General features: G+C 62.6%; 86 protein-coding genes and 1 tRNA gene. 23 read left to right on the forward strand and 64 right to left on the reverse strand.

The window, feature by feature from the left end; all coding sequences use genetic code 11:
* The first annotated feature begins 47 nt into the window (after nt 1-47).
* The 8 genes from VLA65_RS06120 to VLA65_RS06155 all read left to right on the forward strand — a co-directional run bounded on the left by VLA65_RS06120 (nt 48) and on the right by VLA65_RS06155 (nt 6952).
* On the forward strand, nt 48-443 hold the full coding sequence (locus VLA65_RS06120; protein ID WP_332602032.1) for a TadE/TadG family type IV pilus assembly protein: 396 nt from the start codon (nt 48-50) through the stop codon (nt 441-443).
* A complete protein-coding gene (locus VLA65_RS06125) occupies nt 431-1405 on the forward strand; it encodes a TadE/TadG family type IV pilus assembly protein (RefSeq protein WP_332602033.1) in 975 nt (324 codons plus the stop codon). Before VLA65_RS06120 ends, VLA65_RS06125 begins: the two co-directional genes overlap by 13 nt.
* Nucleotides 1406-1444: 39 nt before the next feature.
* Nucleotides 1445-2212, forward strand: coding sequence for a Flp pilus assembly protein CpaB (gene cpaB, locus VLA65_RS06130; RefSeq protein WP_332602034.1), 768 nt, complete (start codon nt 1445-1447; stop codon nt 2210-2212).
* A complete protein-coding gene (locus tag VLA65_RS06135; RefSeq protein ID WP_332602035.1) occupies nt 2209-3414 on the forward strand; it encodes an AAA family ATPase in 1206 nt (401 codons plus the stop codon). Before cpaB ends, VLA65_RS06135 begins: the two co-directional genes overlap by 4 nt.
* Before the next feature lie 149 nt (nt 3415-3563).
* Nucleotides 3564-4892: a CpaF family protein gene (locus tag VLA65_RS06140; RefSeq protein WP_332602066.1), complete on the forward strand. Its 1329-nt coding sequence runs from the start codon at nt 3564-3566 to the stop codon at nt 4890-4892.
* Nucleotides 4889-5842: a type II secretion system F family protein gene (locus VLA65_RS06145; protein ID WP_332602036.1), complete on the forward strand. Its 954-nt coding sequence runs from the start codon at nt 4889-4891 to the stop codon at nt 5840-5842. Before VLA65_RS06140 ends, VLA65_RS06145 begins: the two co-directional genes overlap by 4 nt.
* Nucleotides 5843-5854: 12 nt before the next feature.
* Nucleotides 5855-6730 (forward strand): type II secretion system F family protein, encoded by an 876-nt coding sequence (locus VLA65_RS06150; protein WP_332602037.1) that lies wholly within the window; start codon nt 5855-5857, stop codon nt 6728-6730.
* A 30-nt stretch (nt 6731-6760) separates the two neighbouring features.
* Entirely contained in the window at nt 6761-6952 is a 192-nt protein-coding gene (locus tag VLA65_RS06155; RefSeq protein ID WP_307052504.1) for a Flp family type IVb pilin, read from the forward strand.
* Between the two features lie 171 nt (nt 6953-7123).
* On the opposite strand, the gene VLA65_RS06160 is transcribed toward VLA65_RS06155, so the two are convergent.
* The 15 genes from VLA65_RS06160 to VLA65_RS06230 all read right to left on the reverse strand — a co-directional run bounded on the left by VLA65_RS06160 (nt 7124) and on the right by VLA65_RS06230 (nt 20226).
* Entirely contained in the window at nt 7124-8014 is an 891-nt protein-coding gene (locus VLA65_RS06160; protein ID WP_332602038.1) for a tRNA pseudouridine synthase A, read from the reverse strand.
* Between the two features lie 32 nt (nt 8015-8046).
* Nucleotides 8047-8607 carry a 50S ribosomal protein L17 gene (rplQ, locus tag VLA65_RS06165; protein ID WP_284991839.1) on the reverse strand — a complete coding sequence of 187 codons (561 nt, stop codon included), beginning with the start codon at nt 8605-8607 and terminating at the stop codon, nt 8047-8049.
* Nucleotides 8608-8673: 66 nt separating this feature from the next.
* Nucleotides 8674-9684 carry a DNA-directed RNA polymerase subunit alpha gene (locus tag VLA65_RS06170; protein WP_011692778.1) on the reverse strand — a complete coding sequence of 337 codons (1011 nt, stop codon included), beginning with the start codon at nt 9682-9684 and terminating at the stop codon, nt 8674-8676.
* Between the two features lie 142 nt (nt 9685-9826).
* Nucleotides 9827-10228: a 30S ribosomal protein S11 gene (rpsK, locus tag VLA65_RS06175; RefSeq protein ID WP_028265083.1), complete on the reverse strand. Its 402-nt coding sequence runs from the start codon at nt 10226-10228 to the stop codon at nt 9827-9829.
* A 44-nt stretch (nt 10229-10272) separates the two neighbouring features.
* Complete coding sequence (gene rpsM, locus VLA65_RS06180; protein WP_011775569.1) at nt 10273-10650, reverse strand: 30S ribosomal protein S13; 378 nt, start codon at nt 10648-10650, stop codon at nt 10273-10275.
* Nucleotides 10651-10842: 192 nt separating this feature from the next.
* Nucleotides 10843-10956 carry a 50S ribosomal protein L36 gene (gene rpmJ / locus VLA65_RS06185; RefSeq protein ID WP_011775570.1) on the reverse strand — a complete coding sequence of 38 codons (114 nt, stop codon included), beginning with the start codon at nt 10954-10956 and terminating at the stop codon, nt 10843-10845.
* Nucleotides 10957-11031: 75 nt separating this feature from the next.
* Nucleotides 11032-11253, reverse strand: coding sequence for a translation initiation factor IF-1 (gene infA / locus VLA65_RS06190; RefSeq protein WP_009358723.1), 222 nt, complete (start codon nt 11251-11253; stop codon nt 11032-11034).
* Nucleotides 11254-11510: 257 nt separating this feature from the next.
* Nucleotides 11511-12458 (reverse strand): P1 family peptidase, encoded by a 948-nt coding sequence (locus VLA65_RS06195; RefSeq protein ID WP_332602039.1) that lies wholly within the window; start codon nt 12456-12458, stop codon nt 11511-11513.
* 105 nt (nt 12459-12563) lie between these two features.
* Entirely contained in the window at nt 12564-13604 is a 1041-nt protein-coding gene (locus tag VLA65_RS06200; protein ID WP_332602040.1) for a sugar phosphate isomerase/epimerase family protein, read from the reverse strand.
* A gap of 83 nt (nt 13605-13687) precedes the next feature.
* Nucleotides 13688-15307 (reverse strand): ABC transporter substrate-binding protein, encoded by a 1620-nt coding sequence (locus VLA65_RS06205; protein WP_332602041.1) that lies wholly within the window; start codon nt 15305-15307, stop codon nt 13688-13690.
* A gap of 1 nt (nt 15308) precedes the next feature.
* Nucleotides 15309-16154, reverse strand: a complete 846-nt coding sequence (locus VLA65_RS06210; protein WP_332602042.1) for an ATP-binding cassette domain-containing protein — start codon at nt 16152-16154, stop codon at nt 15309-15311.
* Nucleotides 16151-17206, reverse strand: a complete 1056-nt coding sequence (locus VLA65_RS06215) for an ABC transporter ATP-binding protein (protein WP_332602043.1) — start codon at nt 17204-17206, stop codon at nt 16151-16153. Before VLA65_RS06215 ends, VLA65_RS06210 begins: the two co-directional genes overlap by 4 nt.
* Nucleotides 17206-18222, reverse strand: coding sequence for an ABC transporter permease (locus VLA65_RS06220; protein ID WP_307052499.1), 1017 nt, complete (start codon nt 18220-18222; stop codon nt 17206-17208). Before VLA65_RS06220 ends, VLA65_RS06215 begins: the two co-directional genes overlap by 1 nt.
* 10 nt (nt 18223-18232) lie before the next feature.
* Entirely contained in the window at nt 18233-19120 is an 888-nt protein-coding gene (locus tag VLA65_RS06225) for an ABC transporter permease (protein ID WP_084784298.1), read from the reverse strand.
* Nucleotides 19117-20226 (reverse strand): sugar phosphate isomerase/epimerase family protein, encoded by a 1110-nt coding sequence (locus VLA65_RS06230; protein ID WP_332602044.1) that lies wholly within the window; start codon nt 20224-20226, stop codon nt 19117-19119. Before VLA65_RS06230 ends, VLA65_RS06225 begins: the two co-directional genes overlap by 4 nt.
* Before the next feature lie 114 nt (nt 20227-20340).
* Here VLA65_RS06230 and VLA65_RS06235 point away from each other — a divergent pair, with 114 nt between their 5' ends.
* The 5 genes from VLA65_RS06235 (at nt 20341) to VLA65_RS06255 (ending at nt 26077) form a co-directional block, all read left to right on the forward strand.
* Nucleotides 20341-21039, forward strand: a complete 699-nt coding sequence (locus VLA65_RS06235) for a FadR/GntR family transcriptional regulator (RefSeq protein WP_332602045.1) — start codon at nt 20341-20343, stop codon at nt 21037-21039.
* A 36-nt stretch (nt 21040-21075) separates the two neighbouring features.
* Nucleotides 21076-22536, forward strand: coding sequence for a chlorohydrolase family protein (locus VLA65_RS06240; RefSeq protein WP_332602046.1), 1461 nt, complete (start codon nt 21076-21078; stop codon nt 22534-22536).
* A gap of 250 nt (nt 22537-22786) precedes the next feature.
* Nucleotides 22787-23737 carry a carbohydrate ABC transporter permease gene (locus VLA65_RS06245; RefSeq protein WP_306958971.1) on the forward strand — a complete coding sequence of 317 codons (951 nt, stop codon included), beginning with the start codon at nt 22787-22789 and terminating at the stop codon, nt 23735-23737.
* Complete coding sequence (locus VLA65_RS06250; RefSeq protein ID WP_284991836.1) at nt 23734-24672, forward strand: carbohydrate ABC transporter permease; 939 nt, start codon at nt 23734-23736, stop codon at nt 24670-24672. The genes VLA65_RS06245 and VLA65_RS06250 overlap by 4 nt, the downstream gene beginning before the upstream one ends.
* Nucleotides 24673-24730: 58 nt before the next feature.
* Entirely contained in the window at nt 24731-26077 is a 1347-nt protein-coding gene (locus tag VLA65_RS06255) for an ABC transporter substrate-binding protein (protein WP_059387375.1), read from the forward strand.
* A 114-nt stretch (nt 26078-26191) separates the two neighbouring features.
* On the opposite strand, the gene map is transcribed toward VLA65_RS06255, so the two are convergent.
* The 23 genes from map to rpsJ form a co-directional block, all read right to left on the reverse strand.
* Complete coding sequence (gene map / locus VLA65_RS06260) at nt 26192-27019, reverse strand: type I methionyl aminopeptidase (RefSeq protein ID WP_307052493.1); 828 nt, start codon at nt 27017-27019, stop codon at nt 26192-26194.
* A gap of 223 nt (nt 27020-27242) precedes the next feature.
* Nucleotides 27243-27812, reverse strand: a complete 570-nt coding sequence (locus VLA65_RS06265) for an adenylate kinase (protein ID WP_284991857.1) — start codon at nt 27810-27812, stop codon at nt 27243-27245.
* A gap of 5 nt (nt 27813-27817) precedes the next feature.
* Entirely contained in the window at nt 27818-29128 is a 1311-nt protein-coding gene (secY, locus tag VLA65_RS06270; RefSeq protein WP_059387373.1) for a preprotein translocase subunit SecY, read from the reverse strand.
* A gap of 187 nt (nt 29129-29315) precedes the next feature.
* A complete protein-coding gene (rplO, locus tag VLA65_RS06275; RefSeq protein WP_284991834.1) occupies nt 29316-29810 on the reverse strand; it encodes a 50S ribosomal protein L15 in 495 nt (164 codons plus the stop codon).
* Complete coding sequence (gene rpmD, locus VLA65_RS06280) at nt 29810-30016, reverse strand: 50S ribosomal protein L30 (protein ID WP_059387371.1); 207 nt, start codon at nt 30014-30016, stop codon at nt 29810-29812. The genes rplO and rpmD overlap by 1 nt, the downstream gene beginning before the upstream one ends.
* Nucleotides 30017-30018: 2 nt before the next feature.
* A complete protein-coding gene (rpsE, locus tag VLA65_RS06285; protein ID WP_171983517.1) occupies nt 30019-30690 on the reverse strand; it encodes a 30S ribosomal protein S5 in 672 nt (223 codons plus the stop codon).
* A 29-nt stretch (nt 30691-30719) separates the two neighbouring features.
* Nucleotides 30720-31103, reverse strand: a complete 384-nt coding sequence (rplR, locus tag VLA65_RS06290) for a 50S ribosomal protein L18 (RefSeq protein ID WP_059387369.1) — start codon at nt 31101-31103, stop codon at nt 30720-30722.
* Nucleotides 31104-31106: 3 nt separating this feature from the next.
* On the reverse strand, nt 31107-31643 hold the full coding sequence (gene rplF / locus VLA65_RS06295) for a 50S ribosomal protein L6 (protein ID WP_059387368.1): 537 nt from the start codon (nt 31641-31643) through the stop codon (nt 31107-31109).
* A gap of 18 nt (nt 31644-31661) precedes the next feature.
* On the reverse strand, nt 31662-32060 hold the full coding sequence (gene rpsH / locus VLA65_RS06300) for a 30S ribosomal protein S8 (protein ID WP_028265096.1): 399 nt from the start codon (nt 32058-32060) through the stop codon (nt 31662-31664).
* 77 nt (nt 32061-32137) lie between these two features.
* Nucleotides 32138-32716, reverse strand: coding sequence for a 50S ribosomal protein L5 (gene rplE / locus VLA65_RS06305; RefSeq protein ID WP_059387367.1), 579 nt, complete (start codon nt 32714-32716; stop codon nt 32138-32140).
* A complete protein-coding gene (rplX, locus tag VLA65_RS06310; protein ID WP_059387366.1) occupies nt 32716-33078 on the reverse strand; it encodes a 50S ribosomal protein L24 in 363 nt (120 codons plus the stop codon). Before rplX ends, rplE begins: the two co-directional genes overlap by 1 nt.
* Before the next feature lie 3 nt (nt 33079-33081).
* Nucleotides 33082-33450, reverse strand: a complete 369-nt coding sequence (gene rplN, locus VLA65_RS06315) for a 50S ribosomal protein L14 (RefSeq protein WP_003803789.1) — start codon at nt 33448-33450, stop codon at nt 33082-33084.
* 347 nt (nt 33451-33797) lie between these two features.
* Nucleotides 33798-34097: a 30S ribosomal protein S17 gene (rpsQ, locus tag VLA65_RS06320; RefSeq protein ID WP_059387365.1), complete on the reverse strand. Its 300-nt coding sequence runs from the start codon at nt 34095-34097 to the stop codon at nt 33798-33800.
* Nucleotides 34094-34417 carry a 50S ribosomal protein L29 gene (rpmC, locus tag VLA65_RS06325; protein ID WP_059387364.1) on the reverse strand — a complete coding sequence of 108 codons (324 nt, stop codon included), beginning with the start codon at nt 34415-34417 and terminating at the stop codon, nt 34094-34096. Before rpmC ends, rpsQ begins: the two co-directional genes overlap by 4 nt.
* Before the next feature lie 2 nt (nt 34418-34419).
* Complete coding sequence (gene rplP / locus VLA65_RS06330) at nt 34420-34836, reverse strand: 50S ribosomal protein L16 (protein ID WP_028265101.1); 417 nt, start codon at nt 34834-34836, stop codon at nt 34420-34422.
* Nucleotides 34837-35673 (reverse strand): 30S ribosomal protein S3, encoded by an 837-nt coding sequence (gene rpsC, locus VLA65_RS06335; protein WP_028265102.1) that lies wholly within the window; start codon nt 35671-35673, stop codon nt 34837-34839.
* Nucleotides 35674-36039 (reverse strand): 50S ribosomal protein L22, encoded by a 366-nt coding sequence (gene rplV, locus VLA65_RS06340; RefSeq protein WP_028265103.1) that lies wholly within the window; start codon nt 36037-36039, stop codon nt 35674-35676. It lies immediately after the preceding gene.
* Between the two features lie 38 nt (nt 36040-36077).
* Nucleotides 36078-36359, reverse strand: a complete 282-nt coding sequence (gene rpsS, locus VLA65_RS06345) for a 30S ribosomal protein S19 (RefSeq protein WP_018773666.1) — start codon at nt 36357-36359, stop codon at nt 36078-36080.
* Nucleotides 36360-36371: 12 nt separating this feature from the next.
* On the reverse strand, nt 36372-37211 hold the full coding sequence (rplB, locus tag VLA65_RS06350) for a 50S ribosomal protein L2 (RefSeq protein ID WP_028265104.1): 840 nt from the start codon (nt 37209-37211) through the stop codon (nt 36372-36374).
* 29 nt (nt 37212-37240) lie between these two features.
* On the reverse strand, nt 37241-37546 hold the full coding sequence (gene rplW / locus VLA65_RS06355; RefSeq protein WP_059387362.1) for a 50S ribosomal protein L23: 306 nt from the start codon (nt 37544-37546) through the stop codon (nt 37241-37243).
* Nucleotides 37543-38160 (reverse strand): 50S ribosomal protein L4, encoded by a 618-nt coding sequence (gene rplD, locus VLA65_RS06360; protein ID WP_059387361.1) that lies wholly within the window; start codon nt 38158-38160, stop codon nt 37543-37545. The genes rplW and rplD overlap by 4 nt, the downstream gene beginning before the upstream one ends.
* A 4-nt stretch (nt 38161-38164) precedes the next feature.
* Complete coding sequence (rplC, locus tag VLA65_RS06365; protein WP_059387360.1) at nt 38165-38815, reverse strand: 50S ribosomal protein L3; 651 nt, start codon at nt 38813-38815, stop codon at nt 38165-38167.
* Between the two features lie 18 nt (nt 38816-38833).
* Nucleotides 38834-39142 carry a 30S ribosomal protein S10 gene (rpsJ, locus tag VLA65_RS06370; RefSeq protein ID WP_003803825.1) on the reverse strand — a complete coding sequence of 103 codons (309 nt, stop codon included), beginning with the start codon at nt 39140-39142 and terminating at the stop codon, nt 38834-38836.
* Nucleotides 39143-39530: 388 nt separating this feature from the next.
* Between rpsJ and VLA65_RS06375 the strand changes: the two genes are divergently transcribed.
* On the forward strand, nt 39531-40958 hold the full coding sequence (locus tag VLA65_RS06375) for a GH1 family beta-glucosidase (RefSeq protein ID WP_306958976.1): 1428 nt from the start codon (nt 39531-39533) through the stop codon (nt 40956-40958).
* Between the two features lie 33 nt (nt 40959-40991).
* On the opposite strand, the gene VLA65_RS06380 is transcribed toward VLA65_RS06375, so the two are convergent.
* From VLA65_RS06380 to rpoB, 8 genes are all read right to left on the reverse strand, one after another.
* Entirely contained in the window at nt 40992-41117 is a 126-nt protein-coding gene (locus VLA65_RS06380; RefSeq protein ID WP_284991831.1) for a hypothetical protein, read from the reverse strand.
* 28 nt (nt 41118-41145) lie between these two features.
* Nucleotides 41146-45291 (reverse strand): hypothetical protein, encoded by a 4146-nt coding sequence (locus tag VLA65_RS06385; protein WP_332602047.1) that lies wholly within the window; start codon nt 45289-45291, stop codon nt 41146-41148.
* A gap of 196 nt (nt 45292-45487) precedes the next feature.
* On the reverse strand, nt 45488-46678 hold the full coding sequence (gene tuf / locus VLA65_RS06390) for an elongation factor Tu (RefSeq protein ID WP_059387357.1): 1191 nt from the start codon (nt 46676-46678) through the stop codon (nt 45488-45490).
* Between the two features lie 235 nt (nt 46679-46913).
* Nucleotides 46914-49028 (reverse strand): elongation factor G, encoded by a 2115-nt coding sequence (fusA, locus tag VLA65_RS06395; RefSeq protein WP_059387356.1) that lies wholly within the window; start codon nt 49026-49028, stop codon nt 46914-46916.
* A 68-nt stretch (nt 49029-49096) separates the two neighbouring features.
* A complete protein-coding gene (rpsG, locus tag VLA65_RS06400; RefSeq protein ID WP_059387355.1) occupies nt 49097-49567 on the reverse strand; it encodes a 30S ribosomal protein S7 in 471 nt (156 codons plus the stop codon).
* A gap of 1 nt (nt 49568) precedes the next feature.
* Nucleotides 49569-49943: a 30S ribosomal protein S12 gene (gene rpsL, locus VLA65_RS06405; protein WP_009358312.1), complete on the reverse strand. Its 375-nt coding sequence runs from the start codon at nt 49941-49943 to the stop codon at nt 49569-49571.
* A 379-nt stretch (nt 49944-50322) separates the two neighbouring features.
* Nucleotides 50323-54222 (reverse strand): DNA-directed RNA polymerase subunit beta', encoded by a 3900-nt coding sequence (locus tag VLA65_RS06410; protein ID WP_284755100.1) that lies wholly within the window; start codon nt 54220-54222, stop codon nt 50323-50325.
* Nucleotides 54223-54325: 103 nt separating this feature from the next.
* The gene (gene rpoB, locus VLA65_RS06415) at nt 54326-57832 is read right to left on the reverse strand and encodes a DNA-directed RNA polymerase subunit beta (RefSeq protein ID WP_059387358.1); all 3507 of its coding nucleotides are present in this window, start codon (nt 57830-57832) and stop codon (nt 54326-54328) included.
* A 410-nt stretch (nt 57833-58242) separates the two neighbouring features.
* On the opposite strand from rpoB, the gene VLA65_RS06420 reads away from it, so the two are divergent.
* Entirely contained in the window at nt 58243-59454 is a 1212-nt protein-coding gene (locus VLA65_RS06420; RefSeq protein WP_306958978.1) for an acetyl-CoA C-acetyltransferase, read from the forward strand.
* Nucleotides 59455-59505: 51 nt separating this feature from the next.
* Complete coding sequence (locus tag VLA65_RS06425) at nt 59506-59973, forward strand: aminoacyl-tRNA deacylase (RefSeq protein WP_284991827.1); 468 nt, start codon at nt 59506-59508, stop codon at nt 59971-59973.
* 131 nt (nt 59974-60104) lie between these two features.
* Here VLA65_RS06425 and rplL read toward each other — a convergent pair whose 3' ends face one another.
* From rplL to VLA65_RS06470, 9 genes are all read right to left on the reverse strand, one after another.
* The gene (gene rplL, locus VLA65_RS06430; protein WP_059387353.1) at nt 60105-60482 is read right to left on the reverse strand and encodes a 50S ribosomal protein L7/L12; all 378 of its coding nucleotides are present in this window, start codon (nt 60480-60482) and stop codon (nt 60105-60107) included.
* A 75-nt stretch (nt 60483-60557) separates the two neighbouring features.
* Nucleotides 60558-61163, reverse strand: a complete 606-nt coding sequence (gene rplJ, locus VLA65_RS06435; protein WP_059387352.1) for a 50S ribosomal protein L10 — start codon at nt 61161-61163, stop codon at nt 60558-60560.
* Between the two features lie 301 nt (nt 61164-61464).
* Nucleotides 61465-62616: a GNAT family N-acetyltransferase gene (locus VLA65_RS06440; RefSeq protein WP_370872614.1), complete on the reverse strand. Its 1152-nt coding sequence runs from the start codon at nt 62614-62616 to the stop codon at nt 61465-61467.
* Entirely contained in the window at nt 62595-63671 is a 1077-nt protein-coding gene (locus VLA65_RS06445) for a GNAT family N-acetyltransferase (RefSeq protein WP_332602048.1), read from the reverse strand. Before VLA65_RS06445 ends, VLA65_RS06440 begins: the two co-directional genes overlap by 22 nt.
* A 112-nt stretch (nt 63672-63783) precedes the next feature.
* Nucleotides 63784-64491, reverse strand: coding sequence for a 50S ribosomal protein L1 (rplA, locus tag VLA65_RS06450; protein WP_028265118.1), 708 nt, complete (start codon nt 64489-64491; stop codon nt 63784-63786).
* A 173-nt stretch (nt 64492-64664) separates the two neighbouring features.
* Nucleotides 64665-65096 (reverse strand): 50S ribosomal protein L11, encoded by a 432-nt coding sequence (rplK, locus tag VLA65_RS06455; RefSeq protein ID WP_018773647.1) that lies wholly within the window; start codon nt 65094-65096, stop codon nt 64665-64667.
* 129 nt (nt 65097-65225) lie between these two features.
* The gene (gene nusG / locus VLA65_RS06460; RefSeq protein WP_332602049.1) at nt 65226-66065 is read right to left on the reverse strand and encodes a transcription termination/antitermination protein NusG; all 840 of its coding nucleotides are present in this window, start codon (nt 66063-66065) and stop codon (nt 65226-65228) included.
* A 114-nt stretch (nt 66066-66179) separates the two neighbouring features.
* The gene (gene secE / locus VLA65_RS06465; RefSeq protein ID WP_059387348.1) at nt 66180-66461 is read right to left on the reverse strand and encodes a preprotein translocase subunit SecE; all 282 of its coding nucleotides are present in this window, start codon (nt 66459-66461) and stop codon (nt 66180-66182) included.
* A gap of 81 nt (nt 66462-66542) precedes the next feature.
* Nucleotides 66543-66615, reverse strand: a tRNA-Trp gene (locus VLA65_RS06470).
* Nucleotides 66616-66951: 336 nt separating this feature from the next.
* Between VLA65_RS06470 and VLA65_RS06475 the strand changes: the two genes are divergently transcribed.
* A complete protein-coding gene (locus VLA65_RS06475) occupies nt 66952-68181 on the forward strand; it encodes a pyridoxal phosphate-dependent aminotransferase (protein WP_307052486.1) in 1230 nt (409 codons plus the stop codon).
* 179 nt (nt 68182-68360) lie between these two features.
* Here the strand turns inward: VLA65_RS06475 and VLA65_RS06480 are convergent, their stop codons facing one another.
* Together VLA65_RS06480 and VLA65_RS06485 are read right to left on the reverse strand one after the other, a co-directional pair.
* On the reverse strand, nt 68361-69032 hold the full coding sequence (locus VLA65_RS06480) for a LuxR C-terminal-related transcriptional regulator (RefSeq protein ID WP_059387347.1): 672 nt from the start codon (nt 69030-69032) through the stop codon (nt 68361-68363).
* Nucleotides 69029-70384 carry an ATP-binding protein gene (locus tag VLA65_RS06485; RefSeq protein WP_306958984.1) on the reverse strand — a complete coding sequence of 452 codons (1356 nt, stop codon included), beginning with the start codon at nt 70382-70384 and terminating at the stop codon, nt 69029-69031. Before VLA65_RS06485 ends, VLA65_RS06480 begins: the two co-directional genes overlap by 4 nt.
* A gap of 124 nt (nt 70385-70508) precedes the next feature.
* Between VLA65_RS06485 and VLA65_RS06490 the strand changes: the two genes are divergently transcribed.
* The 5 genes from VLA65_RS06490 (at nt 70509) to VLA65_RS06510 (ending at nt 74598) form a co-directional block, all read left to right on the forward strand.
* Nucleotides 70509-71990, forward strand: a complete 1482-nt coding sequence (locus tag VLA65_RS06490) for a PspC domain-containing protein (protein ID WP_332602050.1) — start codon at nt 70509-70511, stop codon at nt 71988-71990.
* A gap of 1 nt (nt 71991) precedes the next feature.
* On the forward strand, nt 71992-72282 hold the full coding sequence (locus VLA65_RS06495) for a hypothetical protein (RefSeq protein ID WP_059387345.1): 291 nt from the start codon (nt 71992-71994) through the stop codon (nt 72280-72282).
* A gap of 45 nt (nt 72283-72327) precedes the next feature.
* The gene (locus VLA65_RS06500) at nt 72328-72585 is read left to right on the forward strand and encodes a PspC domain-containing protein (protein WP_059387344.1); all 258 of its coding nucleotides are present in this window, start codon (nt 72328-72330) and stop codon (nt 72583-72585) included.
* Between the two features lie 156 nt (nt 72586-72741).
* Nucleotides 72742-73767 (forward strand): ATP-dependent 6-phosphofructokinase, encoded by a 1026-nt coding sequence (locus VLA65_RS06505; RefSeq protein WP_078108065.1) that lies wholly within the window; start codon nt 72742-72744, stop codon nt 73765-73767.
* Between the two features lie 99 nt (nt 73768-73866).
* Nucleotides 73867-74598 carry a GNAT family N-acetyltransferase gene (locus tag VLA65_RS06510; RefSeq protein ID WP_332602051.1) on the forward strand — a complete coding sequence of 244 codons (732 nt, stop codon included), beginning with the start codon at nt 73867-73869 and terminating at the stop codon, nt 74596-74598.
* A gap of 207 nt (nt 74599-74805) precedes the next feature.
* Here VLA65_RS06510 and VLA65_RS06515 read toward each other — a convergent pair whose 3' ends face one another.
* From VLA65_RS06515 to VLA65_RS06545, 7 genes are all read right to left on the reverse strand, one after another.
* Nucleotides 74806-76302 carry a DHA2 family efflux MFS transporter permease subunit gene (locus tag VLA65_RS06515; protein WP_332602052.1) on the reverse strand — a complete coding sequence of 499 codons (1497 nt, stop codon included), beginning with the start codon at nt 76300-76302 and terminating at the stop codon, nt 74806-74808.
* 54 nt (nt 76303-76356) lie between these two features.
* Nucleotides 76357-76917 (reverse strand): PadR family transcriptional regulator, encoded by a 561-nt coding sequence (locus tag VLA65_RS06520; protein ID WP_332602053.1) that lies wholly within the window; start codon nt 76915-76917, stop codon nt 76357-76359.
* A 119-nt stretch (nt 76918-77036) separates the two neighbouring features.
* The gene (locus VLA65_RS06525; RefSeq protein WP_332602054.1) at nt 77037-77450 is read right to left on the reverse strand and encodes an ankyrin repeat domain-containing protein; all 414 of its coding nucleotides are present in this window, start codon (nt 77448-77450) and stop codon (nt 77037-77039) included.
* Nucleotides 77447-78532: a CAF17-like 4Fe-4S cluster assembly/insertion protein YgfZ gene (gene ygfZ / locus VLA65_RS06530; RefSeq protein ID WP_332602055.1), complete on the reverse strand. Its 1086-nt coding sequence runs from the start codon at nt 78530-78532 to the stop codon at nt 77447-77449. The genes VLA65_RS06525 and ygfZ overlap by 4 nt, the downstream gene beginning before the upstream one ends.
* A 22-nt stretch (nt 78533-78554) precedes the next feature.
* Nucleotides 78555-79277 (reverse strand): flavodoxin family protein, encoded by a 723-nt coding sequence (locus tag VLA65_RS06535; protein WP_059387341.1) that lies wholly within the window; start codon nt 79275-79277, stop codon nt 78555-78557.
* A gap of 86 nt (nt 79278-79363) precedes the next feature.
* The gene (locus tag VLA65_RS06540; RefSeq protein WP_059387340.1) at nt 79364-79963 is read right to left on the reverse strand and encodes an FABP family protein; all 600 of its coding nucleotides are present in this window, start codon (nt 79961-79963) and stop codon (nt 79364-79366) included.
* 184 nt (nt 79964-80147) lie between these two features.
* Complete coding sequence (locus tag VLA65_RS06545) at nt 80148-80882, reverse strand: hypothetical protein (protein ID WP_059387342.1); 735 nt, start codon at nt 80880-80882, stop codon at nt 80148-80150.
* 311 nt (nt 80883-81193) lie between these two features.
* On the opposite strand from VLA65_RS06545, the gene VLA65_RS06550 reads away from it, so the two are divergent.
* Nucleotides 81194-81892 carry a winged helix-turn-helix transcriptional regulator gene (locus tag VLA65_RS06550; protein ID WP_059387339.1) on the forward strand — a complete coding sequence of 233 codons (699 nt, stop codon included), beginning with the start codon at nt 81194-81196 and terminating at the stop codon, nt 81890-81892.
* Nucleotides 81893-82021 lie beyond the last annotated feature (129 nt).

Genomic DNA, 82021 nt, shown 5'->3' on the forward strand with positions numbered 1-82021 from the left:
TCCATTTCTGCCGCTGTCATCAAACAGCGTCTACCCAGGGGGATCCTTTGAAACGCAGGATCAAGTCTTCCAGGAACAGTGAACGCGGCGCGGTCGCCGTAGAATTCGCGCTCGTCGCGCCAATCCTAGTGTCCCTGATCATCGCCGTTGTCGAGTTTTCGAACGCCTACAACATCCAGGTTTCCGTCACTCAGGCATCCCGTGAAGCCGCGCGGACCATGGCAATCACCAACGACACAAGCAAGGCCACAGCGGCCGGCAAGGCCGGAGCACCATCGCTCGACACCTCCAAGCTGAGTTTCAGCTACTCGGGGGCCTGCGCAGCAGGCAGTCCTCCGCCCACCGTCACCGTGACCACTACGTACAGTGGCCAATCTCTCACCGGATTCTTCGGCTCCAGTCTCACCGTCACAGGCAAGGGAGCAATGCAATGCAACGGCTGACCCGATGTCAGGATCCGAAGGACAGAGAACGCGGAGCTGCGGGCGTCATGGTCGCTCTCATGATGCTCACGCTCATCGGGGTGGGCGCTGTCGCGGTCGATGTAGGTCAGATATACGCGGAACGGGCCCAGCTACAGAACGGGGCGGACTCCGGAGCCCTCGCCGTCGCGAACAGTTGCGCCAAGGGATCATGCGATACGTCATTGGCCGCCCCCCTCGCAAACTCCAATGCCAACGACGGCGCCAGCACCGTGAAGTCAGTGGATCTGAGCGTGCCAGGCAAGGTAACTGTCACAACATCCACCAAAGACGGCACCACCGGAGCCGGCTACCTAAGCAAAATGTTCGCCAGCGCCCTCAACACCGGCCCAGTGACGGTCGGTGCCCAAGCCACTGCGACGTGGGGCGGCCCTGGATCCGGCCCCGCCATCCTGCCTCTTGCCTTCGCTCCGTGCCAATTCGACATCAATGGCGCCACGCAGACGATTCTCACCCACGGATCAACCACCTGCGTAAGTGACAGCCCGTCCGGCCAGGTCATCCCTGGCGGATTCGAATGGCTAACGCCCGTGCCCGGCCAGTGCGCCGCGCAGGTTTATCCAGATGATCCGTCAACAAGCGGAGTAGTGGATCCCTACGCGCAGAGCAAGACGGGGTTGAGCATGCCAAAAGAGTGCAAGCCCCTCATCAGCAGTTATCTGAACACCGTGGTTGCCTTCCCCGTTTTCACAGAAGCTTCGGCGGGCGGCGCTGGAGGTAAGTACTACATCAAGGGATATGCCGCTTTCTATCTGACCGGGTACAACTTCCCCGGTATGACCGGCGGCGATCAAACAGGCCTCGGGGGAAGCAATAACGGTGTCCGCGGGTACTTTGTCAGCTGGATTGCCGATCCCTCTGTGTACCAGGGAGGGGGATACACCCAAGGCGGGGCCAATCTTCCGCCGCAACTCATCCAATAAACCGCGCTCTTGGACGAGCGCATCTGGGAAGGAAGAACAGTGAAAACACGCCTACTGGGAGGCATCGCTGCGCTTGTCGTAGCCATCATTGGAACAGTGATGCTCGTGTTATACGTCCAAGGCGCCGACAAGCGCGCTCTGGCAAATACGGAGACCGAAGACGTCTACGTCATTCAGAAAGAAATTCCCGCCGGAACCCCTACCGCCAAATTCGGGGATTCTGTCATCAAGAAGTCCGTGCCCAAGGCGGCAATTGCAGCGGACAGCGTCAACAACCTGGGAGATCTGGGTTCCAAGGTGTCGGCGATTGACTTCATGCCTGGCGAGCAATTGCTTGCAACCCGGATGGTCAACCCAAATAGCTTGGCAGGTCCAGGCCGGGTTGAGGTTCCTGCCGGACTTCAGGAGGTCACCATCAAGCTGCCAATCGAACGCGCTGTCGGTGGGACAGTGAAGGCCGGTGACACAGTCGGCGTAATGCTGTCTTTCAAGGCCGATGACAAATCCAGCTCCCCGGACCAGACAAACTTTACATTCCACAAAGTCCTGGTCACCGCAGTGCAGGACTCCAATGGAACGATTGCAGACAACTCAACTTCCACCTCCCAGACAAGCAGCGGTTCCTTGAACGCCAACAAGACCGCAGGCTCAGGGAGTGGCTACCTCGTCACGGTGGCACGCTCGGCCGTCGATGTGCAAAAGATCGTGTACGCCGTTGAGTTCGGCACGATCTACCTGAGCAAAGAGCCGTCGGATGCAGCTGCCGGTGCAACAGTAGTCATCGATCGGGGAAGTGTATTCAAATGAGCCGCTTCGTTCTCATCACTCCGGATCTTGATTTCGAACGCCGAGTCCGCTCGGCAACCGCCGGAATGAGCGGAAGCCTCCAATGGTTCCAGGCCGACTACTTGCCGGCAGGTCCACGCGAGATCCTGGACCAGCTCCTCGGCGAACCGCCTGAGGTGCTGATCTTGGGCCCGGGGCTGGAAATCAATGACTCTCTCAAACACGCTTCCTTGCTGGATCTCCAGTTTCCAGAGATCAGTGTGGTGCTGGCCGCAGAACAGAGCGAGTCATTAGTCCTGGCCGCGATGCGCTCCGGGGTGCGAGACCTGCTCTCCCCCGCAGCGGACTCGGACACCATCCGCGTGATGGTGGAGCGGGCAAGCCTTGCTGCCGCAGGTCGGCGAAGAGGTCTTGCCCCCAACGCCATAGAGACTCCCTCCCAGGTTTCGGGTGGGCGAATCGTCGCCGTCATGTCACCGAAGGGCGGGGTGGGCAAGACAACAGTTGCCACGAACCTGGCCGTCGGGCTTGGAGCCTTGGCGCCCATGGGTGTGGTGATCGTAGATTTGGACCTCCAGTTCGGCGATGTGGCGAGTGGATTGCTGTTGAACCCCGAGCACACCATCACGGACGCCGTACTAGGTCCAGCCAGCCAGGATTCCATGGTGCTCAAGACCTACTTGAGCGTCCATCCGGCCAGCATTTATGCTCTGTGCGCGCCGCGCAATCCTGTGGAAATGGATCGCATCACGGCCCAGCACGTCTCCAGGTTGTTGGAACAGTTGCGGCACGAATTCCAATATGTCGTCATCGACACCGCTCCTGGGCTCGGCGAGCATGTTCTCGCCGCTTTGGAGAGCGCCACTGATGCAGTATGGGTGTGCGGTATGGATATTCCGAGCATTCGCGGATTGCGGACGGGACTCAGTATTCTCGACGAACTGCAGTTACTCCCCCAGCACCGTCACGTCGTCCTGAACATGGCCGACCCTAAGAGTGGGCTAGTCCTCAAGGACGTCGAAGCGACCATTGGGGTTCCTGTGGATGTCGCCATTCCTCGATCACGGACCCTTCCTTTCTCCACGAACAAAGGCGTCCCGCTGCTGCAGGACGGAGCACGAGATGCCGCCACCAAGGGCCTACGCCTGTTGGTGAATCGGTTTAAGCCCAATTGGGACGAGCGAGAACACAAGCAGATGCACAGAAGGGCGGTTGTCCGGTGAACCTCTCACGCAGACTCGAAAGTCGTCGGTACGACGCCGGTTCCGGCGCAGCACAAGACGCTGCGACCGTTCCCCCGGAAATGGCTGCGCCAATAGCTGCGACCCTCGGCCGTATCCAAGAAGCAAAAGCCGCTGAGTCCTCGAACACCATGGCTCACGCCGATGAAAACACGACGTCGACGATCCTGGCCAGTGAAGCACTCGGTGACCTCAAAGAACGGGCAAGCAAGGCCCTGTTTGAACGCCTCGGCTCCAGGCTCTCCGATTCCTCCCTTGACGAGGCGGAACTGCATCAATATGTGCGGGACGAGCTGAAGGTTGTTGTCGACGAAGAACAGGTGCCCCTGACGTCAGCAGAACGGCAGCGCCTCACTGCGGAGATCATCGATGACGTCCTCGGTCATGGCGCCATCCAGCGCTTCCTGGACGATCCGGAAATTACGGAGGTCATGGTGAACCGATACGACAGCATTTACGTCGAGCGGTATGGCCGGCTGTACAAGACCGAGGCCAAATTCTCCTCTGACGAGGCCCTGCGGCGAATCATTGAGCGCATTGTGTCCAGGGTTGGGCGGCGAATTGATGAGTCGTCTCCACTCGTCGACGCACGGCTACCCGACGGCTCCCGCGTGAATGCCATCATCCCGCCGCTCGCCGTCAATGGGCCTTCGCTGACCATACGAAAGTTTGGCCGCGAAGCACTCACGGTGAACAAACTCATCGAATTTGGCAGTCTGTCGCCGGAAATGGCGGAACTGCTGAGAGCCTGTGTCCTGGCTCGGATGAATATCATCGTGTCCGGTGGTACGGGCACTGGGAAGACGACCCTGTTAAACGTCCTCTCGTCGTTCATTCCGGTTGAGGACCGGATCGTCACCATTGAGGACGCGGTCGAATTACAACTTCAACAAGAGCATGTGGTGCGCCTCGAGAGCAGGCCTGCCAACATAGAGGGACGAGGTGAGGTCACCATCCGAGATCTCGTGCGCAACTCCCTCCGTATGCGTCCTGACCGTATCGTTGTGGGCGAAGTTCGTGGAGGAGAGTCGCTTGACATGCTTCAAGCCATGAACACAGGCCACGACGGCTCCATCTCGACTGTTCACGCAAACTCCCCCCGGGACGCCGTCGCACGCCTCGAGACTCTAGTGCTTATGGCCGGAATGGACCTTCCGCTCAGGGCCATCCGCGAACAAGTGGCTTCCGCCGTGAACTTGATCGTGCACATTAGCCGCCTGCGCGATGGAACACGTCGAGTCACCCACATCACCGAGGTCCAGGGCATGGAAGGCGACATCGTGACTCTCCAAGACGCCTTCGTGTTCGACTACTCTGCAGGCGTCGATGCCAACGGCCGGTTCCTCGGCAAGCCGATTCCTACGGGAGTCCGTCCCCGCTTCACAGACCGCTTCGTAGAACTGGGGATTCCTATCTCCCCAGCTGTGTTCGGAGCGCCGATGGTTGGAGGCTTGCGATGAGTGACTCGGGAAGCCAACCCATTATGCTGGCGGCCGGGTTGGGCTTGGTGTACGTTGCTTTGCTTCTGCTCGTGCTGGTGGTGCTCAAGTCAAAGAGAACCCTCGATGCCGAAAGGCGCCGCCCCGATTCACCGATCCGCACTTCTGCACTGACCCTGATCACGGACGGCGCCAGAAATGCTATCCAAACACGCATTCACACGCAATCTGGCGGGTATCTTTCGCGAGAGAGGCTGGATGCTGCGGGTTTGAAGAAGCAACCAGCAGACTACATCTTGATTGCTGGAATCGTAGTGGTTTTTGCCGGCTCAATCGGTTTCCTGCTCGGCGGCCTGGTCTTCACAGTACTGATGTGCCTTCTCACTGTGGTTTCCCTGGTGGCGTTCCTGAGCGTCCTTACTGCCCGGCGCACAGCGAGATTTGATGAACAAGTACCGGATGCCATCCAAATGTTGAGCGGAGGGATGCGCGCAGGGCACAGTCTCTTGAGGGCAGTGGACGCTCTCGCCCAAGAGAGCGAAGCACCAATGGCCGAGGAGATGAGCAGGATCGTCAACGAAACCCGGATCGGCCGGGATCTGGGAGCTTCCCTGACCGACGTCGCAATGAGGACAAGGAGCGAGGACTTCGATTGGTTAGCACAAGCGATCGAGATCCACCGTGAAGTTGGCGGAGACTTGGCGGAAGTATTGGATCACGTTGGCGAAACCATTCGCGACCGCAACCAAATCCACCGCCAGGTCAGGGCCCTCAGTGCCGAAGGGCGGATGTCCGCGCTCGTGCTTCTGGCCCTCCCCGTGGTTATGTTCATCGCACTCCTATTCATTAACCCGAGCTATGCCCATACCTTCACGTCCACCGTGCCTGGATACCTCATGCTTGCTGCCGCAGCGGTCATGCTCAGCGTTGGCGCATGGTGGTTGAGCCGGCTCATCAAACCGAAGTACTAGGAGGGATCCACCATGCAATTCTTCGCTTATGCAGCAATGTTGGCCATCGTGGCCCCGGTGTCTTGGATGGTCTGGCTCGCTTTCACTGGCGACAGGGTAGGAATACGCAACATTCGGACGAATCTCGGTGGCCGCTCGGCTGCTGCACCACAAGCCAGCAACCTTGGCGATCGTTTGACGAACATTTCACGCCAGCTTGCGCCTGTGGGGTACGTCGCTTGGCTCGACAAGCAACTGGCAGGAGCTGGTCGTCCCAAGGACTGGCCATTAGGCCGGATCCTCATGGTTAAGCCATTACTCGCACTCGGTGGCGGCGTCTTGGGGGTGCTGTTGTTTCTGGGCGATCCATCGGCTGGAAGGCTTCTTCTCGGCATCGCAGTGATGGCAGTCGCGTATTTTGTTCCAGACATTCTCATTCGTTCCAACGCTCAGAAGCGCCGAGAGGCAATTCGCTTAGAACTGCCAAATTCGCTCGACCAAATGCTGATTTCCGTCCAAGCGGGGCTGGGTTTTGAAGCCGCCATGGCCCGTACTGCGGAGAACGGCAAGGGACCGCTGGCGGACGAGTTCATCAGGACCCTTCAGGACATTCAGGTGGGGCGCAGCCGTAAAGACGCCTATCTCGATATGTCCCAGCGCGTAGATGTTCCCGACGTTCGCAGTTTCATTAGGGCGGTTGTCCAGGCGGACGCCTACGGTATTGCCATTGCCAAAGTCCTCAAGGCACAGGCACAGGAAATGCGGACCAAGCGCCGTCAGCGGGCCGAAGAATATGCCATGAAGATTCCGGTGAAGATTCTCTTTCCTCTGATCTTCTGCATTTTTCCTACGCTCTTCATCATCCTGCTGGGTCCAGCCGTCATGAACATCATCGCTGCGTTCTCCTAGCGTCGCACTAACGAACAGACGGTGATCGATATGAAAAGACGGTTCAAGCAGCTAGTCAGCATCTTGGTTGGCGAGCAGGGTGCAACGGCCACAGAATACTCAATTCTGGTGGGCTTCATCGCCATGGTCATCATCGCCGGAGTAGGACTGTTCGGAACGGCCCTGAACGCCTACTTCAGCACACTGGCCACGGGAGTGAAGACCGCTCTGGGCCTGCCCTAAGAACGGCTCCCATGACCAGCGCATCTGGGGCGCTATTGACCGACCACCCGCGAACCCAGAACCGTGGGCGGTCATCGCAGGCCCCCTCCACGGTACCCAGAACCGGGAGGGGGCCGTCCAACGTCCAAGCCCCGGTCAACGGCCGGCCGTCCGGGGTGGACGCCCCCCAAGCTACTCCCGCCGTGCCCGCGTCAGCTCGGCCCGTGCAAACAGTTCGTCGTCAGAGGGATAGGCCACTTCCTCAAGCACCAAGGGGTGCGGCGCGGCAAGCACGGACTTGGCGTCCCTGACCCCCGCAAGCAAACGCTCGTGCAGCCACTCCGGACTTTCCAGGCCCTCCCCCACACGCAATGCGGATCCCACCAGCGCACGCACCATGTTGTGGCAAAACGCGTCGGCCTGGACATTGGCGAGCAGTACGCCGTCGTTGCCGCGGACGAACTCTAGCCGCTGCAGTTCGCGGATAGTGGTGGCTCCCTCACGGGGCTTGCAGTAGGCGCGGAAATCCTGGAGCCCGAGCAGCGTCGCGGCCCCCGCGTTCATCGCGGCCTCGTCCAACTCCGCCTTGTGCCAGAGGGTGAGCCTGCGCAAGACAGGATCCCAGCGTTCCGGCCCATCGGCGATCCGGTAGCTGTAGCGACGCCACAACGCTGAGAAGCGGGCGTCAAAACCGTCCGGCGCCAATCCGACGTCGTGCACTTCAATGGCGCCGGTTTCATCCTGAAGGACCCGGCTCAAGGCGCCGCGAAGCCTCCGCAACAACGCGGCAGCGGGGTCGATCTCGTGTCCCCTCGGCAGCCCGTCCCACTCGGCCTCGGACAGGTCAATGTGCGCCACTTGTCCCCGGGCGTGGACACCGGCGTCGGTCCGCCCCGCCACGGTGACCCGCACAGGGCGCCGCACGATCAGCGCCAACCCCTCCTCCAGCGATCCCTGCACGGTCCGGAGACCGGGCTGGAGCGCCCACCCGTTGAAAGGGCCGCCGTCGTACGAAAGATCCATCCGGACACGCAAAAACCCGCCGCCCCCCAAAACGGGGGCAGCGGGTTTTCGTTCGTTCATAGACTTAAGTCTACTGTGAAGAATTCAGTGAATTACTTCTTTTCCTCAGCGGCCGGAGCCTCTTCGGTTTCAGCAGCTTCAGCTTCAGGAGCCTCGGCTTCGGTCTCTGCGGCTTCGGTCTCAACGACCTCTTCCTCAGCAACCGGAGCGGTCTCTTCGGCGGCCGGAGCAGCCTTCTCAGCGTCCTTCTTGGCAGCGGCAGTTGCCTCGGCAACTACAGCCTGCTTCGGGGAAACCGGCTCAAGAACCAGCTCGATGACAGCCATGGGAGCGTTGTCGCCCTTGCGGTTGCCGATCTTGGTGATACGGGTGTAGCCACCATCGCGGTTGGCAACGGCGCCGGCGATGTCGGTGAACAGCTCGTGGACGATGCCCTTGTCGCTGATCAGGCCGAGTACGCGACGGCGGGAGGACAGGTCGCCGCGCTTGGCGAAGGTCACGAGGCGCTCTGCGTACGGCTTCAGGCGCTTGGCCTTGGTGACCGTAGTGGTGATGCGCTTGTGCTCGAACAGCGATGCTGCCAGGTTCGCGAGCATCAGGCGCTCGTGAGCCGGACCGCCTCCGAGGCGCGGACCCTTAGTGGGGGTAGGCATAGTAATTTCTCCTGTAATGAAGGCCGTCCGGGTCCGAACGTGGACTCGGTGGCCAAGATCTGCTTGTTAGAGCTCGTCGTCGCTGAAAGCGGCGTCGTCCTCTTCGATGGCTGCGGCGCGGGCTGCAAGATCGAAACCGGGAGGGGAATCCTTGAGGGACAGACCCAGTTCAACCAGCTTTGCCTTGACCTCATCGATGGACTTCGCACCGAAGTTACGAATGTCCATCAGGTCAGCCTCGGAGCGGGCAACGAGTTCACCCACGGTGTGGATGCCCTCACGCTTGAGGCAGTTGTAGGAACGGACGGTGAGGTCCAGATCCTCGATCGGCAGTGCCATGTCGGCTGCCAGGGCAGCGTCCGTCGGCGACGGGCCAATCTCGATACCTTCAGCTGCGGTGTTCAGCTCACGTGCAAGACCGAACAGTTCCACCAGGGTGGTGCCTGCCGAAGCAACGGCGTCGCGCGGGGCGATAGCCTGCTTGGTCTCGACGTCGACAATCAGCTTGTCGAAGTCAGTGCGCTGCTCAACACGGGTAGCTTCCACGCGGAAGGTAACCTTCAAGACCGGCGAGTAGATCGAGTCGACCGGAATACGGCCGATCTCGGAGTCGCCGGACTTGTTCTGAGCTGCCGAAACGTAGCCGCGGCCGCGTTCGATGGTCAGTTCGAGTTCGAACTTGCCCTTCGAGTTCAGCGTGGCAATGTGCAGATCCGGGTTGTGGAATTCGACGCCGGCCGGCGGAGCGATGTCCGCGGCCGTGACGACTCCGGGGCCCTGCTTGCGCAGGTATGCAACAACCGGCTCATCGTGCTCGGAGGACACGGAGAGGTTCTTGATGTTCAGGATGATCTCAGTGACATCTTCCTTGACACCCGGAACCGTGGTGAACTCGTGCAGCACGCCATCGATCCGGATGCTGGTTACAGCAGCACCGGGGATGGAGGAGAGCAGGGTACGGCGGAGGGAGTTTCCGAGGGTGTAACCGAAGCCCGGTTCCAGCGGTTCAATGATGAAACGCGAGCGGTTCTCGGAGACTACTTCTTCAGACAGAGTGGGGCGCTGTGCAATAAGCACTTAGGTTTCCTTTCGGCGAGCATCCGCTATATGACGCAACACAGGTGGTGGAAATCGGCTTGGTTCCGGCTTTGCCGGCCGGGCGCCACGGAACAGTCAGGCTGTTCCGTGGCGGACCCGGCCGGCAAGGCCAAGAATCCAATTAGACGCGGCGGCGCTTCGGCGGGCGGCAACCGTTGTGGGCGCTGGGGGTGACGTCCTGGATGGAGCCAACCTCGAGGCCAGCGGCCTGCAGCGAACGGATTGCGGTCTCGCGTCCGGATCCCGGTCCCTTGACGAACACGTCAACCTTGCGCAGACCGTGCTCCTGGGCGCGCTTTGCAGCAGCCTCGGCAGCCATCTGGGCGGCGAACGGGGTGGACTTGCGGGAGCCCTTGAATCCAACCTCACCGGCGGAAGCCCAGGAGATTACAGCACCGTTCGGGTCCGTGATGGACACGATGGTGTTGTTAAAGGTGCTCTTGATGTGCGCCTGGCCAAGCGCGATATTCTTCTTGTCCTTCTTACGCGGCTTGCGAACCGCGCCACGAGTCTTCGGGGGCATTATTTCTCCTACAGAAAGTTATCGGGGGAAAGTCGGCGCTATTTCTAGCGGCCGGCTTTCTTCTTGCCGGCGACGGTGCGCTTCGGGCCCTTGCGGGTACGAGCGTTGGTCTTCGTACGCTGACCGCGTACGGGCAGGCCCTTGCGGTGACGCAGGCCTTCGTAGCTGCCGATTTCAACCTTGCGGCGGATATCTGCTGCTACTTCGCGGCGAAGGTCACCCTCAACCTTGTAGTTGCCTTCAATGTAGTCACGCAGCTGAACCAGTTCGGCGTCAGTCAGGTCCTTGACGCGAACGTCAGCGCTGATGCCGGTGGCAGCCAGGGTTTCGTGTGCACGGGTCTTGCCCACGCCGTAGATGTAAGTAAGCGCAATTTCCAACCGCTTTTCGCGGGGAATGTCTACGCCAGCGAGACGAGCCATAGTGGCAGTACTCCTTGAATAAACCGGAGGTCGTAGGCAGTACACCCGCACTTTCAGTGCGGCCCCAGCCTCCGACCGGGGGTTAGCTGTCCGGGCTCCATACGTCCCAATTCAGCTTGTGCTGCCTTTATTTACTTGCGTGGGTTAGCAACCCAGGTTTGCCCTCGCGGGCGCTAGTTCCCTTGCGGGGAATTAGCCCTGGCGCTGCTTGTGGCGCGGGTTCTCGCAGATCACCATGACCCGGCCATTACGGCGGATCACTTTGCACTTGTCGCAGATCTGCTTAACGCTCGGCTTGACCTTCATGGCGTTCCTTTGCGTGTTGCAGTTGGTCGGCTGGAGCGGCAACTACCCGGGTTTCCCAAGGCTGCCGCCCAGCAATTACTTGTAGCGGTAGACGATGCGACCACGTGTGAGGTCGTAAGGGCTTAGCTCCACCACTACGCGGTCCTCAGGGAGAATCCTGATGTAGTGCTGTCGCATCTTCCCCGAGATATGTGCAAGAACGATGTGCTTGTTGGTGAGCTCAACGCGAAACATCGCATTGGGCAGCGCCTCAGTCACAACGCCCTCGATCTCAATGACCCCGTCCTTCTTGGCCATATCCTCCGCTAACTGTTGTTTGCCGCAGCCCTCCGGTTAGGCACCGGAAAATCTGCGGACGTTTTTTGTTTGTTTGACCGTCCGGCCCCTGCCACTCCACGAAGCAGGACTCGCGACCTGTTAAATGGGCGTGGCTGTGCAGACAACCAACAGACAACTCTACGCCAAGACGGCGCGAAAGTTAAATCCGCCCATGCTAGCGCAGACACCGGCACGGTGTCACGCTTCCCCTGGCCGCGGAACCCCCTTGGATCCCGCTAAACCGCGCCGTAGGCAGGGTAGGTGCCTGCCGCCGTCGTGATGGATTCCGCAGCCGCGACACCGTTGAGGACAGCCAGGCGGACGGCGTCGGCCGCCGCGCTTTGCAGGGTGATGAGCGAGACTTGCCGCGCTTGTTCCGAACTGCGGTCAAGCACGACGGCGCCGGTCGCCAGCGCGAACACGGTGTCGCCGTCGGCGAGGGTATGGGAAGGACTCAACGCCCGGGCGAGGCCGGCGTGTGCGGCACTTGCGGTGCGCTTGCATTCTGCCGGGTCGAGGACGGCGTTGGTGGCGACGACGACGAGCGTGGTGTTCAGTGCCGGGGGCCCCGGTTCGGAGGTGCCGGCTTCCGCCTGCGGGGACGATATGCCGAAAGGCAGCCCGAGCGCGTTGACCACTGCGAGCGCACCCACCACCACGCCGCTGTCCAGGGTGATGGACGAGGTGCCCACTCCCCCCTTGAACGCGCCGCGGCCGATCACGGCACCGGTGCCGGCACCGACGTTTCCGCGCCCGACGTCGGCGTGCTCGCTTGAAGCCGCAGCCGCGCCTGCCGCTTCGTATCCCATGGCTTCGTCGGGGCGGGCGGCGAAGTCACCGCCGCGACCCAGGTCGAAGATCGCGGCGGCCGGAACGATCGGTACCACTCCCCCCGGCACTGCGAAACCGCGTCTTTGTTCTTCGCACCATCGCTGGGCGCCGTGCGCCGTGACCAAACCGAAGGCGCTACCGCCGGTGAGCACGACCGCGTCGACCGTGGGCACCAGGGTGGTGGGATCGAGGGCGTCCGTCTCGTGCGTGCCCGGCCCGCCGCCGCGCACATCCACGGAACCCACAGTCCCGGGCGGAGGAAGGACAACGGTCACCCCGCTGAGCCAGCCGTCGCCGATCCGCTGGACATGTCCCACCCGGATTCCCGGCACATCAGTGATCTTGGAAGTCATGGGCCTATTCTGCTCCTCCCCGCCCAACTGACTGGCAGTTAATGTCATTCTGAAGCGTCTAAACGACAACAACTGCGAGCTACTTGGGGGACAGCGCAGTCGTGCCTACACCGCGGCTCCGATCCGGGACAGTGCGTCCCTCAGGGATTTCGCCGAGACGTCGATGAAGTGCGCACCGTCGTAAGTTGCCGCGCGCAAGTCGCTGATCCGCGGCGCCTCGCCCCTTTCCGTCCGTTCCGCGTACTCGGCAGCCATGCCCCGGATGCTGGCCACCTCGTCCTGATCAAGGTCAGGGTGCATGGCAATCCATTCAGGATCGTCGAGGCCGATCGGCAAATGCAGGGTGGGACCTGCGTTCTCGATCGAGAGCGGCAGGTCCGGGTTCTCGGCGTGCAGGATGCCGAGCACCGCGTCCCAATCGATCGAGCCCTGGCCGATCGGCGCGAAGACCCTGCCAAAGACGCCGTCCTGTTCACCGAGGACAAAATCCCGCAAGTGCGTGGCCCGGGTGTACGGTGCAACGCGACGCGCAGCAGCCACAGGGTCTTCCCCTCGCACCACCACGTTGGCGGTGTCGAAGGTGACCCCGAGGACGTCCGGCCCCACGGCTTCCACCAGGCGGACGATTTCATAGCTCGTGATCTCTTCGTGTGTCTCGATGTTCATGTGCACGCCGTGGTCCCGGGCCACCGGGGCAAGGAGCCGCAGGAACTTCTCGATCGCCACGAGCTGGTCGGCCCACGGCGCGTCGGTCCGGAAGCGGTCGAAAACGTAGTAGCCCGGCATGCCGCGCTGGTAGTTGGCACACGCCACCCACAAGTCCGTCACGCCGGCGGCTTCATGCGCGGCCTCGATCATCTTGATCATGCCGCGCGTGTAGTCGCCATCGCCGAGCCTGCGGACGTTCGGAGCTTCAGCCGTCGCGTACGGGTTGACCTTCGCGAGGCCCATTTGGAGGTAGAGGTTGAGTGAATCCGCGCAGTCCCGGACCTCTGCCAGCAAGCCGCGGTCCAGGGTTGGGGAGACGTCCATGACGCTGCGGAAATACACCCCTTCCATCCCCATGCCGTGCGCCCGCTCGAGAATACGGATCGCCGAGTCGTCCGCTTCGTGGGGGATTTTGCTTCCATCGACACCAATTCGCATTTCGCGTCCTTAGCTAGTTCTTCGTGTTGTCTTGTCCGCCGCGGTGCTCTCCGGAGCCCCGGCGGTATCCAGGGAGGTCGCCCCTACCGTCCCCAGTTGTAGAAAGTGGTTGACGAGGCGTAGTCGAAGGCCTTCACCGAGTGGGCCAGCACCGCCGTGAATTGCGCACGGTAGAGGATGATGGTGGGCGAACTGGCCCGCCACGCGTCCACCAGCGCGTTGATGTACGGCTGCTGCAACTGCAGATCCGGGGCGTTGTCCAGCTTCTTCATGAGGTCCGGCGTCCCTGGGATGCAGATGTGCTGGTTGTTGAAGCTGCTGCCACAGGTCATCTTCTTGCGGAGTTCGTAGGCAGCCACCGCGCCGGCGCTCTCGAACAGCAGCGCAGACTGGTATTTCCCCGTGTTGAACTTCGTGGCGAAGGCCGTGGGCGTCTGCGAATCGATGTTGACCGTGACGCCTATGTCCTCCCACGATGCTTTCAGGATCGTCGCAAGCGTGGAGACCCCAGGCGATGTCGGGTTGATCATGAGGTCGATCTGGGGGTTCACCAGCCCGGACTCCTTGACCAAGGCCCGTGCCCTGTCCTTGTCGAGGGGGCGGGCGGCCGAGCGTTGCGGGTCGAATCCTGGTGTTCCTGGAACGAAGGGGCCATAGTAGCTGTCCGCGTAGCCGTAAGCCACGCTGGCCTTGATCTGCTCATAGGGCACCGCGTACGTCAGCGCTTCGCGCAATTTCGGATTCGAGGTCACGCCGGATGAGTTGTCGAAGGACACCGTGACGGGGGCAAAAGCGGGGGCGGCGGTGACCGTGCAGCAGTCGTTCTGGCTTAGTTCGTGAACCACGTATGGCGGCAGCCCCAGGGTCACATCCGCCTCGCCCCGGCGTGCCTGCAGCATCAACGTGGGGATCGAGGTGATGAAGTTGACGCGGACCACCGGTTCCTTGGCGGCTTGGCCGTAATAGTTGGGATTGCGCTTGAGCACCGCGTAGTTGTTGGCCACGTACTCGTCCAGGACATAGGGCCCGCTGCTGCTCGCGGTGTGCGCGGCCAACCATTGATTGGGCACTCCCTTCTTGTCCTCGCCGTGGTCCTTGATGACTTTCGGGTCATAGATCGATCCGCGGCTCTGCGCCAACGTCACCAGGATTGCGGGGTAGGCACGTGAAAGTTCGAGCCGGACAGTCTGGGCGTCCACTACGACGACGCGGCTGATCAGGGGCGGGTCCGTCAGGCCGATTTGCAGGCCGAGGGATCCGCAGCCACCGATGGTGAGGTTCCGCATGATCGAGTACCGGACGGCCTCGGCATCCAAAGGGTTGCCGTTGGCGAACTTGGCTCCCGATTGCAAGGAGAAGGTGTAAGCCTTCCCGTCGGGGGAAACCGTCCAGGACGTGGCCAAGTCCCCTTTGACGCGGGCAGGGTCCGTGTTGGCCACGAGCGTTCCGTCGGGCTGTTGATCCTCGTCGAGCTTGACGAGCCGGGCGTAAAAGTTGCTGGCGAAGCTGTTCTCATTGCCGGCGCACACGAATGCAGGATCAATGTTGGTCAGCGTCGTGGCCCAGTTCACGGTGAAGGGCCGGCTGCTCGGGGCGGACGAAGCGGCCGGACTGGCACAGCCCGCCAGGGCGAGCAGGCCCGCGGCGGCGAGGAACGCCGTCGTCCTCTTCGTCAGGGTACGCAGGGAGGGCAAGGTCCTCATTTCACTTTCCTTCCACGGCTACGGCCGTACCGGCCGCCGCAAGGGCCTTGGCCCGACGGCGAGCGCCCGGGACCGCGTCCAGCAGCGCACGGGTATAGGGGTGGGTGGTGTTGTCGAAAACGTCCTCTGAGGTTCCGGCTTCCACGATCTGTCCCGAGTTCATGACGGCGATGTGATGGCTCATGAGCCGCGCCACCGCCAAGTCATGGACGATGAACAAGTAGGTCAACCCCAGCTCGTCCTGGAGATCGCTCAGGAGGTTGAGGACCTGGGCCTGGATCGAGACGTCCAGCGCGCTCACCGGTTCGTCGAGGACTACGAGGTCCGGATTGAGGACCAGCGCCCGGGCAATCGCAATCCGCTGGCGTTGACCGCCGGAAAACGCGAACGGATAGCGCTGTGCCTGCTTGAGGGTGATCCCGACGCGGTCAAGCACTTCCTCGACCCGGCGCGAGCGTTCCGACGGGTCCGAGACCCCGTGGATGACCAGCGGCTCTGCCACGAGGTCGGCAACCGTGAAGCGCGGGTCGAGTGATCCGTTGGGATCCTGGAACACCATCTGGATGCGTTTGCGCATCCGCCGCATCTCCGGCTTCGACAAGGAGGTGAGGTCCACGCCGTCGAACTCGATGAGTCCGCTATCCACCGCGGTCAGGCCCATGACGCACGCAGCCGTGGTGGACTTGCCGCTGCCCGATTCCCCCACGAGCCCCAGTGTTTCTCCGCGTCGTAGTTCGAAGGAGACATCCCGCAGGATCTGGGTCCTGTTCCTGGAACCGACACCCCTGCCGTAGGACTTGTTGAGGTTCGCCACCCGCAAGAGCGGGGCTGTGGCTGCGTTGCTCATGCTGCATCTCCTGGGGTATCGCTCGCGAAGTGGCAGCGGACGACGGCGCCGCCCGCCAAGGTGCGCGACTCGGGTCGTTCCGTTGCGCACCGTAGTTCGTCCCGGCCGATCGGGCATCGGGACACAAACGGGCATCCGGGCTCATCGACCGAAAGGTCCGGGGGCGAGCCGGGGATGGCCGGCAACGCGCCGCGCTTGGCCGTAGCGGGGTCGATGACGCAGTCCAGCAACGCTTTCGAGTACGGGTGGGCCGGCGTGCCGAAAAGTGACCGGGTGCTGCTGGATTCGACGAACCGTCCCGCGTACATGACGTTGACGCTGTCGCAGAGTTCTTCCACGATCCCCAGGTTGTGGGTGATCATCACCAGCGCGTTGCCGCGTTCGTCGCAGATTTTGGCCAGGAGGTCGAGGACTTGCGCCTGCGTGGTGACGTCCAAGGCCGTCGTCGGTTCGTCGGCGATGACCACGGCGGGATCGTTGGCGATGGCCATGGCGATGAGCACGCGCTGCCTCATCCCCCCGGAGTACTGGTGGGGGTAGTCTGCGATCCTCCGTTCCGGATCGTTGACGCCCACCTCGGCAAGGAGTTCGCAGGCCATCCGCCGGGCCACCTTGACTGACACGTCCTGGTGCACCCGGATGGTCTCCACGAACTGGGTTCCAATGGTCTTGAGGGGATCCAGGGCAGCCATCGGGTCCTGGAATACCAGGCCGATGTCCCGCCCCCGGATCTTGGAGATCCCGGCGTCGTCAAGGCCCACGAGCTCTGTCCCGTGGAGCTTGACGCTGCCGCCCACAATGCGGCCCGGTGGCGGAACGAGCCCCACGAGGGACATGGCGAGGGCGGATTTCCCGGAACCCGATTCGCCGACGATCGCCAATCGCTGCCGTTTGTAGAGGTCGAAGGACACGTCCCGCACCGCGTGGACGGTTCCCGAGGAAGTGTCGAAATTGGTTGTTAGTCCTTTGACGCTCAGGACGGGCGCCTGGCCCGGGATCCCGTCGCTGGCAATGCTTCGGGAAGGAAAGGGAAGTGCGTTGGTGTGCGACATTAGCGGGCTCCTACTCGGGTGCGGGGATCTGCCGCGGTCATGACGAGGTCCGAGACGAGGCTGACTACCACGTAGAGGATGGCGGCCAAAAGGAGTACCGCCTGGACCACGGCAAAGTCCTTCTGGATGATGGCGTCGGCGGTCATGGAACCTATGCCCGGCCATCCGAAAACTTTCTCGACCAGCAGGCTTCCAGCCAGGAGATCGGCGAACAACAGCGAAGCAGCCGGTAACAGTGCCAACAGCCCGTGCGGGGCCACGTGGCGCGAGTAGACCGGGAACCTGCGGAGGCCATGGCTCTGGGCGACTGTGACGAAGGTTTCCCGCAGCGTGCCGCGAAGCTGGTTCCGGTACAGCCGGCTGAGGAAGGCGAACGGACCCAAGGCGATAATCGTTGCGGGCAGGATCAGGTGCCAGCTCGCATTGGCGAAAGTCCCCCACTGTCCCGCAAGCAGGGCGTCCACCGTAAACATGCCGGTGACGTTCGGCGGACGGAGCATCCCGGGTGACAGCCGGCCTTCAGGACCCGGGAATATCCCGAGCTGGATCGAGAGAACCAGCAAGGCAAGGAGGGCGATCCAGAAGGGTGGCGATCCCATGGCCAGGGAGGATGCGATGCGAAGAAACCGGTCCGGCCAGCGGCGTCGTGAGTAGACTGCGATGCTCGCGGCGAGGACCGCCGCCACAATGGCAATGACTACTGACAGCAGCCCCAGTTCGATCGTCGCCGGCAGCCGTTGGGCAAGGAGGCTACCGACGCTGTTGCCGGTGCTGTAAGAGAAGCCGAAGTCACCGCGGAGGAGCGAGCCCATGTAGTTCCCGTACTGGACGAAGAGGTTGTCATCGAGTCCCATGGACTTCCGCAGCGCCGCGATGGCGTCGTCGGTGGCCGCATCGCCGGCAATGGCCCGGGCCGGGTCACCGGGAACCTTGCGGAGGAGGATGAAGGCGAAGATCGAAGCCCCGAAGACCGTGGCCAGTGCTATGCCGAGCCGTTTGAAAATGGTGCTAATCATCGAAAAAGCCTCATTTCGCCTGGATGAATTCGCCGCGTGGATCCAGGACTTCCCGGGCCCTGTCCGCGATCATGGTGGTCAGGCTGACGGCAAGGAGCAGGCCCAGGCCGGGGAAGCCCGCGATCCACCATTGACCGGTCAGGAAGAATTGCTGGCCATCGGTGATCATTTCTCCCCATTCGGCCGTCGGAGGTTGAGCGCCGAGGCCAAGGTAACCGAGGGCTGCCAGGGAGAGCACCGACGCACCGAAGACGGCGGCCATCTGCAGAATCATGATCGGGACCAGGTGCGGGAAAACGTGGCGGAACAGCACGCGGGCGGGGTGTGCTCCGAGCGCGACGGTGGAGCGAACGAAGTCCTGGCCGTACAAGCGCATCACCTCCCCGCGAAGCGTCCGCATGTACCAGGGGAACGAGTGCAGCGAAAGCCCGATGACCACCGCCGTGACTCCCGGCTGCAGTGCCATCGCGATCGCCATCGCCAGAAGGATGGCAGGGAAGCAGAGGATGGAGTTGGTCAGCCAGGTAAAGAGCGTGTCTACCCAGCCGCGCATCGATCCCGCCAAAAGGGCAGCGATACACCCGGCGACCGCGCCGATCAGTGCAATGGTCAGACCGGCCAGGATCGACGTCCGCCCACCCGCCAGGACCCGGGCCAACACGTCCCGCCCGGTGTCGTCCGTGCCCATAGGGTGTCCCAGGCTTGGAGACTGCAGGACGGCGCCGAGGTTGATGGCATCGGGTTGCACGCGCCAGACCAAGGGGCCAATCAAGGTGGCCACAATGAGGGCGGCCAGGAACGACAAGGTCATGGTCAATGCCCTGTCCCGACGAAGGAAGCTCCTGAAGGGTCTCCTTCTGACCGGGACAACGATCTGTGGGGCGGCAATGGCTGTCATGAGAGTCCTTCCTCTCCGGAAAGGATCGTGGCCGGCTTCTTCACGCCGGCACCCATTGATGTGAGGATCGTCCGCACAGTGGCGGCACTGTGGAGCAGTTGACGACGGCGCTCGGCGGGGGCGGGCTCGTCGTCCCAGTCGGCGAGCGCCGGGATACGCCCGCGCGCCACGCCGTCGTGCGTTGCAACACCGAGCCGGGCCAACTGGCCCAGCCCCGCAGCGTCGAGATGGGGTTCGTGGGTGAACCACGAGCGGTCGAAAACCGGAGCGTCGAACTTTCCCCGGTGCTGTTCCAGGGTGAAGTCGCGCACCCCGGCACGGAGAAGGTGGCCGAGTATCGCTTCCCAGTCGAAAACTCCTTCGCCCACCGCCCGCAGGCGACGTCGGTAGCCGTGCGGCAGCGGGAACAGGACCGCGTCCTCCAAATGCGTCATCCGGACCTGGGGCCCGAGCGCCCGGGCCGCATCGACAGGATCCTCTCCACGAACCACCAGGTTGGCCACATCGAATCCGATTCCGAAGACTGCGGGGTCCAAGGACTGGACCAATGCGTGCACTTCAGGTGAAGCCAGGTCTTCATGGGTCTTGACGTTGATGTGGACCCTGGCGTCACGTGCTGTGGACGCAAGCGTCTCGAGGTTCGCCCTGATGAGCCGGAGCTGGGCAGGGTGGTCGAGGAACCTGCCTTGTTCCGAGGCCCCTTCGCGAATTGACCGTGTGTAAACAAAGAACTCAGTGACGCCTAGTTCCAGGCCGCGAACCAGGGTCCTGTTCAGTCCGGCCCGAACCATGGCGGGATCATCGAACGGCCCTGCGCAGCCCAAGCCCAGCTGGAGTTCGACGCCGGCATGCCGGGCTTCCTCTGCAACCTCGTGCAGTTCTCCGGCCTTGTTCGGTTGGCCGGGCGCTTCGCTCGAAAGTTCCGCAGAGATGCTGTTGAGCACCACCAGGGTGAAGCCGTCGTCCAAGGCGGCCCGAAGCGATTCCACCAGTGGCCGGTCTTCGTGGCCAGGGTAGCGGGTGAACTGGACTCCCAGCCGCGTCTCCGGCAGCTCGCCGGCGCCGAGGGCCCGTGAATCAGGTAGCACGTGTGTGATCTGGGTCATGTTTGCCAAGATACACTCGTAAGACGTCTTACGAAAGGGTGGATTTTTCGAGCCCCATATGAGACGCTTCGTTGACGGAAGTGGATCGGCGAATTGCCTAGCAAGGAGGGCACCATGACGGTGAATGGCCGGCGCAGCGTCGTCGACGATGCGATCGATGACATCCGCCTGCGGATCCGGGAGGGCGAATGGGGCCTCGGAGACCGTATTCCGCCAGAGCCGGAGCTCGGAAAGGCCTTGGGCCTCAGCCGGGCACCCCTCCGGGAAGCCCTCCGCGCGTTGGTACACGCGGGACTCCTCGTGACACGGCAAGGTGACGGAACCTTTGTCGCCGCCGTAGACGAGCAAGAAGTCGCCCTCCGCAAAGGCCTCCAGGGAGCGGACCGGCTCGAAGCCATCGAAGTCCGCCGCAGCCTTGACATTCCTGCCGCCGCCCTCGCCGCACAGCGTCGTGACCAAGAGGACTTGGACAAGCTCCAGGACGCGCTCGATCGACGCCGCGCCGCCGCGGAAGCCCACGACGAGGGCGGATTCCGGCTGGCAGACATCGACTTCCACCGGGCCGTGGTGGGCGCCGCGCACAACCAGCTCCTGGCTGGCATCTATGGTTCCCTCGCGGAGAGCATCGACGGTTCGTGGACATCGCCCGAGGGCCTGAACCGTGCTGCCCACGCCGAGCACGATAGCCATGACGAGCTTTTTGACGCCATCCGCGACCGCTCCACACAGGACGCCATGCTGGTGGCCGGAGCGATCCTGGACAACCAGGCTTCGGATTTGGAAGGCAAGCCCGTCGGCTCCACCGGGTCCTAGGATCTCCGAACCTCGACAACACCATCAAGGAGAGCCGTGATCACGCGCATCAAGGCCGCCTTCATCATTGGCTATGCCGACGGCGACCACTGCATCCTGCCCGACGCGGAGCTGGTCCACGAGGACGGAACCATTGTTTTCGTGGGCCGGGACTACCCCGGGAAAGTGGACATTGACATCGACGCCGGGGAGGCGATCGTGTCCCCCGGATTCATTGACTTGAACGCCCTCGCAGATATCGACCACGCCCTTTTCGATTCCTGGCCGGATCCCGGCCGGCGGCTCGGCCTCGTCTGGTCCGAGTCCTACCTGGGGGACCACGGAGCCGTGTTCACCCGCGAGCAGGCACGGTTCCGACGCGAGTTCGCCCTGTCCCAATTGGTCCGCAACGGCATCACCACGCTCATGCCCATTGCGTCCGAGAGCTACCACGAATGGTGCGAGGACTATGAGGACCTTGCCGACACGGCCGCCGCTGTGGAAGACCTCGGCGTCCGGGCCTACCTGGGGCCGAGCTACCGTACGGCAGTCCCCTATACGGACGGCAAGCGGGTGATGCTCCATGAGGACGAACGGCGCGGCCTCGACGGCCTCGACCAAGCCGTTCGCTTCGCCCAGGACTACGAAGGGCGGGCCCATGGTTTGATCCGGGCGGCATTGCTACCGGCCCGGATCGAAACGCAGACCGAACAGACCCTCCGCCTCACCCGGCAAGCCGCCGATGAGCTCAAGGTCCCCGTGCGCCTGCACGCCGCCCAGGGGCTCTTCGAGGTCGAGACGATGATCGCCCGCACGGGACGGCGTCCACTCCCTTACCTGGCCGATCTCGGTTTCCTCGCGGAACGCACCTACATCCCCCACGCCTGGGCCATCCCCGGGCACCCGCACATGCCTGCCTCCGCAGGCACCGGGGACGATCTGGCGCTGCTCGCCGGGTCCGGAACGTCGGTCCTGCTCTGCCCCATCCCCATGGCACATTACGGCGGGATGCTCGACAACTATGACTCCTACCGCGACCGCGGGGTGCGGATCGTACTGGGCACCGACTCAGCCCCGCCCAACATGATCCGGGCCATGGACCTGGCGATGGGGATGACCAAGACCCTCACCGGGGACCGCTCAAGCGCCCAGGCCGCAGACCTGTTCCGCTCGGCCACCCTGGACCCCGCCGAGTCCCTCGGCCGTTCCGATCTGGGCCGGCTGGCACCTGGAGCGCAGGCCGACTACTTCGTCCTGGACCTGAGCAGCAGCCATATTGGTCCGTACGCCGACCCCATCCGCACACTCATCATGAACTCGGACGGACGGGACATCACGCGGGTAGTGGTGGCCGGCCGCACCATTGTGGACCGGGGCGAAATCGTCACCGTGGACACCAGCGACTACCGGGAACGTGCCCAGGCATTCCTGAACCAGTACATTGCCTCGCTGAGCGACTCGGATTACGCCCGCCGCCCCATCCACGAGCTCCTTCCGCCGAGCTTTCCCCTGCGCTGAACCCGCGCAGCGCGCAGGACCTTCGGCGGCCTGGGAACAAACGGTAGTCGTGCCTCGAATGTAAACACGGCCCCATCCGCCACGAAACATCGAGTGAACGAGCGCAGAAGGCTTGTCCAACAATCCCGCGAACGCCCCCTTTTGTGACTTGACAGGTGTTTGCGTGTGGTGAGGTAAAAACTAGCCGCCCCCTTGACCCACCAGTCCGAGTCCGGCGCGCCCCGATATCTGCGAACCGTTAGAGACCCCCATGACAACACAACTGACTGGCAGCCCCGCGGCCACCGCGCAGGCTGTCCCGGCCCCTCAGCGCCGGGGACGCTGGTCCGGCCGAACCCGACGCGACTTCTTCGTATTCCTGGCACTGGCATTGCCGAACTTGGCGCTGATCGCGGTGTTCACGTATCTGCCCCTCATCAACAACATGTATTACTCGACCCTTGACTGGACCCTGGGCTCCACCTCGGCCACCGTCGTGGGCCTCGACAACTACGTCACCTTCTTCACCAGCTCCGACGCCCCGCAAGTACTCGGCACCACGCTCATCTTCACCGTGGTCACCGTCGGTGGCTCCATGGTGCTGGGCCTCTTGGTGGCCCTGGCCTTGAACGCGAAGGTCCGCGGCACCACATTTGCGCGCTCTGCCGTCTTCGCCCCCTACGTCCTCAGTGGAGTGGGCGTCGGCCTCGTATGGCTGTTCATCTTCGATCCCGGATACGGCGTGCTGTCCTGGCTGCTCCGCGGCATCGGCCAGCAAAGTCCCCAGTGGATCAACGATCCGCAACTCTCCCTCGCGATGGTCATCATCGTCTACGTCTGGAAGAACCTGGGCTACTGCGCGGTCGTGTACCTCGCCGGGCTCCAATCGCTCCCGAAGGACGTCATGGAGGCCGCTTCCCTGGACGGAGCCAACGGGTTCCGCCGCTTCATGAGCATTTCCGTTCCCCTGCTCTCGCCCACCACGTTCTTCCTGCTCATCACCACGATGATCAGCTCACTTCAGGCCTTCGACCTGATCCGCATCATGACGCCGCTGGGCAACGGCACCAGCACCCTGATCTACGAGGCCTATCTGCAGGCCTTTGGCGCCTACAACCGAGCCGGCTACTCCGCCGCCATTTCAGTGGTGCTGTTCGCCATCCTGCTCATCATCACCGTGCTCCAGTTGCGGTTCGTCGAACGGAAGGTGCACTACTCATGAGCACGCTCTCCCCCGTCAGTCCCAACCCCGCGAGCGGCGTCGGGACCCTTAAAGCTCCCGACGGCGGTCCGGACCTGCCGGCGCGGCGCGACAAGCCGTTCTCCCGCGCGAACCTCATCCAGACGCTGGCAGGCGGTTACATCCCGCTGATCGTGGCCACCCTCGTGGTAGTCCTGCCGCTGTTGTGGATGCTGCTGAGTTCCTTCAAGCAGCCCGGCGAGATCGTCACCACGGATCTCAAGATCCTCCCGCAGGGCCTGAACCTGGAGAACTACCACACGGCCATGACCACTGTGCCGTTCGCACAGTTCTTCCTGAACAGCCTGATCGTCACCACGGTCGGCTCCACGGTCAAGGTGATCCTGGCGATCCTGACGGCCTACGCCCTGGTTTTTGTCCGTTTCCCGTTCAAGAACGTCATCTTCGTCGTGATCCTCGTGGCCCTGATGGTGCCGCCGCAGGTGTCGATCCTCCCCAACTACATCCTGATCGCGGGAATCGGCGGGAAGAACACCCTGTGGGGAATCATTCTCCCGGGACTCGGCACGGCCTTCGGAACCTTCCTCCTTCGCCAGCATTTCAAGACCCTTCCGGGGTCCATCCTCGAAGCGGCGGAAATCGACGGTGCGGGCCATTGGCGCAGGCTCTGGCAAGTGGTTGTCCCCGTTTCGCTCCCCTCGATCGCCACCGTTGCCCTCGTCACCGTCGTCAGCGAATGGAACGACTACATCTGGCCCCTGATCATCACGGACCGCCCGGAAACCATGACCCTCCCGGTCGGCCTGACTCTCCTTCAAAACTCCGAGGGAAACGGCGCAGGCTGGGGGATCTTGATGGCAGGAGCTGTCCTGGTGATCATTCCCATCCTCCTGGTCTTCGCAGCGTTGCAACGCTACATCGTTGCCGGGCTCACCCAGGGCAGCGTCACCGGCTAACAGCACAGCACGTCCACACAACCCCATCACCACCTTTGCATCCTTGAGAGGACCAACCATGGCAATGAATCTTGATCGTAGAAACTTCCTGGGGCTCGCCGGACTCGGAGTCGGCGCCGCCGCCCTTGCAGCATGCGGCGGTCCGTCGACGGGCGGCAGCGCAACGAGCAGCAGCCCCTCGGACATCGACTTCACGGGGGTCAAGCCGGCCGGCTCCTTCGACTTTTGGACCAGCCACCCCGGGCAGTCCCAGGCCGTCGAGCAATCCATCATCGACAAGTTCCAGGCGAAGTTCCCGGACATCAAGGTGAACCTCGTGACGGCGGGCGCCAACTACGAGGAAATCGCGCAGAAGTTCCAGACCTCGCAGGCAGCGAAGTCGGCCCTCCCCGGCCTCGTGGTGCTCTCCGACGTCTGGTGGTTCCGCTACTACACCAACGGCAATATCATCCCGTTGGACGGACTCATCAAGCAGCTGGACGTCAAGATTGACGACTTCCAGAAGTCCCTCGTCGCGGACTACCAGTACGCCAACAAGCAGTGGGCGCTCCCCTACGGCCGCTCCACCCCGCTCTTCTACTACAACAAGGACCACTTCAAGGCCGCCGGCCTTCCGGACCGGGCTCCCAAGACCTGGCAGGAGTTCGCCGAGTGGGCCCCCAAGCTCCAGGCAAGCTCGGGCGCTAAGTACGCCTACATCTACCCGGCCCTTGCCGGATACGCCGGCTGGACCCTGCAGAACAACCTGTGGGGCTGGGGCGGCAGCTGGTCCAACGGCTGGACCTTCAACTGCGACTCCACCGAGTCCGTCACGGCCCTGCAGTGGGCCCAGGACTCCATCTACAAGGACAAGTGGGCCGGCGTCTCCTCCAAGAACGCCGCGGACGACTTTTCCGCAGGCATCACGTCCACCACGATCTCCTCCACCGGAGACCTGCTGGGCGTGCTGAAGTCCGCCAAGTTCAACGTCGGCGTCGGCTTCCTGCCGGGCGGCCCCAAGGCCGAGACCAACGTCTGCCCCACCGGCGGCGCGGGACTCGGGATTCCCAGCGGCGTCAGCAAGGAAGTCCAGCTCGCGGCTGCCACTTTCCTGAAATTCATGACCGAACCGGAGAACACGGCGGCATTCTCCGCTGCCACCGGCTACATGCCCACCCGCGTTTCCGCGGACATGACTGCAGTCCTCGCCAAGACTCCGCAAATCAAGACGGCCATGGACCAGCTCGCCGTGACCAAGGTGCAGGACAACGCCCGCGTATTCCTGCCCGGCGCCGATCAGGAAATGGCCAAGGCCGCTGCGAAGATCCTCACCCAGCAGGGCGACGTGAAGGCCACCATGACGGACCTCAAGACAACCCTCGATGGCATCTACACCAAGGACGTGAAGCCCAAGCTCAAGAGCTGAGGCTCAACGCGCCGAGTGCCGCCCGCTGCCCGCTGCCCAACTAGCTTGCAATTAATGTCGTTTTGACGCGTCAGAACGACATCTAATGCGAGCCAGTTGGGCAGCCGCGTCTGATCAGGGAATCGGAACGGGCACGACGCCGAGCGGCGCCAGCTGCTCCGCGCCGCCGTCGGGCGCGGAAAGCACCCAGATGCCCTTTTCGTGGACGGCGACCGAGTGCTCCCACTGGCACGAGCGCTTGCCGTCAGTGGTCACCACAGTCCAGTCGTCGTCGAGGGTTGCTGTTTCGATGCTGCCGCGGACGAGCATGGGCTCAATCGCAAGGCACAGTCCCGGCCTGATTTTCGGGCCTCGGTGGGTGGTGCGGTAGTTCAACACGTCAGGGGCCATGTGCATCTCGGAGCCGATGCCGTGGCCTACGTAGTCTTCCAGGATGCCCAGCGGCTTTCCCGGGACGGAGGAGACGTAGTCGTCCACGGCGTTGCCGATATCGCCGACGAACTTGCCTTTGGCCAAAGCAGCGATTCCGCGCCACATGGCGGCTTGGGTGACATCCGAGAGCCGCTGATCTTCAGGATCCGCCGCGCCGACTATCACAGTGCGTGCGGAGTCGGAGTGCCAACCGTCAACGATCGCCCCGCCATCAATCGAAATGATGTCCCCATCCTGCAGGACCCGGTCGCCTGGGATGCCGTGAACCACTTCCTCGTTGACGGATGTGCAGATGGTGGCGGGGAAGCCGTGGTATCCGAGGAAGTTCGACTTCGCTCCAGCGTCGATGAGGACCGCGGCGAAAACGGCGTCGATCTCGCGCGTGGTCACGCCCGGTTTCGCAGCTTCAACGGCTGCGTCGAGCGCTCTGCTGAGGACCAATCCGGCCTCGTGCATTTTGCGCATTTGCTCATTGGTCTTGTATTCGATGCGGGGCTGGCCGAACGCCATGGTCTCCTCTTGTCGTGTGCTGCTTGTGGTGGGCTGCAGATCCAGACCACCCTCCGGCTTCCTATTTTCCCGCATCAGCGGCCCAGCCCGAAACCGGAGCCACAAACGCCCCCGAATTGGTTCTGATTTCAGGCGCTCAAACGGGGAAGCAAAAAGGGCGTGTCCCGCACGGGAGCAGTCAGCTCCGGCGCGGGACACACCCTCTTCAACAGTCGTTCGGCGGCTAGACCGCCTTGGCTGCCTCGATGGCCAACAGGACGCGATCCGTGACCTCGTCGATGCCGCCAATGCCATCGACCTGGGTCAGGATGCCCCGTTCGGCATACTTGGCCACGACGGCCTCGGTCTGCTCGTGGTAAAGGTCCAGGCGGTGGCGGATGACGCCTTCGTTGTCATCCGAGCGCCCGGTCTCCTTGGCACGGCCCAGCAAACGCGAAACAAGTTCCTCGTCGTCGGCCGTCAGCTGAAGCACGACGTCGAGCTTCTCTTCCGTGTCGGCGAGGATCCGGTCCAGGTATTCCACCTGGGCGGTGGTGCGCGGGTAGCCGTCGAGCAGGAAGCCGTTCTCGACGTCGCTCTCACTCAGGCGGTCGCGGACCATCTTGTTGGTGACGCTGTCCGGAACGAAATCGCCGGCGTCCATGTACTTCTTTGCCTCGATACCCAGCGGGGTTTCGCCCTTGACGTTCGCACGGAAGATGTCGCCGGTGGAGATGGCGACTACGCCCAAGCGCTCGGAAATCCGCTCAGCCTGGGTTCCCTTGCCCGAACCCGGGGGTCCAATGATCAGCATTCTCGTCATCGCAAAAGCCCTTCGTAGTGACGTTGTTGTAGCTGCGCATCAATCTGCTTGACGGTTTCCAGGCCCACACCCACCATGATCAGAATCGACGTGCCACCGAACGGGAAGTTCTGGTTGGCGCTGATCAGGACGAGTGCGACCAGCGGAATCAACGCCACGAAGCCCAAGTAGAAGGCGCCGGGGAGGGTGATCCTGGAAAGCACGTACTGCAGGTAGTCCGCGGTCGGTTTACCCGCCCGGATGCCCGGAATGAACCCGCCGTACTTCTTCATGTTGTCCGAGACCTCTTCAGGGTTGAAGGTGATCGCGACGTAGAAGTAGGTGAAGAACACAATCATGACGAAATACAGCGCCATGTAGATGGGGTGGTCGCCCTTGGTGAGGTTGTTGTTGATCCACTCAACCCACGGGGCGATGGACTCTCCGGCCTTCGGCTGGTTGAACTGTGCAATCAGCCCCGGCAGGTAGAGCATCGAGGAGGCAAAGATGACAGGCACGACGCCGGCCATGTTCACCTTGATGGGGATATAGGTGCTGGTGCCGCCCACGGTGCGCCGGCCGATCATACGCTTGGCGTACTGGACCGGAATGCGCCGCTGGGACTGCTCCACGAAGACCACGAGCGCGACGGTTACGAGGCCGATCGCCAACACCGTGAAGAAGGTGCCCGGTCCCTTGGAGTTCCAGATGGCACCGAGCGAGGTCGGGAAGCCGGCAGCGATGGAGGTGAAGATGAGCAGGGACATGCCGTTGCCCACGCCCTTCTCGGTAACCAGTTCGCCCATCCACATGATGAGGCCTGTACCGGCCGTCAAGGTGATGACCACGAGGATCGTGGCGATGATGCTCGTGTCGGGGATGATCGGCAGCTGGCAGTTCGGCAGCAGCTGTCCGGAGCGTGCCAGGGACACCAGCGTGGTGGCGTTCAGCAGGCCCAGCGCAATGGTCAGATAACGCGTGTACTGCGTCAGCTTCGACTGGCCCGAGGCACCTTCGTCATACAGCTGCTGGAACCGCGGAATGACCACGCGGAGCAGCTGCACGATGATGCTCGCCGTGATGTACGGCATGATCCCCAGGGCAAAGATCGAAACCTGCAGCAGTGCACCACCGCTGAACAGGTTGACGAGCTGGTAGAGGCCGCCCTGGTCCTGATTGCTTGACAAACATTGCTGAACATTTTGGTAGCTCACACCAGGCGAGGGGATAAAAGCTCCCAAGCGGAAGATTGTGATGATTCCCAGCGTGAACAACAACTTGCGTCGCAGATCAGGCGTCCGAAATGCCCGGCCGAATGCGCTTAGCAAGCGTCCTCCTGAGTTAAAAGTCCAAGGGTGTCGAAAGGGGTCATTGAAACCCAACACCCGAGTCTAACGGTTTGATGCGCCATGCGAACAATCGAGGGGTGCGCGCCATATCAAAAAACTCCCGGAGCAGGGGGCCGAAGCCCTCCGCACCGGGAGTCTTTTTACAGCGAGCGATAGCCCAGAGCCCTTAGAGGGCAGTGGTGGTTCCGCCTGCTGCTGCGATCTTCTCAGCTGCGCTGGAGGAGAAAGCGTGGGCGGTGACGTCAACCTTGACGGTGATGTCGCCGGTGCCCAGCACCTTGACGGGCTGGTTCTTGCGAACGGCACCCTTCTCAACCAGGGACTCGACGGTGACAGCGCCACCTTCCGGGAACAGCTCGTTGAGCTTGTCCAGGTTTACAACCTGGAACTCAACCCGGAACGGGTTCTTGAAGCCGCGAAGCTTCGGCAGGCGCATGTGCAGCGGCAACTGGCCGCCGGCAAAGCCAGCCTTGACCTGGTAGCGGGCCTTCGTACCCTTGGTACCGCGACCTGCGGTCTTACCCTTGGAGCCTTCACCACGACCAACACGGGTCTTGGCAGTCTTGGCACCGGGGGCGGGACGCAGGTGGTGGACCTTCAGAGTGTTCTGCTTGTCGGCAGCCACGTTCTCTGCCTTATCGGCGGTTTTGTTCTCGGCCATTACTTCGCCTCCTCTACATTCACGAGGTGCGGAACCGTGTTGAGCATTCCAACGGTTACGGCATCAGCGGTACGGACAACAGTGTGTCCGATGCGCTTGAGGCCGAGGGACCGCAGGGTCTCACGCTGGTTCTGCTTGGCGCCGATGACGCCCTTGATCTGGGTGATCTCCAACTGAGCGTCGGAGGGAGTCAGGTTCTTAGCCATGACTAGACACCTGCCTTCTGGTTCTGGAGTGCGCGCACCAGAGCAGCAGGAGCAACCTCGTCCAGCGGCAGGCCACGGCGGGCTGCCACGGAAGCGGGCTCTTCCAGTCGCTTCAGGGCGTCAACAGTCGCGTGAACGATGTTGATGGCGTTCGAGGAACCGAGCGACTTGGAGAGAACGTCGTGGATACCGACGCATTCCAGTACCGCGCGGACCGGACCACCGGCGATAACACCGGTACCCGGGGAAGCCGGACGCAGCATGACAACGCCTGCTGCGGCCTCACCCTGCACGCGGTGCGGGATGGTGTTGCCAACGCGGGGAACGCGGAAGAAGGACTTCTTAGCCTCTTCAACGCCCTTCGCGATAGCTGCCGGAACTTCCTTCGCCTTGCCGTAGCCGACGCCAACCAGGCCGTTGCCGTCACCGACGACGACCAGGGCGGTGAAGCTGAAGCGACGACCACCCTTGACGACCTTGGCAACACGGTTGATGGTTACAACGCGCTCTACGAACTGGCTCTTCTCGGCCTCGCGACCGCCGTCGCGGCCACCACGGCCACCACGGTCGCCGCGGCCCTGGCCACGGTCACCACGCTCGCCACGACGGCCGCCGCGGCGGTCGTCGGTGGCAGCAGCAGTCTCAGTTGCCTCAGCAGCTGCAGCTTCAGTCACCTGAATGTCCTTTTCGTTATTCTCAACGGTCACAGTGCCAGCCCACCTTCACGTGCGCCGTCAGCGACGGCGGCGATCCGGCCGTGGTACTTGTTACCACCGCGGTCGAAGACAACAGCTTCGATGCCTGCAGCCTTGGCACGCCCGGCAACGAGCTCGCCGACGCGCTTGGCCTTGGCAGTCTTGTCGCCGTCGAATGCACGAAGGTCAGCTTCCAAAGTGGAAGCGTAAGCCACGGTTACACCCTTGCTGTCATCGACAACCTGGACGAAGATGTGGCGTGCGGAGCGGTTGACGACCAGACGAGGACGAACAGCCGTGCCGGTGATGCGCTTGCGGATACGAAGCTGGCGACGGCTGCGTGCAGCAGACTTGCTCTTGTTCGTACGCTTCTTGTTAATTGCGATGGCCATGGTTTACTTACCAGCCTTTCCGACCTTGCGGCGGATAACTTCGCCGGCGTAACGGACACCCTTGCCCTTGTAGGGGTCGGGCTTGCGCAGCTTGCGAATGTTGGCAGCAACCTCGCCGACCTGCTGCTTGGAGATACCAGCGACGGAGAGCTTGGTCGGCCCCTCCACCGTGAAGGTGATGCCTTCCGGAGCGGAGACATTGACCGGGTGGCTGAAGCCGAGAGCGAACTCAAGGTCAGAACCCTTGGCCTGAACGCGGTAACCGGTACCAACGATTTCGAGCTTCTTTTCGTAGCCCTTGGTGACGCCCTCGATCATGTTCGCGATCAGGGTGCGGGTCAGGCCGTGCAGGGAACGCGAAGCGCGCTCGTCGTTCGGGCGGGTGACAGTCAAGGTGCTTTCGTCCAGGGTGACCTCGATCGGGCTGGCTACAGTGTGGCTCAGCTCGCCTTTGGTGCCCTTGACGTTGATGACAGAGCCATCAACCTTAACTTCAACGCCGGCAGGAACGGTGATGGGGAGACGTCCAATACGTGACATTATTCTCTTCCTTTCCCGTTACCAGACGTACGCGAGGACTTCGCCGCCCACGCCCTTCTTGCCGGCCTGCTTGTCAGTCAGGAGGCCGGAAGAGGTGGACAGGATTGCGATACCCAGGCCACCCAGCACGTGAGGCAGGTTAGTGGACTTCGCGTAAACGCGGAGACCAGGCTTGGAAATGCGGCGGACACCAGCAATCGAACGCTCGCGGTTCGGACCGAACTTGAGGTCGATGGTCAGCTTCTTGCCGACTTCGGCTTCCTCTTCCTTCCAAGCAGCGATGTAGCCTTCTGCCTTCAGGATGTCGGCAACGCGTGCCTTGAGCTTGCTGTACGGCATGCTCACGGTGTCGTGGTATGCCGAGTTGGCGTTGCGCAGACGCGTAAGCATGTCTGCGACAGGATCTGTCATAGTCATTGTGGGCTCTTGCCCTTCCTCGTAATGGTTTCCGCGTTGGCTGCAAAGCAGCCGCGGCCGGACCTACTACGTAGTTGTTAGTCTTCGGATTTGAACGGGAAGCCAAGTGCCTTGAGCAGCGCACGGCCTTCGTCATCGGTCTTTGCAGTGGTGACAACCGTGATGTCCATACCGCGAACGCGGTCGATGGAGTCCTGGTCGATTTCGTGGAACATAACCTGCTCGGTCAGACCGAAGGTGTAGTTGCCGTTGCCGTCGAACTGCTTGCCGTTAAGGCCGCGGAAGTCGCGGATACGGGGCAGGGCGAGGGTCACGAGGCGGTCCACGAATTCCCACATACGGTCCCCACGCAGAGTTGCGTGTGCGCCGATGGGCATGCCTTCGCGCAGCTTGAACTGGGCGATCGACTTGCGGGCCTTGGTTACCTGCGGCTTCTGGCCGGTGATCAGGGTGAGGTCGCGGACAGCGCCGTCGATCAGCTTGGAGTCCTTGGCGGCATCTCCAACACCCATGTTCACAACAACCTTCACCAGGCGGGGAACCTGGTTCACGTTCTCGTACTTGAATTCCTCAACCAGGGTCTGCTTGATGGAATCGGCGTACTTCGTCTTCAGACGCGGAACGATCTTCGCTGGAGTCTCGAGAGTCTCAGTCATTAGATGTCCTTCCCGGATGCCTTGGACACGCGGACACGGACGGACTTGGAGACGCCGTCCTTCTCAACGGTCTCGAGACGGAAACCAACGCGGGTCGGCTTCTTGGTCGAGGGGTCAACAAGAGCAACGTTGGAGACGTGGATCGGGGCCTCAACGACCTCGATGCCACCGGTCTTGGTGCCGCGCTGCGACTGACCGACCTTGGTGTGCTTGGTGACTCGGTTGATGCCTTCTACCAGGACGCGGTTGGTCTCGGTGAACACGCGAAGAACCTTGCCCTGCTTGCCACGGTCGCCGCCACGTTCCTGCTTGGCGCCGGTGATGACCTGAACCAGGTCACCCTTCTTGATCTTTGCACCCATGGGTTACAGCACCTCCGGAGCCAGCGAAACGATCTTCATGAACTTCTTGTCACGCAGTTCACGACCAACCGGGCCGAAGATACGGGTACCGCGGGGGTCGCCGTCGTTCTTCAGAATCACAGCTGCGTTCTCGTCAAACTTGATGTAGGAACCATCCGCACGGCGGCGTTCCTTCTTGGTACGAACGATGACAGCCTTGACGACGTCACCCTTCTTTACGTTGCCGCCCGGGATAGCGTCCTTGACGGTTGCGACAATGACGTCGCCAATGCCTGCGTAGCGACGGCCGGATCCACCGAGAACGCGAATGGTAAGGATTTCCTTAGCACCCGTGTTGTCGGCGACCTTCAGTCGCGACTCCTGCTGAATCAATTTTTACTCCTTGCGTCGCGCCGGTTCTCAGACCGAAATGGAGCATACGGAATGAGCCTTGCGGAACGGTTGATCGGGGTGTCTCTTGACCTGCCTGGATTTTGCCAGTGCAGGCCTAAACTCCCGTGCCGCCAGCATCAGCTTCCCTTGCGGAAATAACTGCGCGGGGCAGTATGCCGCGGCACGATTGTTTACGAGGTGGTTGTTGACGCACAACTGGCGCCATACAAACTCAATATCCTAGCACGTTTTATGCTAAGGACCGAAACGCGGAAAGGCCCGCATTCCTTCCGGAATACGGGCCTTCCACCAATCCATATCGCTGCCGGACAAAGCCCGGCGCGGGATTACTTAGCCTTTTCGAGGATCTCGACCAGGCGCCACCGCTTTGTAGCGGACAGCGGGCGGGTCTCAGAGATCAGAACGAGGTCGCCGATGCCGGCGGTGTTTTGCTCGTCGTGAGCCTTGATCTTCGAGGTGCGGCGAATGACCTTGCCGTACAGAGCGTGCTTCACGCGGTCTTCAACCTGAACAACGATGGTCTTTTCCATCTTGTCAGAGACAACGTAGCCGCGACGCGTCTTACGGTAACCGCGCTGTTCAGCGCTGGCTGCTGCTTCCGTCACAGTTTCCTTCTGTTCGCTCACTTGGCGTCCTCTCCAGCCTCGGCTTCGGCCTTCTCAGCCTTGGCTTCTGCCTTCTTGGACTTCTTTTCTTCCTTGGCTTCCACAACCGGTGCGGCAACCTCGGCACGAATGCCCAGCTCGCGCTCACGGAGAACGGTGTAGATGCGTGCGATGTCCTTCTTTACCGCGCGCAGACGACCGTGGTTCTCCAGCTGTCCGGTGGCGGACTGGAAACGCAGGTTGAACAGCTCTTCCTTGGACTTGCGGAGTTCTTCAACGAGACGCTCGTTGTCGAAACCGTCCAGCTGTGCGGGTGCGAGATCCTTCGACCCTACTGCCATTTCTATTCACCACCTTCGCGACGCACAATGCGTGCCTTCAACGGCAGCTTGTGGATTGCCAGGCGCAGTGCCTCGCGAGCTACCTCTTCATTGACACCGGCGAGCTCGAAGAGAACGCGGCCCGGCTTGACGTTTGCGACCCACCATTCCGGAGAACCCTTACCGGAACCCATGCGGGTTTCGGCCGGCTTCTTCGTCAGCGGACGGTCCGGATAAATGTTGATCCAGACCTTACCGCCACGCTTGATGTGGCGGGTCATCGCGATACGGGCAGACTCGATCTGACGGTTCGTGACGTAGGCCGGGCTCAGCGCCTGGATGCCGTACTCACCGAAGGTGACCTTGGTGCCGCCCGTTGCAGCGCCGGAACGACCCGGGTGGTGCTGCTTACGGTGCTTGACTCGACGTGGGATAAGCATTTAAGCCTGTCCTCCTTCTGCTGCGGGAGCAGCAGCTTCAGCTGCCGGAGCCTCTGCAGCAACAGGTGCTGCGTCAGCTGCCGGACGGTCGGTACGACGACGGCGGTCACCACGGTCGGCGCCACCCGGGCGGCCCGGGCGGTCGCTCGGACCACGGCCGCGGGACGGAGCAGCAGCTGCCTGCTGAGCCAGTTCCTTGGCAGTGACGTCGCCCTTGTAGATCCAGACCTTCACGCCGATGCGGCCGAAGGTGGTCTTGGCTTCGTAGAAGCCGTAGTCGATGTTCGCACGCAGGGTGTGCAGGGGCACACGGCCTTCGCGGTAGAACTCCGAGCGGGACATTTCTGCGCCACCCAGTCGACCGGAGCAAGCAATACGGATACCCTTGGCACCCGCACGCTGTGCGGACTGCATGGCCTTCTTCATCGCACGGCGGAAAGCCACGCGGGAAGTCAGCTGCTCAGCAACGCCCTGGGCAACAAGCTGGGCTTCCATCTCGGGGTTCTTGACCTCGAGGATGTTCAGCTGGACCTGCTTGCCGGTGAGCTTTTCGAGCTCGCCGCGAATGCGGTCTGCTTCTGCGCCGCGGCGGCCGATGACGATACCCGGGCGGGCCGTGTGGATGTCCACGCGGACACGGTCACGGGTGCGCTCGATTTCGACCTTGGCGATGCCAGCGCGCTCCATGCCCGTGGACATGAGCTGGCGGATGCGGATGTCTTCGCGAACGAAGTCCTTGTACCGCTGGCCAGCCTTGGTGCTGTCAGCAAACCAGTGCGATACGTGATCGGTGGTGATGCCGAGTCGGAACCCGTGCGGGTTTACTTTCTGTCCCACTTAGCGAGCCTCCTCTTTCTCCGGGGTAGCGACTACCACGGTGATGTGGCTCGTGCGCTTCTTGATCTGAAATGCGCGACCCTGAGCACGCGGCTGGAACCGCTTCATGGTCGGGCCTTCATCAACAAACGCTTCGCTGATGTAGAGGTCTCCTTCGTCAAAGGCAACGCCGTCGCGGTCCGCGAGGACCCGTGCGTTTGCCATTGCCGACTGAACTACCTTGAATACCGGCTCCGAAGCTGCCTGTTCGGCGAACTTCAGAATTGCCAGAGCCTCATTCGCTTGCTTACCACGAACAAGGTTGACGACGCGCCGGGCCTTCATAGGCGTTACGCGGATGTGACGCGCAATAGCCTTGGCTTCCATTGCTTTCCTTCTCTCGTCTTAGCCGTAGAGCGAGCGCCTTAGCGGCGCTTGCCCTTACGGTCGTCCTTGACATGGCCGCGGAATGTCCGCGTGGGAGCGAATTCGCCGAGCTTGTGCCCGACCATCGACTCAGTGACAAACACCGGAATGTGCTTGCGTCCGTCGTGAACGGCAATCGTGTGACCCAGCATGTCCGGGACGATCATCGAACGGCGGGACCAGGTCTTGATGACGTTCTTGGTGCCCTTTTCGTTTTCCCTGGCGACCTTCACAAAGAGGTGCTGGTCTACGAAAGGACCTTTTTTCAGGCTGCGTGGCATGTGTCCAGGCTCCTATCGCTTGTTCTTGCCAGTACGGCGGCGACGAACAATAAGCTTGTCGCTCTCTTTGTTGGGGCGGCGGGTGCGGCCTTCACGCTTACCGTTCGGGTTGACCGGGTGACGTCCACCGGAAGTCTTACCTTCACCACCACCGTGCGGGTGATCGACCGGGTTCATGGCGACACCACGGACGGTCGGGCGAACGCCCTTCCAGCGCATACGGCCGGCCTTACCCCAGTTGATGTTCGACTGCTCGGCGTTGCCGACCTCGCCGACGGTTGCGCGGCAGCGCACGTCAACGTTGCGGATTTCACCGGAGGGCAGACGCAGCTGGGCGAAACGGCCTTCCTTGGCGACGAGCTGAACCGAAGCACCTGCGGAACGGGCCATCTTGGCGCCGCCACCCGGACGCAGTTCAACTGCGTGGATGGTGGTACCAACCGGGATGTTGCGCAGCGGCAAGTTGTTGCCCGGCTTGATGTCAGCGTCGGGGCCAGCCTCGACGAAGTCACCCTGGGACAGCTTGTTCGGGGCGATGATGTAACGCTTGGTGCCATCAACGTAGTGCAGGAGGGCGATGCGAGCCGTGCGGTTCGGATCGTACTCGATTTCGGCAACGCGGGCGTTGACGCCGTCCTTGTCGTGGCGACGGAAGTCGATCAGACGGTACTGGCGCTTGTGGCCACCACCCTTGTGACGGGTAGTGATCTTACCGGTGTTGTTACGGCCGCCAGTCTTGTGCAGCGGACGCAGCAACGACTTTTCCGGAGTCGATCGCGTGATTTCGGAGAAGTCGGCTACGCTCGAGCCGCGACGGCCCGGGGTAGTCGGCTTGTATTTACGGATTCCCATAATTCATTTCCTCGTTAAAGTGGTCTCCGCTACGCGAGCGGACCGCCGAAGATGTCGATTGTGCCTTCTTTGAGGGTGACAATTGCACGCTTGGTGCTCTTGCGCTGTCCCCAGCCGAATTTGGTCCGCTTGCGCTTACCGGCACGGTTGATGGTGTTGATCGATTCGACCTTGACGGAGAAAATCTTCTCCACGGCCAGCTTGATCTCGGTCTTGTTCGAGCGGGGGTCCACCAGGAAGGTGTACTTGCCCTCGTCGATCAGGCCGTAGCTCTTTTCCGAAACGACGGGTGCAATGACGACGTCGCGCGGGTCTTTGATGGTGGCTGCACTCACTTGGCATCCTCCTCGTTCTTTGCCTTGTCAGCGATGAAAGCCTCGAACGCAGCCTTGGTGAAGACAACGTCGTCGGAAACCAGCACGTCGTAGGTGTTCAGCTGGTCTGCGTACAGAACGTGAACATCTGCGAGGTTGCGCACGGAAAGTGCGGCAACATCGTTGGCGCGCTCGATAACAACGAGCAGGTTCCGACGCTCGGAGACTGCACGCAACGCGGCCAGTGCTGCCTTGGAGGACGGCTTGGTGCCGGCAACCAGTTCAGAAACGACGTGGATGCGGCCGTTACGGGCGCGGTCGGACAGGGCGCCACGCAGTGCGGCAGCCTTCATCTTCTTGGGTGTCCGCTGGCTGTAGTCACGCGGCGTCGGGCCGTGGACGATGCCACCACCGGTCATGTGAGGAGCACGGATGGAACCCTGACGGGCGCGGCCGGTGCCCTTCTGCTTGAACGGCTTGCGGCCTGCACCGGAAACTTCGGCGCGGGTCTTGGTCTTGTGGGTACCCTGGCGAGCAGCAGCGAGCTGTGCGACGACGACCTGGTGCAGCAGCGGCACGTTGGTCTGGACGTCGAAGATCTCTGCAGGCAGGTCTACCTTGACAGTGCTAGTCATTTAACTAGGCTCCCTTCACGGCGGTGCGTACGAGGACGACCTGGCCGCGGGCACCGGGGACGGCACCCTTGATAAGGAGCAGCGACTTCTCGGCGTCAACAGCGTGAACCGTGAGGTTCAGCGTGGTGTGACGTTCTGCGCCCATGCGACCGGCCATTTTCAGACCCTTGAAGACGCGGCTCGGGGTGGATGCGCCACCGATTGAACCGGGCTTGCGGTGGTTCTTGTGCGCACCGTGGGAGGCTCCAACACCGTGGAAGCCGTGACGCTTCATAACACCGGCGAAGCCCTTACCCTTGCTGGTGCCGACGACGTCGATCTTCTGACCGGCTTCGAAGAGCTCAACAGAAAGCTCCTGGCCCAGTTCGTAAGACGCGGCGTCTGCAGTGCGCAGTTCGACGACGTGGCGGCGAGGAGTTACGCCAGCCTTTTCAAAGTGACCAGCCAGCGGCTTGGTGACCTTGCGGGGATCGATCTGGCCGTAGCCGATCTGAACGGCGACATAGCCATCAGTCTCTGCGTTGCGCAGCTGGGTGATGACGTTGGAGTCAGCCTGGACGACAGTTACCGGGATGAGCTTGTTGTTCTCGTCCCAGACCTGGGTCATGCCGAGCTTCGTGCCCAGCAGGCCCTTTACGTTACGGGTTGCGGTCATAGTTTTCTCAGCACCTCCCTACAGCTTGATTTCGATGTTCACGTCGGCCGGCAGGTCGAGACGCATAAGCGAGTCAACAGCCTTCGGCGTGGGGTCGATGATGTCGATCAGACGCTTGTGAGTACGCATTTCAAAGTGCTCACGGCTGTCCTTGTACTTGTGGGGAGAGCGGATAACGCAGTACACGTTCTTCTCCGTCGGCAGCGGCACGGGGCCCACTACCGTTGCGCCTGCGCGCGTGACCGTCTCAACGATCTTCCGCGCTGAAACATCAATGACCTCGTGGTCATATGACTTCAGCCGGATGCGGATTTTTTGTCCCGCCATGTCGCCTGACTCTCTTTCAGTCTGTGCTGCCCTCGAATAAAGGCTGCCCTGTTCACTTACGTGTTGTATGTGGCTGCCGAAGCATTTGAAGTAGTACTACCACCCGCCGCACAAGCTGAATCCGGAGGGATCCGGGTTCCTCAACTTGCCGGTGTAACCGACCCCCGCGGTCGGGCGTGTCGCGATTTCCACGCAAACGCGTCCGTATTCCTTTGGGGATCTGGGTTATGTTTGGGCTTCAGCTTGGACCCTGACACCCGGCATTATCCGGATCGGGACGCGAAGAAGCGCTTGAACAACTCACCTAGTATGCCGGAATTCCCCGGCATAAGCCAATCGGGCCTCCCTGACCATTGCCATCGGCACCTGCGCTCGGGATGATGGGGGCATGACCGTCCAAGATGCTGCCACTGTGGGGGATCTTGCAGGCCGCATCCGGCCGGACTTCACTTTGGGTGTCGCTGCGGCGGCCTTCCAGATCGAGGGCTCGCTCACAGCGGACGGACGAGGACCGTCGAGCTGGGACGCGTTTGCCGAGAAACCGGGCGCGATCGTCGACGGGCACTCCCCGGCAGTCGCCTGCGACCACTACAACCGCACGGACGAGGACATTGCCCTCATGCAGGACCTGGGCGTGGATTCCTACCGGTTCTCCCTCTCCTGGCCGCGAATCCAACCCGGCGGCAAGGGGCCCATCAATCAACAGGGCTTGGATTTCTACGACCGCCTGATCGACAAGCTCCTGAAGGCCGGGATCTCCCCCATGGTGACCTTGTTCCATTGGGATACTCCCCTGCCGTTGGAGCACGACGGCGGTTGGCTGAATCGGGCGACTGCGGAACGGTTCGCCGAATACTCCGCCGCGGCCGCACACCGCTTCGGTGACCGCGTGGCGCAATGGGTCACCCTCAACGAACCGGTTTCGGTCGCGTTGCAAGGTTATGCGCTCGGTGTCCACGCTCCCGGCAGGCGGCTGCTCTTCGATGCCCTGCCGGCTGCCCACCACCAGTTGCTGGGGCACGGCCTCGCCGTCCAGGCGCTGCGCGCCGCAGGCGTGGCGGGAACTGTCGGCGTCGCCAATGTCCACTCTCCGGTCCGGCCCGCAAGCAAGCGGCTTGCAGACGGTCTCATGGCCAAGGCCTTCGACCTCATCTTCAACCGGGTGTACGCCGATCCCATCCTCCTGGGGAAGTACCCAAAGCCGCCGCTCCAGGTAAGGCCTTGGTTCCGGGCCTTGGGCAAGGTCCGCGACGAGGACCTCAAAACCATCCACCAGCCGTTGGATTTCTACGGCCTGAACTACTACTACCCCGTCAAGGTGGCCTCGGGCCGCGGCGACGGAACCGCCCACTGGAACACCCCGGACATGATGGCCAAGCTGCCGTTCCATCTGGCGGCGTTTCCCGAATACGAGACGACAGGATTCGGTTGGCCCGTGGCTCCCGAACACCTCGGAATCCTGCTGCGGGAACTGAAGGACCGCTACGGAGCAGCGCTGCCTCCGCTGTTCATCACGGAGAGCGGCGCGAGCTTTCCGGAACCGGACCACACCCAGGGTCCGGTGCACGACGCCGACCGCATCAGCTATCTTGCCTCGCACCTTGGCCAGGCCTTGAGGGCCACTGCCCCCGGCGGGATCGCCCACGACGTCGACCTTCTCGGCTACTACGTCTGGACGCTACTGGACAACTTCGAATGGGCCGCAGGCTATTCGCAGCGGTTCGGCCTGGTGCACGTTGATTTCGATACCCTCGAGAGAACCCCCAAGGACTCGTACTACTGGTACCAGTCCTTGAGCAAGGCGCGACGGGGCTGATTCGAAGTCACTTTGTGGACCGATTGTGCTAAATCAGTCTTTCCGGTTCGCCCGATTGATGCGCTTGGCGCGCTCGATCTCGCGGCGGAAGTATTTCCTTCCCCACAACACCCCGGCTACCACAACAACCACCAAGACCAGAAAAATCAGCGTTCCCATTTCGCATTCCTCCCTTGAGGCAACGGTATCAGGGCGCAGTCCTGTTGAGGCGCCAGACCGCAAGGACAATCAATGCCAAGGCGATCACGGCGAGCATCGCGAAGGCATAGGAACGAAGGGCCCACATCACACTGAGCGCAACACCCACGGCACCCCACCACACGAACGTGCGCTCGGCGAGGACAAGTCCGGCAAGCACTAGCACTGCAAATCCGACGAGGACCCATAGCTGCTGTGGCACAGTGCCCGGGAAGAGGCTTCCTGGCACTATCGAGAGGAGGCCTCCGAAGGACAACAAGCCTGAAGCGATCCCCCCTCTGATACGCCCCTCCAGCGTGTCCCCAACGTAATAGCGCACCCCTGCCAAAACCGCACCCAGGACCGCGAACCACTGCACCACCCAGAAGAACTCGGGCCTGGCTCCGTGGACGAAGAGGACCGCCCGCTGTGCGGCTGAGAGCACCAGCACCGCACCGAGCTCCGCGACAGCGAATCTGATGGCGCGTGGTACCTCGAGGAAAGCCACGGCCACGGCAGCGCCGAGCAAGCACGTTCCTGCCACAGCGGTGTCATCGTGCAGTAGGCCTGCAGCTGCGGCCAGGGCAAATCCCCCTCCTGCTGTTACAGCGAGCGACAACTTGCGCACTGGGTGCGATCCCACGCCCGGGATCCGGGACCAACGGACAGCGTAAAGCACAGCGGCCGATCCTGCGCAGCCCAGGAGCCACGGCAGGAAATCCTCCCATTGAGCCCCAGACAGCCACAGGAGCCGAGCGTCATCCAGGACCGAAGCAGCCAAGACAGTAGCACCAACGAGGCTCGCGGCGGAGGCTAGCGGGTAGAAGCCCGGCATTCCCTCGACGTGGGAGGCTACGAAGCACACCATTGCCAGCACCAGTCCAGCCATTCCCACGGCGGTGTCCGATACGTCAACGGACGCCACCCCTCCGGCACCGCCGAAGCCCAGCGCCGCCGCCAGCCAGAACCAATGTTCAGGGACGCCGCTTCCTGGTTGGACGAGTAGCCTCACGCAAGTCACCACGAGTGACATAGCGAGCAGCACCAGGGGCACGGCCGTGTGGCCCAGCAAGGGTTCGGCCAGCCAGGTCCCGGGAGGGAAGGACACTTCGGGTCCGGCTGCCACCACCACTGCGATCGACGCCGGAATGGTGAAATACACAGCGCCTCGGGCGGTGAAGATCCGATGCGCGACCACGGCGGAAACCAACAGCACGGCCAGCTCAAGCAGCAGCACCCAGCGGCCGCCGTCGTGGGCTTCCGGCTGAGACACAGACGAAAGGTACGTCGCCGGCAGCACTGCTTGCGCGCTGAGCGTCACCCACACTGCTGCTTGTTGGAAGGGAATCTGCTGCAATCGGTTCCGCATGAGCCCGCGGATGATGTGCTGCAGCACCAGGACTCCCGCGAAAGTCAGCGACACCGCCGTGGCGGAGGCTGATACGTCGTGGGCAAATACCGCGGCAACGGCGGCCGTGAGAATCCTGGCGGCGATGAAGTAGACGCCCTTCGCCATGCGCGCGGGCACCGCAGCGACCATGACGGCGCTGAATACGGCGAAGATGGCAAGCAAAGCCTCGACCTCGTGAATGTGCCCACCGCGAAGCAATAGCAAGAGCGCCAACGTCGCCGGCGCGAAGACCGCGGAGGCGGCCTCGGTGCGAAGCAGGAACCCCGCCGCCACAGCCGACGCCGCCATGGTGATCGAGATCGCCACCGCCTGCCAGCTTCCGGCCACGGAGCCGTCGGAGTACCTCCCGGAGACGCTGACGACGGCGACTGCGCCGGCCATGAAGGGGAGCACCACGGCGGAATCGACTGTCGCAAGGCCCCGGTCAATACCGCGGACCGCCTCCACGAGGGGCGGAATCAGTTGGACTGTCAAGGCGACGAACACCACGGTGGCAAGTTGAAGCCTCTCCCCCGCCACCACCAAACCGCCTCCGTCCCGGAGCAGCTGCAGATAGCCTGTGCCGGCGAGCAGGGTGACGAGCGCACGGGCTGCCCACCAATAGCTGCGGCGATGCAGGGTGCGGGGAAGGCGGAGCGCCTGAACGGCGAAGTACAGCGCACCGACGAGCAACACCGTGTTTCCCAACGACACGGACACCGCCCCGAAGGACAACGCCCCCGACCAGGCAAATGCCGCCGGGGCGAGGAACTCGACCACCCTTCCGGTCCTCACGGCGTCGCTGACAGCTTTCGGGAACAGCGTCAAGCCGAGCAAAGCGACTGCAAGGACATGAATCACCACGGCCGATACAGTGAGGGGCTGGCCCGATGCTTGGTCCAGCAAAAAAAGCAAAGGCAGCGTTGCCATGCCGGTACCGGCAAAGGCTGCGAGGCAGGCGGTCGGCGCGAAGGTGCTGACACCCGAGCGGACCAGCGCGGCCTCCAATAGCAACTGGAACGTCACTGCGGCGAGGAACGCCAGGACGACGGCGGCAAGGCGCTCGGGAGTCTCCGGCACTACCGCCGCCGTCGCTGCCGGGACACTGAGAGTGAGCGCAATGCGCCCCGCGAGGACAAAGACCTTGCGTTTGCCCTCCCTAGGCCTGCTTGCGCGCAGCAGCCAGAACGCGCCGGCGATAGCCAACAATGCCGCTGTCGGCCAACCGCCCAGCTCATCGGCAAACGGGGCAGCAAACACAAGAGCGGAAACAGGGAGCCACTCGGCCTCGCCGCCCAGCTTCCACGCCAGGACCAGACCGCACAGGAGGGTCGCGAACAACGGGATCCCCACGGGCGTCCCGGAATGCCGGACCAGGATGGCAAGGCCCGCCATGAAGGCAGCCGCCGATTGAAGGCCAAAACACGCCACGGCATCAATGCGGCAGCGCCGGATCGCCTGGGATGTGCCCGGCCCAGGGAACCAACGGACCAGCCGGCTGCTGTCGAATGCCGACCATAGCGACTGCGCCGCAAGGAGAACGACGCCGGCCAGCAGCACTTCCGGGAGTCCAAGCCCCGCGTCGGACAGGAGTACGAGGAGCGCCACCGTGAATGAGAGCCGCGCGGCATAGAACTGTGGGAGCCGGAAGATGCCCTGCGGAAGGGCCGCCATCACGGCAAAATACAGTCCACACGCCATCATGACGATGGCGTACTCGCCCTTCCCCAAATGTTGGGGAACGAAGCTCGCGGCAAGCGTAACGAGCGGCACCACATAGGGGTGGAGGGACATCAAGGGCCGGACATAGACCGGCGGAAGCCAGCGCGGTCTGCGCATGGCTATCAGGGTCAGGACTACGGCGAATCCGATCAGGCATGCGAAATACCAGACGAGGGCACCGCCCAGCATGGACACGCCCGACCACGCCGCGGAGACCACGAAGCTCAACGACAGGAAAGCGAGAACCCTGTTGTCGAGTCGCACCGCGGCGACAACATAGGCCACCGTCCCGACGATGGACGTAACCAGCCAGGCCGCCGGGCCATTGTGCAACGCGAAGTTGTACATCGCCAGGCCCGTCACGGGGATCAACGCAAGGCCTGTTCCCGCGAAGGCGATCGCGGCGGGCCGAAGCCTGGGAGCCCTCGCGTGAAGGATGAAACCCGCAGCATAGAAGGCAGCCGTGATGGCCCAGACTCCGACGAAGCGGAGAACGGACGGAAGGCTGGAGCCGATGAACAGCGCCGAAGCGGCGACCAGCAGCAGGCTTGCCACGTAGAGGGTGATGTTGATGTTCTGCCGGTCCCGCTTCCGTTTCCGGGCCGCTTCCTCTTCCCGCAGCGCCTCCGGGGGGATCCGGGCCTCTGGCGACTGGATTGCTTGCATCCGGGCTGGTTGCGGCTGGATGTGGAATGGCCAGGGCTCAACTGGAACGGTCTTGGCTGAGGCGGCCTGGCCTGGAGTTGCTAGAGCCGGGACGCCCTGAACGGGAGCTGTCGCGCGCGTTTGCCAACCCTCCGGGCGCGACGGGCCGGACGCCCGGTACTCCGCGGGAGCAGCTCCGCGGTGGGCCTCGGCGTCGCGCCACCCTGCAAGGTGGCCGGCCAGATAGCCTGAGCGATACTGCCTGACGGAATCGTCTGCAAGCCGTGAGGCAGCACGTTCGGCAAGCCAACGCCCTTTCGATTTCCCTGAGGAATACGACACCGAAGCAGTGACCAGGACAAAAACCATTACGAGGATAGTGCCAAAAAAGCCAGACATTCCTGCTCTCCTGTCCATGGGCGACGAAGCCGCACGGCCTGCGGATCCGCAAAGTCACGGATCCACACTTCGTCATTAATCCATTCGATAGATAAACCATAGCAAAGAAGAACCCCGCCACGATAGTGACGGGGTTCTTCTTTGCTTTGCTACCGGACGCCAGGCGTCCGATCCTCCACCGATCTACAAGTAGAAACTACTTGATGATCTTGGTAACACGTCCCGAACCAACGGTGCGGCCACCTTCACGGATTGCGAAGCCGAGGCCCTCTTCCATAGCGATCGGCTGGATGAGCTCAACGGTCATCTCAGTGTTGTCGCCAGGCATAACCATTTCCGTGCCTTCCGGCAGGGTGATAACGCCGGTTACGTCCGTGGTACGGAAGTAGAACTGCGGGCGGTAGTTCGAGTAGAACGGGTTGTGACGTCCGCCTTCGTCCTTGGAAAGGATGTAGACGTTGGCCTCGAAGTCGGTGTGCGGGGTGATGGAACCCGGCTTGACGACAACCTGGCCACGCTCGACGTCGTCGCGCTTCAGACCGCGGAGCAGGAGGCCACAGTTCTCGCCGGCCCATGCTTCGTCGAGCTGCTTGTGGAACATCTCGATACCGGTAACGGTGGTCTTCTGGACCGGACGGATACCAACGATTTCAACTTCCGAGTTGATCGCGAGGGTACCGCGCTCGGCGCGACCCGTAACAACGGTGCCACGACCGGTGATCGTGAAGACGTCTTCGATCGGCATCAGGAACGGCTTGTCGCGGTCACGAACGGGGTCCGGAACCGAGTTGTCGACAGCTTCCATGAGGTCCTCGACGGACTTGACCCAAACCGGGTCGCCTTCGAGTGCCTTGAGGCCGGAAACGCGAACAACGGGAGCGTCGTCGCCATCGAAGCCCTGAGCGCTGAGCAGCTCGCGAACTTCCATTTCAACGAGGTCGAGAAGCTCTTCGTCGTCGACCATGTCGGACTTGTTCAGCGCGACCAGCAGGTAGGGAACACCAACCTGGCGGGCGAGCAGAACGTGCTCGCGGGTCTGAGCCATCGGGCCGTCAGTGGCGGCAACCACGAGGATCGCACCGTCCATCTGGGCAGCACCGGTGATCATGTTCTTGATGTAGTCAGCGTGACCCGGAGCGTCTACGTGTGCGTAGTGGCGCTTCTCGGTCTGGTACTCAACGTGGGAGATGTTGATGGTAATACCACGCTGGCGCTCTTCCGGAGCAGAGTCAATCGACGCGAAGTCGCGCTGCTCGTTGAGAGTGGGGTACTTGTCGTACAGCACCTTGGAAATGGCGGCAGTCAGCGTCGTCTTACCGTGGTCAACGTGACCAATGGTGCCGATGTTGACGTGCGGCTTAGTCCGCTCGAACTTTGCCTTTGCCACAGGTTCCTCCTAGAACGATTTCAAGTGAGTTGCTCCTCGGCCGCGCTTTTCGCGGCAGAAACTCCAGCAAGTCTACTTGGGGGCTTTGGATTTGGTGAAATTGCAGATTCAGGGACCAATGTTGGTACCTGGAGTCTGTTCGCGCAAGGACCGGACTCCGGCCTGGGCTACAGCCCGGCGCCTGCGCTGAATGCTTTCCCGGAACGGGCCAACATCCTGGTTTATCCGTCGGTGATTACTCGCCGCGGTTCTTCTGGATGATCTCGTCGGCAACTGCCTTCGGGACCTCGGCGTAGCTGTTGAACGTCATGGAGTACACAGCACGGCCCTGGGTCTTCGAACGCAGGTCACCGATGTAGCCGAACATGCCGGACAGCGGAACGTGCGCACGGATCACCTTGACGCCAGCGGCGTCTTCCATGGACTGCATCTGGCCACGGCGGGAGTTCAGGTCACCGATTACTTCACCCATGTATTCCTCAGGGGTGCGGACCTCAACATCCATCAGCGGTTCGAGCAGAACCGGGTTCGCCTTGCGTGCGGCTTCCTTGAAAGCCATACGGCCGGCGATCTTGAACGCCATTTCCGAGGAGTCAACATCGTGGTACGCGCCGTCAATCAGCGTGGCCTTGATGCCGACAACCGGGTAGCCTGCCAGGACGCCGTCGTTGAGTGCATCCTGGATGCCCGCGTCAACGGACGGGATGTACTCGCGGGGCACGCGGCCACCGGTGACCTTGTTCTCGAACGCGTAGAGCTCGCCGTCGGCGGTGTCCATCGGCTCGATAGCGATCTGGATCTTTGCGAACTGACCCGAACCACCGGTCTGCTTCTTGTGCGTGTAGTCGTGACGCTCTACAGCGCGCTTGATGGTTTCGCGGTAAGCAACCTGCGGCTTGCCGACGTTTGCCTCGACCTTGAATTCGCGGCGCATGCGGTCCACCAAGATGTCCAGGTGGAGCTCGCCCATGCCGGCGATGATGGTCTGACCGGTGTCTTCGTTGAGGGAGACCTGGAAGGTCGGGTCCTCAGCGGAGAGCTTCTGGATGGCCGTGGAGAGCTTCTCCTGGTCACCCTTGGTGTTCGGCTCGATGGCAACCGAGATCACGGGCTCCGGGAAGCTCATGGACTCGAGGACGATCTGGTTGTTGGCGTCGCACAGGGTGTCGCCCGTGGTGGTGTCCTTCAGACCGATTGCTGCGTAGATGTGGCCCGCGGTAGCGCCTTCAACAGGCATTTCCTTGTTGGCGTGCATCTGGAACAGCTTGCCGATGCGCTCCTTCTTGCCCTTGGTGGAGTTGACCACCTGGGCGCCTGCTTCCACGTGACCGGAGTACACGCGGATGAAGGTGAGCTGACCGAAGAATGGGTGCGCCGCAATCTTGAACGCCAGGGCCGAGAACGGCTCCTCGGCGGAAGGCTTGCGGGTGAGCTCCTTCTCTTCGTCGCGCGGGTCGTGACCGACCATGGGCGGGACGTCGAGCGGGTTCGGCAGGAAGTCAACAACAGCATCCAGCATCGGCTGTACGCCGCGGTTCTTGAAGGCAGAACCACAGAGAACCGGGTAGAGCTCGGAGTTGATGGTCATCTTGCGGATGCCGGCCTTGAGCTCCTCGACAGTGAGTTCTTCACCGTCGAGGTACTTCTCCATGAGTTCCTCGGAAGCCTCGGCAACAGTCTCAACGAGCTGTGCACGGTATTCCTCAGCCTTGGCCTGGAGATCGGCGGGGATCTCCTGGACCTCGTACTTGGCACCCATGGTGACGTCACCCTTGGCATCGCCCGGCCACACCAGTGCGCGCATCTCAAGGAGATCCACGACGCCGATGAAGTCGTTCTCTGCACCGATGGGCAGCTGGAGAACCAGCGGCTTGGCGCCGAGGCGGCTGATGATGGTGTCTACGGTGAAGTAGAAGTCAGCGCCGAGCTTGTCCATCTTGTTGACGAAGCAGATACGCGGCACGTTGTACTTGTCGGCCTGGCGCCAAACAGTCTCGGACTGCGGCTCAACGCCTTCCTTGCCATCGAAGACAGCAACGGCGCCGTCGAGGACGCGCAGCGAGCGCTCGACCTCAACCGTGAAGTCCACGTGGCCCGGGGTGTCAATGATGTTGATCTGGTTCTTGTCCCAGAAGCAGGTCACGGCGGCAGACGTGATGGTGATGCCGCGTTCCTTTTCCTGTTCCATCCAGTCAGTCGTCGAAGCACCGTCGTGCGTTTCGCCGATCTTGTGGTTCACACCCGTGTAGAACAGGATGCGCTCGGTGGTGGTGGTCTTGCCGGCATCGATGTGGGCCATGATGCCGATGTTGCGGACCTTGCTAAGGTCGGTAAGCACGTCCTGTGCCACGGTGTCTCCCTTTCGGATGGACTACACGTTCGCCGCCAGCTCAGGGAGCCGGCGGCGTACGGGAAGTTTTACCAGCGGTAGTGTGCGAAGGCCTTGTTCGACTCGGCCATCTTGTGGGTGTCTTCGCGACGCTTCACAGCGGCACCGAGACCGTTGGACGCATCCAGGATTTCGTTCTGGAGGCGCTCGGTCATCGTCTTCTCGCGGCGGGCCTTGGAGTAGCCAACCAGCCAGCGGAGAGCGAGGGCGGTGGAGCGGCCCGGCTTGACCTCAACGGGAACCTGGTAGGTTGCGCCACCGACACGGCGGGAGCGGACCTCGAGGGAAGGCTTGACGTTGTCCATGGCCTTCTTGAGGGCGGCGACGGGGTCGCCACCGGACTTGGCGCGTGCACCTTCGAGTGCGCCGTAAACGATGCGCTCTGCGGTGGACTTCTTGCCGTCGATCAGAACCTTGTTGATCAGCTGGGTGACCAACGGGGAACCGTAAACGGGATCGGAAACTAGCGGCCGCTTCGGGGCCGGACCCTTGCGAGGCATATTACTTCTTCTCCATCTTTGCGCCGTAGCGGCTGCGGGCCTGCTTGCGGTTCTTGACACCCTGGGTATCGAGGGCACCACGGACGATCTTGTAACGGACACCCGGAAGGTCCTTCACACGACCACCACGGACCAGCACGATGGAGTGCTCCTGGAGGTTGTGGCCAACACCGGGGATGTAGGCGGTAACTTCAACGCCACCGTTGAGGCGGACACGAGCAACCTTACGGAGAGCCGAGTTCGGCTTCTTCGGGGTGGTCGTGTAGACGCGGGTGCAAACACCGCGGCGCATCGGGCTGCCCTTAAGCGCGGGAGCCTTGGTCTTGGAGACCTTCGGCGTGCGGCCCTTGCGGACCAGCTGGTTAATCGTAGGCACTTTCGTGTTCTCCGTTGGTTGATCTCTGCTCCGCGCCCAGGCGTTGGCCTGTGTTTGCGTGAGAGCTTTGGCGTTGTCCATGCGACCCTGGCCCGAAGACCGGTGGGCGTGCAAAAGTGCGGCATTCGTTGCGCACGTAGCCCGCAACCCGGAAACAGGCTCCACCCAACATCATGAGAACAAAACCGAAATGATGCTGCGGCGGCCTTCATCCACTGCCACACAGAACAATTACCAAAATTCTAGCATGGCTTGATCTGAGGCCTTAATCGGGTGTAGAGGGGTGAACCACGACGGCGGGTGCCGGCAGTCGTCGTCGGGCGCTTAACGGGAAGGACCCCGCACTCAGTGAGTACGGGGTCCTTGCGTTTCAGACTTCTCAGCGGAAGTCGTTGCCGAGATCGTAGTCATCCAGCGGGATGGCGTGGAACTCGGGAGCTCCGTCGCCGCCCAGGGCGTCATACGAGAAGTCGGTGAAGGCGCTGGGGCCCGTGAACAGGCTTGCCTTTGCTTCTTCAGTCGGCTCCACGGTGACCTCGGTGTAACGGGGCAAACCCGTACCGGCCGGGATGAGCTTACCGATGATGACGTTCTCCTTGAGGCCGAGCAACGGGTCGCTCTTGCCTTCCATGGCCGCCTGCGTCAGAACGCGGGTGGTCTCCTGGAAGGAAGCGGCCGACAGCCAGGACTCAGTTGCCAGAGATGCCTTGGTGATACCCATCAGTTCCGGACGGCCGGAAGCCGGGGTACGGCCTTCGGACACCACGCGACGGTTCTCGTCTTCGAAGCGGCTGCGCTCAGCGAGCTCGCCCGGAAGCAGATCGGAGTCGCCGGATTCGATGACGGTCACGCGGCGCAGCATCTGGCGGACGATGACTTCCACGTGCTTGTCGTGGATGCCGATGCCCTGGCTGCGGTAAACGCCCTGGACCTCGTCCACCAGGAACTTCTGGGCGGCACGCGGACCCATGATGCGCAGAACCTGCTTCGGGTCCACAGGACCGTTGATCAGCTTCTGGCCGACGCTGACGTGCTCGCCATCCTCGATGAGGAGGCGGGAACGGCGCAGCACCGGGTAGGCGATCTCCTCGGAACCATCGTCCGGGGTGATGATGAGGCGCATCTGGCGCTCGGACTCTTCGATGGCGATGCGGCCGGCTGCTTCAGCAATCGGTGCAACACCCTTCGGAGTACGGGCTTCGAAGAGCTCCTGGATACGGGGCAGACCCTGGGTGATGTCGTCGCCACCGCTGGCGGAAACAGCACCACCGGTGTGGAACGTACGCATGGTCAGCTGGGTACCGGGTTCACCGATGGACTGTGCGGCGATGATGCCGACGGCCTCTCCGATGTCCACGGTCTTGCCAGTGGCCAGCGAACGGCCGTAGCAGAGCGCACAGGTACCGACCTTGGACTCACACGTGAGCACGGAACGGACCTTGACCTCGGTGATGCCGGCTGCGAGCAGCTCGGCAATGACGACGTCGCCGCAGTCGGTGCCGGCAGCTGCCAGCACAGCACCCTTGGAGTCGACGACGTCGACGGCGAGGGTACGTGCGTAGGCGCTGTTCTCGACGTTCTCGTCAAGGACCAGCTCACCGTTGGAGTCCGGCACGGCGATTGCGGTCATGAGACCACGCTCGGTGCCACAGTCCTCTTCACGGACGATGACGTCCTGCGAAACGTCCACCAGACGACGGGTCAGGTAACCCGAGTTGGCGGTACGCAGCGCGGTGTCGGCCAGACCCTTACGGGCACCGTGCGTGGCGATGAAGTATTCCAGCACCGACAGGCCCTCGCGGTACGAGGACTTGATCGGACGCGGGATGATCTCACCCTTCGGGTTGGCCACAAGACCACGGATACCCGCGATCTGGCGGACCTGCATCCAGTTACCACGTGCACCGGAGGACACCATGCGGTTGATGGTGTTCATCGGGGACAGGCTGTCACGCATCGCCTGGGCGATTTCGTTGGTGGCCTTGTTCCAGATCTCGATCAGTTCCTGGCGACGCTCGTCGTCGTCGATCAGGCCCTTGTCGTACTGGCCCTGGATCTTGGCAGCCATGGTCTCGTAACCGGCCAGGATGGCCGGCTTGGAGGTGGGCACCTCGATGTCGGAGATTGCCACGGTGACGCCCGAGCGGGTTGCCCAGTAGAAGCCGGCGTCCTTCAGGTTGTCCAGCGTTGCAGCCGTGACAACCTTCGGGTAGCGCTCTGCGAGGTCGTTGACGATACGGGAAAGCTCGCCCTTGTCGGCAACAGCCTCAACCCACGGGTAGTCCTCCGGCAGGGTCTCGTTGAAGAGAACCTGGCCGAGGGAGGTCTGGACCAGTGCGGTCTGACCCGGCTCCCAACCTTCCGGAGCTTCCCAGCCGGCGTAAGGCACAAAGCCCTCAAGGCGGATCTTGACCTGGGAGTTCAGGTGCAGCTCGCGGGCATCGTAGGCCATGATGGCTTCCGAAACCGAGGAGAAGATACGGCCTTCGCCTGCGGAACCAACGCGCTTGGTGGTCAGGTGGTACAGACCGATGATCATGTCCTGCGAAGGCAGGGTCACCGGACGGCCATCTGACGGCTTCAAGATGTTGTTGGAGGACAGCATCAGGATGCGGGCTTCAGCCTGCGCTTCGGGGCTCAGCGGCAGGTGGACTGCCATCTGGTCACCGTCGAAGTCGGCGTTGAAGGCGCCACACACCAGCGGGTGAAGCTGGATGGCCTTGCCTTCAACAAGCTGCGGCTCGAATGCCTGGATGCCGAGGCGGTGCAGGGTAGGTGCACGGTTGAGCAGCACCGGGTGTTCGGTGATGATCTCTTCCAGCACGTCCCAGACCTGCGGGCGGTAACGCTCGACCATGCGCTTTGCCGACTTGATGTTCTGCGCGTGGTTGAGGTCAACCAGGCGCTTCATCACGAACGGCTTGAAGAGCTCCAGGGCCATCTGCTTGGGCAGACCACACTGGTGCAGCTTCAGCTGCGGACCGACGACGATGACCGAACGGCCGGAGTAGTCGACGCGCTTGCCGAGGAGGTTCTGGCGGAAACGGCCCTGCTTGCCCTTGAGCATGTCGCTCAGGGACTTCAGCGGACGGTTGCCCGGACCCGTGACGGGACGGCCGCGACGGCCGTTGTCGAAGAGGCTGTCAACAGCTTCCTGAAGCATGCGCTTCTCGTTGTTGACGATGATCTCCGGAGCGCCGAGGTCAAGCAGTCGCTTGAGTCGGTTGTTGCGGTTGATCACACGGCGGTACAGGTCGTTGAGGTCGGAGGTCGCGAAGCGGCCACCGTCCAGCTGGACCATCGGGCGCAGTTCCGGCGGGATCACCGGGACGGCGTCCAGCACCATGCCAAGCGGGCTGTTGTTGGTGGTCAGGAAAGCGTTGACAACCTTCAGGCGCTTGAGGGCACGCGTCTTGCGCTGGCCCTTGCCGTTCTGGATGGTGTCGCGGAGGGACTCCGACTCTGCCTGCATGTCGAAGTTCTCAAGACGCTTCTTGATGGCTTCGGCACCCATGGAGCCTTCGAAGTACATGCCGTAACGGTCGCGCAGTTCGCGGTACAGGCCTTCGTCACCCTCGAGGTCGGCGACCTTCAGGTTCTTGAAGCGGTCCCAGACCTGCTCGAGGCGCTCGATCTCAGCATCCGCGCGCTTGCGGACGTTGGCCATCTGGCGGTCCGCGGAGTCGCGGGCCTTCTTCTTGTCCGCAGCCTTGGCGCCTTCACCTTCGAGGCGGGCAAGCTCGTCCTCAAGGTCGCGGGCAATCGTGGCGATGTCACTGTCGCGGTTGTCGACGAGCTGCTTCTTCTCGAGGTCGTGCTCCACCTGAAGGTTCGGCAGTTCCGCGTGACGGCTCTCGGTGTCGACGCTCGTAATCATGTAGGCAGCGAAGTAGATGACCTTTTCAAGGTCCTTCGGTGCCAGGTCAAGGAGGTAGCCCAAACGGGAGGGAACACCCTTGAAGTACCAGATGTGCGTGACGGGAGCGGCCAGCTCGATGTGGCCCATGCGCTCGCGGCGCACCTTGGCGCGGGTGACTTCAACGCCACAACGCTCGCAGATGATGCCCTTGAAGCGCACGCGCTTGTACTTGCCGCAGTAGCATTCCCAGTCCCGGGACGGGCCGAAGATCTTCTCGCAGAAGAGGCCGTCCTTCTCGGGCTTGAGCGTGCGGTAGTTGATGGTTTCCGGCTTCTTGACCTCACCGTAAGACCAGCCGCGGATGTCTTCCGCGGTGGCGAGGCCGATCTGCATGAGGCCGAAGGAGGATTCGCTGGACATATGGTCCCTGTTCTCTCTTGTTCTCTAAATTCTGAAGTCTTGGGTTTACGGAAAGAGGCAGCAGCCTTGGCTGGCGGTCTGCACCGCCAGCCAGAGCGGCTGTTTAGACCTCTTCTACGGAGCTGGGCTCTGCGCGAGACAGATCGATGCCCAGTTCTTCCGCAGCCGTAAAGACTGCGTCATCAGAGTCACGCATTTCGATCGTCGTACCATCCGTGGAAAGGACTTCCACGTTCAGGCACAGCGACTGCATTTCCTTGATCAAGACCTTGAAGGATTCCGGAACGCCAGGCTCGGGGATGTTCTCGCCCTTGACGATGGCTTCGTAGACCTTCACGCGGCCGTGGATATCGTCCGACTTGATCGTCAGCAGTTCCTGGAGGGTGTAGGCAGCGCCGTATGCTTCGAGCGCCCACACTTCCATTTCACCGAAGCGCTGGCCACCGAACTGAGCCTTACCACCCAGCGGCTGCTGCGTGATCATGGAGTACGGGCCGGTGGAGCGTGCGTGGATCTTGTCGTCCACCAGGTGGTGGAGCTTCAGGATGTACATGTAGCCCACGGAGATCGGGTCCGGGAACGGCTCGCCGGAGCGGCCGTCGAACAGACGGGTCTTGCCGGAGGAGTCGATCAGGCGGTCGCCGTCGCGGGTCACGTTGGTGGAATCCAGCAGACCTGTGATTTCCTCTTCGCGTGCACCGTCGAACACCGGGGTGGCAACGGTCGTCTGGCCGGTTTCACGAGGCAGGTTCGGGAGGTTCTTGACCCACTCCGGCTCGCCTTCGATCTTCCAACCGGTCTTGGCAACCCATCCAAGGTGCGTTTCGAGCACCTGGCCGACGTTCATACGACCCGGAACACCCAGGGGGTTCAGGACGATGTCCACAGGGGTACCGTCGGCAAGGAACGGCATGTCTTCGATCGGCAGGATCTTGGAGATGACGCCCTTGTTACCGTGGCGGCCGGCGAGCTTGTCGCCGTCGGTGATCTTGCGCTTGGCGGCAACGTAGACGCGGACCAGCTGGTTGACGCCCGGGGGCAGCTCGTCGTCGTTGTCGCGGTCGAAGACGCGCACGCCGATAACCGTGCCGGACTCACCGTGGGGAACCTTCAGGGAGGTGTCACGCACTTCGCGGGACTTCTCGCCGAAGATCGCGCGGAGGAGGCGCTCTTCCGGAGTCAGTTCGGTTTCACCCTTCGGGGTGACCTTTCCGACCAGGATGTCGCCGGCTTCAACCTCGGCACCAATGTGGATGATGCCGCGCTCGTCCAGTCCTGCGAGGACTTCCTCGGACACGTTGGGGATGTCACGGGTGATTTCCTCGGCACCAAGCTTGGTGTCGCGGGCATCGATCTCGTGCTCCTCGATGTGGATGGAGGAAAGGACGTCCTCAGCGACGATGCGCTGCGACAGGATGATGGCGTCCTCGAAGTTGTGGCCTTCCCAGGACATGAATGCCACGAGAAGGTTCTTGCCGAGGGCGAGCTCACCCTGGTCCGTTGCCGGGCCGTCAGCGATGATGCCGCCGACTTCGAGGCGCTGGCCTTCGTTGACCAGGACACGGTGGTTGTAGCAGTTGCCCTGGTTGGAACGGGCGAACTTGTTGATGCGGTAGCTGGTTTCCGTGCCGTCGTCGTTAAGCATGGTGACGAGGTCAGCGGAAACTTCGTTGACGACACCGGCCTTCTTCGCGATGACGACGTCACCGGCGTCGACGGCGGCAGCGCGCTCCATGCCGGTACCCACGAACGGGGCCTCGGAACGGACCAGCGGCACAGCCTGGCGCTGCATGTTGGCACCCATGAGTGCGCGGTTTGCATCGTCATGCTCGAGGAACGGAATCAGGGCGGTAGCTACGGACACCATCTGGCGCGGGGAAACGTCCATGAACTGAACTTCGCCGGCCGGAACCAGAACGGGCTCGCCTCCACCACCACGGGCACGGACAAGCACGGTCTCTTCCGCGAACTTCTTGTCGGCATCCAGCGGTGCGTTGGCCTGTGCAATCAGGACTTCGGCTTCGTCGTCGGCGGTGAGGTACTGGACCTCATCGGAAACGACGCCCTCGGACACCAGGCGGTACGGAGTCTCGATGAAACCGAACGGGTTGATGCGGCCGTAGGAAGCCAGCGAACCGATCAGGCCGATGTTCGGGCCTTCAGGAGTTTCAATGGGGCACATACGTCCGTAGTGGGACGGGTGAACGTCTCGGACTTCCATGCCTGCGCGGTCACGGGACAGACCACCCGGACCAAGGGCCGACAGGCGGCGCTTGTGGGTCAGACCCGACAACGGGTTGTTCTGGTCCATGAACTGCGACAGCTGGGACGTTCCGAAGAACTCCTTGATGGCTGCCACAACGGGGCGGATGTTGATCAGGGTCTGCGGCGTGATCGCTTCGACGTCCTGCGTGGTCATGCGTTCGCGGACGACGCGTTCCATGCGGGAGAGGCCGGTGCGGACCTGGTTTTCGATCAGTTCGCCGACGGCGCGGATGCGACGGTTGCCGAAGTGGTCGATGTCATCGATCTCGACGCGGAGCTCGTGGTCTTCGCCATCGCGCTTGCCCATGAGGGTCTTCTCGCCGGCGTGGAGCGCGACGAGGAACTTGATCATGGCCACGATGTCTTCAACGTGCAGGACCGAAGCTTCCTTGTCGCCAAGGGAGCGGTCGATGCCGAGCTTGCGGTTGATCTTGTAACGGCCAACCTTGGCCAGATCGTAGCGCTTGGCGTTGAAGTACAGGTTGTCCAGCAGGGACTGGGCAGCCTCGACGGTGGGCGGCTCGCCCGGACGCAGCTTGCGGTAGATGTCCAGCAGGGCGTCTTCGCGGGTTTCGGTGGCGTCCTTCTCTAGCGTTGCGCGCATGGAGTCGTACTGGCCGAACTCTTCGAGGATCTGGCCTTCGGTCCAGCCGAGGGCCTTCAGCAGAACGGTGACCGACTGCTTGCGCTTGCGGTCGAGGCGTACGCCGACCTGGTCGCGCTTGTCGATTTCGAGTTCGAACCATGCACCGCGGGACGGGATGATCTTTGCAGTGAAGATGTCCTTGTCACTGGTCTTGTCGGCGGTGCGCTCAAAGTAGGCGCCCGGCGAACGGACCAGCTGGGAGACGACGACACGCTCGGTGCCGTTGACGACGAACGTTCCCTTCTCGGTCATGAGAGGGAAATCGCCCATGAACACGGTCTGCTGCTTGATTTCACCCGTGTTGTTGTTCATGAACTCGGCCTTGACATACAGCGGTGCCGAGTAAGTGGCGTCACGGTCTTTGCATTCGGCCATGGTGTACTTCGGATCAGCGAACTCCGGCTCGGAGAAGCTCAGGGACATGGTGCCCTGGAAGTCCTCGATGGGGGAGATCTCTTCGAAGATGTCGGCAAGTCCGGAGGTGGTGGCGACGCTCAGGTCGCCTTCCTCGACAGCCTTCGCTACCCGCGACTGCCAGCGTTCGTTTCCGACCAGCCAGTCAAAGCTGTCTGTCTGCAGTGCGAGCAGATTCGGAACGTCCAGCGGTTCGTGAATCTTTGCGAATGAGAGCCGGCGAGTTGCACCATCGGTGCTTGCCGTATTAGCGGTTTCGTTATTAGAGGTGCTCGAGGCGACCAAGAGGGATCCTTCCACAGACCTTCAGGCGTTTTCAGATCTCCCCCGCTTGCACCCTGCAGATTGAATCCGCAGTGTACCTTTCCGGTTCCGCTATATGACCCGGGACCCCGGCTGACCAAGACCATGCTCGTTCTTAACGGCACGTCGATGGCGCAGCTGAGAGGTAAAGCCCACCGCTATATGAAGGCTGAAGGTTAACAGGGAAGACGCAAATATCCACAATACGGCAAATCAACCCACCTGTCTACCCCACATCCCGCCTGAATGCAAGCACCGTTGCCGCAGGCACCTATGCGGCAACGGCCTCTTGCTGGCGCGGGCGGAATGTTGATCCAGGCTCCATTGTTGAATGGAGAGGTGATCTACGCCACGGTAACCTAGGCTCACCACCCTTGATCGGAAGAGAGAAAATGGGCACCCCCTCAGACACAACGGACAACAACAACGACGTTGTCATCCTTTCCGCCAGCCGTACCCCACAGGGACGGTTGAACGGGCAACTGGCCGGGCTCACCGCCGTCGAGCTCGGCGCTCACGCCATTTCAGGCGCCATTGCGGCGAGCGGGCTCACCGCGGACAAAGTGGACGCAGTGATCATGGGGCAGGTCCTGCAGGCGGGCGCCGGCCAGAATCCGGCCCGGCAAAGCGCCATCGCCGCTGGCATCGGCTGGAACATCCCCGCCGTCACCATCAACAAGGTCTGCCTCTCCGGACTGACCGCCGTGATCGATGCAGCGCGAATGATCCGCAGTGGCGATGCCGCCGTCGTGGTTGCCGGCGGCCAGGAATCGATGAGCCGCGCTCCGCACTTGCTGCCCGGTTCCCGGCAAGGCTGGAGCTACGGCGCCATCCAGGCCCTCGACGTCGCTGCCCACGACGGGCTCACCGACGCCTTTGATGGCCAGTCAATGGGCCTGTCCACCGAGATCAAGAACCTCTCGCTGGGCATCGACCGCCGGTCCCAGGATGAAGTGGCCGCCGCTTCGCACCAGCGTGCGGCCGCGGCCGCCGAGCAAGGAGTGTTCGACGGCGAGATCACCCCCATCAGCGTCAAGCAGCGCAAGGGAGAACCCTTGGTGCTGACAAGGGACGAAGGCGTCCGCCCGCAGACCACGCTCGAGACCCTGGCCCCCTTGAAGGGCGCCTTTGCCACCGACGGAACCATCACCGCAGGCAACTCCTCTCCCCTGTCCGACGGCGCCTCCGCACTCGTGCTCACGAGCCGCCGCTTCGCCGAGGAGAACGGCCTTGACTACCTTGCCGTCGTCGGCAAGCCCGGCCAGGTGGCGGGACCCGACAACAGCCTGCATTCGCAGCCTTCCAACGCGATACGGCACGCGCTGGACCGTGCTGGGTGGACAACGGCCGACCTGGACTTCATCGAGATCAATGAAGCCTTCGGTTCGGTGGCGGTACAGTCCTTGAAGGACCTGGACTATCCCTTGGAGAAGTGCAATGTGCACGGCGGAGCAATCGCGATTGGACACCCGATCGGTGCCTCAGGAGCGCGGCTGGCCCTCCACGCGGCCCACGAGCTGAAGCGCCGCGGTAAGGGTAAGGCGGCGGTTGCGCTCTGTGGTGGCGGCGGCCAAGGCGAAGCACTGCTTCTCTACCGCGACTAGATATTCGGCGAGTTCGGCGGCGGAGTGGCCGTGAACGGAAATGGAGCATGAATGCGGGGCACTGAGCGATTCCTGGCTGACGCGGCCGCACGCGGACTCGACGTCCAACTCGTAGAGCGGGCGGCGGCTAGCAGCCTTGAGGAAGCTGCCCGCATCATGGGGGTCACACCGGCGGACATCGTGAAGTCCCTTGTGGTCAAACACCGGGACGGCTCGTTCCTGTTCGCGCTGGTTCCGGGTGACCGGCAGATCTCCTGGCCCAAGTTGCGCGCCCTCCTGGGCGTCAACAAGCTGTCCATGCCTTCGGCCGACATTGCCTTCGAGGCAACCGGTTATGAGCGCGGCACCATCACGCCGCTGGGAAGTTCGACGCCCTGGCCGGTCTATGCGGATGCCAGCATCGCCGGACGCAGGATCTCAATGGGCGCAGGCGAACACGGATTCAGCGCCTTCGTGAAGGCCGATTCCCTCACTGAGGCCTTGGGCGCGATCGTAGCCGACATCAGCGACCCCATCTGAGCAACGCGGGGTCACTTACGGCCCATCCGGCAGCACCTAATGGGCCGTAAGTGACCCCGCGTTGCTGTTAAATGCAGGAAAGCCCCGCCCGGACGAATCCGGACGGGGCTTCCTGAAAACGCGAACGCGAGTTACTTGACAGTAACCGTGGCGCCGGCAGCTTCGAGCTGCTCCTTGGCCTTCTCAGCGGCTTCCTTGGTGGCGCCTTCGAGAACAGCCTTCGGTGCACCGTCAACCAGGTCCTTGGCTTCCTTGAGGCCGAGGGAGGTGATGGCGCGAACTTCCTTGATCACTGCGATCTTCTTGTCACCGGCAGCTTCGAGGACGACATCGAATTCAGTCTTCTCTTCGGCCTCTTCAGCAGCAGCGCCACCGGCAGGGCCGGCGACTGCAACAGCAGCAGCGGTAACTTCGAAGGTCTCTTCGAAGAGCTTGACGAACTCGGAGAGCTCGATGATGGTCAGTTCCTTGAAAGCTTCAATGAGCTCTTCGTTGCTGAGCTTCGCCATGTTTGGCGTCCTTCCTATAGGTGGTGCTGCCACGGACGTTGTCCGTTACTGCACCGCAGTTTGAGTGGGGAGAACTTAGTTCTCTTCGGTTGCTGCTTCAGCGGCTTCAGCCGGAGCGGCAGCCTCTTCTGCAGCAGCCTCGGCGGGAGCCTCGTCGGCAGCCGGTGCTTCGTCAGCGGCCGGTGCTACAGCGCCGCCCTCTTCTTCAAGCTTGAGGCGCAGAGCGTCAATGATGCGTGCAGCCGCGGCAGCAGGTGCCTTGAGGATGCCTGCAACCTTGGCGAGCTGCAGCTCACGGGACTCGAGGGCTGCCAGTGCGGCAACCTCTGCTGCGTTCAGTGCCTTGCCTTCGAAGTAGCCGGTCTTGATGACAAGCTGCTTGTTGGCCTTGGCAAAGTCCGTCAGGCTCTTGGCGGCAGCAACCGCGTCACCCTTGATGAATGCGATCGCAGTGGGGCCGGCAAGCTGACCGTCGAATGCTTCGACACCAGCTTCCTTGGCTGCAATGGCGGTCAGGGTGTTCTTGACGACCGAGAACTTGGTGTCCAGGCCGAGAGAAACACGCAGCTGCTTGAGCTGTGCAACAGAGAGCCCGCGGTATTCGGTCAGGACAGCGGCGTTCGATTCCTTGAAATCGTTGGTGATCTCAGCTACTGCGGAGATCTTGCTAGGCGTTGCCATAACCCTCCTTCCGGGGAATAAAGCCGGTTTTCCGGGTCCCCGCTCAAAAGAGCTGCAACTAAAAAACGCCCCGCGCAGATGCACGGGGCTTGGCTCAACACGATCCAATGATCATGGAGATTTGCTTCGTTCACCTGCGCCGGCCGCCCTTTGTCAGGGTCCTTCGTCTAGGAAACCACTTGGTTCTTCCGCACGCAGCTACAGAGTTGAGCTGTGCCCGGAGGAGTGGATTCCCATCAACCGACGGTCTTTGGTAGTTCAAGCTTACGGGACGGGCAAGTGCATCGCCAAATCGCGCCGCCTACTCGGAGGAGGTGACCCTCGGCCCCATGTTCGGCAGTTCCTTCTGCCACAACCCCGTGACCCCGGCCGTGGTGAATCCCAGTTGCTTGTTCACCGTCAGCAAGTACCGGTTTTCCGGCGCATTCCAGGTGTAGATCACGCGGGCGTCGGGAAACTGTTCGCTCAGGCGCTGCATGTTGGCGACCTTGATGAGGAGCCCGAGCTTGTTCCCGCGGTGCTCCTGCAGGACGATCGTGTCGTCCTGGAAGACGACATCCTGGCGTTGCGCCAGGACCCCGATCGTGGTGAGTCCGACGATCCGCCCGCTGGCGACGTGTTCGACGGCGGTGACCACCGTTCGGCGTCCCTGCGCGACGGCGGCGTCCTCCGCCTGCCGCAACACACCGGCGTCGAACACTAATTGCTGCTGTTCGGCTTCCGGGGCCTCGTTGCCTTCCGACACCACCTCGCCGGCTGCGTTCTCCAGGGCGGCCACAGCTTCGAGCCACTGTTGGGGGCACCGATCGGTCCAGTGGTGGACCTGGTAACGGCCGGCGTTCGCGTCTTCGGCTTCGGCCTCAAGCTCGGCTACGAGCTTTGAATCCAGCGGGAGCGCGCAGGAACTGAACTGTTCGATGTGCTGCAGGGTGTAACCGGTACGCCGGGCAAAATCGACCTCGCGGCTGGCCAAGGGAACGAAGCCCAGGCCGCTGCCAGGCACGAGTTGACCTTCGGCACCACCCCGGAGGGACTCGGCAGGATGGTTCGTGTCCACCATGATCATGGTCCGGCCCTCGCTTCTGGCGAAGTGCTCGGCAGCTTCCAGGAGCTGCCTTCCGACGCCCCTGCGCTGGAATTCGGGAAGGATGTCGAGGGTGAACTCGGCCAGGTCCATGTTGTCGGCAAGGGGAAGCGCGATGTCTACCGTACCGACAATGCGGCCGTCGACGCGGGCCACGAGAATGACCTGGCGTTCGTAAGGGTCGCCGAGTTCGAGCAGTTTTTCCAACGGCGTGTACGCGAGATCGTCCGTGCCCCAGATCTGCATGCGGACCCTGCGGCTGACTTCGACGGCGGCCAGGAAATCCTTTGCGTCATCGGCGTCAAGGGAATCCGGGATCCAGAGTTGGCCGATCTCCACCGTGCTCGTCATTTGATCCTCTTTTGCCATTCGCCGTCGTATCCGGCCGGTTTGAAGCCGAGCTGTACGTTGATGGACAGCATATGTTCGTTTTCCTCGGCGTTAAAAGTCATGACGCGCCCTACGGCCGGATATTCCGTCTGCAGCCTGCGCAGATTGGCCAGTTTGACGAGCATTCCCAGCCCATGGCCCCGATGCGGCGGTGCCACCAAAGTATCGTCCTGCTCGGCCACCCCGGGCTTCGCGGGATCAAGGTAGATCACGGTGTACGCAACGAGCTCCCCCGTCCTCCGGTCTTGTGCGGCGGCCACGAGGGCAGTCTGGCCCTCGGCAAGCATGGTGTCTTCGAGTTGTCTGACGCGGGCAGCGTCCCAGTCCTCTGCCTCGATCTCAAGGCCTCCCGCCGGAGTATCCGTGCTCATCCGGCCCATCAGCCCGGCCATGCGGTCCACGTATTCGGCGGGGCAACGGTTCGTCCAGGCAAGGACCCCGTAATCGGCGTCTGCTTTGGAGTGCGCCGCAAACTCCAGCCTTGCCCATTCCGCGTTGTGGTCCATGTCCAACGTGCTGAATCTGCTGGCCTGTTCCAAGGTGTAACCGTTCTTGAGGCAGAAGGCTGCTCCCGGAGCAACGTCGGGTACTCCCCCGGGTACTCCCTCTGCTCCTGCGAGGCCGATGGGGTGTTCGGTGTGCGCCTGCAGGACGTGCCTCCCCTGGGCCTTCGCGATGCCTTCTACGGTGCGAAGCAACGCGGTTCCGATTCCGTACCGGCGGTACCCCTCCAGCACATCTACCTCGAGCCACGCGGTTTGGATGTTGTCCTTGAACGGAACTTCGCAGGACGCGTGGCCAATGATCCTTCCGTCCACCCGGGCGAAGACGTGCCTCGATACCGCGTATGGGGTATCGCGCCATCCGGCGAGCCGGGCCTGGGCCGAGGACGCCCGTTCCAGGTTTCCCCAGGTTTCCAGCACCATGGCGTCCATCACGGATGAGAGCTCCCGGAAAACCTTGCCGTCCAGACCATCCAGGGACTCCGGCAGATGGAGCTCGTGGATGCTGAAATCCGGAACCTGGCCTGTCATGCCCTCAGCCTAATCAGCGGTCGCCGGCCGCGATAGGTGACGGTTCGCCTACAACGAAAGGACCGCCCGGCTAATGCCGGACGGTCCTTTCAGAGTCGATGCTCCCGGCGGCTTACGCCTCGGTGAGAACCTTGGTGACGTTCGGGTCAACGGAGATGCCCGGACCGAACGTGGTGGCGACCGTAGCCTTCTGGATGTAGCGGCCCTTGGAAGCGGACGGCTTCAGGCGAAGCACCTCTTCCAGAGCGGCTGCGTAGTTCTCGGCCAGCTTCAGTTCGTCGAAGGAAACCTTGCCGATGATGAAGTGCAGGTTCGAGTGCTTGTCGACGCGGAAGTCGATCTTGCCGCCCTTGATGTCGTTGACAGCCTTGGTGACGTCAGCGGTCACGGTACCGGTCTTCGGGTTCGGCATGAGGTTACGCGGGCCGAGGACCTTACCGAGACGGCCAACCTTGCCCATGAGGTCAGGGGTTGCCACTGCGGCGTCGAAGTCGGTCCAGCCGGCTGCGATCTTTTCGATCAGGTCATCGGAACCAACGAAGTCGGCGCCTGCAGCGATTGCTGCTTCAGCCTTGTCGCCCGTTGCGAACACCAGGACGCGGGCAGTCTTACCCGTGCCGTGCGGCAAGTTGACGGTACCGCGGACCATCTGGTCGGCCTTACGCGGGTCAACGCCCAAACGGAAAGCGACCTCAACGGTGGCGTCGAACTTGGACGGGTTGGTGTCCTTGGCGAGCTTGATGGCCTCGAACGGGGCGTAGAACTTGTCTGCCTCGATCTTGGCTGCGGCTGCCTCATATGCTTTGCTGCGCTTTGCCATGCTGCTTATTCTCCTTGTGCAGTTGTGGTCTGCGGACCGCGCTGGGCCCTGCCACAGTTGGACATCCGGCGTGGATCTCCAACATTCTCAATATTTCAATGTTGCCGGTTTCCCGGCGGTGCTACCCGGCGTCGTCCGTTTCCCAAAACAGACGCCATGAAGCGGTGAGGGAATTAACCCTCGACGGTGATGCCCATGGAGCGTGCGGTGCCGGCGATGATCTTGGCAGCGCCCTCAAGGCTGGTGGCGTTGAGGTCTTCCATCTTGGTGGTGGCGATCTCGTTAACCTGTGCCTGGGTCAGCTTGGCAACCTTGACGGTGTGCGGCGTGGCCGAACCCTTCGCAACGCCTGCAGCCTTCTTGATGAGCTCTGCAGCCGGCGGGGTCTTGGTGATGAAGGTGAACGAGCGGTCTTCGTAGACCGTGATTTCAACCGGGATAACGTTTCCGCGCTGGGCTTCTGTGGCAGCGTTGTACGCCTTGCAGAATTCCATGATGTTGACACCGTGCTGGCCAAGCGCAGGACCGATCGGCGGGGCCGGGTTGGCGGCACCTGCCTGGATCTGCAGCTTGATGAGGCCGGTGACCTTCTTCTTGGGAGCCAATGTAGGTCCTTCTCTCAATAACTTCCTAGGACACAGGAGCGTGCCTCAGGTTTGTGGCCGCCATGGCAAGGCGACCGACCGCTCCGTGGCTGCTAAGCGGGCAACCGCGGGGCGAAATTCTTGGATCAACTAGATCTTGGTGACCTGGTTGAATGCGAGCGTAACCGGGGTTTCGCGCTCGAAGATCGACACCAGCACCACAAGCGTCTGGGAATCCATCTTGATCTCGGAGATCGTGGCGGGAAGGGTCTCGAACGGACCTTCCTTGACGATGACGGACTCTCCGACCTTGAAGTCGATGTCGACGGGCGTCTGGTGCTGTTTGTTGACCGGCTTGCCCTTTTCGGCCTGCTGCTCTTCGAAGACCGGGGCCAGCATGGAGAAGACCTCATCGAGGCGAAGCGGGACCGGGTTGTGTGCGTTGCCCACGAAGCCCGTGACACCCGGGGTATGGCGGACGGCGCCCCAGGATGCGTCGGTCAGGTCCATACGGACGAGGACGTAGCCCGGAATGCGAACGCGGTTGATGATCTTGCGCTGGGCGTTCTTGATCTCAACGACTTCCTCCATGGGCACCTGGATCTCGAAGATGTAATCTTCCATGTCCAAGGTCTGGATGCGGGTCTCAAGGTTGGCCTTGACGCGGTTTTCGTAGCCTGCGTAGGAGTGGATGACGTACCAGTCACCCTCCTGGCGGCGAAGCTTGGCCTTGAACTCCTCGGCGGGGTCGGCGGGCGCTACGGCTGCAGCGACGGCCAGGGCGTCGGCGCCGGACTCGTCGTCGGACACATCGGCGTCATCGGACTCAGCGTCATCGGACTCATCCTGGTCGGCGTCGTCGACGTCGGCAGTTTCGGGCGCAGCAGAATCGACCTCGGATCCTTCCACGGCGTCAGCCGTGGCGTGGGCCGTGCTTTCAGCGGGCCCATCCAGCTCAGTCTCAGTTACCTCGAGCTCCTGCTCAGACACTTGGTCTCCTGCTTCCTCATTGCCTAACATGCCTATTTAAATGGCTCAATTCCGCAAACCCTGTGAATTCCCTTGATTTTCCGGGGATTTCACGCGGTTTGCGGAGCGATCCGCTTAGTGGTTCGTGGTGCCGGTAGCGCCGAAAACCCATTTGATTCCCGTACCGAAAGCCAGGTCCAGGATGGTGACGACCAACATCATGATGGCCACGAACACCAGCACCACGACTGTGTAATTGACCAGTTCCTTGCGGGTGGGGGCAACTACCTTTTTGAGCTCGCCAATTACCTGGCGGACAAAAAGAGCAATTCGAGCGAAGAGTCCGGAATCGGACTTCTTGGCAGGGCGGCCCTTCGAGCTGCTCGCAGCTGTTTCGGTCACCTGATCCTCACTCATCTATGCAAACGTCGTTGACCCGACTCTGATCAGAGTCATGGTTGCTGCGCTTGTTCCGAGCGAAACCCGGAACAGCTTGCGCAGGGCAGACAGGACTCGAACCTGCAACCTGCGGTTTTGGAGACCGCTGCGCTACCAATTGCGCCACTACCCTATGGAACGAATCCATATTTGGCCGCACTCCATCATTGCCAAGGAATCCCCAAGAACACGGGATTCCGAGCCAATCTGGGGCGCGAACCATTGTGATGTTTTTCAACACCGGTGAACCAGTCTACGCAACAACGTCGCGATAGTCGAACCGGGCCATTTCCGGAGCGTTCAGGCCTTCCCGCTCACGCGATCAGCCTCGTGTGATCAGCGCTCGTTTGATCAGCATGCACTGTCACTTTCGAGACGTTAGCCCGATAGCTCCGCAGAACAGCATAAAGTAGATTCCGTCGAATCCCACCATCCAGCTCATGAGCTGCCCGCGAAGAACGGTGCTTTAATGTCTGCCGGAATACCTGCCGCCCGCATTTCACAGCGAATTTCCGCCATCGCCGAGTCCGCCACCCTTGCCGTTGACGCCAAGGCCAAGGCGCTCAAGGCAGCGGGTCGCCCCGTGATCGGCTTTGGCGCCGGGGAGCCCGACTTCCCGACCCCCGACTACATCGTCAAGGCCGCCGTCGAGGCCGCCTCGCAGCCGAAGTACCACCGCTACTCCCCCGCTGCCGGCTTGCCGGAGCTGAAGCAGGCCATCGCGGACAAGACCTTCCGCGACTCGGGCTACAAAGTCGATGCTTCCCAGGTGATGGTTACCAATGGCGGTAAGCAGGCTGTCTACAACACCTTCGCCACCCTGGTTGATCCGGGCGACGAAGTCATCATCCCCACGCCTTTCTGGACCACCTACCCGGAGGCAATCCGCTTGGCCGGAGGCGTTCCCGTCGAGGTCTTCGCCGGACCCGAGCAGGGTTACCTGGTCACCGTGGAGCAGCTCGAAGCCGCGGTCACCGACAGGACGAAGATCCTGCTTTTCGTTTCCCCGTCCAACCCGACCGGCGCCGTCTACAGCGCCGAACAAGTGGCCGAAATCGGAAAATGGGCCGCGGCCAAGGGCCTCTGGGTTGTCACCGACGAGATCTACGAACACCTGACTTACGACGGCGTCCCCTTCACCTCGATCGCCACTGCCGCTCCCGAACTCGGCGACAAGGTGGTCATCCTCAACGGTGTCGCCAAGACCTATGCCATGACCGGATGGCGTGTCGGATGGATGATCGGCCCGGCCGACGTCATCAAGGCCGCCACCAACCTTCAGTCGCACGCGACGTCGAACGTTTCGAACATCATGCAGATCGCTGCCCTCGCTGCGGTGTCCGGTCCGCTGACCGCCGTCGACGAAATGAAGGTCGCCTTCGACCGCCGCCGCAAGGCGATCGTTGCCGGACTGAACGCGATCGACGGTGTGGAATGCCCGACGCCGACCGGCGCCTTTTACGTGTACGCCGACGTCCGCGGGCTGCTGGGCAAGGAATTCCCGACGTCGAACGGTCCCGTCCGTCCGTCAACGTCCGCTGAGCTTGCCTCACTGATCCTCGACGAGGTTGAGGTCGCGATTGTTCCGGGCGAGGCCTTTGGCCCCTCCGGTTTCGTGCGCCTCTCGTACGCCTTGGGCGACGACGACCTCGCCGAAGGCGTTCGACGCCTCCAGGAATTCCTCGGCCAGGCCAAGTAGCCTTCCGCCCGCGCAAACGCCCGCTCACCTTGGGATAGAGGTGAGCGGGCGTTTGGGTTTAACCCGCCATAGGTGAGCGGGCGTTTGGGTTTAACCCACCACAGGTGAGCGGGCGTTTGGGTTTAACCCACCACAGGTGAGCGGGCGTTTGGGTTTAACCCACCACAGGTGAGCGGGCGTCAGAGGAGGCGGCGTTCGGCGGCCCACTTGGTCAGTTCGTGGCGGCTGGAGAGCTGGAGTTTGCGGAGTACCGCAGAGACATGGGTTTCCACGGTCTTGATGGAAATGAACAGCTCCTTGGCCACCTCCTTGTAGCTGTAACCCCGGGCGATGAGACGCATGACTTCCAGTTCCCTCGCGGAAAGACGGTCCAGCTCGTCGTCGGCGATCTCGGCCGGGGAAGTTCCAAACGCGTCCAGGACAAAACCCGCCAGCCTCGGCGAGAAGACCGCGTCACCGTCGGCCACGCGGACCACGGCGTCGGAGATCTCCGGGCCGGAAATGGTCTTGGTGACGTAGCCGCGTGCCCCGGCCCGAATGACGGCCACGACGTCCTCGGCGGCATCCGAGACGCTCAAGGCCAGGAAGCTCGTGCTCCCGCGCAACGCCGAGGATGCACTGATGACCTCCCGGCCGCCACCGCCAAGGCCGCCGGGCAAGTGGACGTCAAGAAGCACCACCTCCGGCTGAACCTCGGCAATCACGGCGATGGCTTGTTCCACTGTTCCGGCCTCGCCCACGACGTCGATCCGCGAATCGAGGTCGGCCTTCAGCCCGGACCGGAAAATGGCGTGATCGTCCACGATCACCACGCGAACCTTCCGCGTTACTTGCTCTGATAGGGCGTTCATACTTTGGCTTCTCCGTTTCGGTTCTCTGCTTTGTCGGCGTTCTCGACGGGCAGTTTCAGGCGTACTTCGGTGCCCTCGGAACTACTGCTGATGACCGCAGTGCCGCCGTGGCGTTTCATCCGTCCGACGATTGACTCCTTGACACCGAGCCGGTCTTCCGGGACGGCATCCGGGTCAAAGCCGGGTCCGCGGTCCCTGACGAAAACCTCGCTGCCGGTGTCGGAAGTCTCGAGATAGACGGACACGGCTCCGCCGCCATGCCGGGCAGCATTGTGCATGGCCTCCCGGGCCGCCAGGACGAGGGCTTCGTGCCTGTCCGTCATGGCGGTGTCTCCGACGCTGACGACGTCGACCGGATGTCCGTGGGCGTCCTCCACTTCGGCTGCGGCTGCGGCAATCCGCTCCGCGAGGAGCCCCGAATCCTTGGCGGCGTCCCGGTACAGCCAGGTGCGCAGTTCACGCTCCTGGGCACGGGCGAGGCGGACCACGTCCTGTTCCGAACCGGCACGGCGTTGGATCAAGGCGAGCGTCTGCAGTACCGAGTCGTGCAAGTGGGCGGCAATCTCGGCCCGCTCGGTCTCGCGAACCCGCGCTGCCCGCTCAGTTTCAAGGTCCTTCCAGAACTTCAAGCCCCACGGCAGCAGCACCAAGGCCACGCCGCCCAGCACCGCGATGGAAGCCAGCAGCGCGAGCCAGGTCTGCTCCCACGAGCCGGAACCGGACACCATGACCAACACCCCGGCAACCACCAGGGCCAGGCCCGCAGCAAGGCGGACCCAGCCACCGGCTTGGTCCGCCTTCGTCTTGTCCACCAGCCCGGCCCGGCGCGTCTCGTCCAACTGCATCCACGCGATCGCCGCCCCACCGAGTATGGCCGCCGCCGGGATCAGCGTGCCGAGGGGGACCTCGACGCCGAACTGCCGGGCGATCAGGATGGCGGCCACCAGGAGCAGGCCGGCCCCGAGGAGGATCTCTTTCCCATACTGGATCCGCCGAATCCTGAACCAGGAGGCGACGACGGGAGCCGGGGTGGACAGCGGCACCGGCTGCGCGCCGTCGGGCGCTGCAACGTCGGGAGGAATGCTCACCGAAGGAGGCAGGCTCACCGCGGGAGCAATGGGCGACGCCGGCCGGCGGCTGTTTCGGCGGGCGCTTTCGTCAGCGGTGGGCACCATGACCCAGAGCCAGGCGTAGAAAGCCAGGCCCGCGCCGCCGGCGAACGAGGCAAGGACCATGGCGAGCCGGATGTACTTCACGGGCCAGCCAAGATGGTCCGCCAGGCCGCTGCACACGCCGGCAATGATCCGGTCGCTGCTCCGGACCAGCGGCGGGCGTTGCGTGGCGGTTGTCATGAATCCATCCAAACACGTATCAGGGTCTTCGGCGCTCGAAGCAGGGCATCTCAGGGGGCCACTCAGGGAACGTTCAGGGTATCCCCCAATAGAGGGAGACGTCGCCGGACGGCAAGATCGAAGTATGAACGCGAACAGCATGAATCCAGAGGACCCCGGACAAGCTGCGGAGCCCGGACAACCTGCAGAATCCATCCAGCCGGCCGCGACGGGCGTGCCCGAAGAACCGGCCCAGCCGGACGCCGGCAACACCAGCGGCGCGGCACCGAATCACGCCGTGCCAGCTCCCCCGCAGAACTTCTTCAACTGGATCCGAAGCCAAGGCATCAGCCGTGGCCGGGACCGGTGGATGGGCGGCGTGGCCAGCGGCATCGCCCACCGCTTCGGCATCGATCCTTTGATCGTCCGCGGCATCTTTATCATCCTCACCCTCTTCGCCGGCATAGGCATCCTGCTCTATGGCATCGCCTGGGCGCTCCTGCCCGAACCCGATGGCCGCATCCATGCACAGGAGGCCGGGGCGGGCCGCTGGTCCGCAGGCATGACCGGAGCCCTCATCACAACCATCATCGGATTGCCAAGCCTCGGCCGCGGTTTCTGGGGATGGGGCTGGAATGGGGTTCCCGGACTCCTGTGGACGCTGTTCTGGGTAGGCGGCATCATCTACCTGGTCTATTTCCTGGTCCAGCGCAGCAAAGCCCGCAACGGAAGGCAGACGATGGGCACACACAACTACGCGGCCGCTCCAGGTTCCTTTGGCGGCGCGGAGACACACGCCTCGGCAGGCTACCCGGCCGGCCCTTACAGCGCGGGTCCTTACAGCGCCGGGACTTACGGAACCGGGACTTACGGAACCGGCGGAACCGGTAATTACGGAACCGGGGGGCCGGGAACCCCCTCGGGCCCCGTCAATCCCGCAGGGCCCTACCCACCGGCCGGCGTTCCCAACCGCCCCGAACGCCCCGAGCGTCCAAGGCGGCAGGGGCCGGGCGCGGCCATCGTAGCGGTCTCAGCGGGGGCTGCCCTGCTGGCCGGCGGAACACTCAAGCTGCTCGACGCCGGCAACGTCATCCATCTGGGCGATGCCGCCAACGCGGTGGTCTGGGCCACAGGCGCCGGAGTCCTCGGCCTCGGGATCCTTGTTGCGGGGCTTCGTGGCCGCACGTCGGGACTACTCGGCTTTCTGGCCATAGCCACGCTGGTGATCGGCGGCATCTTCAATATCGCGCCCAACGCGGACCACTTCCGTCTCCAGAATGCCCAATGGAATCCTGTGAGCATCGACGATGCCCGCAAAGGCTTCGACATCACCGGGGTCAACGGGACCGTCGACCTGACCAAGCTGAACCTGAGCGCGCCGCTGAGCTCCGACGTCGTTGTTCCGATGGACGTCACCGCCAGCAATATCAAACTCGTCATCCCGGCGACCGTGCCGGTGGAGGTCCAGGCGGACATGACCTTCGCGAACCTCAAGCAAGACGGTAGCGCCGTCACCCAAAGCAATGGCGGTACCCGGGACAGCTTCAACACGGACAAACCCGGCGCCAAGCTTGTCGTCAGGCTCAACGGCACTTTGAGCAACGTCACCGTCCAGGAAGGAAACTGACATGAGCACGCACGAACCCACGCAGGCATTTGAAACAGCACCTGAAACCCCGGTTCAAACCGCCCGGGCAAGGGTAGGCACCGTGGTCTGGGGGCTGATTGTCCTGGCACTCGCAGCTTTGATCATCATTTCCAAACTCGGCCTCGTGGTCCTCAACGGCACCTATGTGCTGATCGGGCTCATGATCGGAGCCGGCGCGGCACTCGTGATCGGAGGCCTGGTCTCCGCCCGCTCACGAAAAGACCGCGGGTCCAGCCCGGACTCCGGCGCCGCCGATTCCGACCACCGCTAGCAAGCAGCACGTGACAAAGCAGCCACAACAGGGAAGGCTCTAGCCATGAACAAGTTCTTCAGCATCGTACGGGGCATCGGCCTGAAGCGCGGTCCGCAGCGTTTGATCGGAGGGGTTTGCGGTGGCATCGCCGCCAAGCTGAATGTGGACGTAGCCTACGTCCGCATTGGCTACCTGATCTTCTGCCTGCTACCAGGACCCGCCGTCGTGATCTACGTGGTGGCATGGTTGCTGCTTCCCAACCAAAGCGGCACCATTGCGCTGGAATCCTTCCTCACCCAGCGCTCGCAAGGCAGGAACTAGCACAGCCCGGGTTCGCCCGGGCTGTTTCCTGGTTGTTTCAAAAGTCTCATCCGCGGCGGTCACGGTTTGTGTCCTACCCCACATTGCCCCCTACAATCATTGTGAGCTCAGCGTGGCGCTCTGCACGTATACCTCCTAGCCAGGATTTGAGCCCTCATGAAAATTGGAATCCTTACCAGCGGTGGCGACTGCCCCGGACTTAATGCCGTCATCCGCGGCGCCGTCCTCAAGGGAATCGCCATCCACGGCCAGGAATTCGTCGGTTTCCGGGACGGTTGGCGGGGCGTCGTGGAGGGCGACGTCATCGACATTCCCCGGACTATGGTCCGCGGTATCGCCAAACAGGGTGGAACCATCCTTGGCACCTCCCGCACCAACCCGTTCGAAAACGGCGGCGGGCCGGATGTCATCAAGGCCCACATGGACCGCCTCGGCATCGACGCCATCATCGCCATCGGCGGCGAAGGCACCTTGGCCGCCGCGAAGCGCCTCACCGACGCCGGCTTGAGGATCGTGGGCGTCCCCAAGACCGTGGACAACGACCTCGACGCCACCGACTACACCTTCGGCTTCGACACCGCCGTCCAGATCGCCACCGAGGCCATCGACCGGCTGCGCACCACGGGAGAATCCCACCACCGCTGCATGATCGCCGAGGTCATGGGCCGCCACGTGGGCTGGATCGCCCTGCACGCGGGCATGGCCGCCGGCGCGCACGCCATCCTGATCCCTGAGCAGAAGGTCAGCATCGAACAGATCACCGAGTGGGTCCAGGAGGCCCACGACCGTGGCCGTGCGCCGCTGATTGTTGTCGCTGAGGGCTTTGTTCCGGACCACATGGAGGCCCCGCACTCCGAACGCGGCCTGGATACCTTCGGCCGGCCCCGCCTGGGTGGCATCGCCGACCAGCTCGCGCCGGAGATCGAAGCCCGCACCGGCATCGAAACCCGTGCCACGATCCTCGGCCACATCCAGCGCGGCGGCGTCCCGTCGGCTTTTGACCGCGTCCTGGCCACCCGCCTGGGCATGGCGGCCATCGATTCCGTCGTGGAAGGCCGCTGGGGAACCATGGTGGCCCTCAAGGGCACGGACATCGAGCATGTGGGCTTCGAAGCCGCTTTGGGCAAGCTCAAGACCGTCCCGCAGAACCGCTACGACGAAGCTGCGGTGCTGTTCGGCTAAGCGGGTTCTTCACAAGAGCAGATTCTTCAAGGAGCAGGCAGGTACCACCCGGTGCCTGCCTGCGCCTTTCCTTTTCCGGGACTGCATAGACTCGATGTCATGGAACTTGATGCGGGATCGGCGGAAATTGTGCTGCTGGCCTGGGCCCGGCACTTAGGGTTCGACGACGAGGCCTTCAGTTTCGTCTCCGGCTCACCTGCTGCCCGCACCGGGGAGCGGCTGGTCAGGGAAGACGAAGACGCCGAATCCATCACCTTCGTGAGGCTCTTTGGCCGCTCCGCATTGGTGGCTCCCGCGTGGGCGGTGGCTGCCGCCGTCGAGCTCTCGGACGATCAACTGAGCGAGCATTCCGCACTGTTGCGGATCAGCCGCGAACACGGCGGCCACGGGCTCGGGACGTCGGCGCTGCTGTTCGCCGACGACCTTCCCCTCTTCCAGCCGGGCGGCGAAGTCACCGTCTCGCACGGCCACCCGGAGGCGATCGAGCTGGAGGGCAGGTGCCCTCCAGACGACGTCAATGAAGTCCATCTCTCAAGGATGGACCACCATTTCACCGTGATGGACGGCAACGAACCGGACCGCAAACCGGTGGCCTGCGGCGCCTATGCGGAGTGGCAGGGGATCCTCGCGGACATGGGCGTCCTGGTGCCGCCGGATTTGCGCCGGCAAGGACTTGGAACCCTGGCTGCCTCGATCGCCGCCCACGAGGCACTCGCCTCCGGCCTGACGCTGCAATGGCGAACAGCGCTGGACAACCGGGGCTCCATGGCCTTGGCCCGAAAGCTGGGATTCGTCGACGGGGGCATCCAGACCTCCGTCCTGCTCCGCTAACCGCGAGTTGGCAGACGATGCCCCCATTTTGAGGGCATCGTCTGCCAGTTCGCGCGGGCTAGCCGTCTTGCGAAACAGTTTGAGTCTTAGCCTCGGACGGGGCTGCCGCCGGAGAACCCCAACCCTGGACGGCCTTGGGCTTGCCAAAAAACAACGCCGCTACTGCGCCCAGCAGAATCGCAAAAGCGGGCAGCAGGACCGACTGGCTCATCGCGGTCGAGAAGCCGTCGTGCAGGAATTCGGGNCGGCCTTGGGCTTGCCAAAAAACAACGCCGCTACTGCGCCCAGCAGAATCGCAAAAGCGGGCAGCAGGACCGACTGGCTCATCGCGGTCGAGAAGCCGTCGTGCAGGAATTCGGGCAACTTGCCGGTGAATCCCCCTTCGCCTGCCGGGGCAGCGCCTGGCGGGGCCGCGGGCAGCTCAGCCGCGAGCCGGGACTGGATGAGGGCAGCAATCGCGGCCGATCCCAGGACCGCACCGATCTGGCGCGTCGTATTGAAGACGCCGGAACCGGCGCCGGCCGAGCGCGGCGGCAGGTTGCGGGTTGTGGCGTTGGAGACCGGGCCCCAAATGAAACCATTGGCCACGCCCTGGAGGGCGCTGGGCAGCAGGAACATCCAGATGGGAGTGTCCGGCTTCAGCAGCGTCCCGGTCCAGAACAGGGCACCGGACAGGCAGAGGAGCCCGAAGGCCGCGAACCAGCGCGGATTGATCCGGTCGATCAACTTGCCGACGAAAGGTGCCAGGGCGCCGGAGATCACGGCCATGGGGATCATGAGCAACGCGGACTGCGTGGGGGTCAACCCACGGACTACCTGGTAGTAGAAAATGGTGGGGAGCGGGAACGCTGTGATGGTGAAGCCCACCGCCATGATGGTGGTGTTACCCAAGGAGAAGTTGCGGTCCTTGAACAGGCCCAGCGGCAGCAAGGGCTCGCCGCCGCGGCGCTCCAGCAGCCACTGCCAGAAGACGAACCCGGCAAGGACAACGAGCCCCGTGATGATCAGTCCCCAGACCGTGATGGGCCCGGTGACGGTGCCCCACTTGTAGCTTTGGCCTTCCTGGATGCCGAACACCAGCAGGAACATGCCGGCCGCGGACAGCAAAACACCCACGACGTCGAACTTGTGGCTGTGCGTGGTCAGCTTCGGTACCAGCCGGGTCACGAGGACGAAGGCAACGACGCCGATGGGAACGTTGACGAAGAAGATCCACTGCCAGCCGAGGCCGTCAACCAACACGCCACCGAGGATCGGACCGACGAGGATGGCCATGCCAGCCGTCGCTCCCCAGAGGCCCATGGCCGCGCCGCGGCGGTCCGGCGGGAAGATCCTGGTGATGACGGCCATGGTCTGGGGCGTCATCATGGCTGCGCCGATGCCCTGGACCACCCGGGCCGCGATCAGCATGCCGATGTCGCCCGAGAGGCCGCACCACAGCGAAGCGAGCGTGAAGACCACGAGGCCGATCAGGTAGAGGTTCTTGGGCCCGAAGCGGTCACCGAGCCGTCCGGTGATCAGCAACGGCACGGCGTAGGCGAGGAGGTAGGCGCTCGTCACCCAGATAACGGCGTTGATGTCGGTATGCAGGCCCTCCATGATCCGTGGGTTCGCCACGGAGACAATGGTGGTGTCGATCAGGATCATGAAGAACCCGACCACGAGGGACCACAGTGCGGGCCACGGTTTAGCTACGTTTTCCATGGGTTTCCTTTGACTGTGCTGAATATCTTGCACGTTGGTGCGTTGGCTGGGCGGTTACCACCGCAACTGCCCGCTGCGGAGATCGTTTTGGAAGCTGCGTATCCAGTCGATTTCCGTCCGCAGCATGGTTTGTTGGTACTTGACGTCGATCCAGAACTTGGTCTCGACGCCTTTTGCGGCGACAGCTTCTTCACCGCGGACCAGGAAGTCGAGTTGGTCTTCCAGGTTCGCCACGCGGCGGTCCAGGAGTTCGAGGACGACGCCGGACGGCAGGTTGTGTGCCTCGGCGATCGCGTGGGGGAAGCTCGGGTATTCGTTCACGGGTTCCGCCAGCATGTTCTGGAGGCGCTCGGTCAGCGCCTCCCTGCCGGTTCCCGTGATTCGGTAGGTGGTCCGTTCGGGCCGGTTGCCGGCGCGGTCAATGCCCGTGGACTCGACGAAACCCGCCTCTTCCAGGCGGCCGACGGCGTGGTAGAGCGTGCCCGGCCGGACCTTGACCAAGCGGTCCTCGTGACGGGCCATCAGGAGCTGGTACATCTCGTATGGATGCATCGGCGCCTCCACGAGGAGGGCCAATGCGGCGACACCAAGTGGAGTCAGTGCGGCTCGTGCCATTTCCCCATCCTCCGTACGAACTATTCCACAACAACTATTCCACATGGAATATTTGGTCGCAAGGCGGCCACCGCGGCCGCGCCGCCAGGCACGGGCTCAGCCCGACGGCCCCTCTTGGTCTATCCGAGCAGTTCGAGAATCTCCGCGCGGGCAAACATCCGGGCGGCCTCGCGCGCTGTGGGCGCACCGGCGTCGGGATCTGCGCCGGCGTCAATCAGAACCCGGGCCACCTCCGTGTAGCCCTTGAAAACCGCGCCGGCCAGCGGAGTCTGGCCACGGTCGTTTGCCCCGTTCGCATCGGCACCGTGGTACAGCAGAAGCTGAACGGTTTCCGCGTGGCCGTGGTAGGCGGCCAGCATCAGGAGAGAGTCGCCTGCGGCAGTGCGCATTCCAGCCGGAGCACCGGCGTTGAGGTAGCTCCGCAGGAGCTCCGAGTTGCCTTCCCTGGCGGCATCGAACAAGGTGTGCGCCAAGGCAACGGCCTCGTCATCGGCACCCGTCGCTTGGGCTTCAGCGTCCGTCGTTTCGCTCATCGATGGGGTCCCTTCAGGAATCCGGTCTGACGCCCCACCACCTGTCCGGCATCGGGCGCAACGATTACTTCCTGGGCGGCCGGATAAGGCTCCTCACCGTCCAGCACGGTCAACACTTCGTGCGGGTCCACAGACCGCTTGATCAGGGCCAGTCCTACTGCCCCCATTTCGAAGTGCTGGGCCACAGATGTCAGCGTACCCACCTTGCGCTCTCCGGCAAATACAACGCTGCCCGGCGCTGGAAGGGTGTGCTGCGAGCCGTCCAATTGCAGGAAAACGAGCCGCCGGGGCGGGTGTCCGAGGTTGTGGACACGGGCAATGGTTTCCTGGCCCTTGTAGCAGCCCTTGGACAAGTGGACCGAGGTCCGGAGGAGATCGAGCTCGTGCGGGATGGTCTTCTCGTCCGTCTCCGCGCCGAGCCGGGGACGCCAGGCGGCAATGCGGAGCGCCTCCGCGGCCAACGAGCCAGCGAGGGCCATGCCCTCAACGGCCGCTTCAAGCTCGTCTGCCGGAATGAGGTACTCGAACCAGGGCCTCTCAAGGCCGGGGTGGGAGTTTTCCTCCACCACGCTGTAGGAATAGCCGCCGACGCCGATGTGCGGCCACGGGTCTTCCCAGACGAGCCGCCCGGACCAGGCGTCAACGGGCTTCGTTGAGCCAACGACGGCCCACTCGGCCGACACATCGGCCACCTCGACGCGCAACATGAACCGCATTTTGTTGAGCCACTCGGCCAGCGGGGCAGCCTCGGCGGCTTCGACCAACAGCCAGGTGGTCTCGCCGTCGTCCACCACGCGGGCGTCGAACTCAATGCGTCCCTGAATGGTGAGGAGCAACAGTTCGCTTGAGACGCGCGGCTGGAGGTTGGTCAGTTGCTGCGAGGAAAGAGTATTGAGCCAGCTCAGGCGATCCGGTCCGGTGACCGTGACAACGCCCCGGTAGGAAAGATCGACGACGGCGGTGCCTGCGGCGAGTGCGCGCTGCTCCCGCAGGGGCTCGCCGTAGTGGGCCGCGACGCCGGAGTCCTCGCCGCCGCCTTCTACAGCTCCGGGGCGCGACAATAGGGGGCTCGTGTAAGTCATATGTAGTAGAAGTCCTTGGGGCTCAGCGGTATTCCGGGTTTTCAAAATCGAAGCGCGTACCGGCTTTCCATTCGTCCGGGAGGTTCCCGTAGGCAGGAATGCCGCCTACGTCCTTGAGCATCCGGGCGTAGTGGAGCAGGTTCCAGGTCATGAAGGTGGTGTTCCGGTTGGTGAAGTCGCTCTCAGGACCACCGGACCCTTCGTCGAGATAGCTGGGCCCGGGGCCGACGGCGCCGATCCAGCCGGCATCGGCCTGGGGCGGAATGGTGAAGCCGACGTGCTGGAGGCTGTACAGGACGTTCATGGCGCAGTGCTTGATGCCGTCCTCGTTGCCGGTGATCAGGCAGCCGCCGACCTTTGGATAGTAGGCCCACTGGCCTTTGCTGTTGAGTTGGCCCGAATGGGCGTAGAGCCGCTCGATGAGCTTCTTGGTCTGGGAGGAGTTATCGCCAAGCCAGATAGGACCGGCCACCACCACGATGTCGGCCTCCAGCACCGCCGGATACAACTCCGGCCATTCATCCGTCGCCCAGCCGTGTTCCCGCATGTCCGGATACACACCGGCGGCAATGTCGTGATCCACGGTCCGGATCACCTGGGTACTGACGCCCTGCTTTTCCATGATGCGCCGACTGATGGCAATCAGTCCGTCGGTATTGCTCACTTGCGGCGATGGCTTGAGCGTCCCGTTGAAAAAGACCGCCTTGAGATCGTCATAGCTGGCAGGTTTAGTTGCTTCGTTCACTTGCTGCTCCCCTTTGGTTCGAACTGCGAAACGGGACGTTCAGTGAGACCTCTTCGGTGAGACCTTGAAGCTATTTAACAAGCACCCTAGGAGAGCTTGTTCAGGAAAGCCGAAGCGTGGGCCTCAAGCGACTTGCCCGGAGTGGACACATCCCAGCGCCACAACAGATTGCCATCCACGAGGCCGAAGATGCGTGTGGCCGCAGTGTATTCCTTGGAGTGGCCGCCGCGCATCACCATATCGGTGCTCATCTGGATCTGCGGCCCCTTGATTTGACCGTAGTACAGCTCGCTGATGCCACCGGGATGGACAATCGTCACAGTGATGTCGAACCCGCCGTCGGCGTTCCGGTGGGCTTCGACGTCATCGGCAGTTTTCAATACCGGGACGATTTCGGCGGGAATCAAGCCGGGGCCGCCGTCGGCGTCGAGCATTTTCCGCTCCAGCGCCCAAAAGCCTGTCTCCACGGTGAGGGGCCGCAATTTGGTGCCGTCCTCGTCGCTGAGCCAGCTTTCCGCCCGATACTCCAGGTAGGGCAGGCCGTGGTGCGTGAAGGAGACGTGCTGGATGAAGTGATCCGAGTCTTCTTCACCGCTTCCAAGCCGTCCCCGGCCTTCCCACTCACCAATGAGCCAGGAAAGGGGTACCAGTTCGGGTGTCAGGTCGGAAGGAATTTCAATGGGCACAGCAATTACCTCAGTGGACCGGAAGGTACGGGTTGATCAAAAGCGATGGGAGCTCTACTTCTGGCCTTTGAAGAGGCGGTAAACGACAAAACCAGCGAACCACGCCATCGAGAGGCTGGCCAGGCCGAGGAGGACAAGGAAGAAGATTTCAAATGCAAGTACGGACATGATGCCATCCTAACTGTTAGTAGATGAGTAGTTTGTCGATGAAGTAGCACAAGGCGCCAACCGCCCAAACGGGGGCGACGCCCATTCCAAGGACAGCCGGAAAGTTCAGGCGGCCGAGCCGAAGCGTCACCATCCGACGGAAACTGACCAGGACCGAGCCGATGACGACGCCCACCACGATGGCGGCCACGATCGCGATGTTGGAGAACACCAGGCCTGCCAGCGGAGCCACCAACCCGGCGGCCACGATGCCCAAGGGCGCCACGACCCGGTCCGGCCAGCGCAACAAGCCTGCGAGGAGGGCGACAGCGGCGCTGAGAGCAGCGACCAACACCATTTCCTTGATCCCATTGAACCTCGCCCCCGCAATCCAGCCAGCGCCAAGGCAGCTCAGCAGGACACCGGCGCAGCTGCCCAGAGTGGACTCGAGCCGTTGGGCCTGACCGGTTCCGCGGATCAGCTGCACGACGAACACCGCAATCACGCCTGCGGCGATGAAGGCCGGAGTTGCATCGAGAAATCCGGGGGCTGGCACGAAGCCGGCAGCCAAGGCTGAACCCGCGCCGCTCAGGCCGATCACCGTGGCGAGCGTTTTCTTCGCCGGGACGGCTAGAAAGTGGGGCCAGCCGATGCCAACCGCGGCCGACGCCAGGATTCCGACGGCGACCAACCCTTCCGTGGGGCCGTAAGAGCTGGCGACGAAAACCGCGAGCGCCACGAGGCCGACCACCCCGATGCTCCAAGACTTCACTGCGCCCCTGACCTCACTGTGTCCCTAACCTCGCCGCGCCTTCATGGGATCCTCGATGGGCCCATTTCGTTCCAAGCCGCGAGCAACCTCCTGCCAATCCTGCCTTATACGGCACAAATATGTCGCAAACATGGGCTGAAGGTGACACGAATCCCTGACGTTGCAGGGGCCTTTGGGTATACTCGGTTGTCAACAGCGCTTCTTGTTGCAACGCTTCCGTTACAACGGAACCACGCCCCATAAGCAGCTACCGGCCGGTGGAAACCCGGTTCAGACGCCCGATGATGCGCGGACCGCCCATTGGAGGAACTATGTCGCACATCCTGCTCCTGACGAACAGCACCGGGTCGTCGGTAGACATCCTGCCCGCCTTGGAGCTCTTGAACCACCGGGTCCACATCCTTCCGGCAGAGCCAACGGCCTTGCTCGAAACCGACCCCACCGACGTCGTCTTCCTTGATGCCCGCAAGGACCTCGTGGGGGCCCGCTCCCTGACCCAGTTGCTCAAAGCCACGGGCTTGAGCGCCCCCCTCATCCTGATCCTCACGGAAGGCGGCATGGCTGCCGTCTCTTCCGCATGGTCCGTTGATGACATCGTCCTCGACTCGGCCGGCCCGGCCGAAGTCGAAGCCCGGATCCGCCTGGCCGTGGCCCGCGCAATCCCCGGCGAAGAGGAAACCAACACCGAAATCCGGGCGGCCGGCGTCGTGATCGACGAGGCAAGCTACACGGCCCGCGTGAACGGGCAGCCGCTCAACCTGACCTTCAAGGAGTTCGAACTCCTGAAGTATCTCGCCCAGCACCCGGGCAGGGTATTCACCCGTCAGCAGCTTCTCACCGAAGTATGGGGCTACGACTACTACGGTGGCACCCGCACCGTGGACGTCCACGTCCGGCGCCTGCGCGCCAAGCTCGGCGTGGACCACGAGAACCTCATCAGCACGGTCCGGAACGTTGGCTACCGGCTGACGTTGGTCCGCCTGCCGGAAGATGAGCTCACGGAGGCCTAGGCTTCCGAACCCCAGGGTTATAGGACAAAACGTGTGTATGGATTGTGCCTGCTTCCCAGTGTTGGCGGGCGAATTTCGGGGTAGCTAAGCTTTGGAAGCTTAGGGTGGCTGGGGTGCTTGCATATCTCT

Origin of the sequence: Arthrobacter sp. S2(2024) (assembly GCF_036662515.1) — a bacterium.
Taxonomy (GTDB): Bacteria; Actinomycetota; Actinomycetes; order Actinomycetales; family Micrococcaceae; genus Arthrobacter.

Excerpts from the sequence above, each read along its gene's own strand:
- VLA65_RS06125 (WP_332602033.1), top strand. The coding sequence starts at position 431 with ATGCAACGGCTGACCCGATGTCAGGATCCGAAGGACAGAGAACGCGGA.
- VLA65_RS06135 (WP_332602035.1), top strand. The coding sequence starts at position 2,209 with ATGAGCCGCTTCGTTCTCATCACTCCGGATCTTGATTTCGAACGCCGA.
- VLA65_RS06140 (WP_332602066.1), top strand. The coding sequence starts at position 3,564 with ATGGCTCACGCCGATGAAAACACGACGTCGACGATCCTGGCCAGTGAA.
- VLA65_RS06145 (WP_332602036.1), top strand. The coding sequence starts at position 4,889 with ATGAGTGACTCGGGAAGCCAACCCATTATGCTGGCGGCCGGGTTGGGC.
- VLA65_RS06150 (WP_332602037.1), top strand. The coding sequence starts at position 5,855 with ATGCAATTCTTCGCTTATGCAGCAATGTTGGCCATCGTGGCCCCGGTG.
- VLA65_RS06155 (WP_307052504.1), top strand. The coding sequence starts at position 6,761 with ATGAAAAGACGGTTCAAGCAGCTAGTCAGCATCTTGGTTGGCGAGCAG.
- VLA65_RS06160 (WP_332602038.1), bottom strand. The coding sequence starts at position 8,014 with ATGAACGAACGAAAACCCGCTGCCCCCGTTTTGGGGGGCGGCGGGTTT.
- rplQ (WP_284991839.1), bottom strand. The coding sequence starts at position 8,607 with ATGCCTACCCCCACTAAGGGTCCGCGCCTCGGAGGCGGTCCGGCTCAC.
- rpsK (WP_028265083.1), bottom strand. The coding sequence starts at position 10,228 with ATGCCCCCGAAGACTCGTGGCGCGGTTCGCAAGCCGCGTAAGAAGGAC.
- rpsM (WP_011775569.1), bottom strand. The coding sequence starts at position 10,650 with ATGGCTCGTCTCGCTGGCGTAGACATTCCCCGCGAAAAGCGGTTGGAA.
- rpmJ (WP_011775570.1), bottom strand. The coding sequence starts at position 10,956 with ATGAAGGTCAAGCCGAGCGTTAAGCAGATCTGCGACAAGTGCAAAGTG.
- infA (WP_009358723.1), bottom strand. The coding sequence starts at position 11,253 with ATGGCCAAGAAGGACGGGGTCATTGAGATCGAGGGCGTTGTGACTGAG.
- VLA65_RS06195 (WP_332602039.1), bottom strand. The coding sequence starts at position 12,458 with ATGACTTCCAAGATCACTGATGTGCCGGGAATCCGGGTGGGACATGTC.
- VLA65_RS06200 (WP_332602040.1), bottom strand. The coding sequence starts at position 13,604 with ATGCGAATTGGTGTCGATGGAAGCAAAATCCCCCACGAAGCGGACGAC.
- VLA65_RS06205 (WP_332602041.1), bottom strand. The coding sequence starts at position 15,307 with ATGAGGACCTTGCCCTCCCTGCGTACCCTGACGAAGAGGACGACGGCG.
- VLA65_RS06210 (WP_332602042.1), bottom strand. The coding sequence starts at position 16,154 with ATGAGCAACGCAGCCACAGCCCCGCTCTTGCGGGTGGCGAACCTCAAC.
- VLA65_RS06215 (WP_332602043.1), bottom strand. The coding sequence starts at position 17,206 with ATGTCGCACACCAACGCACTTCCCTTTCCTTCCCGAAGCATTGCCAGC.
- VLA65_RS06220 (WP_307052499.1), bottom strand. The coding sequence starts at position 18,222 with ATGATTAGCACCATTTTCAAACGGCTCGGCATAGCACTGGCCACGGTC.
- VLA65_RS06225 (WP_084784298.1), bottom strand. The coding sequence starts at position 19,120 with ATGACAGCCATTGCCGCCCCACAGATCGTTGTCCCGGTCAGAAGGAGA.
- VLA65_RS06230 (WP_332602044.1), bottom strand. The coding sequence starts at position 20,226 with ATGACCCAGATCACACACGTGCTACCTGATTCACGGGCCCTCGGCGCC.
- VLA65_RS06235 (WP_332602045.1), top strand. The coding sequence starts at position 20,341 with ATGACGGTGAATGGCCGGCGCAGCGTCGTCGACGATGCGATCGATGAC.
- VLA65_RS06245 (WP_306958971.1), top strand. The coding sequence starts at position 22,787 with ATGACAACACAACTGACTGGCAGCCCCGCGGCCACCGCGCAGGCTGTC.
- VLA65_RS06250 (WP_284991836.1), top strand. The coding sequence starts at position 23,734 with ATGAGCACGCTCTCCCCCGTCAGTCCCAACCCCGCGAGCGGCGTCGGG.
- VLA65_RS06255 (WP_059387375.1), top strand. The coding sequence starts at position 24,731 with ATGGCAATGAATCTTGATCGTAGAAACTTCCTGGGGCTCGCCGGACTC.
- map (WP_307052493.1), bottom strand. The coding sequence starts at position 27,019 with ATGGCGTTCGGCCAGCCCCGCATCGAATACAAGACCAATGAGCAAATG.
- VLA65_RS06265 (WP_284991857.1), bottom strand. The coding sequence starts at position 27,812 with ATGCTGATCATTGGACCCCCGGGTTCGGGCAAGGGAACCCAGGCTGAG.
- rplO (WP_284991834.1), bottom strand. The coding sequence starts at position 29,810 with ATGGCCGAGAACAAAACCGCCGATAAGGCAGAGAACGTGGCTGCCGAC.
- rpmD (WP_059387371.1), bottom strand. The coding sequence starts at position 30,016 with ATGGCTAAGAACCTGACTCCCTCCGACGCTCAGTTGGAGATCACCCAG.
- rplR (WP_059387369.1), bottom strand. The coding sequence starts at position 31,103 with ATGGCCATCGCAATTAACAAGAAGCGTACGAACAAGAGCAAGTCTGCT.
- rplF (WP_059387368.1), bottom strand. The coding sequence starts at position 31,643 with ATGTCACGTATTGGACGTCTCCCCATCACCGTTCCTGCCGGCGTTGAA.
- rpsH (WP_028265096.1), bottom strand. The coding sequence starts at position 32,060 with ATGACTATGACAGATCCTGTCGCAGACATGCTTACGCGTCTGCGCAAC.
- rplE (WP_059387367.1), bottom strand. The coding sequence starts at position 32,716 with ATGACTGAGACTCTCGAGACTCCAGCGAAGATCGTTCCGCGTCTGAAG.
- rplX (WP_059387366.1), bottom strand. The coding sequence starts at position 33,078 with ATGGGTGCAAAGATCAAGAAGGGTGACCTGGTTCAGGTCATCACCGGC.
- rpmC (WP_059387364.1), bottom strand. The coding sequence starts at position 34,417 with ATGGCAGTAGGGTCGAAGGATCTCGCACCCGCACAGCTGGACGGTTTC.
- rplP (WP_028265101.1), bottom strand. The coding sequence starts at position 34,836 with ATGCTTATCCCACGTCGAGTCAAGCACCGTAAGCAGCACCACCCGGGT.
- rplV (WP_028265103.1), bottom strand. The coding sequence starts at position 36,039 with ATGGAAGCCAAGGCTATTGCGCGTCACATCCGCGTAACGCCTATGAAG.
- rpsS (WP_018773666.1), bottom strand. The coding sequence starts at position 36,359 with ATGCCACGCAGCCTGAAAAAAGGTCCTTTCGTAGACCAGCACCTCTTT.
- rplB (WP_028265104.1), bottom strand. The coding sequence starts at position 37,211 with ATGGGAATCCGTAAATACAAGCCGACTACCCCGGGCCGTCGCGGCTCG.
- rplD (WP_059387361.1), bottom strand. The coding sequence starts at position 38,160 with ATGACTAGCACTGTCAAGGTAGACCTGCCTGCAGAGATCTTCGACGTC.
- rplC (WP_059387360.1), bottom strand. The coding sequence starts at position 38,815 with ATGACCGCAACCCGTAACGTAAAGGGCCTGCTGGGCACGAAGCTCGGC.
- rpsJ (WP_003803825.1), bottom strand. The coding sequence starts at position 39,142 with ATGGCGGGACAAAAAATCCGCATCCGGCTGAAGTCATATGACCACGAG.
- VLA65_RS06375 (WP_306958976.1), top strand. The coding sequence starts at position 39,531 with ATGACCGTCCAAGATGCTGCCACTGTGGGGGATCTTGCAGGCCGCATC.
- VLA65_RS06380 (WP_284991831.1), bottom strand. The coding sequence starts at position 41,117 with ATGGGAACGCTGATTTTTCTGGTCTTGGTGGTTGTTGTGGTAGCCGGG.
- VLA65_RS06385 (WP_332602047.1), bottom strand. The coding sequence starts at position 45,291 with ATGTCTGGCTTTTTTGGCACTATCCTCGTAATGGTTTTTGTCCTGGTC.
- rpsG (WP_059387355.1), bottom strand. The coding sequence starts at position 49,567 with ATGCCTCGCAAGGGTCCGGCCCCGAAGCGGCCGCTAGTTTCCGATCCC.
- VLA65_RS06410 (WP_284755100.1), bottom strand. The coding sequence starts at position 54,222 with ATGTCCAGCGAATCCTCCTTCGGCCTCATGCAGATCGGCCTCGCCACC.
- VLA65_RS06420 (WP_306958978.1), top strand. The coding sequence starts at position 58,243 with ATGGGCACCCCCTCAGACACAACGGACAACAACAACGACGTTGTCATC.
- VLA65_RS06425 (WP_284991827.1), top strand. The coding sequence starts at position 59,506 with ATGCGGGGCACTGAGCGATTCCTGGCTGACGCGGCCGCACGCGGACTC.
- rplL (WP_059387353.1), bottom strand. The coding sequence starts at position 60,482 with ATGGCGAAGCTCAGCAACGAAGAGCTCATTGAAGCTTTCAAGGAACTG.
- rplJ (WP_059387352.1), bottom strand. The coding sequence starts at position 61,163 with ATGGCAACGCCTAGCAAGATCTCCGCAGTAGCTGAGATCACCAACGAT.
- VLA65_RS06440 (WP_370872614.1), bottom strand. The coding sequence starts at position 62,616 with ATGGCAAAAGAGGATCAAATGACGAGCACGGTGGAGATCGGCCAACTC.
- VLA65_RS06445 (WP_332602048.1), bottom strand. The coding sequence starts at position 63,671 with ATGACAGGCCAGGTTCCGGATTTCAGCATCCACGAGCTCCATCTGCCG.
- rplA (WP_028265118.1), bottom strand. The coding sequence starts at position 64,491 with ATGGCAAAGCGCAGCAAAGCATATGAGGCAGCCGCAGCCAAGATCGAG.
- secE (WP_059387348.1), bottom strand. The coding sequence starts at position 66,461 with ATGAGTGAGGATCAGGTGACCGAAACAGCTGCGAGCAGCTCGAAGGGC.
- VLA65_RS06475 (WP_307052486.1), top strand. The coding sequence starts at position 66,952 with ATGTCTGCCGGAATACCTGCCGCCCGCATTTCACAGCGAATTTCCGCC.
- VLA65_RS06480 (WP_059387347.1), bottom strand. The coding sequence starts at position 69,032 with ATGAACGCCCTATCAGAGCAAGTAACGCGGAAGGTTCGCGTGGTGATC.
- VLA65_RS06485 (WP_306958984.1), bottom strand. The coding sequence starts at position 70,384 with ATGACAACCGCCACGCAACGCCCGCCGCTGGTCCGGAGCAGCGACCGG.
- VLA65_RS06490 (WP_332602050.1), top strand. The coding sequence starts at position 70,509 with ATGAACGCGAACAGCATGAATCCAGAGGACCCCGGACAAGCTGCGGAG.
- VLA65_RS06495 (WP_059387345.1), top strand. The coding sequence starts at position 71,992 with ATGAGCACGCACGAACCCACGCAGGCATTTGAAACAGCACCTGAAACC.
- VLA65_RS06500 (WP_059387344.1), top strand. The coding sequence starts at position 72,328 with ATGAACAAGTTCTTCAGCATCGTACGGGGCATCGGCCTGAAGCGCGGT.
- VLA65_RS06505 (WP_078108065.1), top strand. The coding sequence starts at position 72,742 with ATGAAAATTGGAATCCTTACCAGCGGTGGCGACTGCCCCGGACTTAAT.
- VLA65_RS06510 (WP_332602051.1), top strand. The coding sequence starts at position 73,867 with ATGGAACTTGATGCGGGATCGGCGGAAATTGTGCTGCTGGCCTGGGCC.
- VLA65_RS06520 (WP_332602053.1), bottom strand. The coding sequence starts at position 76,917 with ATGGCACGAGCCGCACTGACTCCACTTGGTGTCGCCGCATTGGCCCTC.
- VLA65_RS06525 (WP_332602054.1), bottom strand. The coding sequence starts at position 77,450 with ATGAGCGAAACGACGGACGCTGAAGCCCAAGCGACGGGTGCCGATGAC.
- ygfZ (WP_332602055.1), bottom strand. The coding sequence starts at position 78,532 with ATGACTTACACGAGCCCCCTATTGTCGCGCCCCGGAGCTGTAGAAGGC.
- VLA65_RS06550 (WP_059387339.1), top strand. The coding sequence starts at position 81,194 with ATGTCGCACATCCTGCTCCTGACGAACAGCACCGGGTCGTCGGTAGAC.